Origin of the sequence: Sandaracinobacteroides sayramensis, assembly GCF_022014495.1 — a bacterium.
In the GTDB taxonomy this organism is placed as follows: domain Bacteria; phylum Pseudomonadota; class Alphaproteobacteria; order Sphingomonadales; family Sphingomonadaceae; genus Sandaracinobacteroides; species Sandaracinobacteroides sayramense.
Map to the genome: position 1 here is coordinate 1 of NZ_JAKLSQ010000024.1, position 112,684 is coordinate 112,684.

Below are 112,684 nucleotides of genomic sequence, written 5' to 3' on the forward strand. Positions count from 1 at the left end.
GAAGTGTCAGGGGGCAAAAGCCCCCTGACACTTCGCTTGCCGGCCGGGTTTTCGGCGAGTCCGCGAGTTAGTGCTGCGCACTAATCGCGGCCGCCTTCAACCGGCCAGTGCCGCCAGCAGCAACAAAGCCACAATATTGCTGATCTTGATCATCGGGTTGACCGCAGGCCCGGCCGTATCCTTGTAAGGATCGCCCACGGTATCGCCGGTCACGGCCGCCTTGTGCGCCTCCGACCCCTTGCCGCCATGATGGCCGTCCTCGATATATTTCTTGGCATTGTCCCAGGCGCCGCCGCCGCTCGTCATCGAGATGGCGACGAAGATGCCCGACACGATCACCCCCAGCAGCAGCGCGCCAAGCGCCGCGAAGCCATTGGCCTGCCCCGCCACCGCCGTGATGACGAAATAGACGAGGATCGGCGCCAGCACCGGCAGCAGCGAAGGGATGATCATCTCCTTGATCGCCGCCTGCGTCACCAGCCCCACCGTCCGCGCATAGTCCGGCTTGGAAGTGCCGGCCATGATTCCGGGGTTGTTGCGGAACTGGCTGCGGACTTCCTCGACGACGGCGCCGGCCGCGCGGCCGACCGCCGTCATCCCCATCGCCCCGAAGATATAGGGCAGCAGGGCGCCGATCAGCAGGCCGACGATGACATAGGGGTTGGACAGCGAGAAATCGACGGTAAGCCCCGAGAAGAACTTGCCGAGGTCCGCCGTATAGGCGTTGAACAGCACCAGCGCGGCAAGGCCCGCCGAGCCGATGGCATAGCCCTTGGTGACGGCCTTGGTGGTGTTGCCCACCGCGTCCAGCGCATCCGTGCGCTCGCGCACCTCGCCTTCCAGGCCCGCCATTTCGGCGATGCCGCCGGCGTTGTCGGTGACGGGGCCATAAGCGTCCAGCGCGACGACCATGCCGGCCAGCGCCAGCATCGCCGTGGCGGCGAAGCCGATGCCGATCACCCCGGCGAACTGGTAGGCGGTGATCATGCCGGCGCAGATCACCAGCGTCGGCAGCGCGGTCGCCTCCAGCGAAATGGCAAGGCCCTGGATAATGTTGGTGCCATGGCCGGTTTCCGACGCCTTGGCGATCGACCGCACCGGGCGATAGTTGGTGCCGGTGTAATATTCGGTGATCCACACCATCAGCCCGGTGACGGCAAGGCCCACCAGCATCGACCAGAAGAGGTCCATCGGCGTGAAGCCGCCGCTGCCGTCCGCCGCCTGCCCGCCGACCACCGCCGACATGTCAGGGAAGATCAGGCGAGTGGCGAAGAACAGCGCCGGGATGGAAGCCAGCGCCGACACCACGAAGCCCTTGTAGAGCGCGCCCATGATGTTCTTCGAAGACCCCAGCTTCACGAAATAGGTGCCGAGGATCGAGGTGAGGATGCAGACTCCGCCCGCCAGCAGCGGCAGCGCCATCAGTTGGCCGAGATACTCGCCGCCCACCAGCAGCGCCGTCAGCACCATGGTGGCGCCCACCGTCACCACATAGGTTTCGAAGAGGTCGGCGGCCATGCCGGCGCAGTCGCCGACATTGTCGCCCACATTGTCGGCGATGACGGCCGGGTTGCGCGGATCGTCCTCGGGGATTCCGGCTTCCACCTTGCCCACCAGATCGGCGCCCACATCCGCCGCCTTGGTGAAGATGCCGCCGCCCAGACGGGCGAAGATCGAGATCAGCGACGCGCCCAGCGCCAGGCTGACGAGGCTGTCGATCACCACCCGGTCGTCGATGGCATGGCCCAGCCCCGAGGTGAGGAACCAGTAATAGCCGGCGATCGCCAGCAGCGCGAGGCCGGCCACCAGCAGGCCGGTGATCGCCCCGGCGCGGAACGCCAGCGTCAGCCCGGCCTGCAGGCCCTGCCGCGCCGCTTCCGCCGTGCGCACATTGGCCCTGACCGAGATGTTCATGCCGATGAAGCCGGTGACGCCCGAAAGCAGGGCGCCGATCAGGAAGCCGATGGCCGGATACAGGCCGAAGAACAGATAGACCAGCACCAGCGCGACGACGCCGACGATGGCGATGGCGCCATATTGCTTCCTGAGATAGGCCCCTGCCCCTTCCTGGATGGCGGCGGCGATTTCCTGCATGCGCGGATTGCCGGCGGGCGCCGCCAGCACGGCCCTTGTGGTGACAAGGCCATAAAGCACGGCCGCGATGCCGCACAGGATGGCGATTACGACAAAATCCATGTCTCTCCCCTAACCCCTTGCATGGGGTCGCCCCCCTCCCAAGGGACGGCCCGTGTGGGACCGGCTGGGAATGACCCGCCGGATTTGAGGCACGGACTGTGGCAAAGAGCCGGGCCTTGCGCAACCCGCCGCAGGGCGCGCACGGCTCACCGATGCTGATAGCCCAGCTTCGGGGGCAAGGCGCCGTCCAGCAGCAGTCCTGCACCGGCTTGCAGCCGGCCGATGCGGTGGACAGGGGTTCGGGCCGCGGCAGCTGCATCCTCCACCTCGTGGCGGCGGCCAGGGTGGGCCGCGAACAGCAGTTCATAATCGTCGCCCAGCGCCGCCAGTTCGCTGACCGGAACGGCTGCGGCCAGCACCATGTCCGAAAGCGGGATATCGGCCGAGCGAAGATCGGCGCGGAGCCCCGATGCGGCGGCCAGCCGCGAGGCGTCGATCAGCAGCCCATCCGAGACATCCATCGCCGCGCTGGCAAGCCCCCTCAGCGCCTGCCCCAGCGCCAGGCGCGGCATGGGGCGCCGGTAGCGTTTCAGCAGCGCCGCGTCCGCGTCGCCGAAGCTTTCACCCAGCGCCACCCGAAGCCCTAGGCCAGCCGCGCCGATATCCCCGCTCAGCCACAGATCGTCGCCGACGGAAGCCCCGCCACGTTCCAGCGCCGCGCCGGGCGGCACGGAGCCCAGCGCCGTCAGCGACAGCACGCTCGCGGGGCCGCTGCGGATGGTGTCGCCGCCCAGCAGCGGCACGCCATAGCGTTCCACCGCCTGCCCCACGCCGCGCAGCAGCTCCCGCGCCCATTCGAGGCCGCGCCCATCGCCAATGCCGGCGCCCAGCAGCAGCCCGACCGGCCGCGCCCCGCTGGCGGCGAGGTCCGACAGGTTCACCGCCACCAGCTTCCAGCCGATGTCCGCCGGCGGGCAATGCGGCGTGAAATGCACGCCTTCGGCCAGCATGTCGTGGGTGGCGACCAGTTGCAGGCCCAGCGGCCAGTCCAGGATGGCGCAATCGTCCGTCAGGCCGCGCGCGGCCTTGTGCGTCGCCAGCGCCCGGAGCGTGGCGAGAAGGCCATCCTCCAGCCCTCCGCCGCCGGCGTCACTCGGCGCGGACACTCTTGCCCAGCCGGTCGAGCAGCGCGTTCACGAAGCCGGCCTCGCGCGCTTCGTAGAAGGCGTGCGCCACATCGACATATTCCGACACCACCGCCGCGCGCGGCACATCCGGCCGCGCCAGCATCTCATAGGCGCCGCAGCGCAGGATCTGCAGCATCAGCCGGTCCAGCCGGTCGAGCGACCAGCCGGCGCCCAGGAAGCGGGTGATGGTCTCGTCCAGCTCATCGGCGCGGGCGAGGCTGCCGGACACCAGATCGTCGAAGAAGGGCCGGTCGGCGTCGGTCAGGCGGTCCTCGCCCTCGTCCGTTTCGATTTCCGCGCCGAGGCGATGGTTGTGGAATTCGTTCAGCAGGCGCGGCGTGGCCGTGCCGGCCACCGATTGCTGGTAAAGCGCCTGGACGGCTGCCAGCCGCGCGGCGGAACGCCGGCGGCGCGCGTCGGGCGCATTGGGGTTGCTAGACATGCGCGCCGCCTTAGCCCCGCCGGCGCGGCTGCGAAAGCCCCATCGCCGCCCGCCGCAACTGTTTCGGGAACCGCGGGCCATCGGACGGGTTGAGACACGGCAGGCCGTTGCTGCATAAAGGCCATATAATGGCTTTGCGCGCGGCAATGCTTGACGATTCCGCCCCGGCGGTGCGAAGCGCGTTCAGCGTTGCGAAACCGGCGGAGGCGGAAATCCGTCGGCCATATGGTCAATGTGCCCGGCAGAGGGCCAATAGGAGAGTGGGCATGAGGAAGATTCTTGGGGGCTCCACCGCGATGGCGCTTGCGGCCCTGGTCGCAGCCACCGCGCCGCAGGCCGCGCTGGCGCAGAAGGCGCCCAGCTACAAATTCTCGAAGAAGGTGCAGCCGCTGCTGGCCGACGCGCAGAAGAAGCAGCAGGCGGGCGACGCGCAGGGCGCGCTGGCGGTGCTGGACCAGGCGGACGCCGTGGCCGACAAGAATGCCGACGACGCCTATATGATCGCCATGCTCCGCCTCAATTCGGCGATCGCGCTGAAGGACAATGCGCTCATCGAAAAGTCGCTGGAAGGCGCCATCGCCACCGGCCGCCTCGATCCGGCCGAAGAGCTGAAGTTCCGCCGCAACCTCGGCGCACTGGCGCTGCAGCGCAACGACTATCAGAAGGCGACGACCGAGTTCGAGCGGGTGATCGCCGCCAACCCCAGCGACTACGATCTGATGGTGGAAGTGGCGGAAATCCAGCGCCGGCAGGGCCAGGAGCAGAAGGCCGTCGCCACCTTGAACCAGGCGATCGCCGCCAAGGCCGCCGCCGGGCAGAAGGCCGACGAAAGCTGGTATCGCCGGGCGCTGGCCATCGCCTATGACAAGAAGCTGCCGGCCGAGATCGTCACCACCAGCGAGCAGTTGCTGCAGGCCTATCCGGGCGCCACCAACTGGCGCGACGTGCTGGTGATCTTCCGCGACAGCGGCAAGTTCGACGATCAGGGCAATCTCGACATCCTGCGCCTGATGCGCGCCAATGCGGCGCTGACGGGCGAGCGCGACTATGCCGAATATGCCGAGACGGCGGCCCTTCGCGGCTTCCCCGGCGAATCCAAGTCGGTGCTGGACGAAGGCATTTCCAAGGGCGCGCTGCAGACCGGCAAGCCGCTGGTGAAGGAGCTGCAGGCGGCGGTGAACCCCAAGGTCGCCTCCGACAAGGCCTCGCTCGCCGGCCTGGAAAAGGAATCGGCCGCCTCGAAGACCGGCCGCACCGCGCTCGGCACCGCCGACGCCTATCTCGGCTATGGCGAATATGCGAAGGCCGCCGCGCTCTACAAGATGGCGCTGGAAAAGGGCGGCGTCGATGCCGATACCGTGAACACCCGCCTCGGTTTCGCGCTGGGCAAGACCGGCGACAAGGCCGGGGCCGAAGCCGCGCTGAAGGCGGTTTCGGGAGCCCCTCGAAACCAGCTCGCGAAATATTATCTTATCTGGCTCGGCAACCAGGGCTAAGGGCTGGAAGCAAGGAAGGGGCGGGCCGACAGGCCCGCCCCTCTTCCATTACAGACAATCGCCCTGCCGCCAGGCAAGGGAAGTCTGACGGCAGGCAAGGGAAGACAGGCGCATATGACAATCCGGCTCGGCCTCACTTTCGATGACGTGCTGCTGGTTCCGCAGGAATCGACGGTATTGCCATCCCAGGCCGACACCTCGACCAGGATCACCCGCGAGATCCGCCTCGCCATCCCGGTGCTCTCCTCGGCGATGGACACGGTGACGGAAGCGCAGATGGCGATCGTGATGGCGCAGGCCGGCGGCATCGGCGTGCTGCACCGGAACCTGACGATCCCCGAGCAGGTGGAGGCCGTGCGCCAGGTGAAGCGCTTCGAGTCGGGCATGGTGGTGAACCCCATCACCATGACCGCCGACCAGACGCTGGGCGAGGCGCTGGAGCTGATGGCGCGCCACCGCATTTCCGGAATTCCGGTGGTGGAGCCTTCCGAGCCCGGCCAGCCGGGCAAGCTGATCGGCATCCTGACCAACCGCGACGTGCGCTTCGCGGAAAACAAGCTGCAACCCGTCGCCGAGTTGATGACCCGCTCCAACCTCGCCACCGTCAGGGCCGGGGTCTCGCAGGAGGAAGCCCGCCGGCTTCTGCACCAGCGCCGGATCGAGAAGCTGGTGGTGGTGGACGACGCCGGCCGCTGCGTCGGCCTCATCACCGTCAAGGATATGGAAAAGGCCGTCACCTATCCGGACGCGACCAAGGATTCGGCCGGGCGCCTGCGCGTCGCCGCCGCCACCACCGTGGGCGACACCGGCTTCGAGCGCTCGGCGGCGCTGGTGGACGCCGAATGCGACCTGATCGTCGTCGACACCGCGCACGGCCATTCGAGGCAGGTGTCGGAAGCGGTGCGCAAGCTGAAGCAGCGCTCGAACCATGCGCAGGTGATCGCCGGCAATGTGGCGACCGCCGAGGCCGCGAAAGCGCTGATCGACGCCGGCGCCGACGGGATCAAGGTGGGAATCGGCCCGGGCAGCATCTGCACCACGCGGGTGGTGGCGGGCGTCGGCGTGCCGCAGCTGACGGCGGTGATGGACACGGTGGAAGCCGCCGAGAAGCTGGGCATTCCGGTGATCGCCGACGGCGGCCTGCGCACTTCGGGCGACATCGCCAAGGCGATGGCGGCGGGCGCCAGCGCGGTGATGATCGGCTCGCTGCTGGCGGGCACCGAGGAAGCGCCGGGCGAAACCTTCCTCTATCAGGGCCGCGCCTACAAAAGCTACCGCGGCATGGGCTCTGTCGGCGCCATGGCGCGCGGCAGCGCCGACCGCTATTTCCAGCAGGACATCAAGGACCAGCTGAAGCTGGTGCCCGAGGGGATCGAAGGCCAGGTGCCCTATAAAGGCCCGGCGCGGGACGTGCTGCACCAGCTTGTGGGCGGGCTGAAGGCCGCCATGGGCTACACCGGCGCCGCCACGCTGGCGGACCTGAAGCAGCGGGCGCATTTCGTGCAGATCACCAACGCCGGCCTGCGCGAGAGCCACGTCCATGATGTGACGATCACGCGGGAAGCGCCCAACTACCCCACCCGCTGATGCGCGACCCGGCGCGGCTGCAGGCCGCCATCGAGATACTGGACGAGGCGATCGCCGCCGCCGGTTCCAATGGCGCCGCCGCCGACACGCTGGCGCAGCGCTATTTCGCCAGCCGCCGCTACGCGGGTTCGAAGGACCGGGCGGCGGTGCGCGAACTGCTGTTCCAGGCCATCCGCTTTTCCGCCGATCGCCCACCCTCCGGCCGCGCCTTGATGCTGGCGCTGGCGGAAGGCCCGCGCCCCGACCTGCTGCCCCTGTTCGACGGCAGCCCGCACGCCCCCGCCCTACCCGAAGTGGGGGAGCCGCGCGGAAAGCCCGGCCTCTTCCCGGAATGGCTGCGGCCGCAACTGCAAAGGCGCTTCGGCGCCGCTCTCGACCGGGAAGCGCAGGCGCTGATCGCCCGCGCCCCGCTCGACCTGCGGGTGAACGCGCTGAAAGCCGATCCGGCCGAAGTGGCAGCCGAACTGGGCGGCAAACCCATATCCAGCCTTCCGCTCGGCCTCCGGCTGGAAGAGCCGCTGCCGCTGGAACGGCATCCCTTGATGCAAAGCGGCGCCATCGAAGTGCAGGACGCGGGCAGCCAGTTCGTGGCCGCCGCCGCCCGCGCCATGCCCGGCGAAACGGTCGTCGATCTCTGCGCCGGCGCCGGCGGCAAGACGCTGGCGCTGCCCGCCGACATGCGCGGCGAAGGCCGGCTGGTCGCATCCGACACCGACCGCGGGCGGTTGCAGGCGATGCGCCCCCGGCTGGAACGGGCCGGCCTGCAGAATTTCGTCGAACCCCGGCTGCTGAACCCCGGACGGGAGGCGGAAGCCCTGGCCGACCTGGCCGGCGCCGCCGATCTGGTGCTGGTGGACGCCCCCTGCTCCGGCACCGGCACCTGGCGCCGCAACCCCGAACTGCGCTGGCGGCTCACGCCGCAGTCGCTGGAACGGCTGCTAGTCGTTCAGGCGCGGCTCATGGCGCTTGGGGCATCGCTGCTGAAGCCGGGCGGACGCCTCGTCTATGCCGTCTGCTCGGTGCTTCCGGCGGAAGGCGAGGACCAGGCGAGGCAGGCTTGCGAAAGGCTGGGCCTGAAGCTGGCCGGGCAGCAGGCCTATTCCCCGGCAGGCGATGGCACGGATGGCTTTTTCGTCGCCAGCCTTGGCGGAAGCTGCTAGGTTCGCACCCCTGTCCGCCCGGTTCGGGACTGGAATCGCGCGGATCGAACGGAGAGGGATTGGAATGGTCGCAACGCTGAACAAGCGCAATTGGGCAATGGCGCTGGCGCTTGCCTTGCTGATGGCCTCGGCCCCCAGCGATGCGGCTCGCCCGCGCGACTCCGCTCCAGACCCGGCCCCGGCGCGCGGCCTCCCCGACAACCAGCTCGCCCCCCTCTCGCTCAGGCAGCTTGAGGCCGGCGACGCGCAGTTGAACGCCCGCAACACGGCCGCCGCGATCGAGCATTTCGAAGCGGCGCTCGCCGCCGATCCGCGCAACCGCCAAGCCTATATCGGCCTCGGCCGCGCTGCGCAGGCGGACGGCCTGCCCGGCCGCGCCGTCCGCTATTATCGCGAAGCGCTGGAGATCGACCCGAACGACCTCAACGCGCTGGAACTCCAGGGCAATGCGCTGGTGGAGCGCGGCGCCAAGTCCCGCGCGAAGGAGAATCTGGAGCGGGTGAAGACGCTTTGCAAGGCGCCCTGCCCCACCGCCGACCGGCTGGCGGCCGCCATCCAGCGCGGCCCCAGCAAGCCCGAGCAGACCGCCGCCGTCCAGAAAGCGGACGAAAAGCCGAAAGACAATTGAGCGCCATGGCGACCTCCGCAAGCCACGCCGCACCAGGCCACGCCCCACATGGCCATTGGGAGCCGGGGAGCAGCGCCCTGAACGACGCCGCCCGCGCGGCACTGGTGGCGCGCGGCGTGCAGTGGACGGATCTGCGCGCGCAGGTGTTCGAGGCCCTCGCCCGCGACGGCCGGCCGGTTTCCGCCTATGACGTGGCCGAACGGCTGTCGGCGGAAACCGGGCGCCGGATCGCCGCGAACAGCGTCTACCGGATCCTCGACCTCTTCGTGGAGCACAATCTCGCCAAGCGGGTGGAAAGCCGCAACGCCTATGTGGCGAACACCCACCCCTCCTGCGCCCATGATTGCATCTTCCTGGTCTGCGAAGCTTGTGGCCGCATCGACCATATAGACGACGACAATCTGGCCAAGAACATGCGCGCCCGCGCCGAGCTGGGCGGTTTCGCCCCGCGCCGCCCGGTGCTGGAGCTGCTTGGCCTGTGCCGCGCCTGCAATAGTTGAGGCAAAGCGGGCGGCCCCCGGTACACAGGGTCTTTTGCTGAAGCGCGGTTCGGAGTAAGTCGGCGGCATGACCGATGCCAACAATGGCGCGCCCAACGCGACGCCCTATCGCCGGCCCGAGACCCCCCTTCTCGACATGGCACCGACACCGCATGAGCTTCGGCGGCTGAAGCCCGAGCAGCTTCGCCAGCTGGCGGACGAGCTGCGCGCGGAAATGATCGACGCCGTCAGCGTGACGGGCGGGCATCTGGGCGCCGGCCTCGGCGTCGTCGAGCTGACCACGGCGCTGCACTATGTGTTCAACACGCCAGACGACAAGCTGATCTGGGACGTGGGCCACCAGGCCTATCCGCACAAGATCCTGACCGGCCGGCGCGACCGAATCCGCACGCTGCGGCAGGGCAGCGGGCTTTCGGGTTTCACCAAGCGCTCGGAATCCGAATATGATCCGTTCGGGGCGGCGCACAGCTCCACCTCCATCTCGGCGGCGCTGGGCTTCGCCATCGCCAACAAGCTGTCGGGCGCGCCGGGCAAGGCGATCGCGGTGATCGGCGACGGCGCCATGTCCGCCGGCATGGCCTATGAAGCGATGAACAACGCGCGGGAGGCCGGCAACCGGCTGATCGTGGTGCTGAACGACAACGACATGTCGATCGCCCCGCCGGTGGGCGCGCTTTCCGCCTATCTGGCGCGCGCCTACAGTTCCAACACCTTCCTCGAAATCCGCGACGCGGTGCGGCAGCTTGCGAAAAAGGCCCTGCCCGAGCCGCTGAAGGCCCCGGCCAAGCGCGCCGACGAGTTCTTCCGCACGCTGGGCACCGGCGGCACCCTGTTCGAGGAACTGGGCTTCTATTATGTCGGCCCGATCGACGGGCATAATCTCGACGTGCTGGTGCCGATCCTGGAAAATATCCGCGACGCCGCCGAAGGCCCGTGCCTGATCCATGTCGTGACGAAGAAGGGCAAGGGCTATGCCCCGGCCGAAGCCGCGGCCGACAAATATCATGGCGTGGTGAAGTTCGACGTGGTGACCGGCAAGCAGCACAAGCCGGCGCCCGGCGGCCCGCCCAGCTACACCTCGGTGTTCGCCGACGCGCTGGTGGCGGAAGCGCTGGTAGACCAGCGGGTGGTGGCGATCACCGCCGCCATGCCGTCGGGGACCGGCCTCGACAAGTTCCAGAAGGCCTTCCCCGAGCGCTGCTTCGATGTCGGCATCGCCGAGCAGCATGCCGTCACCTTCGCGGCGGGGCTGGCGGCGCAGGGTTATCGCCCCTGGGCGGCCATTTATTCCACCTTCCTGCAGCGCGCTTACGACCAGGTGGTGCACGATGTCTGCATCCAGAACCTGCCCGTGCGCTTCGGGATCGACCGCGCCGGGCTGGTGGGCGCCGACGGCAGCACCCACGCCGGCAGCTTCGACATCACCTATCTGGCGACGCTGCCGAACATGGTGGTGATGGCGGCGGCCGACGAGGCCGAGCTGGTGCATATGGTGCACACCGCGAACGCGCATGACGGCGGCCCCATCGCCGTGCGCTACCCGCGCGGCGAAGGCGTGGGCGTGCCGCTGCCGGCGAAGCCGGAAAAGCTGGAAATCGGCAAGGGCCGCATCGTTCGGGACGGCAAGAAGGTGGCCATCCTGTCGCTGGGCACCCGCCTGGCCGAAGCGCTGAAGGCCGCCGACGAGCTGGACGCCAAGGGCCTTTCCACCACCGTCGCCGACATGCGCTTCGCCAAGCCGCTGGACGAGGCGCTGATCCGCAAGCTGTGCGCCACGCATGAGGTGGTGCTGACGATCGAGGAAGGCGCCGTCGGCGGCTTCGGCGCGCATGTGCTGACGCTGGCATCGGACGAGGGGCTGACGGACAATGGCCTGAAGATCCGCACCATGCGCCTGCCCGACATCTTCCAGGAGCATGAGAAGCCGGAGAAGCAATATGCCGAAGCCGGGCTGGACGCGGCCGGAATCGTGAAGACGGTGCTGACCGCGCTCAGGCACAACAGCGTGGAGGTCAGCGAAGGCGCACGGGCCTAGCGAAAGCATCCGCCTGGCAGACAGACCCATCGGAAAGGGCCAGGAGATACGGGCTGCCGTTTCGCTTCAGCTTTCCAGACCGCCTGAAGCCGTTGGAGAAATGAAATGCGTCTGCCAGTTCCAGCCCTCACAAAGCTGATATTATTCCTTTCTCTCACGGCGATGCTCATTGGCGTGGCCATCCTCTTCTTTCCTTTCGGAAAGAATTTGATGGGGGATGGTTCGAACAGCTCCGCCATCACCACTGCAATCGCACTGATTGTCGGCACGATCGGACTGGTTCTGGCGACCTATATGCAGAGCGCCGAATATCAGCGCGAAACCGAACTGGTCGACGATATCCAGAGCATTCGCATCATATTGGAAATCATGATTTCCAGGACTGCCGCTCTGTCCGTTTCCCAACCGGCGTCGCCTGCGGCCTTCGATTACCAGTTGGAGAAGGAGGCGCTGTTTAAGGCCCTTACAGGGCCGGCGGGCCGCCTTCTGGTGATTCAGAAAGCCATCAAGACAGCCGACGCCAACCTCGCCCAAAAGGATGAGAAATGGCGCACCTTCTATTTGAGCGTATCAGAAATAATGAACAACTCGGACTTGCGCTATTGCGCTGGCGGAGCGGTTTCCCTGTTGCGCTTTGTCGAGGAACTCGACTCCGAAACGATCCGGAAGCTGACATCGCGAACGGTTTCCACTCAATCCGTAGACGAGCTTTCGCAAGCGACCGAACTCGACATTCTCGTGAAAGCCGGGATCAGCACTTATGGAGCCCAGGAAGAAGAACAGCGGTCGCTGACCGATACGGAGGCCGATGAACTGGAGCGCGTCTATCTGGCCCTGAATGCTCATGAAGACATCAAGGACAATCCCGGCCTGAAACGGGAAATCCACGAGAGCTATCTCGCCGCGCGAAAAGGCCAGATCCCAGCTTACAGACTGCTGGTCGCGCTTCTGCAGAAAGTTACCGGCGACGGGCAGCAATAAGAAATTGACCGTCCGCAAAATCCGTGCCGACCAGTTACTTGCCGACCTGGGGTTCGCCGAAAGCCGTTCCCGGGCACAGGCTTTGATCATGGCGGGTCTGGTGTTCGTGGGTGAGCGCAAGCTCGCCAAGGCCGGCGAAATGCTGGCCGAGGACGCGGCGCTGGAGGTGCGCGGAAAAGACCATCCATGGGTTTCGCGCGGCGGGCTGAAGCTGGATCATGGCCTCACCCATTTCGCCATCGACGTGACGGGCGCGGTGGCGATGGATGTCGGTTCCTCCACTGGCGGCTTCACCGACGTGCTGCTGACGCGCGGTGCGGCGAAGGTTTACGCAGTGGATGTGGGAACCAACCAGCTCGCCTGGAAGCTGCGGCAGGACAGCCGCGTGGTGGTGCTGGAACAATTGAACGCCCGCCATCTGACGGCCGAGCATGTGCCCGAGCCGGTGGACATAATCGTCTGCGACGCCAGCTTCATTTCGCTGGCCAAGGTGCTGGATGCGCCGCTGAATTTCGCGAAGCCGGGCGCGCATCTGCTGGCGCTGGTGAAACCGCAGTTCGAGGCCGGCCGCGCCGAAGTCGGCAAGGGCGGCGTGGTGCGCGATGCGGCGGTGCATCGGCGTGTCTGCGATGCCGCGGCGCAATGGGTGGAAACCAGGGGCTGGCGGGTAATGGGCCTCACCCCTTCCCCCATCACCGGACCCGAGGGAAATGTGGAGTTTCTGCTGGCGGCGCAAAAGGAAAGGGCGGCGGAGTTTCCCCCGCCGCCCGCAATTCCCTGATCGGGTCTTCGGCTCAGGCCGCGACCGACTTCTTCACCGTCTCGGCGGCGACCGCCATGCGGTTGGAGATCGGCTGCACCACTTCGCCGGCCAGCTTCAGCCAGGTTTCGGAGAAATGGCTCATGTTGGAAACGGCCTTGTCGAACTGCGCCTTGGCGAACTCGTTCTGAGCAGCCAGCAGCTCGTTCGGGCTCTTGACAGTCGTGAAGCTCTTGAAAGCGGCCTGGGCTTCCTCGGCCGACTTCTTGGAGTTTTCCACGAAGTGCGTCGTCAGCGTTTCGGCGCCGGCGGCGGCGGCCTTGGCGCTTTCGATCAGCGCTTCGACATTGCCCTTGGCGAAATCCGTTATGTCCGTCATGGTCTTCATGTTCTTCTCCATATATTCCTTGACCTTATCGGCCACTTGGCCCTGAGCGGCCTGGGTTTGGGAAACGAAATCGGCAGCCGCCTTCTCGGCAGCCGGAACAACGGCTTCAAGCGGCTTCACAAAAGCATTGGTCGACATCGGCACATCCTTGGCTGGGGCGACGGCAGGCAAGGCGGGGCCGGCCGTCCTGGGGGCAGGTTCTGGGGCCGGCTTCGCGGCAGGTATCGGCTGGGCGACAGCGATGGGTTTGGCGACAGCTATGGGCTGGACGACAGGTGTCGGCTTGGCGACAGCTATGGGCTTGATGGCAGGTGTCGGCTTGGCGACAGGCGCCGGCTTGACGGCCTTTGCAGCCACGGGCTTTTTCGGCGCAACCGGCTTCGGCGCCACAGCCACGGGGGCAGGCGCAAGCGGAGAAGCTTCAACCGCGACGGAGGCTGCAGCAGCCTCCGGCACCGTCGTCTTTGCTGCAGGGGCAGGCTTTGCCTCGGGAACGGGCTCGCGCAGCACGGGCGCAACCGCCGCGTCCGTCTTCACGGGTTTCCGCGCACTCTTCCGGGCAGGCTTGGCATCGGCCATCGGCAGCTCACTCCTGTTATTGCTGCATCGCACAATAATGCTTCGTTGCAACGAATGCAAGAGCGCATATTGTGCGATGCAGCAAAATGTCAGTCACAGCGCCAAAATCAGTGGCCGACTTCCACCCGCTCCACGCCCGACTGCGCCAGTTCCGCGTCGATCGCCGCCTTCAGCCGCTCCAGCGCGGCTTCATCCGCGGCTTCCGCCCGCGCCACCAGCACGTCCTGCGTGTTGGAGGCGCGCAGCAGCCACCAGCCGTCGGCCGTGTTCACCCGCGCCCCGTCGGTGTCGTTCACCTGCGCGCCGGCGGCCTTAAGCCGGGCCAGCACTTCGCTCACCACTTCGAACTTGCGCTCCTCCGAGCAGGGAAAGCGCATTTCCGGCGTGTTGACGACGGCCGGCATCGCCGACTTCAGCGCCGTCAGCGAACCGCCCAGTTCGCCCACCGCCTCGATCAGCCGGACGGCCGCGTAAAGCGCGTCGTCGAAGCCATACCAGCGGTGCTTGAAGAAGATATGGCCCGACATTTCACCCGCCAGCGGAGAGCCGACTTCCTTCATCTTCGCCTTGATGAGGCTGTGCCCGGTGCGCCACATCATCGGCTCGCCGCCCAGTTCCGCGATGCGGTCGTATAGCGCCTGGCTCGCCTTCACATCGGCGATGATGGTGGCGCCGGGAAGCTCCTTCAGCACCGGCTCGGCAAGGATTGCGAGAAGCTGGTCGCCCCAGACGATCCGCCCTTCCCCATCGATGGCGCCGATCCGGTCGCCGTCGCCGTCGAAGGCGATTCCGAAGTCCAGCTTCAGCTCCGCGACCAGTTGCCGCAGGTCCTCCAGATTGGCCGGCACCGTCGGGTCCGGATGGTGGTTGGGGAAGTCGCCGTCGATCTTGGTGAACAGCGCATGATGCTCACCCGGCAGCCGCTTCAGCAGCTTTTCCAGCGCCGCCCCGGTCGCGCCATTGCCGGCGTCCCAGCCGATGCGGAACGGCGGGCAGCGGTTATCCTCCACCAGCCGCTCGACATAGCGATCCTCGATGTTCAGAGTCTCGGTCTTGCCGGCGCCGGTTTCCCAGTCGCCCTTCGCCGCCGCTTCGCCCAGCGCCCGGATGTCCGCGCCATAGAAGGGGCGATCCTTCAGCAGCATCTTGAAGCCATTGTAATCCGGCGGATTATGGCTGCCGGTGATCATCACCCCGCCATCGGCGCCAAGGTCGGACACGGCGAAATAGAGCATGCCCGTCGGCCCCAGCCCGATGCGCACGACATCGCAGCCGGATTGCGTCAGCCCTTCCACCAGCGCCTTTTCCAGGCGCGGCGAACTGTGCCGCCCGTCATAGCCCACCACCACCTTGCTGCCACCCGCGCGCCGCACCACGGTTCCGAAGCCCCGGCCGATGGCCTGGGCGTCGCGCTCGCTCAGCGTCTCCCCGATGATTCCGCGAATGTCATATTCGCGCAGGGTTGTCGGGTGGAATTCATGGGCTTGCATGCGGAACCTTTCAGCCTGTGGAAACGGATTCGGCGTTCGAGGGCGATAGGTAGCGCACTTATGTTGCGTCAAGCGTCCGGCGGCAGATTGGCCAGCAGATAGTCCCGCGCGGCGTTCACCCGGCCGGCCATTGCGTCGCCGCCACCCTGGTTCCGGTCGGGGTGAACCTCGGCGATGCGCTTGCGGTGGGCGGCCAGTATCTCCGCCCGGCCGGCGTTGAGCCCTACCCCCAGCAATTGCCGCGCTTCGATCTCGTCCATCGGCAGCACGGAAACGCGCCGGCGCATCCAGCCGGCGAAACCGAGCCCCGCCGTGGCAGCCGCCAGCCCCAGGCCCGGCCAGACCTGCCCGCGCCCCAGCAGCCACAGCGAAAGCCCCATGCCTGCCACCAGCCCCAGCTTCCGCCCGGCGTCCGGCCCCAGATAGCCTTTCCACCAGAGCCAGCCGATCCCAGCCAGCGCCAGCAGGGCCAGAAAGGCCATCAGGCCGCGACCTCGCGCGGCGCCCGGTCGGCCAGCGGCAGTTCCAGCGCCGCGATCAGCTCGCGCAATTCAGCCCGCGCCGCCACATGGCTCATCGACGCGTCCTTCACATAAGACATGTCTAGCAGCGTCAGCCCCTTCGGAAACAGCTCGCGGTAGATCACCCGCTCGGAAAGGCCGGGCGCCACGCGGAAGCCGATTCGTTTCGACAACTCCTCCAGCGCCGTGCCGACCCGGCGGCGGTTGCGCGCCTCCAGCGACGACAGCCGGTTCCGCAAAACCACCCAGTCCACCGAGCCGCCATCGGTCCGCGCCCGCTTCTGCCGAGCCTTCCACACCAGTTCTGCGTAGAAGCTGGGCTTCGTCACCTTGAAACTGTCCGCGTCCACCTGCCCCAGCAGGTCGAAGTCGACGAAGCTGTCGTTGATCGGCGTCACCAGCGTGTCGGCGCGGGCGATGGCCTCGCGGCCGATCTCCGAATCGCGGCCCGGCGTGTCGATCACCACCGCGTCGAATCCGCCGGCGATCATCTCGTCCAGCCGCGCCATCTCGCCGTCCTGCATCACCGCCACGGCCGGCGCTTCCAGCGGCAGGTCGTGCCGCTTCGCCCAGTTCAGCCGGTTTTCCAGATAGCGCGCCGTCGTCTTCTGGCGATGGTCGCAGTCGGCGACCGCGACCGAAAGCCCCGCGCTTTGCAAGGCCATGGCGATATGCACCGCCGTCGTCGACTTGCCCGAGCCGCCCTTTTCGTTGCCGAGCACGATCACATGCGGCCCCCTGGCCGCCTTCGCCACCGTCGCTTCCGTTGACATTCCGCCCTGCCTCTTGGCAACGCCAGCCCGATGCCGGCACCCTTCGCCATCCGCTCCTTGGCGGCAGTGAAGGGGTTTCGTCAATGAACCGGCCGAGGTCAGCGGGGTTGAAGATGGATGTAGTTCGGGACGTGGCGCCGCTGAGGGCGAAGATTCGCGAATGGCGCGCGGCGGGTGATCGCGTGGCGCTGGTCCCCACCATGGGCGCGCTGCACGAAGGGCATCTGTCGCTCGTCGGGATCGGGCGCCGGCGCGCGCACCGCGTCATCGCCTCCATCTTCGTCAATCCGAAGCAGTTCGGCGCCCATGAAGACCTGGACCGTTACCCCCGGCAGGAAGCGCGCGACGGCGCCCTGCTGCAACAGGCCGGCTGCGACCTGCTGTTCCTGCCCTCGCCGCAGGCGGTCTACCCGGACGGCTTCTCCACCAGCGTCAGTGTCGCCGGTCTCGACAGGCCGATGGAAGGCGCGTCGCGCCCCGGGCATTTCGACGGCGTGGCGACCGTCGTCGCCAAGCTGCTGCTGATGGCCTTCCCGGACATCGCCATCTTCGGCGAGAAGGACTGGCAGCAACTCGCCATCATCCGCCGCATGGTGGCGGACCTCAACATACCCGTCGACATCATCGGCGCCCCGATCCTGCGCGACCCGGACGGCCTCGCCATGAGCTCGCGCAACGCCTATCTCGACGAGCAGCAGCGCTCGGTCGCCGGCGCCCTGCCCCGCACGCTGCACGCCGCCGCGCAGGCGATCGCCGGCGGCGCCGGCGTTGCCGAGACGCTCGCCACCGCCCGCGCCGTCCTCGCCTCCGCCGGGTTCAAGCCGGATTATCTGACTCTGGCGGACGGGGAGACGCTGGAGCCGCTGGAAACGAACCGGCAAGGCGCCCGCCTGTTCGTGGCCGCGAAGCTCGGCCCCACCCGAATCATCGACAACATGCCAGTGCCCTTCCCCGGAGATCCGAAATGAGCCGCAGCTTTGAAATCGTCGATGTTTTCACCACGCGCCCGCTGGCGGGCAATCAGTTGGCTGTGGTGACGGACGCGCGCGAGCTTTCCGCTGCCCGGATGCAGGCGATCGCCCGCGAGTTCAACTTCGCCGAAACCAGCTTCCTGCTGCCGCCGGCCGATCCGGCGAACAGCGCCCATGTCCGGATCTTCACCCCGGCGGAGGAGATGCCCTTCGCCGGCCACCCCAATGTCGGCACCGCCTATGTTGTGGCGCGCATGGGCGAGCTGTTCGGCCGCCCGGTCGCCGACGAGCTGCGGTTCGAGGAGGCCGCCGGGCTGGTGGCGCTGGAAATCGAGCGCGACGGCGACGCGGTGACCGGCGCGAGATGCCGGGCGCCACGCCCGCTGGCGGAAGGGGCCGAGGTGCCGGCCGCCATCGTCGCGGAACTGGCCGGCCTCGATCCGGCGGACATATTGGAGGAGCGGTTCGCGCCGCGCTTCGCCTCGGTGGGGGCGGAATTCCTGCTGGCCGAAGTCAGCGCCGCCGCGCTGGAGCGCGCCGCGCCCGATGCCGGCGCCTTTGCCCGCCACAACGGCCGCATCGGCCAGACGGCCGGCCTGCTGGGCCTGCACCTGCATGTGCGCGATCCGAACGATTCCGCCCGCCTCGACGCGCGTATGTTCGCGCCACTCGCCGGAGTAGCCGAAGACCCGGCGACCGGCAGCGCCGCCGCCGCGCTTGGCGCCTTCCTCCACAAGCGCGAGCCGGGCCTCGCCGGTTTCGCCCTGACGCAGGGGCGGCATATCGGCCGCCCCTCGGAAATCATGGTCGAGCTGCGGGACGGCGCCGTCTGGATCGGCGGCCCCTGCGCGGCCTTCGCACACGGAGAACTTGCGGAATGAGTCTGGCCGACGCACGCGCTAGGGCAGAGGCGCATTCGCCCTTCCTGCGCGGCCTGATGCGCCGCGAGCCGGAGCTTCTGCACGAGATGGCGGGCGAAGGCTACGACGCGGCGCTCAAAACCTCGCTCGCCCGGCTGGACCCGGAACGCGCAGCCCCTTCCATACGCGAAGCGCGCGGCGGCGTGGCGCTGACGGTGGCGCTCGCCGACCTGTCCGGCGCCTGGCGACTGGAGCAAGTGACGGGCGCCCTCACCCATTTCGCCGACAGCGCACTGGACTTCGCCATCCGCACCGCCTTCGCCGAGCGCGAGGTGGAAGCCACCGGGCTGACGGCGCTGGCGCTGGGCAAGATGGGCAGCTTCGAGCTCAACTATTCCTCCGACATAGACCTGATCTTCCTGCACGACCCGGAGACGCTCCCCCACCGCGACAGCGAAGACCCGACCGAAGCCGCCGTCCGCATCGTCCGCCGGGTGGCGGCGCTGCTCGCCGAGCGCACGTCGGATGGCTACGCCCTGCGCGTGGACCTGAGGCTGCGCCCCGACCCGGACAGCACGCCTTCTTCGCTGCCGCTGGGCGCGGCGCTCGCCTACTACCAGTCGCAGGCGCTCGCGTGGGAGCGTTCGGCCTTCATCCGCGCCCGCGCGTCCGCCGGGGACGTGGCGCTGGGCCAGCGCTTCCTGAAAGAGATCGAGCCCTTCATCTGGCGCCGCAGCCTCGACTATTCCGCGCTGGCGGAAATCCGCGAGGTCAGCCACCAGATCCGCGACCATTTCGCCGAAGGCCAGAAGCTCGGCCCCGGCTTCGACCTGAAGCGCGGCCGGGGCGGAATCCGCGAAGTGGAATTCTACGCCCAGGTGCACCAGATGATCTTCGGCGGCCGCGACACGAGCCTGCGCGCGGGCGCGACGATGGACGCGCTGGCGGCTCTGGCCGACGCCGGCCGGATCGAGCGGAGCGATGCGCAGATGCTGGCGGAAGCCTATCGCCATTACCGGACGCTGGAGCACCGGATCCAGATGGTCGGCGACCAGCAGACGCACAGCGTGCCGAAGCTGGCGCCGGAGCGGGCGCAGGTGGCTGGCCTTGCCGGCGCGGAAAGCTGGAAGGCGCTGGAGGCCGATCTGGCGCCGCGCCTGAAGGCGGTCGGCCGCCTCTACGACCGGCTGCTGGAAACCGGCGACGGCGAGCGCGGCGCGCGAATCCCGATGAACGCCGACGACGCGCGCGGCTGGGCGGCGAAGGCGAAGGTGAAAGACCCGCAGCTTCTCGCCACGCTGATAGAAGGCTGGCGCTCCGGCCGGCCGCGCTCGCTGCGTGCGCCCGAAGCCTTGCAGGCGTTCGAAACGGTCATCCCCTCGCTGGTGCAGCAGGTGGCCGGCGGCCGCACCGGCCGCGAGGCGCTGCTGAGGCTGGACCAGATGATCCAGGCCCTCCCCTCTGGCGTGCAGTTCTGGCGGCTGCTGGCGGCGCATCCGGCGTTGCAGAAGGTGGTGGCGAACCTGCTGACGGCAACGCCGCTGCTGGCCGACGCGCTGGCGAAGCGGCCAAGCCTCATCGACATCCTGCTGGAGCCCGCGCCCGCCCTGCCGGATGCGGCGGCGGCGCTCGCCGAATTGCGGGCCGCCGCGCGCGGGCTGGAAGGCGAGGCGCTGCTAGACCGGGTGCGGCTGTGGACGGCCGAGCGCCGGTTCCAGCTGGGCGTGCAATTGCTGGAAGGCCGGGTGGCCCCGGCCATCGCCGCGCGGGAACTGGCCTATATGGCGGAAGCCGCCGTCGCCCTTCTGGCCGACAGCGTCGCAGCCGACTTCCGGGCGAAGCATGGCGAAATCCCCGGCGGCCGGCTGCTGCCGCTGGCGCTCGGCCGCTTCGGCGGCGGCGAACTGACGACCCAGTCCGACCTCGACCTCATCCTGCTGTTCACTGGCAGTTTCGAAACGCAATCGACAGGGAAACCACCGCTGTCCGCCAGCGCCTGGTTCAACCGCCTCGGGCCCCGCCTGCTGGGCGCGCTGACGGTGCCGACCGCCGCCGGCCCGCTCTACGAGGTGGACACCCGGCTTCGCCCGTCGGGCAATGACGGCCTGCTGGTCGTCAGCCTGGACAGCTTCCAGCGCTACCAGCAGGCGGAAGCCGGGCTTTGGGAACATATGGCGCTGACCCGCGCCCGCCCGGTCGCCTGCACGCCGGACGACGCCGCCGCGGCGCAGGCGGTGATAGACGACATCGTCGCCGCGCCGCGCGATCCCACCTTCGTTCGCCGCGAGGCGCAGGACATGCGCCGCCACATCGCCCGCCACAAGGCGGCGGCCGGGCCGTTCGACGTGAAGCTGATGAAGGGCGGGCTGGTGGACATCGAGTTCATCGTGCAGGCCCGCGCGCTGATGGCCGGCAGGCCGATCCCGCCCCGGCTGGACGCAGCGATCGCCGAACTGGCGCCCGAACTGGCCGACGCGGCGCGGCTGATGATGGACATGCTGGTGATGCTGCGGCTGGTGCAGCCGCACGACGCCAGCGCCGCCCCGGACGCGGCGGCGGGCGCGGTGATCGCCCGCGCCTGCGGCAAGCCCGGCTTCGCGGCGCTGAAGGCCGAGCTTGCCGCCGCCCGCAAGACCGTGGCGGAAAGCTGGGCCACCACCTTCCACCCCAAAAACGGAGAATGACGATGAGCCTCGATGTCGGAAGCCCGGCCCCTGCCTTCACGCTGGAAAGCAGCGCAGGCCCCGTCAGCCTCGCGGACTTCGCCGGGCGCAAGCTGGTGCTCTATTTCTACCCGAAGGACGATACCTCGGGCTGCACCAGCGAAGCCTTGCAGTTCACCGCGCTGGCGGAGGAATTCCGCAAGGCCGGCGCCACGGTGATCGGCGTCTCCAAGGACTCGCTCGCCAGCCATGCGAAGTTCGTGGCGAAGCACAGCCTCGACGTGCAGCTCGCCTCGGACCCGGAAGGCGCCACGATCGAGGCCTTCGGCGCCTGGGTCGAGAAGAATATGTATGGCCGCAAATATATGGGGATCGAGCGCTCCACCTTTTTGATCGGGCCGGACGGGCGGATCGCCGGCGTCTGGCGCAAGGTGAAGGTCGCCGGCCATGCCGAGGCGGTGCTGAAGGCCGTGCAGGCGCTTTGAGCGAAGAAGCGGAAAGCCTGCGGGACGTCGCGGTCGCCGCGCTGCTGACGGCCGACGCTACCGGCAAGGCCGCCGCCGCGCGCCGGCTGAAAGCCCGCTGGGAGGCCGGCGAAATCCGCCTGAGCGCCGACGGGCCGGACATGCCCCGGCGCCCGGCCCGACCGGCCCGCCCGGAACTGCTGCCGCCCGCCGCCATGCCGAAGCGCGGCCGCGCCGGAACCGCCCGCACCCGCTTCGCCCTGCTGCACGCACTGGCGCATATCGAACTGAACGCCATCGACCTCGCGGTGGACATGGCCGGGCGCTGGGGGCCGGAAATGCCGCCGGAATTCACCTCCGACTGGCTGCGCATCGCCGACGAGGAAGCGCAGCATTTCGGCCTGCTCAGCGCCCTCTTGGGAGAAGCCGGTGGCGGCTATGGCGACCTCCCCGCCCATGACGGCCTCTGGGAAGCGGCCGAGGCAACCGCGCATCATCTGCAAGCGCGGCTGGCGATCGTGCCGCAGGTGCTGGAGGCGCGCGGCCTTGATGTCACGCCGCCGATGATCGAACGCTTCCGCGCCGCCGGCGACGAAGCCGCCGCCCGCGTGCTGGAACGGATTCTGGCCGACGAAGTGACGCATGTGGAAGCCGGCAATCGCTGGTTCCGCAAACTATGCGCCGATTCGGCACAGAAACCGGAGGATCGTTTCCGCGAACTGGTTCGAATCCACTTCCGCGGCCCCGTTAAGCCGCCGTTCAACGATTCGGCGCGGAGTCGGGCCGGTCTGACGACGGATTGGTACGCCGCGCTTGGCAGCGCGGATTCGCCCTCTAAACCGTAACCAACCGTTATCGATCGGGATTGTTCCTTCGGGTCGGCCCGGCGAGACGGTTAAGAGAGAGCAATCATAATTCGAGCGATCCGGCCGTCATTTGTCCGGTCCGCCAGTCAAGGGTTCGATAGGCGAATGCAGGTTCAGATTCGGCGCGCCGCTGCGCGACTGTCCGGCTTTGCGTCCTCGCGCCTGCCTGAACGGCGGATCGTGATCGAATCAACGGCAGGGCAACGCTCGATCAGGATCGGGACGCGCGAACAGCTCATGGGACTTGCTTCTGCTGCGATGATAGCCGGGTGGCTCACCGTTTCGACCGTGACCGGCGCCTCTGCCGATAAAGCCGAAGACAAGAAGACCGAAGCCGAACTGGCGCGCATGGCCGCCCAGGTGCAGGCGCTGAAGGCCGACACCGCCGCCCTGAAGGGCACGGTCGCCTCCACCGCCGAGCGGATCGAATCCCGCCAGCAGTTCCTCGACGCGCTCCTCACCGGCCGCGCCCGTGGCGCCGACCTCGCCGACCTGCTGCCGCGCAGCATCCGCAAGGCCTCCGCCGAAGACGCCGTCAACTCCGGCATCCTCGCTCCCTTCGCCGCGCTCGAGCAGAAGCAGATGGCGCTCGTCGACAAGGCGGCCGCCACCGCCGAAACCCGCCTGAAAGATGCGGAAGCGCTGATCGGCAGGCTGGGCCTCAACCCCAACCGCTTCGTCGCCCAGTCGAGCAGCCGCTTCACCCGCCTCGGCATGGGCGGCCCCTATATCCCGGCCGGCGCCGCGACCACGGAAGGCCAGAGTGCCGGCGCCGATCCCCGCTTCGCCGAACTGTTCGTGAACTGGCAGCGGGTCGAGCAGCTGGAAAGCGCAATGGAATCGCTGCCTTCCTTCGTCCCGGCGCGCAGCTACACCATGACCTCCAACTATGGCGTGCGCTACGACCCGTTCAACGGCGGCCGCGCCTCGCACACCGGCCTCGACATGGCCGGCGCCCATGGCGAGCCGATCTACGCCGCCGCCGCCGGCCGGGTCATCCGCGCCAGCCGCTTCTCCGGCTATGGCAATTGCATCGACATCGACCATGGCCATGGAATCATCACCCGCTACGCCCACCTCTCCTCGATGAACGTCAGCGTCGGAGACAAGGTGGGAATCGGCCAGAAGATCGGCGGCATGGGCTCCACCGGCCGCTCCACCGGCACCCACCTGCATTATGAAGTCCGCATCGACGGCCAGCCGGTGAACCCGCGCCCGTTCATCGAAGCCTCCAACTATCTTCTGGCCTTCCAGAAGGAGAGCTTCGGGCCGGAACTCTCCGCCACGCGATAAGCGGCGGCAAGCCCTTGCGGCGGCCGTTCCCGCGGCCTACTTCTCACCCATGGCCGATATCGCTCTCACATCCGCTGCTGCCGCCCGCGTCGCCGCGATCCGCACCCGCCAGGGCCGGCCGCAGGCGCGGCTGCGGCTTTCGGTCGATGGCGGCGGCTGCGCCGGCTTCCAGTACAAGTTCGAGCTGACGGACGCCGCCGACGCCGACGATCTCGAAGTGCTGACGGACGGCGTCGGCCTGCTGATCGACAGCATGAGCCTGCCGCTGGTGGAGGGCTCGGTGGTCGATTATGTCGAGAATCTCGGCGGCGCCGCCTTTCAGGTGAAGAACCCCAACGCCGCATCCTCCTGCGGCTGCGGCACCTCCTTCTCCGTCTGATCCGGGTGAAGATCGCCACCTTCAATGTGAACGGCATAGGCGCCCGGCTGCCGAGGCTGCTGGAATGGCTGGGCGAGGCGAAGCCCGATGTCGTCGGGCTGCAGGAAATCAAGACCGAGACCGGCCGCTTCCCGCTGACGGAGATCGAAGCCGCCGGCTATCATGCGCTGGTGCACGGGCAGAAGGGCTTCAACGGCGTCGCCATCCTCACGCGCGAGCCGGCCGAGGAAATAGACCGCACGCTCGCCGGCGATCCGGAAGACGCCCAGTCGCGCTGGATCGAGGCCAGGGTGGGCGACGTGCATTTCGTCTGCCTCTATCTTCCCAACGGCAACCCCGCGCCCGGCCCCAAGTTCGATTACAAGCTGGGCTGGATGGACCGCATGGCAGCGCGCGCGGCGGAGCTTCTGGCCAGCGAGACGCCGGTGGTTCTGGCCGGAGACTGGAATGTCTGCCCGACCGACCGCGACCTCGCCCGCCCGGACATGATGGAGGGCGACGCCCTGACCCGCCCGGAATCGCGCAGCCGCTTCCGCAGCCTCACGGCGTGCGGCTGGACGGATGCCATCCGCGCCCGGCAGCCGGGCGCCGAATGCTACAGCTACTGGGATTATCAGGCCGGCGCCTGGGCGAAGAACTGGGGGCTTAGGATCGACCATCTGCTTCTGTCGCCGGCCGCCGCCGACCGGATGCAGGACGCCGGGATCGACCGGCATGTGCGCGGCGCCGAGCGCGCCAGCGACCATGTCCCCGTCTGGGTGGAACTGCAAACCGCCTGACAGCGGTTCCGCACATGCATCACGCGGCGGCAAACAGGCTGGAACCGCGAACTGAAGCGCAGCAATCCACGAGCCGGACGCCGCCTGCTTCCACATTTCAAGACTGAAGGAATGTTCGGTGACGGTGGCGTCCGCAGGGTCGGAAATCGGACGCCACCGTCACCTCCGGTAGGTCCAGGGGAGGGCCTGGACATCCCGTAAATCACGGCGACTTTCGGCGGGACTCTTATTTGGCCCCTTGGCCTGACTTCGGAAGGGTCGGAAGCGACCGAAGCCATCACCTTATGATTCGTTTTTGCCCGCATCCGCCGGCAAAACAATATCGGACGATTGATATGCGATTAGTTGATATGCTGATATTCTGGCACAACCCATTCAAATCAAACCGGAAACGGCCATGCTGACGGTTCCCGCGCGGGCAATCACCAGATGGTCCATCAATTCCACTTCCACCGCCGCCAATGCCTCGGCCACCTTTTTCGTGATGGCGACATCCCCCCGCGAAGGGGTCGGATCGCCCGATGGATGGTTGTGCGCGAGCACCACGGCGGTTGCGGACAGTTCCAGCGCCCGGCGCGCGATCTCCCGCGGATGGATGTGCGCCTTGTCGATCGTGCCGGTGCTCAACACCTCGATCCGGTGCAGCCGGCGGCCGGCGTCCAGATAGGCGACACGCACCTGCTCGACCGTCAGCCAGGCCATTTCGCTGTGCAGCAAATCCGCCAGCTCTCCGCCTGAGCGAATGGGTGGGCGGGAATCGCCGCTGCGCTCCAGGACGGCACCAAGCGTCTCACGGATCAGGCCCAATATGGCGATCCCGTTCGAATCCGCCCCCAATTGCCGCAGCCGCTCATCGCTGGCGGCAAGAATGGCGCCCAGCGACCCCTGCTCGTCGATCAGCCGGTCCGCCAGGCGCGGCGTGGACTGCCCGGCCGCCAGCAGCCGCATCAGAAGCCAGCGGTCGCGCGGGCTCTTGCCGCCCGCGGAATGCAGCCGGGCACCGCTCCACAGGCCGGGAGACAGTTGCGCAACATTAGCTCCGCTCATGAGATCCCCGCGCCTCAAGAAGTGTTCCGATCGCCAGCGCGGTCAGGACAGGATAAGCCCAAAGGGCCAGTGCATCGGCATAGACGATCGGCAGCATGGTCGGCATTTTCGCGGCCACGAAATGCACCGAAACCGCACAGGCCTGAAAACCGGCGGCCCATATCGGCCAGAAAGCCCGCGATTTCATCGCCAGCGCCACCAAGGCCGCCAAAAGCGCGATATCGACGATGACGACGCCCACTTCGGGCCCGCCCCAGTTCTGCGACATCGCCAGGGGCGAAATGACGGCGGCCACTGCCAGCGCGATGGCGCCAATCCGTTCGTCCCGCCCCCCGCGCAATACCGCATAGGAGCAAACGCCCAGCATGCAGACGAGAAACACCCAAAAGGCTGGATTCATGACAAGGACCTTTCCCAGCGAACAGCCGTTCGCAAGCAACTGCTTCTCATGGACCCAGCCCCGGGCGTTGTGCAGCCGTAAACGACTTAGGCCGCGGCATTCCGGACGACAGTGAACTCCGGCAGGGTCGCCTGCATCGGCTTGCGCGGGTCGCTGCCGAAGCCGACCGGCGTCAGGCCGAACTGGTCGCGGACGACGGCGAGCGCGTCATGCGCCTTCACCATCGCTTCGCGGGCTTCGCTCAGCGCGGTCATGGCGCTGACGGCCTGGGCGATGGCATCCTGGCCGACGCAGGCCGCGAACTTGGCTTCCTGGCGGGCGGCGGGCAGTTCCGCCACGAACTTGGCGACCTGGGTCAGGGCGGCGTCGATCGCATCTTCCGAAGCGTAGAGCGAGCGGGTGACCTGGACGGCGACTTCCTTGCGTTGCTTGGACATGAAGGCTCTCCTGCCATCGCCGCCTCGCGGGATGGTGCATGAATTCGGGGGGATTTCGGGGGGCTTCAGGAACGAAGCAGGATCAGCGCTTCTATCCCTGAAAGGAACATTCCAAATGCCAGCATCGCCAGGATCATCACCACCACGATGCCGACCATTCGCTGCGTGGGCGTCAGGTCATTCGCGCCTCCCCACAAACGAAGGGACGAACGAGGCGGCGCGAAACCGGCGAGCGGCTGCGCAGCCCAGACGGCGCTGTCGGCGACATGGTCGACCGCCGGCCCGGCAGAGCCTTGCGATCCGGCCTGATGCGCCCCCAGGATGCCCGCAGGCGGAGAACCATAGCTCCCCTGCCCCGATGCACGCCCGGCTGGCGCCTGCCCTGATTGTTCGACCTCGTCGTCATGCGGGGAACTTGCCGCTTTGGGCCTCGGCGAAACAATCTGCGGCGATTGATATGCGAACGGATGATAGGCCTGCGCCTGGGCGGCCGCGCGGTAGATTATGGCCGCTTCACGCCGGCTGCTGACGCCCAGCGTCTGGATCGCGGCGCGCAGCCGCGCGTCCACGGTATGGCGGGAAATGCCCAGCTGCCGGGCGATTTCCTTGGAAGTCGCATGATCGTCCACCAGATCCAGACATTCCCGCTGGCCGGCCGTCAGCCGCGCCACCCGGGCCGCCAGATCCACGTCAGACAGATTGCTCGATCCCACGTCCTTATCCTTCTGACCGCGACACCCACAGTCTTGCGCGACCCTGCGCGACGCCCTCCAGCCGGCTTGAACGGCGCGCGCTCCCTGCGTCACCGCTCCGCCGGTCGAGACCTCGAAACGAAATTAACCTTTCGATAGCATGTGAATCGAGTCGCGGCCAGAATTGCCGGCCGCAGTTGCGCCGTTCCGGTGGGATTTCCTATAATTCGCGCTCGAAAATCCGATAGGTCTTGGTGATTTTCGCGCCGATCGCCTCGGCGATGGAGATCATCGGGCCATTGTCTTCCAGGATCCAGCCGATTTCCGCCCATTCGGCGCCATGCCGGGACACGCCCGTGCGCCGCACCTGCTCGATCATCATGAAGGCCAGCATGGAGGCGGTTCGAGTCGCCTGCAGCTTCTGCCGCACCCCCATCAGCGGCACGCGGAACCAGAGCGTCTGCGGATTCCGCAGCCGCCACAGCAGCTTCGCCCAGCCGAAGGGGAGGAGCCGGCCATTGAGATCCAGTGTCAACTGGTTGAGATCGGGGATTGATATGATGAAGGCCACCGGTTCGCCTTCATATTCGGCGATCAGCACCTGGTGCGGCAGCACGATGGGCTTCAGCTTCTTGCCCACATGCTCCACTTCCGCGTCCGTCAGCGGCACGAAACCCCAATTATCGGACCAGGCCTCGTTCAATATCTCGAGGATGATCCGCGCTTCCGAATCGAACCGGTCGAGGTCGACGTTGCGGATGCGGATCCGGCTGTTGCGCTCCCCCGCCGCGACGATTCGGTTGACGATTTCCGGAAAACCGTCGCGCACGGGAACCGACCAGGCGTAGAGATCCTTCACGCCGGCATAGCCCGCCGCTTCTATATGGCCGGCGTAATAGGGCAGATGGTGCCCCATCATCACCTTGGGCGGCGTGTCGAAGCCTTCCACCAGCAAGCCCGGCTCGTCCCAATAGGATATGCTGATCGGGCCTTGCGCCTGCGTCATGCCCTGCTCGCGCAGCCAGGCTTCGGCAGTCGCGATCAACTGGCCGGCGACTTCGGCCTCATCCACAGATTCGAACAGACCCCATTGCCCGAGGCCCGGGCGCTTCTGCTGCACGAGATCGCAGACCTGCGCCGAAATACGCCCGATCACCTGCCCGCCCCGCCGGGCGAGAAAGAAAGCGGCGCGCCCATGCAGGAACCAGGGATTGCGCTTCGGCCCGCTGATGAGGGCGTGCACCTCGTCCTTCAGCGGCGGCCGCCAGTTCGGGTCGTTGGCGTAAAGCGTCCAGGGCAGGTCCACGAAAGCGCGCCGGTCGGCGGCCGAGCCGACCGGCGAAATCGTCAGCGCCACCTCAGGCGGCGTCCTGCCCAGAATTGCCGGCGTTATTGCCGGCGTTGGCGGCCGCCCGCTGCCGCGGATGCCCCTTGGCCACGCCGCCGGAAAGCCGGGAAACCCATGGGTATTTCTGCGCGACTTCGTCCGTATAGCCCAGGTTGAAGACGGTCGGCGATTTGTTCGGCCGGTCCTCCCGCTCGTAGAAGGTGCCGAACAGATGGTCGGGCCAGAAGCTGGTGATGCCGAAATTGCCGTCCTCGTCGTGGAAATGGTGAGCCATGTGCCGGCGCTTGATATCGGCCAGCCACCTGTTCTTCGGCTTGTAGGACAAATGCTGGATGCAGTGGAAGAATTCGTAGAAGCAGGTGATGATCAGCCCCGCCGCGAAGCAAACGGCCGCGCCGCCGACGCCGCCGATCAGCCAGCCGGCCGGAATAGTGGCGATGGCGATGGTCGGCAGCGTGGTGTAAAGCGCCCCGAACAGCACCTCCAGATGGTTGGGATCCTGGTGGTGGTCGTAATGGATTCGCTTCCAGGTCTTCGCCGTCAGCGGCGATTTGTACATCCACTGGCTGTGCAGCACATAGCGGTGCAGCAGATACCAGGCGAGCGGGTAGATGATCAGCGCGAACACCACCGCCACCGCGCCCTGAACCAGGGTCGGCGGGCTCCAGATCGCCACGCCGATGCTGACGGCGGCCAGCAGCAGATAGGCCTGGATGGCGTAATATTGGAAATAGGCGACCGCCAGATCCTTCAGCGTCATGCGGTCCAGATAATGGTTGCGGCTCCAGATGCCGGCGCGCTTGGTATGTTCGGCGAACACGGATTTCACTCCAATTTGATCAGGCCCGGCAATTAGGCGGCAAACAAGGCTTTTTTGGGGTGTCAATGCGCCCCGAACCGCGCCGCGCCAATCCGCCGCAGGCTATTCCTCGGTTCGGAACAATAGGCTCTCGCCCACCAGGAAGAACAGCAGGAACGGCGCCCAGGCGGCGGCCCAGGGCGGATAGGTGCCGAAATCCGCCATCGCCATGGCGAAATTGTCGGCCACGAAGAAGGCGAAACCCAGGGCAAGCCCGGACACCGCGCGCAGGAACAATTTGCCCGACCGCGCCAACCCGAAAGCGGCGACCGAGCCCAGAAGCGGCATCAGCGCCGCGGAAAGCGGGCCGGAGAATTTATGGTTCAGCTTGGCGACGAGCTGGTCCGTGGGCTTTCCAGCCTCCTGCAGGTCGCGAATGGCGGGCACCAGTTCCCACAGAGGCAGATGGTCCGCGTTCACCCCCTGGGTGGTGAACTGCTGCGGCTGCGCCGGCGAGATATAGGGCAGCACCGACATGGTGGTGAGCCGCCCGGACGCGACGTCGAAGCGCCGCGCCATGCTCAACTCCCAGCCGCGCTCCGCGGGCGCCGCCTCCTCGGCGCGCACGATCTCCACCAGCCGGTCATGCTCGCGGTTGTAGATGGTCACGTCCCGCAGGATGGTGGTGGCGCCCTTCCCTTCCACGGCGCTCGCGTGCCACAGATCGTCGCCGGCGCGCACCCACACTTCGCGCCCGGTGCGGTTTTCCGGCGACAGGGGTTTGTAATCGGCCGCCTTCCAGCGGTCGTATTCGGCGTTGGCGCGCACCAGCACCCGCTCGTTGAAGACGAAATTCAGGGCCGCGATTCCCAGACCGGCGATCACCAGCGGCGCCAGTATCTGGTGGGCGCTGATCCCGGCCGCCTTGAAGATGGTGATCTCGCTGTTCTGGTTCAGCGTCATGAAGGTCAGCAGCGTCGCCAGCAGCACCGAGAAGGGCAGGAACAGGGCGATAATCTGCGGCATGCGGATGGAAACATATTTCCAGAGCTCCGCCTCGCCATTGCCGGGCACCGCCAGGATCCGCGCCGATTCCCCCAGCAGATCCAGCGTCATCAGGATGATCGCCAGCCCCGCCAGAAAGGCGATGGTGCGCACCAGGAACATCCGCGCGGTGTAGAGCGCGAGCGACGGCGACGGGAACAGGCGCTTCAGCATCTAGCGGCTTCCCTCGGCGACGGTTTCCGCCTCTTCGGGCAACAGGCCCATCTTCGCCGCCGGCTTCTTCAGCCCCTTGAACAGCCCGGTGAACTTCTTGATCGCCCGCTCCAGCCCGCCGATCGGCTGCCCGCCCGGCTTGTGCGCCAGCACATGATAGAACCAGAAGCAGAGCGCGGTGAAGATCGCGAAGGGAACCCATTGCGCCAGCATCGGGTCGATCCGCCCGATGGCGCCCATGCGCTCGCCATATTCGGATATCTTGTGGTAGGTCACCAGCATAACCACCGACAGGAAAACGCCGATCGCCGATGTCGTCCGCTTGGGCGGCACCGCCAGCGCCACCGCCAGCAGCGGCAGCACGAACATCACCACCCATTGCACCATGCGCCGGTGGAAGGCGGCGGAGGCCATCGTCCGGTCCTGCTCGCTGGTCTCGGGCGAGCGCATCATCTTCCACAGCTCCGGAAGCGTTCGTTCCAGATTCTCGGCCCCGCGCGTGCGGAACCGCTCCATGGCCGGCAGGTCCACCGGCAGGTCGTGCTGCACGAAGGTCAGCACGCGCGGAACCTGGTTGCGCGGCGAATCATGCACCAGCGTGCCGTTCTTCAGCCGCAGGATGATCACGTCAGGATCATCGGTCAGCAGGAACTGGCCGCGCGCGGCCGAAACCGCCAGCGAGCGCCCGTCCGCCTGCCCCGCGCGCACGAACACGCCGCGCAGATCGGCCCCCTTGTCGAAGCTCTGCTCCACCCGCAGCGTGGTGCGTTCGGCGATGCGGGTGAATTCCCCCACCTTGATGCTGGCCCCCAGCGCGCCCGAGCGCAGTTCGAAGCGAAGCCCTTCATAGGCGTAGCGCGAATAGGGCTGCAGGAAGCCGACGATGCCGAAATTCACGATCGCGAAGACGGTGGCCAGAATATAGGGTACCTTCAGCATGCGCCCGTACCCGACGCCGACGGAATTCAGCGCATCCAGTTCCGAGGACAGGGCCAGCCTGCGAAAGCCGAGCAGGATGCCGAGTGTCACGCCGATCGGTATCCCCAGCGACAGATATTCGGGAATGAGGTTGCCCAGCATCCGCCAGACGACCGACACCGGCCCGCCTTCGTTCACCACGAAGTCGAACAGGTTCAGCATCTTCTCCAGAAGCAGAAGCATGGCCGCGATCACCAGCGTGCCGATCAACGGCACGATGATGAGGCGGAAGAGATAGCGGTCGATAGCCGTCAGGGGCGCCATTATGCGCCCGCCTTAGCAGCCCATCGTCCGGAAGGCCAAGCCGGCTTCCGCTTTCGCCGGATATGGGTTAGCCGGAAAGGATGCTCGCCACATCCGCACTTCTCGCCGCCGCCGTGTTCGGCATCCCGCAGGCCTGCACACCGGGCGCCAATGGCCCCGCCGCGCTGGTGACCGTCGACGGCTTCAAGGATCGCGTCGGCAATCTGCGAATCGCCATTTATCCCGCGAACGAGGAGGATTTCCTCGCCTCCGGCCGCTATGTGCAGCGGCTCGACACGCCCGTGACGCCGGACGGGCCGATGACGGTCTGCGCCCCCGTCCCCTCGTCCGGCACGCTGATCGTCGCGGCGCTGCACGACCGCGACGCGAACGGCAAGTTCGCCCCCTTCAAGGACGGAGTGGGCTTCTCCCGCAACCCGCGGCTGGGGCTTTCCAAGCCGAAGATCGAGCATGTCAGCGTCGAACTGAATGGCGTGAAGGAAATGTCGATCGTGCTCAACTATATGCAAGGTCTGCGTCCAGCGCCGTTGAAAGAGCGGCAAAGTCGCTGATGGAAAGCGCCTCGGCCCGAAGCGTCGGGTCGAGCCCCAGCCGCTCCATCGCCGCAAGCGCCCCTTCCACGCCTTTGAGCGACTGGCGCAGCATCTTGCGCCGCTGGCCGAAACCGGCCGCCGTCAACCGCTCCAGCAGCGGCAGGGAAAAGGGCTCCAGAGGTGCTTTCGGAACCAGCCGCACCACGGCGCTGTCGACCTTGGGCGGCGGCGTGAAGGCCCGCGCCGGCAGCAGCGTCTCGATCCGCACGTCCGCGCGCAGCTGGGCCAGCACGGAAAGCCGCCCATAGGCCGGCGTTCCCGGCCGGGCGACCAGCCTGTCCGCCACTTCCTTCTGGAACATCAGCGTCGCCGATCGCCACCAGGGCCGCCACTGCGCCTGCGTCAGCCAGCCGGTCAGCAGCAGCGTGCCGATGTTATAGGGCAGGTTCGCGGCGATATGCGCCCCCTCCCCCACCAGCGCGCGCGGGTCCGCCTTCAGCGCGTCCCCCTCCAGCACCCGCAGCCGGCCACCGCTGGCGGCGGCAAGCCGCTGCAATATGGGAATGGCGCGGGAATCGCGTTCGATCGCCACCACTTCGGCCCCGGTCTTCAGAAGCGCCCGCGTCAGCCCGCCCGGCCCCGGCCCCACTTCATAGACCCGGTCGCCCGGCGCAAGGCCGATGGAGCGCACGATCCGGTCGAGAAGATTGGGGTCCAGAAGGAAATTCTGCCCCAGGGCCTTGGAAGCGCGCAGCCCGGCCGCCGCTATCTCGTCCCTCAGCGGCGGCAGCGCCAGGATCGCATCGGATGCGATCGCCGCCTCTCCGGCGCCGCTCAAACGCTCGCCATCGGCGCCCGCGCCCGGGCGCATTGCCCGGCCAGCGCGATGGCCGCGATCATCGCGCGCGGATTGGCTTCGCCCCGCCCGGCGATTCCGAAGGCCGTGCCATGGTCCGGCGAGGTGCGCAGCAGCGGCAGCCCCAGCGTCATGTTCACGCCGGTGTCGAAATGCAGCGTCTTCAGCGGGATCAGCGCCTGATCGTGGTACATGCAGATGGCCGCGTCATAGGCGGAACGGGCAGCGGCATGGAACATGGTGTCGGGGGAATGCGGCCCGCTCACGTCCAGCCCCTCGTCGCGCAGGATCTGGATCGCCGGGACGATGATCTCCAGCTCCTCGCGCCCCATGTTGCCGCCCTCGCCGGCATGCGGATTGAGCCCCGCGACCGCCAGCCTCGGCTCGGCGATGCCGAAATCCCGCTGCAGCCCGCGCGCCACCGTGCGCGAGCGCGAGACGATCAATTCCGACGTCAGCGCTTCGGGCACCTGCGCCAGCGGCCGGTGGATCGTCACCGGCACCGTGCGAAGATCGGGGCCGACCATCATCATCGCCACATTTTCCGCCGCCACGCCACAGCGCTCGGCCACGAACTCGGTCTGCCCCGGGTGGCTGAAGCCGATGGAATAGAGTTGCGCCTTCGAAACCGGGCCGGTCACAAGCCCCGAAGCCGTGCCCGCGCGCGTCAGACCCACGCCGATTTCCAGCGAATCGAGCGCACAGCGCGCGCCCGTCGGCGTCGGCAGGCCGGGAATCACCTGATCCGGCTCGTCCACCTGGATCAGCGGCAGCGCTTCCTGAAAGACCGCCGCGGCGGAGGAAGGGTTGGAAATCTGCGCGATCGGCCCGCCCCACACCGCCTCGATGCTGCGCCGGTCGCCGATGGCGAAGAAAGGCGGAAGCCGATGCGCGGCCCGTATGGCCCAGGCCTTGGCGATCACCTCCGGGCCGATACCGGCCGGATCGCCCACCGACACCGCCAACGGGGCAATGGCGGCAACCGACGCCGGCAGATCGATATCGGGGAGCATCGCGATCATGGTTCAGCGATAGTCGATCACGGCATCCCGGCGCAGGTCGCGCAGATAGCGGCGCGCCGCGCTGTTCACCCGCTGGTCGTTCAACTGGCTGTAAACCTGATCGAAACTCGGAAGCGAGGCGGAAGCCGCCGGATCGTCGCGGCCGCAGAGCACCAGCACGCGAAGCCCGTCGTCGGCGGAGCCGAAGGGCGGCGTCGCCGTGCCGATCGGCATCTGCCCCAGCACCTGCTGCAATTGCGGCGGAAGCTCGCCCAGGCGAAGCTGATCGTTCGAAACCACTTCCGCGCCGATCTCGCGCGCCACTTCCTCGGCCTTGCCGCAACCGCCCATGTTCCGTGTCCGCTCCTGCACATTCGCGGCCACCTTGCGGGCCTCCGCCTCGCTGATGTCCGCCTTCAGGGGGATGGTAAGCTGTTTCAATGACAGCATGGCATTCGCCGGATCGACGGAGAGAATCTGCCGCTTGTCCACCAGCGCGATGATGGCGACGCCGCCGGGCACGCTGACCGGATCGGAAACGGCGCCGCGCGGCATGGCGGTCACGAGGCCCTGCAGGGCCGGCGAAAGCTGCTCGGCGCGCACCCAGCCGAGGTCGCCGCCGACGGCCGCCGTCGACGCTTCGGAGAATTGCCGCGCATAGGCGACGAAGCTGGCACCGGCGCGCACCTGCTCGACGATGCGGCGCGCGTCCGCCATCACCTGCTGCTGCAGTTCCGGCGTCGCGGACAGGAAGATTTCGCCGACACGGAACTCGTCCTGCCCCTTCGACTGCTCCAGCTTCTGGATGACCGACTGCACCTCGTCGTCGCCGACGTTCACGAAGGGCTCCACCCGCCGGCGCAGCAGGCGGCTCCAGGCCAGCTCGGCCCGGATCTGCTGCTTGATGGAATCCGGCGAGGAGCCGCCCTGCCGCAGATAGGCGGCGAATTCCTCGGGCGACTGGCGGAAGTTGGCGGAAACCCGGTTATAGGCCTGATCCACCTCATTCTGCGGGATCGCCACTTCATTCTCGCCCGCTTCCTGGATCTGCAGCTTCTCGTCGATCAGGTTGCGCAGCACCTGCAGGCGAAGCACCTGCCGCTCCTCGTCGGACACGCGGCCGCCGTTGGCGATCAGCACCAGCGACAGCCGGTGGTCGACATCGGTGTCGGTGATGATGTCGCCATTCACGATCGCCGTCGCCTTGCGGACATTGGGATCGACCGCGCCCATGATGGTGATCTCGGGCAGGTCCAGCGCGGACGCCTGGCGTTGCGAGGCGGAGGGGCCGGCCTGCTGCGCAGTGGCGACCTGCTGCGCGCCCGTCGGCGCGACCTGTTGCGCGCCGGTCGGCGCGGCGGCGAGAAAAGCGGCGGCCAGAAGCGCCGCACGCGCCGGATGGAAGGATTTCATGCTTGCCAAGTTCAACCTGTGCTTCCTGAATTCGCGCTCCCGCCCCTCAGCCGAAGCGGCGGGCGGCTTCGCAATCGACGCATTTCGCATAAACGACGGCCGGGCCATGCGCCAGCACTCTTCCCTCCGGCGGCATAGCCCACTCCCACCCTATCACGCCGACGCCTGAACCGGTGCTGAAACCGCCTCAGCCCAGATTCCTGAGCTTGATCGAAAAGAGGAAGGTGTTCCCTTCGCGCGCATTGGGGTTGTCCACATAATTGCGCTTCCAGGTCACGCCGAACTCGAAGCATTCGTCGGTGTAGCTGACCCCCAGCCGGTGGCGGATGGGCTGGAAGCCGTCGTTGGTGGTGAAGACATCTTCCGCGCGCGAGGTGAGGTCGATGACGGTCGAGCCGAACACCGCCCAGTAATTGCCGAAAGCGACACGGGCGCCGGCGCGCACCTCCTCATGATCGGTCAGGTCTTCGAGATCGATGTTGCGGTTGTACTTCAGATAGCCGACCGACACGAAGGTCTGCCGGCTGCCGATCGCGACATCGGTCTCGTTGCGGCGGATCGCCAGATTATTCTTGTCCAGCCGCAGCCGCTGCGTCACCTCCACATAGCGCCCGATCCGCACCGAGGCGCGGCCGACGATGTCGGACGTCCGCCCGGAAAGCCCGGTGCCTTGCGGGAAGTAATTCTCGTTGTTGTCCAGCCGGTAGCTCTGGCCCATCTGCGCGGAAAGGGCGAGGCCCGGCCGCGACCAGCGCCAGTCGACTCCATAGGTGATGCGGGTGCCGCCTTCCCAGCGGTCGTAGCCGGGGAAGCGGTTCAGCGAGAAGAGGTTTGAATCCTCGAGGTCGATGGCGCGCGAATCCTCGTTCGGAATCCCGCCGTTCGCCGTGGACGTGGAAGCGACGATCTGCACCCGCGGCGAAAGCGTCTGCGTTCCGCCGAACAACTGCCCGGCGAACGGCCATTCCATATCGACCGCCGCCAGCGGCACGAAGCGCGCCGCCCAGCCGTCGCTGCCGGCGTAGACCGGCTCGTCCGCCAGCAGGGAGTCGCTCGCCGTATAGACATCGCCGCGCAGCAGGCCGGTGAAGGTGATGCGCTGCCCCATGGGCGTCAGGAAGCTGCGGTCCCACTGCGCGAAGGCCAGCGCCCGCGCCATCGACTGGCCGTCCTTGCGGTAGAGCCCCAGGCTGTTCGCCTGCACCAGCACCTGGCCGCCCAGCAGCTTGTCGGGCAGCCGCCACATCAGGTCGACGAGCGGCAGCGCCACCGGCACCTTGCTGGCGTCCGAAGTCGGAGTCAGATCCTGGAAATACCAGCCGCGGACGGAGAAATAGCGCTGGCCGACCGCCGCGCGATCCTCGAAACGCTCCAGCGCATAGGTGCTGCGCAGGCGGGTATCCAGGCTCACCTGATAGCGGCCGAGGAAATTGTCGTCGTTCGTCAGCCGCGCGGAGAAGCTGGACCGCCAGCCATCGCCATGCTCGATCCGGCCGTTGCCCTGGATCGCGCCGCGCAGCCGCTCCGGCGTGGAAACGATTTCCCCCGTCTGCAGATCCTCGCGCTGCCCCCGCGCATAGGTCACCAGCCCGCCGATCTGGATCGGCCCGCCCGCGAAAAGCTGCCGATAATCGGCGCCGATCACCGGACGCACATTGGTGTAGAGATTGCCGGTGAGCGTCAGATCCTGATCGGGCGCGATCGACCAGAGATAAGGGATGCGCACTTCCCCGCCCAGCTCGCGCGAAATGCTGAAATCCGGCTGAAGGAGGCCCGTCTGGCTCTTGTCGAAACTGTCCGGATGGGAAAGCTTCGGCAGCGCCACCACCGGCACGCCGAACATTTCCAGCCGGGCCCCGGTATAGAAGACGCGCCCGCGCATCGGATCATGCACGACCCTCACCGCCTTCAGCTGCCACACAGGCTCCTTCGGGCAGCCGGTCACCTCGTCGACCACGGCGCAAGGCGAATAAGCGGCGCGATCCAGCCGCGACACGCCATTCTCGCGCACGCCGGACTTCGCCGCCAGCCGGCTGCCGTCGGACAGGATCAGCAGCAGATTCTCCACCGCGCCGTCGCGCAGCGATTCCGTCAGCTCGAAATCGTCGGCAACGGCGCGGATGCCGTTGCCGTCATCCATCATCACATTGCCGCTGGCTGAAACCAGCCCGGTGCGGCGATTGTAGACCACGGTGTCGGCTGTCACCGTCTGGTTCTCGCGGCGAACGCGCACATTGCCGGTGGCGGTGATCACCTCGACATTCTCGTCATAGACGAGCTGGTCGGCCTCGAACTCCACCATCGGTTCCGCCAGCGCCGGCGCCGCGGAAGGCGGCCCCGGCTCCTGCGCATGGGCGGCGACTGCCGGCAGCAGGGCAAGCAGCGCGGCGGAAAAAACCGGACGAAGGGGCGAGGAACTGCAAGCCATGGGCATCGCCGGCTTTACGAGGCACACCGCCGCCATTCAAGCCGTGACCTTGCACCCGGCGATCGGGCGGATATGGCGAAACCGCCCCGTCACCGCGGGCTTGCCCCCTGGCCTGGATTTTCTTGGCAGGAGATGCCGGTTCAGAAGGGCAGGACCCGCCCTTCGCGCGTATATTTCAGATAGCCGACGTTCGCCCCCAGCCGCCAGCCGGCGCCAAGGCGGATCGGCACCAGCACGACATTGCCCCGCTGGTGGTAATTGGCCGACACTCCGCCGATCAGATAGGCTTTCCCCTCCACCGCCGGGAAGCGCTGGAAGATGTCGTCCGTGTCGTGCAGATTATAGACCAGCACGAAGCTGCGCGAGGCATCGCCGCCGACGTCGGGGCCGATGGAGGGGCCTGTCCAGTGCACGGTCCGCGCCCCTTCCACCTTGGAATGGAGGGTGCCCTTGCCATAGCGCAGGCCCACCAATAGCGCCCCGCCGCCTTCGCGGCCGACGATATAGGCATTGGGCTTGCCCAGATCGGCGAAGACCTTCTCGATGACTTTCGCCACCCCTTCGGAGGCGTCGCCGAAAGCCCCATCGGCGGCCTGGGCGATCTCGCCCATTTCATAGGCGGCGGACTTGGCATCGTTCGCCAGCGTATCCTGCGCGACCGCCGCCGAGGGCAAAGCAAGAGAGACGGCCGCGAGCAGGGCGAATGGGGAAATGAAGCGAGTCATGGGCGACATCCTCCCCTTCCGGCCTGAATCGGCGATGAATCCCGCCCCGATCACCTTTCCGCAGCCACAGGATTGCGCAGCACGGCCATCCCTGAAATCTCCACTTCCACCACATCCCCCGGCTTCAGCCACAATTGGGGGACACGCTTCTCGCCCACACCGCCACAGGTGCCGGTAGCGATCACATCGCCGGGATTGAGCTCGGTGAAGGCGGAGATATACGCGATCAGCGTCTCCACATCGTGCAGCATCAGCTCGATCGCAGTATGCTGCACCGTCTCCCCGTTCACCCGGGTCGAGAGGCTGTGCCGGCGATAATCCCCGAACGCGGCGGCGGGCAGCAGTTCCGGGCCGATGCTGCCGGAGCGGTCGAAATTCTTGCCGGGCGTGAACTGGGCGGTGTGGCGCTGCCAGTCGCGCAACGAACCGTCCAGGAAAGGCGTCCAGCCGGCCACATGCTGCAACGCCCGCTCGCGCGGGATGTGCCGACCGGCCGTGCCGATCACCAATGCCAGTTCGCCTTCATAATCGAAGCTTTCGGAATTGGCCGGTTTCACCAGCGGCTCGCCGGCGCGCACCAGCGATTGCGGCGTGCGCAGGAACAGCATCGGATGCGGGCCGCTTTCGCCGCGCCCCATTTCGTCGCGGTGCGCGGCGTAGTTCACCGCCGCGCAGAAGATGCGGGCATGGCGTTCGGGAAACCAGGTCATGCGGCTTTGTCCTTGTCCAAGGGGGACTTATCCGGGGCGGGAATGCGCAGCAGCCCTTCCGGCAGCGCCAGCAAGGCCTCGGGCCGGGCCCCCAGCGCCCGGGCGAAGGCGGGATCGTCGACGAACAGCCCGCCGGCGAAGGCGCCATAGGCCGGAAGCACCAGCCGCTCGCCGGCAAGCGCCAGGCAACGGCGGCTGACTCGCCGGCCGGTTCGAAGCTCCAGCAGAACCTTCGGGTGGAAATGGCCGCTGATCTCCGCGCCCGATCCATCCGGTTCCGCCGCGTCTGATCCATACGGCTCCGCCACGTCGGGTTTATACGGCTCCGCCACGTCTGATTTATGCGGCTCCGCCTCATGGCGAAGCGCGATGCCACCCAGCCGCACCTCCGGCACGGCCTGCCCGCCAAGCGCAGCGCCGCTCTCTCCATCATGATTGCCCGTCACCCACAGCCATCGGGTGGAATCCAGCAGGGCGGCCAGCAGCTCGCGCGCGGCTTCCGGCAGGCGGGCCGGCCCATCGGCGTCGTGGAAACTGTCCCCCAGCGCGACCACGTCCCGCGCGCCCGTCAGGCGGACGGCGGCGGCCAGCTTGCGCAGCGTGTCCACACTGTCGTGGGGCGGCAGAAGCCAGCCCTTGCGGGCGAAAGCCGAGCCCTTTTCCAGATGCAGATCGGCCACCAGCAGCGTCTCGCGCGCGGGCCAGAACAGCGCGCCGCAAGTCAGGGGGTGCAGCGTCTCACCCGCGAACGAAAAGGAAACATCGCCCATGCCCCGGCCATAGCGGCATCGCCCTGCCCGCTGCAATGGCCTCGCGCTGGAAGCGCAGAAAACAGGAAATACGCTGGAAGCGCGGAAAACCGAAAGAGCGCGGAGAAACCAGATTGAGAACCCATAGAAGCAATGGATACATTGTCCGTCATCCCGGGTCAAGCCCGGGGCGACGAAGGGGAACAGGTGGCCCCAGCCTGGAAGCGGGAACCTAGAAGCGCGTCGTCCAGCTGATCTCGCCCTGCACCAGGAACGGATCGCGCGTCGGCGTGTTCGGGGCGTTATATTGCAGACGGGTGGCGGCCTTCACATCGCCGATGCGGGTCGGCCAGTTCACGCCGCCTTCCCACTGCACGATCTCCTCGCGCTTCTGCGAAATCCGGTAAGTCTCATAATTGTTCAGATTCAGCATGATATGCCGCGCCGCCAGATTCCAGCGGCGGTTCCGGGTGTCGGTCAACGCCAGATGCATGGTCAGCGCCCGCGCGTCGCCATCGAGCGAATGGCCGATCGGCCGGCGGCCGTAAGTCCAGCCGTCATAATAGATGAAATTATTATATGTGGACCCCGGATAGGCGCTGCTTCCCATCAGCCGGCCGAAGAATTTCGCGGCCTGACTGTCCACATATTCGAAGCCCGCGTCCAGAAGCGCCCCATCCTTGCCTACCGGCCCGGAAATCCCGGCGCCGATCTGCCGGGCGAACTGCTCGATCAGGATATTGTCGGCATCCTCGGCGGTGGTGGCGAAATGCAGCTTCAATATCTGCCCGGTATCACCGATCGGCCGGCGGTAGCTCATGTCGAAACCGGCCAGCTGGTTCCCCGGTTCGTCCAGCGTTCCGGTGTTGTCGAAATCCCCGAAACCGATCAGCGCTTTGCCGATGGTCCGCGCGTCGCAGGGCCGGCCGCTGCCGCAAAGCTGCAGCCCCCGGTTCAGGCCGATCTCGAACCAGGGGGTCGGCTGGAAGGCGAAGCGCATGCCGATCATCGCCGGATTGTCGAAATCCCGCTGCTCGTCGGCTATCCCCACGAACATGTCGAACGTCACCGGCCCCAGCCAGCGGAGTAGCGGAAAGTCGATATTGAAAGGCTCCAGCCGGCGGAATCCCACGCGCGGCATCGGCCGGGCGCTGCTGGAGAACAACATGGCGCCGTCGTGCCCGGCCCCCCACCAATTGTCGAACCAGCCGCCGTAAAGTGCCCAGTTGCTGCCCAGCCGCAGCGCCACATAGCTGGGGTCGGGCGCGAAGCCATTGCCATGCTGCGTCGCCGGGCGGCCGTCGTTGCCGTCGCTCTGCCAGCTTCCGCCCCAGGTGACGTGCAGATTGCCCAGATCGTGCGAGGCGGAAACCGAGGCATCCGCCCGGTTGCGCGCCACCCGGTCGAAGGTGCGGACCAGCGCCGCCTCGTTGGTGGCCGACGCCCGCAGCTCGAAATGCGTCTTGCGGCCGGCGAACTCGGAAAGCGTGCGCACCCGCCCCACGGCGGCGGCCAGATGCGGGGGCAAGGCACCGTCCGCTTGCGCCCGCTGCAGGCCGCGGTTGATCTGCGACCAGGGCAAGGGCCAGGCGTCGATCGGCCCGACGATATAGCCATGCGCGCGCAGAAGCTCGATATCGGTGCGCAACCGCGCATCCCCCGGGCCGACCCATGGATCAGCGGCGGCCGGCGCTGCCATCAGCAGGAACAGCGCCGCAAGCCTTCTCATGCCGCTCTCCACTCGTCGCGCGCCAGCTTCAGCGCGCGCGCATCGTCCACATCCAGCCAGGGGGCATCGCCAATATCCACCGCCTGCGCAAGTCCGGCCCCAGCCAATATGGACACACCGTCCGACAGGCCCGGCGAACGGAGGCTGTCCAGCGCCGAGACCAGTTCCGGGCCGATGCGGAACAGCCCGGTGTCATAGCAGTCGTAAACCGCCAGATGCTTGCCGATGGCGCGAATCCGCCCATCCCCGGTCCGCACCCGGGTGACGTCCGCCTCGTCGACATGGGGATGGCCGAGCCGCCGGTCCACGCCCAGCGCCAGAGGCAATGCCGCCCCCTCCACCAGCCGCCGCACCAGTTGCGGCGACAGCAGATGGTCCGCCATCATCAGCAGGCTGCCAGGGCCGATATGCGCCCGCGCCGCCAGCAGGGAAACGCCATTGGGCGTGGTTTCCCAATGCGGATTGTGCACGAAGTCCACCGGCAGTCCGGCGCCCGATGCTGCCGACGCCGCCGCCGCCTCGATCGCCTCCGCCCGATAGCCCAGCACCACCACCGCCCGCGCCGCGCCGCCCGCCTGCATCGCCGCCAGGGCATGGGCGATCAGCGGCCGCCCGCCCACATCCACCAGCGGCTTCACGGGCGCGACGGAGCGCAGGCGGGAACCTGCGCCCGCTGCAAGAATGATGGCCGCAGGGCCCGACACGGCGGTCGTCATCCGGCCGGACTAGGGTCGCTTTATTGCGGATCAGTGACGGGTGACGGCCGCCGGCACCGCATCCAGCTCCTCGCCCCGGATGAAAGCCTCCAGCTGGCGATGCGCCTCGGAATCCGCGAGCTGCACGGGCGGATGCTTGCAGAAGGACGAGGCCGGAGCGGAAATCACCCCGCCGATCCCGCGCGCGCGGGCGAGCGCCGCGCAACGGATGAGGTCGATGGCAACCCCGGCCGAGTTCGGGCTGTCCTCCACCGACAGGCGAAGCTCGATGTTCATCGGCACGCCCCCGAACAATTGCCCTTCCATGCGCAGGAAGCAGACCTTGTTGTCGTTCTGCCAGGCCACATAGTCGGACGGGCCGACATGGATATTGTCGTCGTCCAGCCGCCGGTCGGTGGCCGACTGCACGGCTTCCGTCTTCGATTTCTTCTTCGATTCCAGCCGGTCGCGGGCCAGCATGTTCAGGAAGTCGGTGTTGCCGCCGGTGTTCAGCTGATAGGTGCGGTCGAGGCGGACTCCCCGGCGCGCGAACAGGTCGGTCAGCGTGCGGTGGACGATGGTCGCCCCCAGCTGCGCCTTGATGTCGTCGCCGATCAGCGGCACGCCGGCTTCCGCGAAGCGCTTCGCCCAGTCGGGATTGCTGGCGATGAACACGGGGATGTTGTTCACGAAGGCGACTCCGGCCTTCAGCGCCGCCTCGGCGTAGAATTCCGTCGCCTTCTGGCTGCCGACCGGCAGATAGTTCATCAGCACATGCGTCTCGCTGCGCTTCAGCGTCTCGATCACATCGTCGAGGTTCGGCTGCGCCGCATCGGCCACGCGGAAGCTGCGGTCCTCGGAAGCCTCCAGCATGTGCGGCGCCACGCCGTCCAGCACTGGCCCCATCCGCACGAGGGTGCCGGTCGGCGCGACATGGTCGCAGAAGATGGTGGTGCAATTGGGCTTGGCGAAGATCGCCTCCGCCACGTCGAGGCCGACCTTGCGGCGGTCCACATCGAAGGCGGCCACGATGCGCAGATCCTTCGGGCGCCAGCCGCCGACATCCCAGTGGCTGAGTCCGATGGCTTCATTGGCGCCACCGTTGGAATAATGGGCGATCCCCTGAACGAGCGAGCTGGCACAGTTGCCAACGCCCGCAATCGCGACATTGATGGGTGTCATTAAGGGGGAACCATCCTTTCAGAAAACAGCCTGCCTGGCTGCCGGAAACCATTGCTGGAAATCGTTGTCAGAAAATCGAAACAATTCTTCAACTAGCTTCTGGGTCGGCCTTCGGCAAGAAATCATAAGCGGTTCCGGCGAAATTGCGACGAACCTCCTCGCTGACGCTGCGTCCATAGGCGCCGATCGCATGGCAGAAGCGCCATTGGGTCACGGCGAAAGTGATTGCGGCATAAGCCAGAATCATCAGGAAACCCGGCCACCAGGCACCTGCCAGACCGAAAGGCAACAGGGTCCAGAAAAAGGTGTTCCGGCGGCCGCCAATCAGCCGGAACCGCCGCTCGAACGGCCCCCAGTCGTCCAGCTGGCGGCCCGAAAAGCGCCGGAAGAACTCGCCGGAGGCGGCTTCCGCCAGCGCGAAGATGATGATTCCCCCCGCCGCCAGCCAGGCGGCAAGCCCGTGGCTTTTCGACAGCCAGACGGCGAGCGCCAGGAACCAGCCATATTCCAGCACCTTGTCCAGCACATGCTCCAGGTCGCCCCAGCGCGAGAACTGGTGGCGCACCCGCGCCAGCTTCCCGTCCACGCCGTCCAGAGGCCCGACGATCAGCACCAGCGCCAGCGCCCACATCGGCTGCCCCACGGCGAACAGCCAGATGGCGGCAAAGCCCAGCACGCCGGTGAAAAGCGTCACCATGTTCGGGCTGACGGGGGTGTTCATCAGCAGCCGCACGAGCGCATTCTCGACCGGCGGGTGGATGAACCGCGCCGGCCAGTCGAGGCAGCCCTTCTGCGCGGCGGCGATCAGCGATTCGGTCGCCTTCGCCCGTCCCGCCTCGTCCTGCGGCCGCGCCCAGATCATCGGCGCATCGCGGCGACGCGCCGGCGCATAGGTCGGTATCTCCTCGACGATCAGCCGCCCCGCCCCCGCCTCCACGGCGGCGCGCACCAATGTGCCCGACAATTCCCAATCGCCGAGATCGGCGGCCACCTCCGCGACCAGTGCCGCGGGCAGCAGCGCGGCGCCGGCCCAATGCGTCTCGGAATCCAGCCGCTCCGCGCCCGCGGGCGCTGCGCCGCCGAAGGCCAGCAAGGCCGGCGCCGCGCGATCCGTCACCAGATGGCTGACCAGCCGCTCGTCTATCAGCAGGCCCGGCGCCAGATGCAGCACGCTCCGCGTCTCGCCGGCCAGCCGCTCGCCCAGCGCCTCCGCCGTCGGCACCCGCCAGAGCCTGGGATCGTCCGAGAGCCTGGCCGCAAGATCGGAAGGCAGCGCCGGCGCCACCAGCCACACCGCCTTCGCGCCGGCCTTCAGGGCCATGCGCACCTGCCGCTCCAGCAGGCTGATGCCCCCCACCTGCCCCAGCCCTGACGGCTGTTCTCCGGGCAGGCTTTCGCCGGCCATCAACAATGCGATGAATCCCATGGCAGCCGTCCTTAACCGGCGCCGTTCGGGCTTGCCAGCGGGAAAGGTCGTGCGCAGTGTGACACTTCCATGCAATCTGCACGCCCTGTCGAAATCGAACCACTGTCCAACCGGTTCCTCGTCCATCCAGTCGCCGCTGGGCTGCTTCCATCGGCGATCCGGCTGGGGATCCACCCCAATGCCGTCACGGGCGCCGGACTGGGCTTCGGCCTCCTCGCCGGCCTCGCCTATCTCCACTGGCAGGACTGGCGCTTCGCCACGCTCGGCTTCGCGCTGATGATCGGCTGGCATGTGATGGACGGGCTGGACGGGCAACTGGCCCGCGCCACCGGCAGGACCAGCGACATCGGCCGCCTGCTGGACGGAGTCGCCGACTATGCCACCNCACGCGCTGCAGTCGCAATTCTACGAAGGGGAGCGGGCGACCTACATCCGCCGCCTCTCCGGCCGATTCGAACCCGTGGCCCGCCCGGAAGCCGGCGGCTTCGTGGAACGACTCTACAATCGCGGCGAGGCGCTGCTGGGCAATCGGGCGCGCCCGCTGGATGTCGCCCTCCAGAACGCCTCCCCCGCCGAACGGGAACGGATGCTGGCCCAGTGGCAGCCGGCCGCCGCCCGCACCCTGCGCTGGATGTCGCCGCTCAGCGCCAACGGTCGCACGATCGCAATCTGGCTGGCAGTGCTTCTGCAACAGCCTATGCTCTACTGGATATGGGAAATCCTGCCGCTAACCCTGTTCGCGCTTGCAGCAGCCCGCGCTCTGAGGCAGGCGGAAGCCGGAGCAATCGTTAACGCCCGGCACGGGTGCTGACGCTCAGTTCCGGGGGCAAACAGTTTGAGGAAGTGACGGACATGCCTGAAGAAACGACGTCGATCCGAACGTCTTTCCTAGTCGTGAGCCTGTTGTCGCTGGTTTGGCTCGTCTTCGCAAGCTGGTCGCTTTTCCGGGAAGGTTTCCAGCCCGACAGCGTGTCCGACATTCTGCAGATCATGGCGATCCTGCTGTCGCCGGTAGCCGCGCTCTATGCGCTGGCCTCGGCGCTCAGCAACCGCGAGCGGCTGCCGACCCTGCGCGCGCCCGATTCGCTGGAGGAAACCGAAAGCCGCCTGTCGGGCGTCGCCACCCGCATCGAGGCGCTGCGCGGTTCGCTCGCCGGCGAGCTGGAGGGGCTGGCCAACGCCGCCGCCGCGCTGGAAGCGCAGTCGAAAGCCGCGCAGAAGCTGGTGCAGGATCTGGCCAACGCCAGCGCCGCCGCGACCGACGCCAGCCGCTCGCTGCAAGCGATCGTGCCCGACGCCGTCGAGGCCGCCGAGACTCTGCGTGGAACGCTGGCGGCGACCGGCTCGGAAGCCGAGGCGCAGGCCAGCCGCGCGGAGCTCGCCGCCTGCACCTTGGGCGAAAGGCTGGGCCTTCTCGGCAGCCAGGGCGAAAGCAGCACGGGCGCCCTCACCCAGGCGCTGGCGCAGCTGGAAGCCCAGGCCGAACGCAGCCGCAGCCAGAGCGAGGCGGGAATCCGCGCCATTCGCGGCGAGGCGGACAGCCTGTTCGAAGTGCTGGAAAACACGCTGGTCGCCAAGCGCGACACCCTGTCCCGCCAGGGCGAATCCATGGTGCAGCAACTGACCGACGCCTATGGCCGCCTCGAATCACTCGCCAGCGCCTCGGCCGGGCAATTGTCCGCGCGCCTCGATGCCCTCGGCGAACGGGCGGAGGCGATCGAGGGCCGGCTGAAAGCGCAGACCGCGATCACCGAATCGCTGGCCACTTCGGGCGAGCGCGCCTTCCAGTTGCTCGACGCCCGCCTCGCCCACAGCAGCGAAACCAGCCGCACCTCGCTGGACCGGCTTTCCGCCCGCGTGCAGGATGTCAGCAGCGAACTGAACCAGCTGACGCAGCCGCTGAAAGACACGCAGGGCGCGGCGCAGGAACTGGAAACCGCCGTGCTTTCGCTGCGCGAAACCGCGCTGCAGACCGTCGATGTGCTGGGCCAGACCATTCCGGAACGCACCGTCCACGCCAGCCGCGCCGCCGAGACGCTGGCCTCGGACCTCAATGACCTGATCCGCGCGCTCGACGCCGCCCACGCCCGCGCCCTCTCGCTCGCCGACCCGGTCGCCGAAACCCGCGCCGCGCTCGACGCCGCCAGCGCCGATTACAGCAGCCAGCGCAACGCCATCGAAGCCGCCGGCCAGGCGCTGGTGGTGGAGCTGCAACAGGCCCGCACCCTCATCGGCGAAGTGGAGGAGCAGACGCGCGACACCTCGCTTTCGGCCGCCACCCGCCTAGTCGACGCCATGGCCCGCGTGCGCGAAGTCGCCACGCAGACCACCGGCACCATGCGCGAGATGCTGGACGGCCTGCTGGCCGAAGCGCGTGAAAGCCTCTCCACCGCCGCCGACGAGGCGATGCGCCGCAGCTTCGCGGAACCGGTCGCGCAGCGCGCCCGCGAAGCCGAAGCCGCCGCCGCCGCCGCCGCCGAACGCACCGCCGGCAGCATGGCCGCCTTGGCCAACACGCTGAAGCTGCTGGAGGAAAAGACCAGCGAGCGGGTCAGCAAGTTCGAGGACGCGCAACAGGCGGACCTGCTGGCCGCCGCCGCCCTGCTGACCGACCGGCTCTCCAGTTCGTCGGTCTCCATCGCTTCGGCGCTCGGCCGGCCGATGGACGACGTCGACTGGGCGCAGTGGCGCAAGGGCGAGCGCGGGCTCTTCAACCGCCGCGCGCTGTCGCTGCTGGAAAAGCGCGAAGCGAAGGAGCTGCGCGCGCTTCTGGAAAACGACCCCGAATTCGCCCGCACCGCCCGCGACTACAGCGCCGCCTTCGAAGCCCTGATCCGCCGCTTCGAAGGCCAGGCCCCGGCGCTTGCGGCGGCGATGCAAGGGTCCGATCAGGGCCGGCTGGCGGCGGCGCTGAGCGAGGTTCTGGAAAACTGAACGAAACCTTCTCCCTCCCCCCATCGGGGGGAGGGTCGGGGAGGGGGAGCGGCGCGCGCAAATCTTATGCCGCCGATTCGTTGCAAAAGACCCACGCACACCCTATCTTCCAACCGACCGAATCGAACGATTCGCCCATTTGGAAGCCACTATGCAAACCATCACTGCGAATGAAGCCAAAACCCGCTTCGGCGAGCTGATCGACCGGGTGCAGCGCGAACCCGTTCGGGTGACGCGCCGCAACAGGGTCGTGAGCGTGATGGTTTCGGCGGCGGATTATGCTGCCATGCGCGCCTTCTATGCAGACCGGCTTGCGCGCAACTTGCAGGAAACCGCCCGCGAAGCCGCCGACAAGGGGTTGACGGCCGACGAGCTTGACCGCCTGCTCGCCGATGAAGGGTGAAGCTTTCGTCCTCGACACCAATGTCCTGATCAGCGCGGCGCTTGCCGCGAATTCCCCTCCAGCTCAAGTCACGCTTTGGGTGATCGCGTACGGGCGTCTGCTTTTCTCCGAGGAAACCTTCACGGAATTCCGGACTCGCCTGTGGCGCCCGAAGTTCGACAAATATCTGACGATCGAGCGGCGTAACCAACTGCTGCACGACTTCAGCGCCATCGCCGACTGGGCCGACATAAGCCAAATATCCACACCCGCCCCCAGCCGCGACCCTAACGACGACATGTTCGTGCAAACAGCAATCGCCGGCACAGCACGCTGGCTGGTGAGCGGTGACAGGGATTTGCTGGAGATACCGCCATTCGAAGGCGTGACCATCTTGTCGCCGGCGGATTTGTTGGGGAAGATACTTCCAAAATAGGAAGCATATTGAATATCTTATGAAAATATACTATAAACTAACGATAAATATTTAAATTAAGGATTTTAGAGGTGGCTTCGTGTGATTGAATGGATACTCGGTCAGTTACGACGTCTATTACGACGCCCATCTTCAACAGGAGCAAAAGAACGGCTATCCGAACAAGGCTCCGGGAGTGAGGAAAATAGCAAGACCTACGGCGCGTCTTCACCACCACCAAGCACATCCATAAAATATATGAGACAACCAGCGCATTCAGCAAAATCGGATGGCGCCAACGACTCTTCGAAAAAAGCGACAGAAAAGAACACTTCATATTACAATAATAAACAGAAATCGAAAGGGGAAAAATCGAAAAAATCCAAGAAGTCTAAATATACTTCGACCGGATCAAATTCTTCCTATTTTTCTTCAAACACTATTGATAATCTAATAGACGGTCTTCCAAATAGGACAATGAGTGAACTTAGACAACAGTGGTTGAATGCCGTACGCCATCCAAATAACAACCCTCAGATTATAAGATTTCGAAAAGCCCTATTGGACGAATGGGCAAAACGTGCACGTTATGCAAAAACGCCTGCCGACTATTTTCGCTGGCCATCTACGAAAGCAGGAAGCGGTGCTGGTTCAAGCTCCATTGACTATAGAGAGCAAGGTCTTCTCAAATTCATGGGCTATCAAGTGGGTGCTGTCGATGGGGAAAGCTCACACACTCGACAACAAATTTTGGATGCTGTTTTTACAAGTGATCTCCCACCTGTAAACGATATAAACTATATGAAAGCATGGGGTGATAGCCGTTCGCCACAACGCCTTAAGCGACTTGCTGAGGAATTGGCGCGGTTTTCGAGAAATGCAAAAAGCAAGCGTTCAGCTAATATGGATATTGCAGTAGCAGATTGGGAGGAAGATCTCACCTATTTATATGAAAATTATTACAAAAGAAGATTTAATTTTTCATGGCCGCAGTGAGTTTATATATTTAATTGTCAGTTTAATTAATTGAATTTATCTTTATTCCTGTCCTCAAAACAGCGTAACCGTTTCCAAATCCGCCCGCGTGATCCACCCGAACTCCCAGTTCAGCCAGAACAGACCGAACAGCAGCGCGGAAATAAGTGTCGTCCACAACAGCTTCCTCGGCATCGAAACCGAATGCGGAGCGCTCGGCGCCTGCCCCGGCACTTCCGCCTCGCCCAGCTCGGCGGAGGTCTTCACGCCATAGGGCAGCACCAAGAACAGGGTGAACACCCAGAACAGGAAGTAGATCGCCAGCGCGGAATACCAGGGCATGGCCGGCCGCCTAGACGCTGATGATCTGCACGTCGGTCGGGGGCTTCTTCCCCGTCCACTGCCGCGCCACGCGGCGCACCGCGATCTTCAGTTCGTCCTCCAGCCGCCGCCGGTCCTTCAGGCCCACCTTGGCGAAGGTGGTGGCGGCGGCCTCTACGGCCTCCGCCAGAAAGGCTTCCTCATCCTCTTCCACCGGCACGCCCTTGGCGATCACCACCGGCTCCGCCGCCAGCCTGCCCTTGCCGCCCACCACCAGGGTCACCACCATATGGCCTGACCACGCCATCTTGCGGCGACTGGCGATGGTGGCGCCATCGGCCGGCAGGATCACATCGCCGTCCAGCACCAGCCGGCCATGGGGCTCATGGCTCACCACTTCCGGCTTGCCGGGCGCCAGCCGGATGGCGGCGCCGTTCACCGGCACGATCGCCTGCGGCACGCCGGCTTCCAGCGCGATTCGGGCATGCTCTTCCATATGCCGGCGCTCGCCATGCACCGGCACGGCGATCCGGGGCCTTATCCAGCCATACATCGCTTCCAGTTCCGGCCGCCCGGGGTGGCCCGACACATGCACATGCGCCTGCCGGTCGCCGATAATCTCGATTCCGCGCGCCGCCAGCGCATTCTGCACCCGGCCGATCGCCAGTTCATTGCCCGGAATCTGCTTGGAGGAATAAACGACGAGGTCGCCCGCTTCCAGCTTGATCGGGTGGGTGCCCTCGGCGATGCGGGCCAGCGCCGCCTGCGGCTCGCCCTGCGTGCCCGTCGCCACCAGCAGCAGCTTTTCGGGCGGGTGCGAGGCGGCCGCCTCCCAGCTCATCGGCTCGGGGAAGTCGCGCAGATAGCCGGTCGCCTTCGCCACTTGCAGGATTCGCTCCAGCGAGCGCCCCACCAGCACCAGCCGCCGCCCGGTCGCCTTCGCCACTTCCCCCAGCGTGTGCAGCCTTGTGGCGTTGGAAGCGAAGGTGGTCACCAGCACGCGGCCCCTGCGGCGGCTCTTCACCAGCTGCATCAGCCCGTCGAACACCTGGCTTTCCGATCCGGAGGGCAAGGGATTGAAGACATTGGTGGAGTCGCCCACCAGCGCCAGCGTGCCCTCCCCGCCATTGGCGCCGATCGCCATCAGTTCCTCGGCGCTCGCCGGGTCGCCCAGGATCGGCCGGTCGTCCAGCTTCCAGTCGCCGGTGTGGAACAGCCGGCCGTGCGGCGTGTCGATCACCAGCCCATTGCCTTCGGGAATGCTGTGCGCCAGCGCCACATAGCGGGCGCGGAACGGCCCCAGCGCCACCTCGCCGCCCATCGGCACCACATTCAGCTTCACGTCGCCCGCCAACCCCTCATCCTCCAGCTTGCGGCGGATCAGCCCGGCTGTGAAAGGGGTCGCATACAGCGGCACGCCCAGATCGCCCGCCAGATAGGGGATGGCGCCGATATGGTCCTCATGGCCATGCGTCAGCAGCACGCCCAGCAGATCCTCGCGCCGGTCCTCGATGAACTGCAGGTCGGGCAGCACCAGCTCGATCCCCGGCAGCGAAGGGTCGCCGAAGGTCATGCCCAGGTCGCACATGATCCATTTGCCGCGACAGCCGTAGAGATTGACGTTCATGCCGATCTCCCCCGAGCCGCCCAGCGGCAGGAAGATCAATTCATCGCCTGGTTTCAATTCCTAATCCTTGCGGTTGCGCGCGTGAATCCGGACGAGGCCCTTCACCGTCAAGTCCGGGTCCACATGCTGGATTGCGTCGCTATGACGGCTGAAGAGCGTTGCGAGGCCGCCCGTCGCGATCACCGTGGTGGGTCGGCCGATTTCCGCCTGCATGCGCTTCACGAGGCCTTCGATCAAGCCCACATAACCCCAGAACACGCCCGACTGCATCGCGTGCACGGTGCCCTTGCCGATCACCCCCCGCCCTTCCGGCGGCGGCTCGACGGCGATGCGCGGCAGCTTCGCCGCCGCCTGGTAGAGCGCGTCCATGGAAAGATTGATGCCCGGCGCGATCACCCCGCCCTCATAACCACCGGCGGCGGAAACCACGTCGAAGGTGGTGGCGGTGCCGAAATCTATGATGATGAGGTCGCCCGGCCATTGCAGATGCGCCGCCACCGCGTTCACGATCCGGTCGGCGCCCACTTCCGCCGGGTTCGGCAGGTTCACGGGCATGCCATAATCCACCCCCGGCGCGCCCACCACCAGCGGCTCCACATTGGCGAAGCGGCGGGAAAGGCCACGCAGGTTGAACAGCGTCTGCGGAACGACGCTGGCGATCACCACGTCGCGGATCGCCGAACGCTCCACCCCCTCCATCTGCATCGACTGGTTCAGCCACACGGCATATTCGTCCGCCGTGCGCTTGCTGTCGGTCGCGATCCGCCAGCGCCAACGGATCGCCTCGCCCTCCACCAGCGCGAACATGATGTTGGTGTTGCCAACGTCTATCGCCAGAAGCATCAGCCATCCTCCCGGGGCGGCGGCGCGCCCCAAATATCGCCCGCGTGAATCACATGCCGCCGCCCGCCCGCCGCATCCAGCAGCAGCGCGCCATCGGCGGCGATGCCTGCGAACCGCCCCTCGATCCGCCCTTCCGGCCCGGTCGCCCAAAGCGCCGTTCCAACGGCATGTGCCCGCGCCAGCCAGTCCGTTCGAATGGCCTCGAATCCCTCGCCCCGCCATTGCGCCCGCCGTTTCGCGAAGCTTTCGGCCAGCCGTTCACCGAACGCCGCCGCATCCGCGGCAACCCCGAAATCGGCAAGCGCCGCGGTCGGCCTGTCCGGCAGCATCGGCGCCTCGGCCAGATTGACGCCGACCCCCAGGATCAGAACATCGCCTTCCCGCTCCAGCAGGATGCCAGACATCTTGGCGCCCGCCAGCAGCACATCGTTCGGCCACTTCAACTGCAGCAGCGCCGGGTCCAGCAGAGAGCCGGCCAGATCGTGCAGCGCCAGCGCCGCCACGAACCCAAGCTCCGCCGGATTGCCTTCCCCCGGCTGCGGCCGGATCAGGCCGGACATGGCGAGATTGCCCTCCGGCATCCGCCAGGCCCGCCCCATGCGCCCGCGCCCGGCCGTCTGCCGGTCGGCGCGAACCCACTGGCCGTCTCGCAGATTGTCGGCATTGGCTCGAATCCAGTCGCTGGTCGAGCCGGTTTCTGCGAGGTGAAGGATCAGAAGAGGCTGCCCGCCGCCGCGCGCGTGGCGGCGGAAAGCGGCCCCAGCAGCAGATAGCCGATCGGCGAGCAGAAGATCGCCGCCGCCAGCATCAGGCCGTTGTTGACGACAGCCCGGCCCTGCCCGTCGGCCACCACCACATCCGCCGGCGGATCGAAGAACAGGATCTTCACCACGCGCAGATAATAATAGGCCGCGATCACGCTGGAAAGCACGCCCAGCACCGCCAGCAGCCAAAGCCCGGAATCGACCGCGGCGTTGAACACCGCCAGCTTCGCCATGAAGCCGAACAGCGGCGGCAGGCCGGCAAGCGACAGCATGAAGATCGAAAGTGCCGTCGCCAGCCAGGGCCGCGCGCGGGCGAGCCCGGCCAGATCGTCCAGCGTTTCCACCGGGCGGCCATCCGCGTCACAAAGGGCCAGCACCACCAGGAAGGAGCCGACCGTCATCACCAGATAGATGGTGAGATAGAGCAGCACCGCCGAAGCGCCGGCCGAACTGGCGGCCGCCAGCCCGATCAGCATGAAGCCGACATTGTTGATGGACGAATAGGCCAGCAGCCGCTTGACGTTGGACTGGCCGATGGCGCCCACTGCCCCCACCAGCATCGAGGCGATGCTCATGAAGATGATGATCTGCCGCCAGTCGGCCACCAGCCCCTGGAAGGCGTCCAGCGCCACGCGCAGCAGCAGGCCCATGGCGGCGATCTTCGGCGCCGAGGCGAAGAAGGCGGAAACCGGGGTCGGCGCGCCTTCGTAAACGTCCGGCGTCCACATGTGAAACGGCACGGCCGACACCTTGAAGGCAAGTCCCGCCAGCACGAACACCAGCCCGAACAGCGCCCCCATGTTGCGCTCCTCGCCGGCCGAAAGCCCGGCGGCGATCGCGGTGAAATCGGTGGAGCCGACGAAACCGTATATCAGGCTGACACCATACAGCAGCACGCCGGACGACAAGGCGCCCAGCACGAAATATTTGAGGCCCGCTTCCGTCGAGCGCTGCTCGTCGCGGTGGAAGGCCGCCAGCACATAGGCCGAAAGGCTCATCAACTCGAGGCCGACATAGAGCGTCAGCAGATTGTTCGCGCTCACCATCACGAACATGCCCAGCGTCGCCAGCACGATCAGCACCGGGAATTCGAAGCGGCTGGCGTTCACCCGCTGCAGATAGGGCAGCGCCATCAGCGCCGAGGCGCCCGCCCCCACCAGGATCAATATCTTCAGGAAGGCGGACAGGCTGTCGGCGACATAGAGGTCGTTCCAGGCCAGCAGCCTGTCCGGCGCGTCGTCCACCACCGTCAGCGCCGTCAGCGCGAACAGGATGACCGCGCCCCAGGAAAGGCCGGTGAGCGAGTCGTCGCCGCGAAAGACACCGATCAGCAGCAGCACGATCGCGCCCGCGGCCAGCATGATTTCCGGCGCCCCGATGGCAAGGGATTGCGCGAGCGTCACTTCGTGTCTCCATCGCCGGCGGCGGCCGGCAAAATATCTTCATGCCCGGCGGCGGCCAGCGCCGGTTCCGTGGCGGAAGCCAGTTGCACATCGCCGCGCGCGATCTTCGTATGCGGCGTCTGCGGCGGGTTCGCCCGCTCCACCCGCGCCATCAGGCTTTCGACCGGCGCCTTCAGCGGCTCCAGGAAGGGCTTGGGATAGATGCCCATCCACAAGGCCACCACGGCCAGCGGCACCATGATCGCCCACTCCCGCGCGTTCATGTCCGGCATCGCCGCCGCATCGGCGTTCTTCTGCGCCCCGAACATCACCCGCGCGAACAGCCAGAGCATATAGGCCGCGCCCAGAATGATCCCGGTCGTCATCACGAAGGCCACCCAGGTCTCGGCCTGGAACACCCCGCTCAGCACCAGAAACTCGCCGACGAAATTGGCGGCGCCGGGAAGCCCGACCGAGGCCATGGTGAACAGCAGGAAGAAGACGGCGTAGCGCGGCATGTTCGTGGTCACGCCGCCATAACGGTCGATGTCCCGCGTGTGCAGCCGGTCGTAGATCACGCCGACGCAGAAGAAGAGCGCGGCCGAGACGACGCCGTGCGCCAGCATCACCACCATCGCCCCTTCCACCCCTTGGGTGTTCAGCGCGAACAGGCCGCCGGTCACGAAGGCCATGTGTGCGACCGAGGAATAGGCGATCAGCTTCTTCATGTCGGTCTGCACCAGCGCGACGAGACTGGTGTAGACGACGGCCACCATCGACAGCCCGAACACCAGCCACATGAACTGCACGGACGCATCCGGGAACATCGGGATGGAGAAGCGGATGAAGCCATAGCCCCCCATCTTCAGCAGCACGCCCGCCAGGATCATCGAGCCGGCGGTCGGCGCCTCGACGTGGGCGTCGGGCAGCCAGGTGTGCACCGGCCACATCGGCATCTTCACCGCGAAGCTGGCGAAGAAGGCCAGCCACAGCCAGGTCTGCGCCTGCAGCGGGAAATCGTGCGCCATCAGCGCCGGAATGTCGGTGGTGCCGGCCTCGCGCGCCACCCACAGCATCGCCAGCAGCATCAGCACCGAGCCGAGCAGCGTGTAGAGGAAGAATTTGTAGCTGGCGTAGATCCGCCGCTTGCCGCCCCAGATGCCGATGATGAGATACATCGGGATCAGGCCGGCCTCGAAGAAGATGTAGAAGAGAAAGATGTCGAGGGCCGAGAAGACGCCGATCGTCATCGCCTCCATCGCCAGGAAGGCGGCGATATATTCGGGCACCCGCGTCTTCACGCTGTCCCAGCCGGCGAGGATGCACAAAGGCATCAGGAACAGCGTCAGCAGCACCAGCACCAGGCTGATCCCGTCTACGCCCAGATGCCAGCTGAACAGGCCGCCGAACGGCTCGGCCCGCTCGATATACTGGAACGCCGCCGTCGAGCTGTCGAAACCCGCCCAGAGCACGAGGCCGATGGCGAACAGCAGCAGCGTTCCCCCGAGGCCGACAAGCTTCGCGAGGCGCGCCTTCTGCGCCTCGTCTCCGGGAAGGAACAGCACCACAAGCGCAAGCGCGAGCGGCAGGAGGATCATGGCCGTCAACATTTATACTACCTCACCGGACCATGAACCAGGTGGCGAATGCGGCGACGCCCACCAGCATCACCAGCGCATAGGAATAGACGAGACCCGTCTGGAAGCGTTTCGCCGCCACCGCGCCTTCGGCGACCAGCCCGGTCAGCCCGTCGGGGCCGAAGCGGTCGATCAGGCCCTGGTCGCCCTTCTTCCAGAAGAGGCGGCCGAACCACTGCGCCGGCCGCACGAAGATCAGGTCGTAAAGCTCGTCGAAATACCATTTATTGTAGAGGAAAGCGTGGAGATGCTTCCACTGCGCCTTGAATTTCGTCGAGAAGCCCGGGTTGCGGATATAGACCAGCCAGGCCGTCAGCAGGCCGATCAGCATCACGATCGCCGGCGCCCAATGCACCAGCGCCGGCACATGGTGCAGGCTTTCGAAGAACGCGCCATGGTGGACGATGGTGCCGTTCCAGAAGGCGGTCTCGTCGCCGCCGACGAAGCGGCTGTTGAAGATCGCGCCCGCGAACAGCGCCCCGAAGCTCAGAAGCGCCAGCGGGATCATCATCGGCAGCGGGCTCTCGTGCGGATGATAGCCGGCCGTGCCGGTCACGGGCGCATGATGCGCCTCATGGTCATGCCCATGCGCCCCGTCATGCGCCTCATCATGGTGATGATCATCATGCACCGCATGCTGGATATGCTCCGACCCGGCCCAGCGGGCTTCGCCGAAGAAGGTCAGGAAGATCAGCCGCCAGCTGTAGAAGCTGGTCAGCAGCGAGGCGGTGATGCCCACGAAGAAGGCGACACGCCCCGGCTCGGTCGCCGATTCCCAGGCCGCGAACAGCACCGCGTCCTTCGAGAAATAGCCCGAGGTGTAGTTCACCCCGGTGATGGCGATGGTGCCGATCACCATGGCGAAGAAGGTCAGCGGGATCGCCTTCCGGAGCGCGCCATAATAGCGCATGTCCTGCTCATGGTGCATCGCGTGGATCACCGATCCGGCGCACAGGAACAGCAGCGCCTTGAAGAAGGCGTGGGTGAAGAGGTGGAACATCGCCGCGCCATAGGCGCCGACCCCCGCCGCGAAGAACATGAAGCCCAGTTGCGAGCAGGTGGAATAGGCGATCACCCGCTTGATGTCGTTCTGCGTCGTCGCGACCGTGGCGGCGAAGATCGCCGTCAGCGCGCCGACATAGGTGACGACGGTGGAAGCGGTCACGCTCGCCTCGTAGAGCGGCGACATGCGGCAGACGAGGAACACGCCCGCCGTCACCATGGTGGCGGCGTGGATCAGCGCCGACACCGGTGTCGGCCCTTCCATCGCGTCGGGCAGCCAGGTGTGCAGCGGCACCTGCGCCGACTTCCCCATGGCGCCCACGAACAGCAGCAGCGCGATCGTGGTGATGGCGTCCACCTGCCAGCCGAGGAACGTGAAGGTCGCCCCCTTCGCCGCCGGCACGCCTTGCAGGATGGTGTCGATGTCCACCGTGCCGAACAGCATGAACAGCGCGAAGATGCCCAGCATGAAGCCGAAGTCGCCCACGCGGTTCACCACGAACGCCTTGATCGCGGCGGCCCAGGCCGACGGCTTCTTGTACCAGAAGCCGATCAGCAGATAGGAGGCGAGGCCCACGCCTTCCCAGCCGAAGAAGATCTGCACCAGATTGTCGGCCGTCACCAGCATCAGCATGGCGAAGGTGAACAGCGACAGATAGGCGAAGAAGCGGGGCTGGTCCGGATCCTCCGCCATATAGCCCCAGCTGTAGAGGTGGACGAGCGCCGACACCGAGGTGATCACCACCAGCATCACGCCGGTGAGGATGTCGACCTTCAGCGTCCAGTTGACGGCCATCGCGCCGCTCGAGAACCATTCGGCGACCACCACGTCGCGCGCCGGATCGCCGGACATGAGCCCGATGAACACCACCCACGACAGCGCGCAGGAAATGAACAGCGCGCCCGTGGTCACGGCCTTGGCCGCGGTGTTGCCGATCGCCCGGTTGCCGATTCCGGCGATCAGGAAGGCGAGAAGCGGAAGGAATACAATTGCCTGGATCATGGGATCAGCCGCGCATCTGGCGGACATCGTCGACGGCGATGGTCCCGCGTTTCCGGAAATAGATGACGAGTATGGCAAGGCCGATGGCGGCCTCGCCGGCGGCGACCGTCAGCACGAACATGGCGAAGATCTGCCCCACCAAGTCGCCCAGGAACACCGAGAAGGCGACGAAGTTGATGTTCACCGCCAGCAGGATCAGCTCGACCGACATCAGGATGACGATGATGTTCTTGCGGTTGATGAAGATGCCCAGCACGCCGAGCGTGAACAGCACCGCGCCTACTGCCAGATAATGGCCGATGCCGATCATTTGACGCCCCCGTCCGTATCGACGCCGGCGCCCACCTTCGGCCGGGTGACGGCGATGGAGGTTTCCGGCGTGCGCGCATTCTGCGCCGCCACATTCTGCCGCTTCACGCCCGGCCGCTGGCGAAGCGTCAGCACGATGGCGCCGATCATCGCTGTCAGCAGCACCATGCCGGCCAGCTGGAAGATGAAGACATAGTCCGTGTAGAGGATCGTGCCGATCGCCTGGGTGTTGCTGAGCCCGGCGTTGGCGCCTGGCGCTGGCGCCGCCCGGGCCTGAAGCGCCAGGTCGCCGAACTCCCAGAAGAAGCCGACCGTCACCAGTTCCACCGCCAGCACCAGCCCCAGCAGCGCGCCGAACGGCAGATAGCGGGAGAAGCCGGCCCTCAGCGAGGTGAAGTCGATGTCCAGCATCATCACCACGAACAGGAACAGCACGGCGACCGCGCCGACATAGACGATGACCAGGATCATCGCCACGAACTCGGCGCCGATCACCAGGAACAGGCCCGCCGCATTGAAAAAGGCGAGGATGAGCCAGAGCACGGAGTGCACCGGGTTCTTCGCAAGGATCACCATCAGGCCCGAGAGGACCACGACAGCGGCGAAGAGATAGAAGACGGCGGCCTGGATCACGGACGGCCTCGATTAGGGTTCAACATCTTGGCTGCCTGCCGTTAGCGATAGGGGGCATCGGCGGCAAGGTTGGCGGCAATCGCACGCTCCCACCGCTCGCCGTTCGCCAGCAGCTTTTCCTTGTCGTAGAAAAGCTCCTCGCGGGTTTCGGTTGCGAACTCGAAGTTCGGCCCTTCGACGATGGCGTCCACCGGGCAGGCCTCCTGGCACAGGCCGCAATAGATGCACTTCGTCATGTCGATGTCGTAGCGGGTCGTCCGCCGCGAGCCGTCGGCGCGCGGCTCCGCCTCGATGGTGATCGCCTGCGCCGGGCACACCGCCTCGCACAGCTTGCAGGCGATGCAGCGTTCCTCGCCATTGGGATAGCGGCGCAGCGCATGTTCGCCCCGGAAGCGCGGAGAGATCGGCCCCTTTTCATAGGGGTAGTTCACCGTGATCTTCGGCCGGAACATATATTTCAGCGTCAGCCAATGCCCCCGGACGAGTTCCAGAAGCAGCAGCGACTTGGCGGCGGCCAGAACGCTCATGCGGCGCCTCCCGAAAAATGCCCGGTGAAGACCAGCCAGCCCGACACCAGCACCACCCAGAGCAGCGACAGCGGCAGGAAGACCTTCCAGCCCAGCCGCATCAACTGGTCGTAGCGATACCTCGGCACCGTCGCCTTCACCCAGGCGAACACGAAGAACATGAAGACGATCTTGACGAACAGCCAGATGAGGCCAGGCACATAATAAAGCGGCGCCCAGTCGATCGGCGGCAGATAGCCTCCCAGGAACAGGATGCTCGTCAGCGCGCACATCAGAAGGATGTTCATATATTCGCCCAGGAAGAACAGGGCGAAGGTCATCGAGGAATATTCGATCTGGTAACCGGCGACCAGTTCCGACTCCGCTTCCGGCAGGTCGAACGGCGGGCGGTTGGTTTCGGCGAGCGCCGAGATCAGGAACACCACCGCCATCGGGAACAGCAGCGGGTTGAAGATATTGCCGTTCAGCAGGCCGAAGATATTGCCGCGCTGGCTCTCGACGATATCGGTGAGGTTGAAGCTCGACGCATAGAGCACAACCGTCACGATCACGAGGCCCAGCGACACTTCGTAGGACACCATCTGCGCCGCCGAGCGAAGGCCGCCCAGGAACGGATATTTCGAGTTGGAAGCCCAGCCCGACATGATGATTCCGTAAACGCCCATCGAGGAGACGGCGAAGATGAACAGCATGCCGACATTGATGTCGGCCAGCACCCAGCCCGCGTCGAAGGGGATCACCGACCAGGCGACCAGCGCCAGAACGAAGGTGATGATCGGCGCGATGAAGAACACGCCCTTGTTCGCGCCCGAAGGCACGATGGTTTCCTTCAGGAACAGCTTCAGCCCGTCCGCGAACGGCTGCAGCACACCGATCGGGCCGACCACGTTCGGGCCGCGCCGCAGCATCATCGCCGCCCACACCTTGCGGTCCAGCCAGGTGGAAAGCGCCATGCACAGCATGACCGGAAGCGCGATCAGCAGGATCAGGATCAGATGGGCGAGGAACCAGCCAAGCCCATAGCCCAGATGCGTCTGGAAAAACTCAACCATTACTCCGCGGCCTCCAGCAGGGGCTCGCGGCCCTCCAGTATCTCCGCCACACAGGCCCGCATGGTGGGGCTGGCGCGCAGAATCGGATTGGAACTGTAGAAATCGCTCTCGCGCGGCTTCGCGGCACCCGCCGGCTTGCCGGCGCCGGGCGCAGCCGCTTCCCATGCCGCCGGGGTCAGCGCTTCCGCGCCCAGTTCCGGCCACTCGCGGGCGATGCGCGCGCGCAACTGCTCCAGATTGTCGTAGCCCAGCGTGATCCCCAGCACGTCGGCCAGCGCCCGGAAGATCGTCCAGTCCTCCCGCGCGTCGCCCGGCGGGAAGGTGGCGCGCAGCGCCCGCTGCACCCGGCCTTCCATGTTGAGGTAAGTGCCCGGCTTTTCCGACCAGGCGGCCGCCGGCAGGATGATATCCGCCACCGCCGCGCCGCGATCGCCATGCGAGCCGACATAGATTTTGGTGGAACCGGCGAAACGCGCCAGCGCCACTTCGTCGACGCCCAGCAGGAACAGCACGGCGGGCGGGTTGGCGGCGAGCGCTTCCACGCCCTCCCCGGCCCAGCCGACCGTCAGCGCCCCCACGCGCGAGGCCGCGTCGTGCAGGATGTTGAAGCCGTTCCAGCCGTCCTTCACGAACAGGCCCGAAAGCGCGTGCGCGGCCGCCAGCACCTCGGCGGAGGCGTTGCGGCTGCCGATCAGGATCGCCGGCCGCTCGGCCGCTGCCAGCTTCGCCTTCACCTCGGCCGGCAAATCGGCCAGCAGCGAAAGATCGTCGCCCAATTGCGTCACATCATAGACGGGATCGCTGCCCGCGCCGATGCGGAACACCGCCGCGCCCCGGCGACGAACTGCCTTGCGGATGCGGCTGTTCACCAGCGGCGCATCGTAACGCGGATCGGCACCGACCAGCAGGATCACATCCGCCGTCTCGATGCCGGCGAGCGTGCTGTTGAAGCGCCAATGCGCGGCCGGCCCTTGATAGGCGGCGCCATCGGTGCGGCTTTCCAGCCGGCTGGCGCCAAACCCGGCCAGCAGATCCTTCGCCGCCACAAGCTCTTCCACCGCCGACAGATTTCCGGCAAGCGCCGCGATCCTCTCGCCCGGCACATCGGCCAGCGCCGCCTTCACGGCGGCGAAAGCCTGCCCCCAGGTCGCCGGCTGCAATTCGCCGTTCACCCGCACCCAGGGCCGGTCCAGCCGGCGCTCCTTCAACCCGTCGACGCCGAAGCGCCCGGTGTCGGCCAGCCATTCCTCGTTCACATCGTCGTTGACGCGCGGCGTCACCCGCACCACCGCCCCGGAACGGCTGCCGACGACGATGTTCGTCCCCACCGCATCCATCACATCGATGCTGTCGGTGCGCTTCAATTCCCAGGGCCGGGCGTTGAAGGCGGTCGGCTTGGAGGTCAGCGCCCCCACCGGGCAAAGATCGATCACATTCCCCGAAATCTCGGAGGCGACCGCCTGCTCCAGATAGGAAGTGATCTGCATATTCTCGCCACGATAGAGCGCGCCGACTTCGTTGGTGCCGGCCACTTCCTCGATGAAGCGGACGCAGCGCGTGCAATGGATGCAGCGCGTCATCACCGTCTTCACCAGCGGCCCCATATGCTTTTCGGTGACCGCGCGCTTATTCTCCTCGAAGCGGCTGCCGCCCCGGCCATAGGCCATGGCCTGGTCCTGCAGATCGCATTCGCCGCCCTGGTCGCAGATCGGGCAGTCGAGTGGGTGGTTGATGAGCAGGAACTCCATCACCCCTTCCCGCGCCTTCTTCACCTTCGGGCTTTCGGTCAGGATCACCTGCCCCTCGGCGGCCGGCAGCGCGCAGCTCGCCTGCGGCTTCGGCGGCCCGGGCGACACTTCCACCAGGCACATGCGGCAGTTGCCGGCGATCGACAGCCGCTCATGATAGCAGAAACGCGGGATTTCCTTGCCGGCCGCTTCGCAGGCCTGCATCACCGTGGCGCCAGCCGGCACCTCCACTTCGATCCCGTCAACGGTTACCTTGGGCATGGTCTACTCCGCCGCCTGCGGCAGTTCCGGCACGGCCGCAAAGCCGCGACGCTTCGCAATGCGCGCTTCGATTTCAGGGCGGAAGTGGCGGATCAGCCCCTGGATCGGCCAGGCGGCCGCATCGCCGAGCGCGCAGATGGTGTGGCCTTCCACCTGCGTCGTCACTTCCAGCAGCATATCCACTTCGTGCGGCTCGGCGTCGCCGCTCACCAGCCGCTCCATCACCCGCCACATCCAGCCGGTGCCTTCGCGGCACGGCGTGCACTGGCCGCAGCTTTCATGCTTGTAGAAATAGCTGATGCGGGCAATGGCGCGAATGATGTCGGTGGACTTGTCCATCACGATCACCGCAGCCGTGCCCAGGCCCGACTTCAGGTCGCGAAGCCCGTCGAAATCCATCGGGGCGTCGATGATCTGGTGCGCCGGCACCAGCGGGACCGACGATCCGCCGGGGATCACCGCCAGCAGATTGTCCCAGCCGCCGCGAATGCCGCCGCAATGGGTGTCGATCAGCTCGCGGAAGGGGATGCTCATCGCCTCCTCCACCACGCAGGGGCGGTTCACATGCCCGGAAATCTGGAACAGCTTCGTGCCCTGGTTGTTCGGCCGGCCGAAGCCCGCGAACCAATCAGACCCGCGCCGCAGGATGGTGGGCACCACCGCGATCGATTCCACATTGTTGACGGTCGTCGGGCAGCCATAAAGACCGACGCCGGCCGGGAAAGGCGGCTTCAGGCGCGGCTGACCCTTCTTGCCTTCCAGGCTTTCGATCATCGCGGTTTCTTCGCCGCAGATATAGGCGCCCGCCCCCCGGTGCACAAATACATCGAAATCATAGCCGGAGCCGCAGGCGTTCTTGCCGAGGAAGCCCTTGGCATAGGCTTCCTCGACCGCCGCGAACAGCACCTCCGCTTCGCGGATATATTCGCCGCGGATGTAGATATAGGCCGCCCGCGCCCGCATGGCGAAGCCGGCGATCAGCGCCCCTTCCACCAGCTTGTGCGGATCGTGGCGGATGATCTCCCGGTCCTTGCAACTTCCCGGCTCGGACTCGTCGGCGTTCACCACCAGGAAGCTCGGGCGGCCGTCCTTCGACTCCTTGGGCATGAAGCTCCACTTCATGCCGGTCGGGAAGCCGGCGCCGCCGCGCCCGCGAAGGCCGGAATCCTTCACCTTCTGGATGATGGCATCCTGCCCCAGCGCCAGCAGTTCCTTGGTGTCGGCCCAGTCGCCGCGCTTCATCGCATGGTCGATCCCCCACGGCTGGAAGCCGTAGAGATTGGTGAAGATTCTATCCTTGTCGGCCAGCATCACGCGGTCTCTTTCAAGGTCGCGGTCAGGCTGGTAGGCCCACCCTCGGGGCAACTGGCCGTGCGACCGATCTGGCTTCCAACCTTCGGAGTCCGCCCGGCGATCAGCTCTTCCAGGATCGCGGTCATGGTCTCGTAGGTCAGGTCCTCATAATTGTCGTCGTTCACCTGCACCATCGGCGCATTGGCGCAGGCCCCAAGGCACTCCACCTCGGTCAGCGTGAAGAGGCCGTCGTTCGTCACCTCGCCCTTCTTCAGCCCCTTGTCGGCGCAGGCGCGCAGCACATCGTCGGAGCCGCGCAGCATGCAGGGCGTGGTGCCGCAGACCTGCACATGGAAGCGGCCGACCGGCTTCAGATTGTACATGGTGTAGAAGGTCGCCACTTCCAGCGCCCGGATCTTCGGCATGCCTATCTGGGCGGCGACAAACTCGATCACCGGCAGCGGCAACCAGGCCACGCCCGTCTGCGCGCCCATCTGATATTGCGCCAGCCACAAGAGCGGCATGATCGCGCTGGCCTCGCGCCCCTTGGGGTAACGGCCGACGATCCGCTCGGCCTCGGCCTTGTTGGCCTCGGTCCACTGGAAGTCGACGAAGTCGATAAAGTCGGTCGAAGCTGTCATTTCTCGCTCCGAAAATAGCGTACGATGGGCTGAATGAAGTCTGATGCCGACAGAAGCATCATACAGAATATCCAACCCAGGGGAATAAGCAGTAAAAGGGTGCCGATCAGTTGGTAGCCGGCATAAATAAGTCCGAATGCAGCAATCAGAATAGGAATCATTGGCAGCAGACTGCGCGAAGTCCACAGGTTCACATCCTGGTGACGAACCGACCATTCATGCCACTTGCGAATGGGATCGCTCACCGGTCCACCTCACCGAAAACGATGTCGAGGCTTCCCAGCACCGCCGGCGCATCCGCCAGCATGTGGCCCTTCAGCAGGAAGTCCATCGCCTGAAGGTGGCTCATCCCCGTCGCGCGGATATGGCAGCGATAAGGTTTGTTGGTGCCATCGGCCACCAGATAGATGCCGAATTCGCCCTTGGGGCTTTCGGTCGCCACATAGACTTCGCCGGCCGGCACCTTGAAGCCTTCGGTGTAAAGCTTGAAGTGATGGATCAACGCTTCCATCGACTGCTTCATCTCGCCCCGCTTCGGCGGCGCCACCTTGCGGTCCAGCGTGGCGATGGGCTCGCCCTGCAGATGCTTCAGCCGGTCGAGGCACTGCTGCACGATCTTCACCGACTGGCGCATTTCCTCCATGCGCACCATCCAGCGGTCGTAGCAGTCGCCATTCTTGCCGACCGGCACTTCAAACTCCAGATCGGCATAGATTTCATAGGGTTGCGACTTGCGCAGGTCCCACTCGATGCCGGAACCGCGCAGGCAGGGGCCGGTGAAACCCCAGGCGATCGCGTCCTTCGCAGTGATCACGCCGATGTCCACGTTGCGCTGCTTGAAGATGCGGTTGCCGCCGGCCAGCACCATCACATCGTCCAGCACCTTGTGGAACTGCCCGGCCCAGTCGCCGATATCCTCGGCAAGGCCGGCCGGCATGTCCTGGTGCACGCCGCCCGGGCGGAAATAGGCCGCGTGCATCCGCGCGCCCGACACCCGTTCTGAGAAGCGGTAGATCTTCTCCCGCTCCACAAACAGCCACAGGATCGGCGTCAGCCCGCCCACGTCCATCACATGCGCGCCAACGTTCATCAGATGGTTGGAAATGCGCATCAGTTCCGCCCACAGCACGCGGATCACCTGCGCGCGGATCGGAACATCCACCCCCAGAAGCTTCTCGATGGCCAGCACATAGCTGTGCTCCATCGACATCGGGCTGCAATAGTCCAGGCGGTCCATATAGGGCAGCGCCTGAAGGTAGGTCTTGTATTCGCAGAGCTTTTCCGTGCCCCGGTGCAACAGGCCGATGTGCGGGTCCACCCGCTCGATCAGCTCGCCGTCCAGCTCCATCACCAGCCGCAACACGCCGTGCGCGGCGGGGTGCTGCGGCCCGAAGTTGATCATGTAGTTCTGGATCTTCGTCTCGTCCGACACCAGCGTCGGGTCGAAGATCTGGCCTTCCTGCAGCTCGGCGGTAATCGTCTCGGTCATTTGCCCGCCTCCGGGTTTTCGGCCTTCTCGTCGCCGGGAAGCTGCCACTGGCCTTCCCAGGGGCTCAGGAAGTCGAAGTTGCGGAAATCCTGCTTCAGCTTCACCGGCGCATAGACGACCCGCGCCTGCTCCTCGGAATAATGCAGTTCCACATGCCCCGTCAGCGGGAAGTCCTTGCGGAACGGATGCCCCTCGAAGCCATAGTCGGTCAGGATGCGGCGCAGGTCGGGATTGCCCTCGAAATAGACGCCATAGCAGTCCCACACCTCGCGCTCGAGCCAGCCGGCGTTCGGGAACATGGCAACGATCGACGGGATCGGATCGACATCGTTCACCAGCACCTTCACCCGCAGGCGGCGATTGTGGCGCAGGCTCAGCAGATGGTAGCTCACGTCGAAGCGCTCGGCCCGCTCCGGCCAGTCGGCGCCAGCAATGTCCAGCATCTGGTCGAAGGCGAGGTCGGGGGCGTCGCGCAACTGCTCCAGCACGCGATAGAGGCTCTGGCGCTTCACGATCAGCGTCAGCTCGCCGACGGCTTCCACCACCGCCACGAGATTGTCGCCCAAAAGGCTCCGGGCACGCTCGACAACGCCCTCGTTGCCGGCGACTGCGGGAAGGTGCGACATGAACCTATCTCTCGAAGCTGCTGGCGCGGCGGATCTTCCGCTGCAGCGCCATGATTCCATAGAGCAGCGCCTCGGCGGTCGGCGGGCAGCCGGGCACATAGATATCCACCGGCACGATCCGGTCGCAGCCGCGCACCACCGAATAGCTGTAGTGATAATAGCCGCCGCCGTTGGCGCAGCTGCCCATGCTGATCACATAGCGCGGTTCGGGCATCTGGTCGTAGACGCGGCGCAGCGCCGGCGCCATCTTGTTGCACAGCGTGCCGGCGACGATCATCACGTCCGACTGGCGCGGCGAAGCGCGCGGCGCCGCGCCGAAACGCTCCATGTCATAGTCCGGCATGGAGGAGTGCATCATCTCGACCGCGCAGCAGGCGAGGCCGAAAGTCATCCACCAGAGCGAGCCGGTGCGCGCCCAAGTCGTCAGATCCTCCAGGCTGGCGACAAGGAAGCCCTTGTTCGAAAGCTCGGAGCCGACGTCGGCGAAGAACTGGTCCTGCCCGGCCACGTCCCGCGCAAGCGGAGAGCCATCGGGTTTCAAAAGAAGGTTCGTGCTCATTCCCAGTCCAGAGCCCCCTTCTTCCACTCATAGATGAAGCCGACCGTCAGCACGCCCAGAAAGACCATCATCGAGCCCCAGGCGAAATACAGCTCCGGCCCCATATGCGCCAGGCTGACCGCCCAGGGAAACAGGAAGGCCACTTCCAGGTCGAAGATGATGAACAGGATCGAGACCAGATAGAAGCGCACGTCGAACTGGCCGCGGGCCGACGAGAAGGCGGGAAAGCCGCTCTCATATTCGCTGAGCTTGTCGGCATAGGGCTTGTTCGTCGCCGTCACGTTCGAGACGAGGATCGGCAGACCCGCGAACACCAGCGCGAAGGCGATGGCGACGCCGAAGAAGAGAAGGATGGGGAGATATTCCCGCCCGATGTCGGCAAGCTCTGGCATGGCGTGTCTCTAGGGAAGGCCGCGAGTCGCGGCAAGCCTCGCGATGGTCGCATATGACAGGAAAAACCTGTTTCTGCGCATCGGTTTAATGCTAACGAATTGCAGTTGCGATCAGGCGGTGAAGCCGCGAGTGGAGCTGGTCGTTGGCGGCGATAAGCTCCTGCCGATCCAGCATCTTTTCGCCGCCCCGGAAGTCGGAGACGAAGCCGCCGGCTTCCTTCACCAGCAGTATCCCGGCGCTGACGTCCCAGTGCGACAGCCCCTGTTCCCAGAAACCGTCGAAACGGCCGGCCGCAACCCAGGCCAGATCGAGGCTCGCGGCCCCGAAACGGCGCACGCCGGCGACTTCCGGAATCACCTGCCCCAGGATCGACTCGAACTGCGGCTGGTCGCCATGGCCGCGATAGGGAATGCCGGTCGCCAGCAGCGCCTCGCCCAGGTCGCGCCGCCCGGAAACCCGCAGCCGCGCGTTGTGCAGCCAGGCGCCGCGGCCGCGCTCCGCCCAGAAGGTCTCGTCGGTCAGCGGCTGATAGACCACGCCGGCGACCCCCACCCCCATGTGCTCCACGCCGATCGACATGGCGAAATGCGGGATTCCGTGCAGGAAGTTGGAGGTGCCATCCAGCGGATCGATCACGAAACGCGGGCTGTTCTCTTCCTCGCCCGGAATTTCGCCGCCCTCCTCCAGAACAAACCCCCAGCCCGGCCGCGCCCGGCGCAACTCTTCCACCAGCGTCTGCTCGCAGGCATGGTCGGCCTGGCTCACGAAGTCGGACGGGCCTTTCTTCGAGACCTGAAGCTGCGCGACTTCGCCGAAGTCGCGGCGCAGGCGCGGCGCTGCCTTGCGGCAGGCGCGCTCGATCACGGTGATGATGGCGGACTGGGACATGGTAGGCTTACTCTCTGCCGGTCGCGGGCTCAGTCGGCCCTGCGGACATAGGCCTGTTCATAGACGTCGACGACGATGCGCGTGCCGGCGCCGATATGCGGCGGCACCATCACCCGCACGCCATTTTCCAGAACGGCGGGCTTGTAGCTGGAAGAAGCCGTCTGCCCCTTCACCACCGCGTCGGCTTCCACGATCAGCGCTTCCACCTGCTCCGGCAGCTGCACGGAAAGCGGACGCTCCTCGTAAAGCTCCATGGTCACGTCCATGCCGTCCGTCAGGAAGGCGGCAGCCTCTCCCAGCAGATCCTTCGGCAGCGTCACCTGATCGTAGGTGTCCTTGTCCATGAACACCAGATTATCGTCTTCCGCATAGAGATACTGGAAGTCCTTGGTGTCGAGGCGAACCCGCTCCACCGTCTCCGCCGAGCGGAAGCGGACGTTGGTCTTGCGCCCGTCGATCAGGTTCTTCATCTCGACCTGCATATAGGCGCCGCCCTTGCCCGGCTGGGTGTGCTGGGTCTTCACGGCGCGCCAGATGCCGCCTTCATATTCGATGATGTTGCCGGGACGAATGTCCACGCCGCTGATCTTCATGGGTTCACCTGTACATATGGAAAGAGCGTCGGCGCCCGCTCTAGCGATGCGCGGAAGGCCATGCAAGAAGCCCCGGATCGCGCGGAAGTTACCAACCGGCAACCATAATGCCCGCTAAAGGTAACCTGATCGCCATTTTTCCATCCTAATCCACACCCATCCAACCGCACCCGCAACAGGAAGGGACTTTCACCATGCGTCGCACCATGCTCGCGCTTTTCACCACCATGGCTTTCGCGCCCGCCGCCAACGCCGCCGTGACGCTCGACTTCAACGAGTTCCGCAGCCCGCAAGGGAAACGCACCTATCTGCAGGCGCCCTATGTCAAGGACGGCTTCAAGATCAGCGCCAGCAATCCCCAGGGCGGCTATCATTTCATCAGCACGCAATATGTGCGCTCCGGGCTCGACAGCGGCCTCAACGCATATGGCAATTATGTCGGCCAAGGCGGCGCGCTGGTGAACTATGGCGGATCTTCCACCAGCACCCTCACCTACAACGACGGGCAGGCTTTCCGCATCAACGAGATCGAGGTCGCGCACAACTCCGGCAATTCGAGCGGCCTCAATCCGTTCGACTGGTACACCGTCATCTTCACCTTCGACTATGCCGACGGCACCAGCAAGGTGGACGAGCGCACCCTTTCCAACGCTGCAGGCAACTGGCTGAACGCCACCACGATCGAGTTCGACGAAGCCCCGCTGGTCGCCTTCTCCTGGAAGCCCGGCAAGAACACCAGCGGCTTCCTCCAGTTCGACAATATCGTGCTGAACAACAACGCGACCGTTCCCGAACCCGCGACCTGGGCGCTGCTGATCGCCGGTTTCGGCCTCACCGGCACGGCCTTGCGCCGCCGCCGCGCTATCGCGGCCTGAGGCAAAGTGAAAGGGGCGGCGAAACCGCCGCCCCTTCCTTCCTGCCCTTACTGCGCTTCCGCCGGGAAGCCCCGCTTCTTCAGCAGCGCCCCCACCTCGGCGTCGCGCCCGCGGAACTGCCGATAGGCCTCCGCCCGGTCCGTCTCGTTTCCGGTCGACAGCAGAATGGTGCGGAAACGGTCCGCCACGCCCTTGTCCCAGACCGAGCCGCTTTCCTGGAAGGCCGCCCAGGTGTCGCCGTCCATCGTTTCCGACCAGAGATAGGAATAATAGCCGGCCGAATAGCTGTCGCCCGAGAAGAGGTGGCTGAACTGCGGCAGCCGATGCCGCATCACGATCTCTTTAGGCATGCCGATCGCGGCAAGCGTCTCGCGCTCGAACCTGTCCGGGTCCACCACACCGTCGGCCAGCGTGTGGAGCTTCATGTCGACGATGGCCGACGACAGATAGGAAACCGTCGCATAGCCCTGGTTGAAGGTCTGGGACTTCTCGATCTTCTCCACTAGCGCCGCCGGCATCGGCGCCTTCGTCTGATAGTGGCGGGCATATTTGTCGAGCACGTCGCGCGTCAGCAGCCAGTTCTCGTTCACCTGGCTCGGATATTCGATGAAGTCGCGCGGCGTATAGGCCAGCCCCGGATAGGTCACATCCTGCAGCAGGAAGTGGATGGCGTGGCCGAATTCGTGGAACAGCGTCTCGGCATCGTCATAGCTGATCAGCACTGGCTCGCCGGCCGAGGGCTTGGCGAAATTGTTGTTGTTGGAATTGATGACCGTCTGCACCGTCGGGAACTTGCGCTGCAGGCGATAGGTGGTGTGCCAGGCGCCCGAACGCTTGCCGGTGCGGGCGAAATCGTCGCGGTAGAACAGGCCCACATGCCGCCCGTCCGGCCCGGTCACTTCATAGACGCGCACGTCCGGATGGAACACCGGCACCGTTCCCGTCACTTCCTTGAAGTTCAGCCCGTAAAGCCGATTGGCGGCGTAATAGCTCGCCTCGATCATGTTGTTCAGCTCGAAATAGGGCTTGGTCTCGGCCGCCGAGAGGTCGAAGCGCTCTTTGCGCACCTTCTCCGCGAAATAGAGATAGTCCCAGGGCTCGATGGCATGGCCGGCGATCTTCTGCATATCGGCCACTTCCTCGCCCACGCGGGCGACCGCCGGCCCCCACACGCGCAGCATCAGCGCTTCGGCCCGCGCCGGATCGACGGCCATGGTGTCGGCCATGCGCAGATTGGCGTGCGTCGGATAGCCCAGCAGCTTCGCCCGGTCGGCGCGCAGCTTCACGATCCTGGCGATGGTGGCGTTGGTGTCGTTCGCGTCGCCATTGTCGCCCCGGTTCACAAAGGCGCGCCACACTTTCTCGCGCACGGCCCGGTCGTCGGCGAAGGTCAGGATCGGGTCGACGGCGGAACGGGTGTTGACGATGGCATAGCCGGGCAGCTTGCGCTCCTCGGCCGCCGCGCGCGCGGCCGAGCGCACGCCGTCCGGCACGCCCTTCAGTTCCGCCTCGGTAACGGAGATCGCCGTCTCCTCATCCTTCAGCAGCTTCTCGTTGAACTCCGTGAACAGCTTCGCCAGTTCCTGGTTGAAGGCGGAAAGCTTCGCCTTGTCCGCCGCGTTCAGCTTCGCGCCCGAACGCACGAAATCGGCGTGCGTGCGCTCCAGCAGCCGAAGCTGCGTGGGCGACAGTTTCTGGCTCGCCCTTCGGGCGTAAAGCGCGTCGATCCGCGCGAACAGCTTCGGGTCCAGGCTGATCTCGTCGGAAAGCGCCGCCAGCTTCGGCCGCCATTCGCGGCTAAGAGACTGATATTCCGCGCTGTTCATGTTCGACGTCATCACGTTGAACAGGCTGGAAACCCGGTTCAGATCCTCGCCGGACGCCTGCATCGCCCCGATGACATTGTCGAAGGTCGGCACCGCCTTGTTCCCGGCGATGGCGCGCGTCTCGGCGCGCAGCTTGTCGGCGGCCACGGTGAAGGCCGGCGGGAACATCTCGGGCTTCACCTTGTCCCACGGCGGCACGCCGCCATGCGGCCCGGTCCAGGGTTGCAGCAGGAACGGCATCTGCTGCGCGTCGGCCGGGGCCTGTGCGGCGTCGGCAGCGGCAGCCGGCACCGCCAGCAGCAGCGCGGAGGCAAGAAGAAGGGATTTCATGGGCAAACTTTCGAAAATTCAGCAATGCCATATCGGTAACGACCCGGCGCCGGCGCCGCAATCTCCGTTCAGGCCGTCCGCATCGCCTCGGCAAAGCGCCGCACCGCCGCAGCCGGCCCATCCGCTGCCGCCCAAACGGCGGCGCTGACGGCCAGGAAGTCGGCGCCGGCGCGCACCAGCGGCGCGCAATTCTCGGCCGTGATGCCGCCGATCGCCACGCAGGGAATGGGGCTCAACGCCGTCCACCAGCGCAGGATCTCCGGCTCGGCCATATGCTCAACGGTCTTAGTGCTGGTCGGGAAGAAGGCGCCGAAGGCCACATAATTGGCCCCGCCCTCACCCGCTTCCATCGCCAGATGCCGGCTGTCGTGGCAGGTCACGCCGATCTGCGCCTCCGCGCCCAGCAACCGCCGGGCGTCGGCAAGGCTGCCGTCCGTCTGTCCCAGATGCAGGCCGTCGGCGCCGGCGGCCTTCGCCAGATCGGCCCGGTCGTTCAGGATGAAGGCCACATCCGCCTGCCGGCAGATCGGCAGCAGAACCGCCGCCGCCGTCAGCACGGCGGCATCGTCCACGCCCTTCAGCCGCAACTGATAGGCGGCGACCTCCCCACCCGAAAGCGCTTCGCCCAGCGCAGCGGCGTGCGCCTGCGGATCGAAGGCCGGCGGCGAAATCAGATAGAGCTGGCAGGGAGGTCGCTCCTCCCTGCCGAAATCCTCCAGATGGTCAGCGTCGCCCAACCATCACTCCTTGTTCAGATAGATGCGCACGATCCGGTCCAGCAGCGCCAGCGCGTCCTCACGCGGCCGCTGGAAGCTGTTGCGGCCGATGATCGAGCCGTTGCCGCCACCGTCGCGAATGGCGCGCGCATCGTCGTAAACCGCGTCAGCACCCTTGGTCGCGCCACCGGAGAACACCACGATCCGCCGGCCGTTGAACGAGCTCTGGATCACGTGCGCCACGCGCTTGGCCTGCGTCGACCAGTCGCCGCCCTCATAAGCCTTTTGCGCGTCCTTCTGCTCGATATGGTCGCTCGGCAGCTTCACCTTGATGATATGGGCGCCGGCCAGCGCGGCGATGTGGGCGGCGTAGGCGCCCACGTCCAGCGCCAGCTCGCCGTCCTTCGAAAGCTTCCCGCCGCGCGGATAGGACCACAGCACGGTCGCCAGCCCGACCGACTTCGCTTCTGACGCCAGCTCGCGGAATTCCTCGAGCTGTTCGAAGATGTTGTCGGCGCCCGGATAAATGGTGAAGCCGATGGCCGAGGCGCCGATGCGCAACGCGTCGTCGACGGTGCCGGTCACCCCCTGGTCGATCGAAGTCGCCCAGCTGTTGGAGCTGTTCACCTTCAGGATCAGCGGGATCTGCCCGGCGAAAGTGTCGGCGCCGGCTTCCAGCGCGCCCAGCGGCGCGGCATAGGCCGAAAGCCCGGCGTCGATCGCCAGCTGGAAATGGTAATGCGGGTCATAGGCCGGCTCGTTCACGGCGAAGCTGCGGGCCGGGCCATGCTCGAAGCCCTGGTCCACCGGCAGGATCACCAGCTTCCCGGTGCCACCCAGCCGGCCGGCGCCCAGGATGCGGGCCAGATTGGCCTTGGTTCCGGGATTGTCGCTTTCGTAATGCGACAGAATCTTGCGGACGGTCTTGCTGGTCTTCATCGTCATCTATCCCCTGTCAGTGCCTGCACGCCCGGAAGGGCCTTGCCTTCCATCCATTCCAGAAAAGCGCCCCCGGCGGTGGAAACGAAGGTGAAATCGCCGCCCACCCCGGCGTGGTTCAAAGCGGCCACGGTATCGCCGCCGCCGGCCACGCTCACCAGCGTGCCGCCGGCCGTCAGGGCGGCGGCCGTCTTCGCCAGCGCCACGGTGGCCTGGTCGAACGGCTCCAGCTCGAAGGCGCCCAGGGGCCCGTTCCACACCAGCGTCGCGCAGGTCTTCAGCACGTCGCCCAGCGCTTCCACCGCGTGCGGCCCCAGGTCGAGGATCATCTCGTCGTCGGCCACCTCGTTCACATTGGCAACCCGACTCGGCGGATTGGCGCGGAATTCCTTCGCCACCACCACATCCCAGGGCAGATGCACGGTGCAACCGGCAGCCTCGGCGCGGACGAGGATGCCGCGCGCGGTGTCGGCCAGATCATGCTCGCACAGGCTCTTGCCGACGGAAATCCCCTTGGCCGCCAGGAAGGTGTTGGCCATGCCGCCGCCGATGATCAGATGCTCCACCTTGCCGACGAGGTTCGTCAGAACGTCGAGCTTCGACGACACCTTGGCGCCGCCGACTACCGCCGCCACCGGCCGCTTAGGCGCGCCCAGCGCCGCATCCAGCGCCTTCAGCTCGGCCTCCATCGACCGCCCGGCATAAGCCGGCAGCACATGCGCCAGCCCCTCGGTCGAGGCATGCGCCCGGTGCGCGGCGGAAAAAGCATCGTTCACATAAAGATCGCCCAGCTTCGCCATGTCGGCGACAAGGGCCGGATCGTTCTTTTCCTCACCCGCATGAAAACGGGTGTTTTCCAGCACCGTCACGCTGCCATCGGCCAGCGCCGCCACTTGCGCCACGGCCGCCTCGCCGGCGCAATCCGCCACGAAGCCCACCGGCCGCCCGAGCACGTCGGAAAGCGCCGGCACCACCTGCTTCAGCGAGAACTCCGCCGAGGCCACACCCTTCGGACGCCCGAAATGCGCCAGCAGCAGCACCTTCGCCCCCCGGTCCGCCAGCGAGGCGATGGTGGGAACGGCGGCCTCCAGCCGGGTCGCGTCCGTCACCGCGCCGTCCTTCATCGGCACGTTGAGGTCGACGCGCACCAGCGCCCGCTTGCCCGCGAGGTCCGCGGGCAGATCGTCGAGCGTCCGGAATGGCATCAGAGGAACTTGCCCATCTCAACCGCCGTGTCGGCCATGCGGTTGGAGAAGCCCCATTCGTTGTCGTACCAGGAAACCACGCGCACCAGCTTGCCTTCCAGCACGGCGGTCTCAAGGCTGTCCACCGTCGACGAGAAGGGCACATGGTTGAGGTCGATGGAAACCAGCGGCTCGTCCGAATAGTCGAGGATGCCCTTCAGCGCCCCTTCGGAGGCCGCCTTCAGCGCCGCGTTCACTTCCTCCTTCGACGTCTCGCGGCCCGGCACGAAGGTCAGGTCCACAAGGCTGACGTTGGGGGTCGGCACGCGCACGGCGGAACCGTCGAGCTTGCCCTTCAGTTCCGGCAGCACTTCGCCCACCGCGCGCGCGGCGCCGGTCGTCGTCGGGATCATCGACATGCCGGCGGCCCGCGCCCGGCGCATGTCGGAATGGATCTGGTCGAGGATCTTCTGGTCGTTGGTGTAGGCGTGGATCGTCGTCATCAGCCCGCGCTCGATGCCGACGAGGTCGTTCATCACCTTGGCGACCGGCGCCAGGCAGTTGGTGGTGCAGGACGCGTTGGAAACGATCTTATGGTCCCCGGTCAGCTTCTGGTGGTTGACGCCATAGACCACCGTCAGGTCGACGCCCTTGCCCGGAGCCGAGATCAGCACGCGCTTGGCGCCGGCCGTCAGGTGGGCGCCGGCCTTGTCGGCGTCGGTGAAGAAGCCGGTGCACTCCAGCGCGATGTCGACGTCCAGTTCCTTGTGCGGCAGCTTCGCCGGATCGCGCTCGGCGGTCACGCGGATGCGCTTGCCGTCGATGACGATGTCGCTGCCGTCGGCCTCCACGGTGCCGGGGAAGCGGCCGTGCACGCTGTCGCGCTTGAACAGCAGCGCGTTCGACCTGGCGTCACCCAGGTCGTTGATAGCGACCACCTCGATGTCGGTGCGGCCCTGCTCCAATATGGCCCGCAGAACCAGCCGTCCGATACGCCCGAAGCCGTTGATCGCTACCTTCATCGCATCGCTCCTTAATATAGATTATTTTGCCGATTATTTTCGGGGCTTACGCCCGGGACTTGAGTTCGGCGCGCACCCGCCCGGAAATTCCGTCCGGGGTCAAGCCGAAATGTTGGTAAAGCGCACTCGCCGGCGCCGAGGCGCCGAACTGGTCGATGCCGATCCGCAGCCCGTCCGAGCCGACGATCCGCTCCCAGCCGAAGGTGCTGGCCGCCTCGATGGAGACCTTCAGCACATCCGCCGGCAGCAGGCCCCCGTCTCTTTTCTCGGCGTCACCCTTCTCGGCGAACAATTCCCAGCACGGCATGGAAATCACGTCGGCGCCGATCCCGTCCGCTTCCAGCAGCTTCGCCGTTTCCACCGCGATCGCCACTTCCGAACCCGTCGCCACCAACACCACCTGCCGACGCGCGGTCGCCGCTACCAGCCGATAGCCGCCATCGGCCGAACGGTTCGCCGCCACATCGGTGCGCAGCAGCGGCAGATTCTGCCGCGACAGCGCCAGGATCGAGGGCCTCGTGCGGTCGGCCAGCGCCAGTTCCCAGCACTCCGCCGTCTCCACCGCGTCGGCCGGGCGATAGACCGCCACATGGGGCATGGCGCGCAACGAAGCCAGATGCTCGATCGGCTGGTGCGTCGGCCCGTCCTCGCCGAGGCCGATCGAATCATGCGTCATCACATAGATCACGCCCTGCTGCTGCAAGGCGGAAAGGCGGATGGCGCCGCGCGCGTAATCCGCGAACACCAGGAAGGTGCCGCCATAGGGGATCACCCCGCCATGCAGGCTCATGCCGTTCATGGCCGCCGCCATGCCGAACTCGCGGATGCCATAATGCAGGTAGCGGCCGCCATAATTTGCGGAGTCCAGCACCGCCTGCCCGGCCGAACGGGTGTTGTTGCTGCCCGTCAAATCGGCGGAACCGCCAATGGTCTCGGCAAGCTGGGCGTTGATCGCATCCAGCGCCATTTCCGAGGATTTGCGGCTGGCAAGCGGCTTCGCGTCCGCCACCAGCTTCGCCTTGAATTCGGCGAGATTGAGCTTCGGCGCCCCGCCCGCCATCCGGCGCAGCAGTTCATCGCCCTTCGCATCGCCGGAGACCCGCGCCTTCCAGGCGCCATGCTCTGCCGCCCCGCGCGCGCCAACCTGCCGCCAGGCGGCGGCAATGTCGGCCGGAATCTCGAACGGCGCCGCCGTCCAGCCCAGCTTTTCTCGGGCGCCGGCCACTTCGGCCGCCCCCAGCGGACTGCCATGCGTCTTCTCGCTGCCCGCCTTGGTGGGGGCGCCATAGCCGATCACCGTGCGGCACTGCACCAGGCTCGGCAGCTCGGACGCCACCGCCTCGTCCAGCGCGGCGCGGATCGAGGCCGGATCATGCCCGTCGCAGGAAACCACATGCCAGCCGGCGGCGCGGAAGCGCGCGGGCACATCCTCGACCGAGGTCAGCGAGATCGCCCCGTCGATGGAAATGCCATTGTCGTCCCACAGCAGATTCAGCCGGCCGAGCTTCAGATGCGCGGCCAGCCCGATCGCCTCATGGCTGATTCCCTCCATCAGGCAGCCATCGCCGGCGATCACCCAGGTGCGATGGTCCACCAGCGCGTCGCTATAATGGGCGTTCAGATGCCGCTCGGCGATCGCCATCCCCACCGACATGCCGAGCCCCTGCCCCAGCGGCCCGGTGGTGCACTCCACGCCCGGCAGCTCGAAATTCTCCGGATGGCCGGCGCAGGGGCTGCCAAGCTGGCGGAAGTTGCGAATGTCGTCGATCGTCGGCCGCGCATAGCCGCTCAGGTGCAGGAGCGCGTAGATCAGCATCGATCCATGGCCGGCCGAAAGCACGAACCGGTCGCGGTCCGCCCAGCGCGGGTCGGCGGCGTCGAACTTCAGATATTCGCCCCACAGGATGGTCGCCACATCGGCCATCCCCATCGGCATTCCGGGGTGGCCGCTGTTCGCCGCCTCCACCGCGTCCATGGCGAGGGCGCGAATGGCATTCGCCATCGCGGCCACATTCGTGTCGGCCAGCCGTTCAGATGCCATCGGGCGCTTATCCTCAACAACCCAGTTGAATTCCCGGGCTTTCCCGCCCGAATCGCTGGCCGCCCCCGGGTCCGGGTGCGGCAAAGCGTGGCGCCCTCCTTGCAAAGCAGCCGTCAGAAATCAACTTCACAGGGCACAAACCGTTACATTCCCATTGTTGACGCAAGCGGAAACAAGCTCTTAACTGGCATCGTCAAGATGTCGATATAAGATTCGACCAATAGCCCACTTGACCTTTGGAGCGGATTCATGGTGCGAGACACGAAGGGGGTATTAGAGATGACCGACGTGCTCGCGCGGATCGAAGCCGCGCTCCAGCGCGGCGAAGCTGCTGCCGAGCGGCTGGACCGCAGACACAGCCGCTTGAAAAAGGCCGCCGAATCAACCATTTCCGGCCTGGACAGGCTGATCGAGACCGAGCGCCGGAGGGCCAATGGCTGAAGTTAGCCTGACCATCGGCGGCCGCGCCTACCGCCTCGCCTGCCGCGACGGCGAGGAGGCCGACCTCCGCGCCGCCGCCGGCCTGCTGGAATCGCGCGTCGCCTCGCTGATGCAGGCGCATGGCGCCGTCGCGGAACCGCGGCTGCTGCTGATGGCCGGGCTGCTGCTTTCCGGCGAGCTGCTGGAGGAACGCGCCAACGCCCAGCGCCTGAACCCGGGCCTGAAGCCGGTTCCGGCCTCCGACGCCGCCAGCTTCGACATCCAGGGGCTGGAAGCGCTGGCCCGCCGCGCCGAAGCGCTTGCGCTGAGGCTTGAGGAAGCGGCCACCACCGCCTAGATTGGCGGATGGCGGGCTCTGCCCGATGCGCGCAATCGAGCATCCCTGAGGCGATAAACACATCCAAGGGGGCTGTCCCTGCCAGGCTTCCGGGCCTGACCATATGGCTCCCACCTGACGTTCTGGCGTCAGTGGATCTTCATGCAAACGGTCGATGCGGACCCGCCACCGCCTTCCCGCTGCCGAAAGGGGGCCGCGCCGATGCCAGAGCCGACACCCTTGTTCCCGCCCCCCGGCGCGGACCATTCCGCCGAGACGCGCAAGCGCCTGCGCCAGGCGGCCCGCGCCGCCCGCCACGCCTTCGCCGCCGGCCTGAACCCGCTCACCCGCCGGGCGCTGGAACAGGCGCTTTGCGCGCAGATCCTGCCGCATCTGGGCCCGCCGGGCGTGCTCGGCAGCCACGCCGCCATCGGCGACGAGATCGACCCCCGCGCCATCGAGGATGCGGCCAGGGCGTCCGGCTGGCGACTCGCCTTCCCGCGTGTCGGCGAAGGCCCGCTTTCCTACCACCGGGCCGGCCGCGCCGACCTCGCGCCGGGCTACAAGGGCATTCCGGAACCCCCCGCCGAAGCCCCCCTCGCCCGGCCGGACGTGCTTCTGGTGCCGCTGCTGGCGGCCGACCTGCGCGGCAACCGGCTGGGGCAAGGCGGCGGCCATTACGACCGCACGCTGGCGGCCTTGCGCGCTTCCGGCCCGGTGCTGGCGATCGGCATAGCCTTCGATCTGCAACTGGAAGCCGGGATCCCCGCCGCCCCCTGGGACCAGCCGCTGGACGCCATCGCGACACCGACGGCCTTCCACCTGACCCACGGCCCGGCTAGACGGGCGCCATGACACCGCACATCCGGCGGCCACTGGGGATTCTCGCCGTTCTCGTCGGAATCCTGGCCTACGCCCTCTTCGCCGTCTGGCTTTTCGAGCCGGTTTCCACCCTGCACCCGCTGCTGCAGCTGCCGATCTGGGCGGTGCTGGGGGTGGCCTGGGTGTTCCCGCTGAAGCCGGTCATGATCTGGATCGAAACCGGCCGGTGGCGGCCATGAGGAAAGCGCCAGAGGAATGCCGCAGCATGGCGGAAGTCCGCGCCGGCGTCGATTCGCTCGACCGCGAGCTGGTCGCGCTGCTGGCCGAACGCTTCCGCTTCATGGACGCCGCCGCCCGAATCAAGCCGGAGCGCGGCCAGGTGCGCGACGAAGCCCGCAAGCGGCAGGTGATCGACAACGCCATGGCCGAAGCCAAAGCGCGGGGCCTCAGCCCGGAAACCATCGGCGCCTTGTGGGACGCGCTCGTCGAGGCGTCGATCGCCCATGAGCTGCGGCAGTGGGAGAAGATGCGGGCGGCTGCCGGATAAGGCAGCCGCTCCAGCATCTTGGAACCTCGGCTCGATCGCGGCGGATCCAAGTCCAAAGTGGCGCGAGCGACGGGGCTCGAACCCGCGACCTCCGGCGTGACAGGCCGGCACTCTAACCGACTGAGCTACGCCCGCGCACTTTGGAGGCGCGGCTTTATGCGCCCCGCCCCCGGCTGTCAACAGCCGCGTCGCCGGCTTTTTCCTCCCGGCCCGAGGTTGCCCATGCTCCCCCGCCATGGCACGAGCCCCGGCGATGACCCAATTCGACGAACAGCAACTGGCGGCGGAAGGCTGGTTCCGCTCCCTGCGGGACCGGATCACCGCCGAATTCGAAGCGATCGAGGCGGAGGGCGCCGCCCTTCCCGCCCTGCCGAACGCGCCCGACGCCCCGGGGCGCTTCCAATATACGCCGTGGGAGCGCGCCGACCATTCGGGCGCCCCGGGCGGCGGCGGCACCATGGGCGTGATGAAGGGCCGCATCTTCGAGAAAGTGGGGGTCAACATCTCCACCGTCCACGGCCAGTTCAACCCGGAATTCGCGAAATCCATCCCCGGCGCGGCGGAAGACCCGCGCTTCTTCGCCACCGGAATCAGCCTCGTCGCGCATATGGCGAACCCGCATGTGCCGGCCGTGCACATGAACACCCGCTTCCTCGTCACCACCAAGCGCTGGTTCGGCGGCGGAGCCGACCTCAACCCCGCCCTCGAACGCGCCGACGACAGCGCCCTCTTCCGTTCCGCCTTCGAAGCCGCCGGCAATCGCCACGACGCGGATTTCTGGCCGAAGCACAGCGCCTGGTGCGACGAATATTTCTTCATCCCGCACCGGAAGCGCGCGCGCGGCATCGGCGGCATCTTCTACGACTGGCTTCCGGCCGACACCCCGGCCGAATTCGACAAGCATTTCGCTTATACGAAGGATGTCGGCGAAACCTTCCTCGCCACCTTCCCCCGGATCGCCCGCCGCCGCATGGCCGAACCCTGGACGGCCGACGAACGCCACAGCCTGCTGAGGTATCGCGGCCTCTACGCCGAGTTCAACCTCGTCTACGACCGCGGCACCACCTTCGGCCTGAAGACCGGCGGCAACACCGACGCGATCCTGATGTCGCTTCCGCCCGAAGTCGTCTGGGAATAGCGCCTCAGACGAATTTCCCCGGCACCGTCGGATGGCTGGAGGAAAGCCCGCCGTCCACCGCGATCGCCTGCCCGTTCACATAGCCCGCCGCGTCGGAGGCCAGGAACAGCGCCACCTCCGCCTGCTCCTCGGGCGTCGCGTAGCGCCGCAGCGGGTTCAACTGCCCCAGCCGATCTTCCTTCCCCCGCGCCCGCGCGCCGTCGAACAGCGGCGCCGTCATGCCCGTTTCCGTCAGGCCCGGGCAGATGCAGTTCACCCGCACCCCGGTGCCGCCCAACTGGTTCGCCGCCGTCTGCGTCAAGTTGATGACCCCGGCCTTCGAAGCCGAATAGGGCATGCCCCCCGCGCCCGAGCGGATGCCCGCGACGCTGGCGGTGGCAACGATCGCCCCCTTCCCCTGCGGCACCATCACCCGGCTGCCCTCGCGGATCGCCAGGAACACGCCGATCAGGTTCACGCGCAGCACCTTCTCCCACTCCTCCACCGACACGTCCGGCAGCAGGTTCAGCCCGCCGGAAATGCCAGCGTTGGCGAACAGCGCGTCCAGCCGGCCATACTCGCCGACGGCCTTGTCCACCGCCCCCTTTACGAACGCCTCGTCGCCCGCATCGCCCACCAGCGCCTGCGCCGTGCCCCCGGCGGCCCGCGCCGCCTCCACCGTTTCCGCCACCGCGTCCGACCAGTCCGCCGCCAGCACCCGCGCCCCTTCGCGCGCGAACTGCAGCGAAGCCGCCCGCCCGATCCCGGAAGCCGCCCCCGTCACCAGCACCACCCTGCCCTCGAACCGCATATGCCTCTCCTGCTGCGCGCGCCCATCCTGTTGCAAGCACCCAGCATCGGCCCTTGCCCAACCCCGCACAACCCGCCAGCAATGGGAGCCATGGAACCGCTCATCCTCGCGCTCGACTCCGGCACCACCTCCACGCGGGCGCTCGCCTTCGACCTTTCGGGCCGCATCGCGGACGTGGCGCAATATCCGCTGACCCAGAGCTTCCCCGAGCCCGGCCGGGTGGAGCATGACGCGGCCGAAATCTGGGCGCTTACCCTGAAAGCGGCGCTGGAAGTGATGGGCCGGGTCGGCGAACGGGTGCAGGCGATCGGCCTCACCAACCAGCGCGAGACCATCTGCTTCTGGAGCCGCCGCAGCGGCGAGCCCCTCGCCCCCGCCATCGTCTGGCAGGACCGGCGCACCGCCGACCTCTGCGCGCAACTGAAGCAGGCGGGCCACGAAGCGATGGTGCAGGCCACCACCGGCCTCCTCCTCGACCCCTATTTCTCCGCCACCAAGATCCGCTGGACGCTCGACAACCGCCCGGAGGTGCGCGCGGCGGCCGAAAGCGGCGACCTCGCCATCGGCACGGTCGAAAGCTGGCTGCTCTACAAGCTGACCGGCGCGCATCTGACCGACGCCAGCAACGCCTCTCGCACGCTGCTGATGGACCTCGAAACCCAAAGCTGGTCGCCGGAAATGCTCGACCTCTTCGGCGTCCCGCCAAAGGCCCTGCCGGCCATCGCCCCCACGGCCAGCCTCATCGCCGAAACCCATAGGCTGGGCCGCCCGCTGTTCGTCTCCGGCCTCGCCGGAGACCAGCAGGCCGCCACCATCGGCCAGGGCTGCGACAAGCCCGGGCTCGCCAAATGCACCTATGGCACCGGCATCTTCCTGCTGGCGAACGCCGGCAGCCGCCCGCCGCTCAGCCGCAACCGCCTGCTCTCCACCTTCCTCTCCTCCAGCCCGCGGGCCTATGCGCTGGAAGGCTCGATCTTCGTCGGCGGCGACGCCGTCAAATGGCTCCGCGACGGCCTCGGCATCCTCGACGCCGCCAGCGAGACCGAGGCGCTCGCCCGCTCCGTCCCCGATTCCGGCGGCGTGGTGTTCGTGCCCGCCTTCGCCGGCCTCGGCGCCCCGCACTGGCAGCCGCTGGCGCGCGGCACCCTGACCGGCCTCACCGGCGGCACCACCCGCGCCCACATCGTCCGCGCCACGCTGGAAGCGATGGGCCAGCAGACGGCCGACCTCATAGACACCTTCCGCGCCGACGGTGTCCTCCCCTCGGCGCTCCGCGTCGACGGCGGCATGGTCGCCAACGAATGGCTCTGCCAGGACATAGCCGACGCCACGGGCCTCCCCGTCGAGCGCCCGCGCAGCATCGAGACCACCGGCCTCGGCGCCGCCATGCTGGCCGGCGTCGGCACCGGCCTCTTCGCCGATCTCGCCGAGGCTGCCGCCGCCATGGTCCACGCAGACCGCCGCTTCGAGCCCCGCGCCGACGAGCCGGCCCGCGCCGCCCGCCGCGCCGCCTGGCAGCGCGCCGTCGCGCAGACGCTGGCGGGGGTGGCAGCCACGCCCACCGCCTGATAAGGCCCCGCCCATGCGCATGCGCGAACTGGAAAAAGCCTCCGGCGTCTCCCGCGAGACGATCCGTTTCTACATCCGCGAGGGCCTCCTGCCCGAGCCGGACCGCACGCACCGCAACAGCGCCACCTACAGCGACGACCATCTCGCCCGCCTCCTCACCATCCGCCGCCTGCGCGACGAGCGCTTCCTGCCGCTCTCCGTCATCCGCTCCCTGTTCGAAGGGCAGCAGACCGGCTGGCTGGAACCGCAGATGCTGCCCGAGATCGACCATCTGCTGCGCGCCCGCCTCGATTCCGAGGAAGCCTGGGTCAACGCCGAGGCGTTCATCGCCGACATCGGCGGAGAGCCCGAGCATCTCGCCAACACCATCACCGCCGGAGTCATCGCCCCGGCGCCGGACGGCGGCATTTCCCCCCGCGACCAGCGCATCCTCAGGCTGCTGGTGGACGCGGCGAAGATCGGCTTCACCCGCGAGCGCGGCTATGCCGACAGCAGCATGGGCCGCCTCGCCGCCGTCATGCACAGCCTCGCCGAAATGGAGGTGAAGGACTTCTTCGCCAATGTCGCCCCGCATGTCGGCGAGCTGGAAGCCGCAGACATGGCCGAGCGCGGCATCGGCATCCTCAACCAGCTGATGGCGGAATTCTTCACCCGCGAGGTGCTCGCCCTGCTTTCCGAGCGCCGCCGCATCGCCAACGACAACCGCACCGCCCAATCGGCGAACCATCCCGCGAAATCCGCGCCCGAATGAGCCAGCCGCCCGGCACCCACATCCGCTACGACCTCTCCACCGCCCGCATCGCCCCGCCCCGGGGCTTCGGCGCCGAAGTCTACCGCCGGGCCGCCCGGCTGTTCCTGGCGCTCTCCGGCTGGAAGACCGCCGGAGACTTCCCCGCCACGCCCAAAGCCGTTGTGCTGGCAGCGCCGCACACCAGCAACTGGGACGGCGTCTGGATGATCGCCGCCGCCGGCAAATACCGCATCCGCCTGCACTGGATGGGAAAGGCCAGCCTCGCGCGCGGGCCGTTCGGCTGGCTGGCGAAGCTCTCCGGCCTGATCCCCATCGACCGCTCCGGCGGCAAGGATCTGGTGCGCGCCACCGCCGACGCGCTGGAACAGGCCGACAGGCTGCTGATCGCCATCGCGCCCGAAGGCACGCGCGGCTCGGTCGGCGAATGGAAATCCGGCTTCTACCACATCGCCCGGCTCGCGAGCGTCCCCATCGTCTTCGCGGTGATGGACTATGGCAGCCGCACCATCCGCATCTCCGGCGAACTCTGGCCCAGCGGCGACTACGAAGCCGACCTCGCCCTCATCCGCACCCACTACGCCGACGCGCGCGGCCGCCACGCCGGGCGCTTCTCGCTGGGCGGAGGAAAACAGACCTAACTCGATAACCCGCAGAAGCAATGAACATATTTTCCGTCACCCTGACGAATACACGCCCCGTCACCCCGGGCTTGACCCGGGGTCCAGCTTTCCCGCCGGCGGGGCAGGAAGCGGGATCCCGGGTCAAGCCCGGGGCCAGGAGTCCCCAACCCGGTTTTTCGCCTCCGGCGGCCAGGGCTTTGCCCTGGACCCAGCAGGGAAATGATTTCCCTGCACCCTCCTTTGCTGGCGTCGGCGGACTGACGGCTCCGTTGTGCGCTTGATGGGTTCGATGCCTGCGGCGCCGGGTCGGGTCTAGAACTCCCCGGCCACCGTCACCACCGGCCCCGATCCCGGAAGCGCGTTGCCCGCCGCGCGGAAGCGGTAATCCAGTTGCGCCCGAAACGGCCAGGGCTGCACCTGGAACTGCGCCGAGGGGCCGACATCCAGCCTGGAGACGGTCAGGCCATAATCCCGCTGCGCCGCCCCCCAGACACCCCCTCCAGCGTTCATCGCCACCTTGCCCAGGGCCATCACCGGCGTCGCCCCACGCAATTGCGCCCCGGCATAGAGCGCCGGCTCCTCGTCGAAGCCGATCACCCCTGCCTCGCCATAGCCCTCCAGCATCAGCCGCCGGCCGGCCAGCTTCGCTTCGCCGCTGGCCCCGCCCGACAGCCGCGCCGCCCAGGCGTCGCGCGAATAGGTGCCCAGAGCGAAGCGCCGCTCCACATCCACCGCCACCGGCACCCGCCGGAACGGCTGCACCCGCACCCCCAGCGCCGCTTCCGCCGTCTCGCCGTCCAGCCCGCCGTTGGGGCCGGCGGCTGCGCTCAGCCGCCCCATCAGCGTCACCCGCGCCTCCCCCAGCGGATTGAGGGTATAGCCAACGGCCGCCCCCGCCTGCCCGCCGCCCAGCACCGGCGAGGCGGCCAGAGGGTCGCCCACGCCACCGCCGCGCGAAAGCACATAGCCCGCGACCGACCAGCGGCGGGTCAACTGCCGCGCGTCCGCCGCCCATTGGGTGGCGCCGGGCGCATCCGGCGCGATCCGAACCGCCTCGGTCAGCAAGGCAACGGCCCGCCGCCGGTCGCCGGCCTGCAACGCCGCATAGCCGTTCGTCGCCACCACATGCGCCCGCGCCCCCGCCGCATCGACCGGCGGCGGCGCGGGCGCGGGCGGCACGGGAACCGCGCGCGCCTCCGGGGCGGGCGCGGCCAGCGGCAAGCTCCACATCGGCGCGGCCGGCGCCGCCTCGGAAACCACCCGCACCACCGTTTCGCGCGGCGGCCCGGCCTGTGCCACCACCGGCAACGGCCCGGCTTCGCGCGGCCCCCAGCCGGCGGCGATCAGCCGCTGGATCGTCTCGTCGGCCACCTGCGCGGCCACCCTTGCCGCCACATCCGCGGCCAGCAGCACCGTCTCGTCCTGCGGCGGCGAGGAAGCGAAAGCCGGCCGTTCCAGCCCGATCGCCTGCTCCAGCATTGCCCGCTCGCGCGCATTCTCCGCCACCAGATCCGGCCAGCGCCCGGCCAGCCACCCCAGCGCCAGCACCAGCAGGATCTGATAGACGCGAAGCGCATAGCCCTGGCGCACAGGCGTCTCAGCCATTCGCGCCCTCCCCGGCCGGGAAGCGGTGCGGCGTCTTGTCCCAGCGCACGGCATGGCCGCTTTCCAGCGCCGCCCGGTAACGGTCGACCGCGCGCAAGGCCGAAAGGAAGTTGATTCCATTGCCCATCACCGCGCGCGGAACGGCGCGCAGCCCTTCGGCCCAGCCATAGTCCCGCGCCGTGAATCCCGCCCGCAGCAGCAGCCGCCACGCCAGCAGCCCGGCGTTCAGGATCAGGAAAGCGCACAACGCCACGCCCCCCTCCCCCATCAGCGGCGGCAGCGCCTGCCCCGTCTGTTCGGCCAGCATCGCCCGCATCGCCATCTGAGTCAGCATCAGCAGGCTAGCGCCATAGGCCAGCATAGTGACGGCGGCGGTGAACAGCCCCTTCCTGTCGCGCAGCAACATCCAGCGCTCGCGCCAGCCGCCGCTCCAGCCCAGCCGGTCCCATCCGGCGAGCGCGATCCCCGTCAGCCAGCGGGACTTCTGCCGGATCGCCCCTTCCAGATCGGCAGGGAAGAATTCCCGGGTGGCCACCAGCTCGCCCTTCACCCGCACCCGCAGCATCCGCCCTTCCAGCCCCATGCGGTGCAGCTTGTGGCCGATCTCATAATCCTCGGTCAGGCTGCTCGCATCGAACGGCTCCCCCGCCGGCCCGGCGATGCGCTCCAGAACCGCGCGGTCGATCGCCGTCCCCACCCCGGCCGAGGGCACGGGCGCGCGCAAGGCCGCGCGCACCATCATGTCCTTGGCGTGGGATTGCGCGAACTCGTCGATATAATGTCCGGAAATCCAGCGCGAATTCCGATCGACCAGCGGCAGCACCGGCAATTGCACCATCGCCAGCCCCGGAATCGCCCGGTCGTAGAGCCGGAGCGAAAGCGGGTGCACCAGATCCTCGGCGTCGTGCAGCACCACCGCCTTGAACCGCCGCCCGCTTTCCGCTTCTTCCGCCAGCACCGCCCGCCAGAGCCGGTTCAGGCAGTCGGCCTTGGTGGTGGGGCCGGCATGGCCGGTCGAAACCGCCTGCACCCGGCGATCCCCCATCGCCCGGATCGCCGCCTCGGTCTCCGGGTCATTGGGGTAATAGCCCACGAACACATGGTAATCCGGATGCTCCAGCGTCGCCAGCAGCCGCGCCAACATGGCCCCGATCACCGCCGACTCATCCCAGGCCGGGATCAGGATGGCGAATCGCCCGGCCTCGGCCGGCTCCGGCGGCAAAGGCGGTGCCTTGCGAAACGCCACCCGCCACAGCCAGACGAAATCCACCGCCAGATCGTCCAGGCTGGAAAGCGCGATTCCCGCCGCGCACAGCCACAAAAGCTCGCGCGTCAGCACGGCGAGCAGCGCCATGGCGGGAATCAGCGCCTCGGGCGTCAGCACGCCGGCTCACGCCTCAGGGCGGGGAAAAACGCTGGAAACAGAAGCAGAAGGAACCTCGCGCCCCATCACGGGTTGTCGATCAAGTTCCGGCCCCGGCCCCATAGACCAGCGCCCTTCGCCGGACACAAGCGATTCGGCGGCGCCGCTTGGAGGAACCCGCCGCTTACGCTAGCAACGGGGTATGCAGCCCCACCCCGAAACCGCCGTCCTCGATCTCATGCGCCAGGTCTGGGAACAGGGCAGCGAAAGGCGCGACCGCACCGGCGTCGGCACAAAGGCCCTGTTCGGCGCCACGCTCCGCTTCGACCTGTCCGACGGCACCGTTCCTCTCCTCACCACCAAGCGCATCTTCTGGAAATCGGCGGTGAAGGAACTGATCTGGTTCCTCAGCGGCGACACCAGCATCCGCCCGCTCGTCGCGCAAGGCGTGCACATCTGGACGGACTGGCCGCTGGACAAATACCGCCGCGAAACCGGCGTTGAAATCGACCGCGACACCTTCGAAGCCCGCATCCTGGAAGACGACGCGTTCGCGGCGCAATGGGGCGACCTCGGCCCGGTCTATGGCAAGCAATGGCGCCGCTGGCTCGGCCCGGACGGCCGCACCCACGACCAGATCACCGCGCTCGTCGAAGGGCTGAAGGCGAACCCCGCCAGCCGCCGCCACATCTTCACCGGCTGGAACGTCGCCGAACTCGGCGAGATGGCCCTGCCCCCCTGCCACATGACCTACCAATATTTCGTCGAACCGCGCGCGCAAGGCCCCGACCGGCTTTCCGGCATCCTCTACCAGCGAAGCTGCGACATGGGGCTGGGCTTTCCCTTCAACATCTTCGAGGCCGCCCTGCTGCTGCGCATGCTGGCCGACCAGACCGGGCTCGCCCCCGGCGAACTCATCTGGATGGGCGCCGACGTGCATCTCTATCTGAACCACGCGCATCTGGTGGAAACCCAGCTGTCGCGCGAGCCCCGGCCTTTCCCGCAACTGGCGCTGAAACCGGCGCCGAGCCTCTTCGGCTACACGCTGGAGCATGTCGAAATCTCGGGCTATGACCCGCACCCGCACATATCGGCGCCAGTCGCCGTCTGAGAACAAGCCGTCTGAAAACAAAGGCGCAGGGAGGATAGAATGAGCACCCCCGTCATTTCCGCCACCGGCCTTTTCACGCCGGAGGACAGCATCTCCAACGCCGAGCTGGTGGAAAGCTTCAACCGCCATGTCGAGCGCTTCAACGCCGACAATGCCGAGGCCATCGCCGCCGGCACGGTCCAGCCGCTTGCCCCCTCCTCCGTCGAGTTCATCGAGAAGGCGAGCGGCATCAAGGCCCGCCATGTCCTCTCCAAGGCCCCGATCCTCGACCCCGAAATCATGTGCCCGCGCCTCCCCGAGCGGCCGGACGAGGAGTTATCGGTCCTGGCCGAAATCGCCGTGAAGGCCGCGCAACAGGCGCTGGCAGCCGCCGGCCGCGACGCGAAGGACGTGGACGCGGTGCTCTGCGCCTGCTCCAACCTGCAGCGCGCCTATCCGGCGATCGCCATCGAAGTGCAGGCGGCGCTCGGCATCGAGGGTTTCGCCTTCGACATGAACGTGGCCTGCTCGTCCGCCACCTTCGGAATCCAGACGGCGGCGGACTTCATCCGCGCCGGCCATGCGAAGAGCGTGCTGGTGGTGAACCCGGAAGTCTGCTCCGGCCACCTCAACTGGCGCGACCGCGACAGCCACTTCATCTTCGGCGACGTGGCGACGGCAATCCTCGTCGAAGCGCAGGAGATCGCGCCGGAAACCCATTGGGAAATCCTCGGCACCCGGCTGCTCACGCAATTCTCCAACAACATCCGCAACAATTTCGGCTTCCTGAACCGCGCCGCGCCAGACGGCATCGGCCAGCCCGACAAGCTGTTCCGGCAGGAGGGCCGCAAGGTGTTCCGCGAAGTGGTGCCGATGGTCTCGACCCTCATCAGCGGCCACATGGCCGACCTCGGCCTCTCCGCCGACGATCTGCGCCGCCTCTGGCTGCACCAGGCGAACGCCGGCATGAACCGCCTCATCGCCGAGCGGGTATTGGGCCATGAAGCCAGCGCCGAAGAAAGCCCGACCGTGCTGGACACTTACGCCAACACCTCGTCCGCCGGCTCGATCATCGCCTTCCACCTGAACAGCGCTGACCTGAAAGCCGGCGAGATCGGCCTCATCTGCAGTTTCGGCGCCGGCTATTCGGCGGGTTCGGTGTTCCTGCGCAAGGCCGGCTGAATCCCGCGGCAATTCCGCAAATCCCCGCTTGAACCGCGCGCCCACCCCTGCTAGGGCGCGCGCTCACCAGTTGGCGGGGCTCCCGTCAGACATCGGCGTGCGGTCGTGGCGGAACTGGTAGACGCGCAGCGTTGAGGTCGCTGTGGCCGAAAGGCCGTGGAAGTTCGAGTCTTCTCGACCGCACCATTATTCCTTGAAAAATAAATATTATTTCGGATGTCTGGCACAGCTTGGCACATTGCCCGTGCTGCCAGGCCTTCAAAATGCGATGCCTGATGTGCTGACATGGGCGATTGCCGCAATGGCGGTTGCGGCACTACAGCGCCGCGCGGATTTCCACGAATATCCTGATATGTGGATCTCCGGCTGCCACTGGAAACAGGTCACTTCGACACATGGTTTTCCGATGCCGTCCGTCCATGGGCATCGATGCCATCGAGGATCTGCTCCATCATGCCGGAAAAGACCGCTTCGGGAGCAAGCTCGCGATAGAGTCCGATCGCGGCCTTAAGACGAGGGTAGCGATCCGCGGGCAAGCGCTCGATCTCGTCAGCTTCGGTCGCCGTCAGCGGGCGCACGAGCCCGGCCACCTCACCGACCGCGAGGCCGGTGATCGCCGCATACCATCCGATGCAGACGGTCGGGATATCCTGCACCGGGATACCAGCTTGCTCCAGCGCCTCATGCACCATCTCCATATGGCCGTAGTCGGCGTGCCCGGTGCTGGCGAAACGCTGCATCAAGGGGAAACTGTTGGGGTATCGCAGCGCCAGGCTGCGATACTGGTCTGCAAGATGGCGCAGCCGTTCCCGCCACGGAAGCTGCGCGGGCGACGGGAGCAGGCGCGTCTCCATCCAGTCCGCCATGGCGTGGAACAGGCCGTCCTTGGATTTGAAATGGTAAAGAATGGCCATGGCGTCGCAACCGACCCTGGCGCCCAGCTTGCGAAGCGTGAAGGCGTTCTCGCCGACTTCCTCCATCAGCGCGATGGCCGCCTCGACGAGCACGCTTTTCGACAGGCCGCGCGGTCCCGGCTGCGTTCTGGATCTGGAAGACGTCGTCAATGCGAAGGAGCCTCTTTTCCGCCGGCGTCGGCAGGAAATAGCTTCCCCGCCAACGCCGTTCAACACCATGGGAACCGCCAGAGAGGCCAAGGTCGCCGGCGCGCGGATGTCAAGCAAGACGCAGCAGGAATATCCCGCCCAGCATCAAGGCGATGCCCGCGAAGCCGGGAGCCTTGATGCGCTGCCCGAAGGCGAACCAGGCGATCAGGCTGGTGAACAATATGCCCGAACCGCCCCAAAGCGCGTAGGCGACCGACAGATCGATGCCCTTGACCGCCTGGGAGAGCGCCGTGAAGGAGGCGAGGATGCTCGCTATGCCGAGCAAGCCGATCCATCGCTTGCGAAATCCATCGGAGAGCTTGATCAGGATGTTCGCGAGAACCTCAAAGCCGATGGCAATCGCCATATAGATGAGGTGGATGGTTTCCGCGCCGCTCATTGCCCGGCTCCCTGCTGTTCGGGATGTCCGGCTTGGTCTTCGCCGTCGACGATGCCGAAATTGACCAGCACGATGCCGGCGATCAGCGCGGCGATGGCGAGGATCTTGGCCGTCCCCATTCCTTCCCCCAGGAAAGAATAGCCGATGATGGTGATGACGGTCATGCCGACACCTTCCCATACCGCATAAGTGGCCGCGACGGGAATGAAGACCATGGCTTTGGACAGGAAATAGAATGACAATCCGATCATCGCATACATGAAGACGAAGCTTGGGAGCGTGGCGCTCTCAGCCGCGAACTTCATGGAAACGACTCCGGTGATCTCGGCGACGATCGCCGCGGCCAGAAACAGCCACGGCCTGAGCCGCAAGGCCTGCGAGTTTGACATGGATATTGCTCCGATGGGCGAGACGACAGGCAGGATGCCTTTGTCGCCACAGAATTTCTACAATGTAGAAATAACTGTTCCCCGCCTTAAGTCAAGCCCTCAACCCGACCGAAGCAAGCTTCCATGAGCATCGAGAGCATCGAGCATGGCTGGCAGCCGTTCATCGGGCGGTCGCCCCGGAAGCGCGCCACGCGCTCGGGCTCATGCCCCGCGCCTTGCGGAACGCGGCGTTGAAGGTGGACTTGGAGTTGAACCCGGCCTCCTGGGCGACCGCAAGAGCGGTCATGTCCGAGCCGGACAGCATCGCGCAGGCCGCCTCGATCCGCCAGCCGTTCACATAATCGAAGAAGCTGATGCCGCGCCGCTGGTTGAGCGCCTGGCTGAGATAGCCCGGGCGAACGCTCGCCGCATCGGCCAGATCCTTCAGCGTCAGCATCGGGTCGGACCAGAGGCGCCGCTCGGCCATCGCCTAAAGCGGCTTTCGAACCGGTTTCCCGGGCGACACACCATTCACCAGCCAGTTGCCAGAGGCATGGTAACGCCAGTCGTTGGCGTCATGCACGGTGTGGGTGCGGGCGTTACGCCAGTGCCGGTTCAGGTTCAGCCCCTCGTCTGTCGCGCTGCTGCCCAGTAGGGCGAACAATTCGCTGGAGATTTCGATCGAGACCTGCTCGGCAAAAGCCTTCGCTTCGCCGACTTCGACTGCGGCGCGCGCATCACCCTCTTCGCTGATCTCTGCCGCAACACTGTCGAGCAGATTCGCCGCCCGCGCCAGCAGCGCTTCGGCCGCGTGTAGCTTCGTCGCCAGCTGCCCCACCCGCGCCAGCAGCAGCGGATCCTCATGCGAGGACGCGACTGCGGCCCCCAGCCTCGGCCGGGCGCGGGCGCGAATATGGCTGACGGCGTCTGCCAGCGCATTGGCGGCGATCCCCACGTCGATGGCGGCGTGCAGCAGCACGCCATAGCTGTGGAACACGCCGGGTCGCTCGAAGATCTTCCAGTGCGCCACCACCTGCCAGTCTTCGATCGGCACCTGCTGCAGCGTCACCGTGCCGCTGTAGGTCGTTCGCTGGCCCATGGCGTTCCAGTCGGCCTCCACCGTCACGCCGGGTGCATCTCGCGGCACGAACACCAGCACCTGCCGCTGCGCCTCGTCGAAGGCGGCCACCGGAATCCAGTGCGCCGTCAGCGCGCCGGTGCAGTAATATTTGCGCCCGTGCAGCCGGCGTGTGCCATCATCCGCGCGGCTGATGCGGGTGGAGAGCCCGGTCGCCGTGCCAGCATTGCGCTCGGCCTGAGCATTGCCGAAGCGCTTGCCCGCCAGCAGTTCGGCAAAGAAGAAGCGCTTCTGCTCGTCCGTGCCATCCTGTCGGATCGCTTCCACGAAGAAGAAATGGTTCTGCGGCAACTGGCCAATGGCGGCGTCCGCCGCCGACAGGATGCGAAATATTTCGATCACGGTGGCGAAGCTGACATCCGCGCCGCCGTGCGAACGCGGCACCGTGATTCCGAACAGGCCGAAGTCAGACAGCAGGTCCAGCTCGGCGGTGGGGATCGTCCGCGCACGATCCCGGTCAGAGGCTCCCGGCACCAGCAGCGCCGCGGCTTCGTGCGCAACCGCAATCGCTTCCGCGTCGCTGCCGATCAGCCGCGTTCCGTCTGCGGCGGCCCTGGGCGCGCTGCTCATTGCGCGGAAACTGCGGCTGGTCTCGATACAAACGGCACGCTGGCGGGGGGGGCTGCAACCGCATTGGGATGCTGCCATAATCCATCGCGCCGCAGGATCGGCAGCACGCCCTCGGCAAACCAATAGGCCTCCTCCAGATGCGGCACGCCCGAAAGCACGAATTCCTCGATCCCAACTGCCGCATAGTCCTTGATACGCTCGGCGATCTCGCTGTGGCTGCCCACCAGCGCCGTGCCCGCGCCGCCCCGCACCAGCCCCACGCCCGCCCACAGATTGGGGCCGACGAGCAGATTTTCCCGGCGTCCGCCATGCAGCGCCAGCATCCGCTTCTGCCCTTCGGATTCGCTGCGGCTAAGCCCCGCCTGCACATTGGCTATGGTGTCGGCATCAATCGCGTTCAGCAGCCGGTCGGCTTCCGCCCAGGCAGCTTCGGAGGTGTCGCGCGCGATCACATGCAGGCGGATGCCGAACCGAACCTTGCGCCCCTGCGCGGCCGCCAGCTCGCGAACCCAGTCCACCTTCTTGCGCACGGCCTCCAGCGGTTCGCCCCATGTGAGATACACATCGCTGTGTCGCGCGGCGACATCGCCCGCCGCAGCCGAAGAACCACCGAAATAGAATGGCGGCAGCGGATCCGGCGCGCGTGGGATGGTTGCCCCCTCCACCGTCACATATTTGCCGGAGAAATCGACCTTCTCGCCCTGCCACAGGCGGCTCACCACCTCCAGCCATTCGTCGGCGCGGGCATAGCGGCTGTCCTTGTCCAGAAAATCCCCATAGGCGCGCTGTTCGTGGGATTCGCCGCCCACCACGATGTTCAGCAACAGCCGCCCCTTCGTGAGGTTCTGATAGGTCGCCCCCATCTGCGCTGCCAGCGTCGGCGACATCAGGCCGGGACGGAAGGCGACGAGGAACTTCAGGCTTTCCGTCACCTCGTTCAGCAGCGCCGTCACCAGCCATGCGTCCTCGCACCAGCCCCCGGTCGGCGTCAGCGCCGCGACATAGCCCAGCTGCTCGGCGCTGCGGGCGATCTGCCCCAGATAGGCGATGGTCGCCGGACGTGCGCCGCCCGCCACCCCGGCGGGCACGCCATGGCCGCCGCCCACGATGAAACGACTGTCCCCATAAGTAGGCAGGAACCAGTGGAATTGCAGAGACATGGGATAATCCTTTCGAAAGCCGGGATCAGGCCGCGTCGGCCTTCACGGGCGGTTCAAAGCGAAGCGGCGGCGCGGGCTCGGCCAGCGCACGCGGGTCGCGGTAACGGGCGGCGAAATGGCTGTCGGGCAGGCGGGCGCGCCCCGCGCCATACAGGCGCTCGCGCAGCGTCTCTCCGGGCACATAGGCCTCGCGGAAGCGCCCGCGGCGGCGCAGTTCCGGCACCACCAGTTCGATGAAGTCGCGCGCCGTCTCGAAGCTCAGATATTGCCGCAGGTTGATGCCATCGATGCCGTCGACATCCAGCCAGCGCTCGATCTCGTCGGCGACGGTGCCCGGCGTGCCCGCCACGAAAAAGCGATCTTCGTTAAAGCCCGCCAGCTGGTCCAGCACATCGCCCACCGTCAGCTCCGCCTTCGAACGGTCGATCTGCGTGCTCCACGGCTGCGCGCCCACCACCTTGATCTCCGATACCTTCGTGTCTCGCGGGTAGGCCGTGTAGTCGATGACGGACTGGCTGTGCGCCAGCCGCCCCTCCACGCTCAGCAGCGCGCGATATTTCGCGACCTTGTCGGCCACTTCCACATCATTGCGGCCCACGATCACGCCGGCCTGCACGATGAAGCGGATGTCGTCCGCCGGACGGCCGTGCGCCACGGCCTTTGCCCGCATGTTGGCGATGTTGCGCCGGACGGCCTCCGTCGTCAGCCCGCCGGTGAACACAACCTCTGCGTGGCGGCCGGCGAACTCCATGCCTGCGGGCGATCCGGTGGCTTGAAACAGCACCGGCGTGCGCTGCCGCGAAGGCTGCGTCAGGTGCGGCCCCGCCACACGGAAATGCGCGCCGGCATGGTCGATGTAGCGCACCTTCGAAGGATCGGTGTAGACCCGATTGACCCGGTCCTGAATCACCGCGTCGTCGTCCCACGAGCCTTCCCACAGCTTGTACAGAACATCGCAATATTCATCCGCGATTTCATAGCGATGGTCATGCGGCACCTCAGCGTCATAGCCGAAGTTGGCGGCGGCGTTCGGCAGGTAGGAGGTCACGATGTTCCACCCCACCCGGCCCTTGGTCAGATGATCCAGCGTGCTCATCCGCCGCGCGAAGGCAAATGGCGGCTCGTAAGTGGTGGAAAATGTCGCACCGAACCCCAGCCCCGATGTCACCGCCGCCATCGCCGGAATCACCAGCAGCGGATCGTTGCTGGGAATCTGCACCGCCTCTTTCAGCGCCGTTTCCGGCCCGCCCCGGAACTTGTCATAGGCCCCGATCACGTCCGCCAGAAAGATCGCGTCGAAGGTGCCATGCTCGCAAAGCTGGGCGACTTCCGTCCAGTAATCGATGTCGTTGAAACGATGCCGGTTGTTCTCCGGATGAACCCACAGGCCATGCACGATATGGCTCACGCAGTTCATCTCGAACAGGTTGACGTGCAGTTGTTTGGGCGAGCGATCAGGCATTGGCGGCTTCCCTCTTGGCGGTCACTGGCCTTTTGGCAGTCACGGGCAGCACGGCATCGACGAGCGCCCTTGTGTAGGGGTGGGCAGGATTGCGGAACACAGCAGCGACCGGGCCGGTTTCAACCACCTCGCCCCGGTGCATTACCGCGACCCGGTCGCTCACGCGGCGGATCACCCCCAGATCGTGGGAGATGAAAATGCAGGAGAGCGAGAGCCGCTGCTTCAGATCGGCCAGCAGCTCCAGAATCTGCGCCTGCACATAGACATCCAGCGCAGAGACAGGCTCGTCGCACAGCAGCACTTTCGGCTTCGGGGCCAGCGCTCGGGCGATGGCCACCCGCTGGCGCTGCCCGCCAGACAGTTCGATGGGGCGGCGATCCGCGACCTCCGGGTTCAGCTGCACCAGCTTCAGCAGCGCCTCGATTGCGGGCCGCGTCGCGGCAGACGGCCCGCCATGCACCTTCAGCGCCTCGCCAAGCACTTGCGCCACGCTGTGGCGCGGATCGAACGAGGCCAGCGGATCCTGAAACACCACCTGAATATTGCGGCGCGCAGCCCGACGATCGGTGCCCGCCATCGCAGCCCAGTCCCGCCCGCCCAGCCGCACGACGCCGCGATCGGGCGTTTCCAGCCCCAGGATCAGCCGCGTCAGCGTCGTCTTGCCGGAGCCGGATTCGCCAACGATTCCCAGCGTCTCACCGCTCTCCAGCGACAGGCTCACATCGCGCACGGCGGCGCGGGATTGCCCGTCCGGCCCGCGAAAACTCTTGGCGATTCCGGACACCTCGATCAGTGGTGTGGCGGGTTCCCGGCGGACGATAGCGGCACCTGGCACCTGCACGCCGCCATGCAGCAGCCGCGCCGCCCGGATCAGGCCCTGCGTATAGGCATGCCGGGGGTTCTCCAGTAGCTCGGCCGCCGATCCCTGCTCGATGATTCGGCCCTGCTTCATCACCGCGATCCTGTCCGCCAGCCGCGCGACCACGGCGATGTCGTGGCTTACCACCAGCATCGCCCGGCCATGTTCGCGCAATTGCCTCAGCAGCGCCACCACTTGCGCCTGCACGGCGGCATCCAGCGCCGTTGTCGGCTCGTCGGCGATCAGCAGTTCGGGATCGCAGGCGATGGCCGATGCGATCAGCGCGCGCTGGCGCTGCCCGCCCGACAGCTGCCCCGGCCGCTGCCGCACGCGCAGCTCCGGCTCCGGCACGCCCACAGAGCGCAGCAGTTCGATCACCCGCAGCTCGCGCGCATCACGGGACAGTGGCGTGTGCAGCCGCAACGTCTCGCCCACTTCCGCGCCCACCGTGCGCAGCGGGTCCAGCGACCCCAGCGCATCTTGCAACACAAAGCCGGCGCGCCCGCCCCGGATCGCGCACCAGTCGCGTCCGGCCCAGCCTTGTGTGTCTTCGCCATCAAAGGCGATACGCTCGGCCATGATCCGCGCACCCGGCCCCGTCAGCCCGACGATGCTGCGCACGGTCACGCTTTTGCCGGAACCGGATTCGCCCACCAGCGCCAGACATTCGCCGCGCGCCAGTTGCAGCGACACGCCGTCCACCCGCGCCGGGCCGTCCGCCGTGAATCGCACCGTCAGATTGCGGATATCGACAAGCGGCGTGTCCGCCGGAACCACCGCCAGACCGGGGGCGCTCATGCCTGCCGCCCCTCGCCCCGGCGGATGATCTCGCGGCCCACCGCCGTCGTCGCCAGCACCGTCAGCGTGATCAGCACGGCAGGCGCGATCAGCAGCCATGGGGCGAAGGGCACGAAGTTGCGCGACGTCGCCAGCATGGCCCCCCATTCCGGCGTTGGCGGCGGCGAGCCGAAGCCCAGAAAGCTCAACGTCGCCGCCAGCGCGATTTTGTCGCCGATGCCGATCACAGACAGCAGCAGCGCCGGCTTCACCGCATTGGGCAGGATGTGCCGCCACACCACGGCAACGCGGTGCAGGCCCAGCGTGGTGGCAGCCTCCACAAAGGGGGCGCGGCGCAGCTTCAGCGCCTCCACCCGCACAAGCCGGGCGTAGCGCGGCATCGTCGTCACTCCGATCGCCACCATCACCGTCACCGCATTGGCCCCCCACAGCGTGATCACCAGCAGCGCGAACAGCACCGAGGGGATCGCCGCCATGGTGTCGGCAAACCGCATCGACGCCTCGTCCGCGATCCGCCCGCCCAGCCCACCGATCAGGCCCACCACGATCCCCAGCCCCAGCGAGATCGCCATCGCCATGATCCCCAACCCCAAAGACGAGGTCGTGCCATGAACCAGCCGCGCATATTGATCGCGGCCATTCTCGTCGGTGCCCAACCAATGCTCGACCCCCGGCGGCAGGAAGGCCGCGCGCGAATCCGCTGCCAGCGGATCGATCCGGGTCAGCAGCCCCGGTGCCAGTGTCGCCACCAGCAGCAGCGCGAGGAAGCCCCCCGCCAGCAGCAGGCCGAGCCGTTGCGCCTTCAGAAATGCCGCAAGGCGGGAGACGGAATCCGAAACCCGCGTGTCCGGCTCTGCCAGCGCGATCTCGCCGGCGCCAGCCGTCAGGAACGGGGCAGGCAGATGGCCGGCGAAGCCATAGAGCGACCGGGCTTCAAAGAGAGGTTCGGGATCAGGGCTGGCGTGCAGGCTCGACATGGCGACTTTTCCTTCTCGTCTCTCTCAGGATGCGTCCTGCCTGCGCCCAGCTTCCGGGGTGGCGAACTGGCTGTGCGGATATGGCAGGCCCAGATGATCGCGCAGCGTGGTGCCGGTATATTCGTGGCGGAACAGCCCACGCGCCCGCAGGATCGGCACCACTTCATCCACGAAGATTTCCGCGCCGGAAGGGAACATGTCGGGCATCAGGTTGAAGCCGTCGGCGGCACCGGCGCGGAACCATTGCTCCATCGTGTCGGCCACCTGTTCCGGGCTACCCACTACCAGCCGGTGGCCTGAACGGATCCGACGGGAGAGCTGGCGCACCGTCAACCCCTCGCGCCGGGCGAGGTTCAGCTGCGCTTCCAGAAATCCATGCGAGCCGCGCTCGAAATCCACCACCTTGCCGATCTTCTCCCACGGCAGCGGCCCATCGAGGTCGAGTGCGGACAGCGGCAGCCCGGTTCGTTGCGCGATCTGCCCGGCCAACCCCTGTTCGCCCAGCCAGCTGTCCAATTCGTCGCAGCGCCGCTGCGCTTCCCCCTCGGTGCTGCCGATCACGGTGGAAATGCCGGGCATGATCTTCAGATGATCGGGGTTGCGCCCCCAGCCCCGCGCGCGGGATTTCATCTCCTGATAAAAGGCGATGCCGTCTTCCAGCGTCGTCTGGGTGGTGAAGATGGCATCGGCCCGGCGTGAGCCAAGCGCCTTGCCGCCTTCCGACGATCCGGCCTGCACGATCACCGGCCGCCCCTGCGGCGAGCGCGGCACGTTCAACGGCCCGCGCACCACGAAATGCGGGCCATGATGGTCGATCTCATGCACTTTGGCCGGGTCCGCATAGATCCCTGCTGCGGCGTCGCCGATGATGGCGTCATCTTCCCAGCTGTCCCAAAGCTTCACCACCACATCGACAAACTCGTCCGCACGACCATAGCGGTCGGCATGGACGGGGGCACCTGCCAGCCCGAAGTTACGCGCGGCGGCGTCGCCTGCGTTGGTCACCACGTTCCATGCCGTACGACCGCCGCTGATATGATCGACCGATTGCAGCCGCCGCGCGAGATTATAGGGGCTGTTGTAGCTGCTGGAGCAGGTGGCGATCACCCCGATGTGCGTGGTTGCCAGTGCCACCGCCGTCAGCAGCACGGTCGGCTCCAGCCGCCCGGCTGGCTGGCTGCCGACATCACCGCCAAGGGCCGGTCCGTCCGCCAGAAAGATGGCGTCCAGCGTGCCGCGCTCAGAAATCCGGGCGATATTCTGGTAGTAACTGACGTCCAGACAAGCCCTCGGCTCCACCTCCGCCTGCCGCCAGGCAGCCTGATGACCGCCATGGCCCAGAATATTCATCCCGATGCTCATATGTGCCTGTGCGGGCATGGCGAACTCCTTCGGGTGGGTAGGCTCAGCCGGCCTGCGCGACGGGTTCGCGCACGGCCTCCGGCGTGGCGGCTGCGTCGGCGGAATCCGCAGAGGCGCCGTCTTTCTTCCACGCCTTGGCCCATTCATCGCGGAAATCGATTCCGTTCAGATAATGGTCCCCCAGCACCCGCTCGCGCGCGATGGCCGGGTTGTGGGAGGCGAGCACGCGGGCGTTGCGCCAGTGCCGGTCCAGCCGGCGGCTCTCCTGCGCGGCAGAGGCGCCGCCCACTTCGAACAGCAATGTGGCCACCTGCGGCACCAGTTCGATCAGAACCTGCTGGCCCTGATAGGAACGGCGGTCAGTCTCGGCGAGCGGCTCGTTCAGGTCGGCCCCGGCCAGATAGGCCTCATGCGCCGCCTGCAGCGATTCCGATACGCTGTCGACGATGGCCTCGGCAGCGAACACCTGCGAGGCGATGCGCCCGATCACCCGCTGCACGAGCGGATCCTTGCGGGGCTCCGAAAGGCCTGGAACGCCGAATTGCCTCGTCTTGCCATGCACGAAGGCGATGGCGTCGCGCTTCACGGCCCGGGCGATCCCGGCCAGCGCCGCCAGATGGAACTGCTGGTAAAAGGCGGAAATATAGGAATCCGCGCGATACTCGCCGGGGTTGAAGCGGCGCAGGAAATTCTCCTCGAACACCTCGACATTTTCGAAACGGGTGGTGCCGCTTGCCGTTAAGCGCTGCCCGAAACCGTCCCAGTCGTCGATCAGGCTCACGCCGGGCGCGTCGGTCGGAACCAGCACCGAAACCCGTTCCTCGCCTTCCTTGGCGGCTGCCGACACCCAGTCGGCATAGAGCGTGCCGGTGCAATAATATTTCTCACCGTCCAGCAACCAGCGGTCGCCATCCCGGCGCAGGTCCAGCGTGGTTTCGGTGGCCGTGGTGCGCTCCGCCATGGCCGCTCCCACTGTCTGCCCGGCGACGATGCGGGGGAACCAGCGCTCCCGCGCAGCGGTGTCGTCGCTGTTCAGCCGGATTTCCACGAAGGCGAAATGCGCGCGGAAAATCTGCACGAGGTTGGAATCCGCCTCCCCCAGCTCCACCAGCAGGCGGAACAGCTGTGGCAGCGTCGCGCCCGAGCCGCCCTCCGCCACCGGGATGCGGATGGCCCCGAAGCCCGCCTCGCGCAGCGCTTTCGCTTCCCCGTAGGGCAGCTTGCGCTCGATTTCCCGCTCGACCGCCCCGTCGGCGATGCGCTGGAAGACCGGGCGAAAACGGGCAGCCAGCTCTTCATAGGCAGGCGGCGCAGTGCGGCGGCCGGGCAGGTCGATAACGGTCATGGAGATGTCCTTCGAATGGCGAACGAATGAACTGGAAACGGCGCTTCATGCCGAGACCGTCCGGGGGTCGATCAGCGCGCCGATCAGGTCGACGAGGATGCTGGCAACGACATAGGCGAGCGCCGTCAACAGCGTCACGCCCACCACCACGGGCAGATCGCCGGCATTGGCGGCGTCCACCATCAGCCGGCCGATCCCCGGCCGGGCGAACAGCGATTCCGTGATCACCGCGCCACCGATCAGGAGGGCCAGAAAGAAGCCCGCCAGCGTCAGCACCGGGGTTGCGGCATGGCGAAGGGCGTGGCGCAACCGCACCCCCGCATCTGAAAGCCCCCGGCTCCGCGCGGTGAGGATGAAGGGCTGTTCCAGCACATCTTCCAGCCCCTCGCGCAGGATCTGCGACATCACCGCCGCCAGCGGCAGCGCCATGGTCAAGGCCGGCAGCACCAGCCCGCGCCAGCCCGGCCCGTTCACAATGGGGAACAGCGGCAGCCACACCGAAAAGGCCAGCAGCAGCACCAGCCCGATCACGAACACCGGCATCGCGATCAGGATCAGCTCGCTCGTGGAGGCAATGGCCCGCCGTGCCTCGCCGCGCCTTCCGGGAAGCGGGCGCGCTGTTGCCACGGCGACAACGATCGCCAGCACCACCGAAACCGCAGCCGCACTCAGCGCCAGCGCGATGGTGGGCACAAGCTGGCGGCCGATGGCGTCGGCGACCGGAATGCGCAGGCGATAGGATTGCCCCAGGTTGCCCTGCGTCAGCCGCAGCAGGAAATCCCCATATTGCGCGACCAGCGGCCGATCGAGGCCGTATTCCGCGCGCACCTTGGCAATCTGCGCCTCGCTGGGCATCGCATCCGGCCCGCCCAATATGGCAATTGCGGTGTCTCCCCCTGCCAGATGCATCATCAGGAATGTCAGCGTCGCCGCCGCCCACAACACCACGGCGCCCGCGAGCAGCCGGGTGGCCAGGAACCGCGCAATCGTCACGAAGCTGACCGACCGCCAACGGGTCCTGACGGCATTCGCACGGCGCTGGGTGCATCTGGTATCATGCGCTTCCCCACATGGCAGCAACGGAAAACCGGGCGAACGGCAAGCCGTCCGGCGGCACCAAGAGGTGTCAGCCCGGTTCCGGGTGGGCAATCAAACATTCCTTAGTGAATTGATAGATTTTATGCATGTCGACAAAAACACTATCAGGCTTATCCGTGTCCCGTGCATCGAAGAATCTTAAGGGCAGAATGCAGTATCCGATCAGATCGAAGCAGGCCCGACGCTGCGATGAAGCCGATCAACCAGATATAGAGAAGCACGGATACGCAGCAGGATGACGGCAGCAGGAACAGGCGCGGCAACCAGCACCGGAGCGCCGGCCGCCACGTCCGTTTCAGGCGCGTTGGACGAGCTGGGAATCGACCGCGCCATCGCCCCGCGCACGCTGCGCCGTGTCGTCTCACTCGCCGGGCCCTATCGGCTGCGCTTCACGCTGGCGATGGCTGCGTGCCTCGTGGCGGCGCTGGCCAATCTCGCGCTGCCACTGCTTCTGGGCCATTCTGTGGACCAGGTTTCGCATATTCATCCAGGCGACGCCTTCGAACCCGGCCCGCTGTTGTGGACGGCCGGACTGCTGCTGCTCGCCACCGCGACGCGCGGCCTGTTCCAGATGATCGCGGGCTACCAGGCTGAAACCGTGGGGCAGAATATCGGGCGCGATCTGCGCCTCGCCTATTTCGAAAAGCTGCAACGGCTGGAGTACAGCTTCCATGACCGCATCCATTCCGGTGACCTCATCACGCGCGGCATGCTGGATCTGGAAGGCGTGCGCGGCTTTCTGGAAGTCGGCGTGCAGCGCATCGTGCAGCTGGCACTGTTGCTGGGCGTCGGCGGCTGGCTGATGCTGCGGCGCGACACCGTGCTGGCGCTGCTAATCCTGGGCTCGGTTCCGCTGATCGGCCTGCTGGCGGGGCGGATGGGCATTCGCCTGCGCCTCGCCTGGACCCGATTGCAGCAGCGGATGGCGGTGCTGACCAGGGTGATGGAGGAAAATCTGCAGGGCGCGCGGCTGGTGCGGGTGTTTCCCGCGCGGGACCAGCAGATGCAGCTGTTCGACGAGGCCGCCGAGGCGGCGATGGGCTATGCCAACCAGCGGATCGAGGTGCGCTCGCTGTCGATGGCGCAGATCAACGGCGTCTATTACGCGGCCATGCTGCTGGTGCTGGCCGTCGGCGCGTCACGCGTGCAATCCGGGCAGATCAGTGTCGGCAACTTCGCCGAATTCCTCGCCTATATGACGATCCTGCAAGTGCCGGTGCGGCAGATCAGCATGATCATGAACGCGGCAGCCCGCGCGGTCTCCTCGGGCGCGCGCCTGTTCGAGATCCTGGATCGGGAGCCTTCCATCCACGACACGCCCGGCGCCCTTCCCCTGCCCGTCGGGCCGGTCGCGCTGCAGGTCGAGCATGTCTCGTTCCGCTATCAGGGGGCCAATTATCCCGTGCTGCGCGATATCGATTTCACCGTCGTGCCGGGCCGGGTGCTGGGGATCGTGGGCCCGGCGGGTGCCGGCAAGTCCAGCCTCGCACATCTGATAGCCCGCTTCTACGACGTTACCTCCGGTGCCATCCGCATCGGCGACGTCGACATCCGCGACGCCACGCTGGATTCGGTGCGGCGGCAGGTGGCGATCGTGCAGCAGGATGTGTTCCTGTTCGACGACAGCCTTGCCGCCAACATCGCCTACGGCGAACCGCTCAGTCCCGGCGAGCGTGTCCGGCAATCGGCCGCCGTCGCCCAGCTGGAGCCGCATGTCGCGGCGCTTCCTCTGCGCTATCGCACACGCGTCGGAGAACGCGGCAGCGGCCTGTCGGGTGGGCAGCGCCAGCGCGTGGCCGTCGCCCGCGCCCTTGCAACCGACGCCTCGGTGCTGATCCTCGACGATGCCACCTCCGCGCTCGACGCCGCCACCGACCATGCCTTGCGAGACGCCCTGCGCCGATTCACTGCGGCCCGCGCCACCATCGTCATTTCCCATCGCGTCGCCTCCGTCGCTCACGCGGACGAGATACTGGTGCTGGAACAGGGCGCCATCGTCGAACGCGGCACGCATGACGAGCTGCTGGCACTTGGCGGCCATTATGCCGGCCTCCACGCCATGCAGACCCGGCGCGAACCCGACGACTCAACCCCCGCGACCTCGCAAGAGCTGGTGCCATGACCACCCTGCTCTCCCGCGACGCCGATGCCGAACTGGAGCGCGAGGACGAAGCCGCGCGAACCGCGCTGCTGTCCGAGCGCGAGCAGATCTTCGGCCGCTTCGAATCCGGCCTGTTCGGGCGGCTGAAACCATTCGTCCGCCCGCATCGCACGCTTCTGCTGGCGGCCATCGTTGCCATCCTCTGCTTCGTAGCGGCGCAGCTCGCCATCCCGCTGCTGATCCGTGCAACTGTGGACAGCATCACCGGCAAGGCGGGCAGCTATCCGCTGGCGTGGGTGTTCGCGGCGTTCGCGCTGCTGGTGCTGCTGAACTCGCTTGCCAATTACTGGAGCGACATGACGGCCTCACGCTTGGCCCAGCGCATCATCTTCGATCTGCGCCGCGCCATGTTCGCGCATCTGCAACTTGTGTCTCAGGGCGCGATGGACGGCAGCCATGTCGGCCGCATCATGTCGCGGCTGCAGGGCGATGTGAACGCGGTGCAGGAATTCTTCGAAACCTCCGTGACGGCAGTGGGCGATTTCGTCCTGCTGTTGGGGATCGTGATCGCGCTGTTCCTGCTGGAATGGCGGTTGGCCCTCCTCACCCTGCTGCTGGCGCCCATGCTGCTGGCGGTGCGTGCGCTGTGGCTGCCCCGCGCCCGTGCCGCCTTCACGGGCGCGCGCGACAGCAGTTCCATAGTGAACGGTGCCCTGGCGGAAAACATCAACGGCGTTCGCGTGGTACAGGGGATGCGCCGCGAGAAGCTGAACCTGGAGGATTTCGACCGCAAGGCGACCGCCAACCGCGATGCGCAGCTGCGCGCGGCCTGGTCGGCACAGGTGCTGGTACCGGCGGTGGACATCGCGACCGGCCTTGCCATGGTGATCGTCACGCTGGGCGGCGGCTGGCTGCTGTGGCAGGGCCGGATCGACATCGGGGTCGTCGTCGCCTTCATCTTCTATGTGCAGCGCTTCTTCGATCCCGTGCGCACGCTCTCCCAACAATATACCATGGCGCAGCGCGCCGCGACGTCGGCGCGGCGCATCTTCGAAGTCATCGACGTGCCGCTGGAGATCATGGAGAAGCCCGGCGCGCCCGCGCTCCGCGGCGATCCGCCCACGGTGGAATTCCGCGACGTACGCTTTGGCTACCAGCGCGGCCGCCCGATCCTCGACGGTTTCAACCTGACGGTCCACGCTGGAGAGACGCTTGCCATCGTCGGCCCCACCGGCTCGGGCAAGAGCAGCGTCGCGGCGCTCGCCTGCCGGCTGTACGACGTGTGGGATGGTGCGGTGCTGGTGGGCGGACAGGATCTGCGCGACGTGTCGCGACAGTCCATCGGGCGCAAGCTGCTGATGGTGTTGCAGGAACCGTTCCTGTTCACGGGCACCATCGCGGACAATATCCGCTTTGCCTCAAACGCCACGCGCGCGCAGATTGTGGCGGCTGCGAAGGCGGTGCAGGCGGATGCCTTCATCACCGCGCTGCCGCAGGGCTATGATACGCCCCTGGACCAACGCGGGCAGAATCTGTCGGTCGGCCAGCGCCAGCTGATCAGCTTCGCGCGCGCGCTGGTGGCCGACCCTGCCATCCTGATCCTGGACGAAGCGACCGCCAGCATCGACAGCGTGGCCGAGGCCCGCATCCAGCAGGCGCTGCGCGTGCTCCTGAAAGGCCGCACCGCGATCCTGATCGCTCACCGCCTCGCCACAGTGCGCGACGCGGACCGCATCATCGTGCTGCAGGACGGCGCTATCCTGGAACAGGGCAGCCCGATCGAATTGCTGGCGTCGGGCGGGCTTTATGCCGGGTTGTACCGGCACAATTTCGAATCCTTCGATGAGGCCGGGTAATGATGATCCTGCGCGACGCACTGCCCCGGGATTCCGATGCGCTTGGCGAGCTGCACGTCCACAGCTGGATCGAAAGCTACACCGGGCTCATCGATCCGCAGATCCTTTCCGGCCTGTCGGTGCCAGACCGGTCGGCAAGCTGGCGGCGGATGATCGAGACGCCCCAGCCGCGCAGCCGAATCCTCCTCCTGGAACGGGAGGGCGCGCTGCTGGGCTTCGGTGCCGCGGGCGCACAGCGCAATCGTTCGCTGGCTAGCCAGGGCTATGACGGCGAGATCGCAGCGATCTACCTGCTGAAGGCCGCGCAAGGCACCGGCGATGGACGGCGGCTGTTCACGGCGCTCGCGCAGTCGCTGGCGGAGCAGGGCTTTCGCGCCCACGCCCTCTGGGTCCTCACGGAAAACCGGCCGGCGCGCGGCTTCTATGAGCGGTTGGGCGGCCGGCTGCTCAGCCTGTCGCGACCGCTGCCGCATCTCGGCGGGCCAGAAGAGGTTGCCTATGGCTGGCGCGATCTCCGCCCCCTGCCTGCAAACCCCGACAATCCGAACTGCACCAACAGGAAAGGCACAGGATAATGACTGCATTCTCACGCGAAAGCATCGGCCTTCAGGGCTATGGCTGCATGGGCCTATCCAACAGCTATGGCCGGGCCGACGACGCCGCCTCCATCCGCACCATCCACCGCGCGCTGGAACTGGGCGTGACGTTGATCGACACCGCCAATGTCTATGGCGCTGGCCACAATGAGGAACTGGTCGGCAAGGCGCTGGCCGGCAAGCGCGACAAGGTGGTGCTCGCGACGAAATTCGGTCTGCGCCTGCCGAGCGACCCGGAAGAGCGGCGGGTGAACGGCTCGCCTGCCTATGCGCGCGCCCGGCTGGAGGAGAGCCTGCGCCGCCTGAATGTCGACTATATCGATCTCTATTATCTTCACCGGGTCGACCCGCTCGTCCCCATCGAGGACAGCGTAGGCGAGCTCGCGAAGCTGAAGCAGGAAGGCAAGATCGGCGCGATCGGACTGTCCGAAGCCAGCGCCGACACGCTGCGCCAGGCGCAGGGGGTGCATCCGATCGCGGCGCTGCAAAGCGAATTCTCGCTGTGGGAGCGCCATGTAGAGGCCGACATTCTGCCCACCGCCAACGAACTGGGCATTGTCTTCATCGCCTACAGCCCGCTCGGCCGGGGTTTCCTCGCCGGATCGCAGCCCACGGAAGCTGACGACCGGCGCCACCATCACCCTCGCTTCCAGCCCGGCGCCGTTGAAGCCAATGCCGCGCGTCGCGCCACCATCGAAGCGGTGGCAGCACGCCACGGCGTCAGCATCGCGCAGGTCAGCCTCGCCTGGGTGATTGCGCGCGCCACCGTGCCGATCCCCGGCACCCGCCACATCGCGCACCTCGAAACCAATCTTGCCGCCAATACGCTGGCGCTCAGCGCAGAAGATATCGCCGAGCTGGAAGCCGCCTTCCCAGTCGGCTCCACCGTCGGCGAACGTTATCCGGCAAGCGCGCTGGCGACGGTGCCGCGCGAACCCGTAGCGCAGGCCGGTTGAAAGAGAGTCTATCAGCCATAGTCAACCAGATTGATTGACAAGAATCGGGACCGCACACAGCTTTGGTCCCAATCTCGAAGCAGGAACGGGCATGGCGCGAAACCCAACAGGCGAAGGCGGAACTGGCGTGCTGAAGGCACGCAGCTCCTCCCCATCGGCTGCCGAAATCGCGCCGCTGGTCGCTCGCCGGTTTGAAGCGCTTGTTCAGCGTGAGCAGCTCGATCTGGACAGGCTGTCCCGTCTGTCTGGCATCCGGCAACCGTTGCTGGGGGCCATCGTCCGCGGGGAGGTTGAGCCTAGCGTTGACCTGCTGTGGAAGATCGCGAATGCGCTTGGGGTCCAGATCGGCGCCCTGCTCTCGCCCGGTCCTGCGCCCGATTTCGAACTCGTGCGCGCGGGCGAGTCCAGGCGCTTTTCCTCGCGCGACGGCAGCTTCATCTCCCGCCCGCTGTCGCCCTTCGCGGCCAGCTCTCCGGTCGAATTCTACGTCATCGCGCTGGAGGCGGGCGCGGAACAGCAGTTCCACGCCCACGCGCCGCGCACGACGGAGAATATCGTCGTCCATTCGGGCTCCGTCGAAATCCGCATCGGCCGGGAGCCGCCGCACCGGCTTGAGCCCGGCGACAGCATCTATTTTCAGGCCGATGTGCCGCACAGTTACCGCAATGTCGGCACCGATGAGGCTCAGCTCTATCTTGTCATGATTTACCGGAGCCTCCCCGGCATCTGAGCTGTCAATTGCCAGCTTTCGCACGGACGGCTATGCCCTCGCCTCCAGCGAGGCGGCCGATCAGTCACGATGTTATCGAACAAGTCGAAATATGGCCTGAAGGCCATGATGCATCTGGTGGGCGGCGAAGGGCCGATCCTGGCTGAAACCATCGCGCGTGAACGCAATATCCCGCGCAAATTCCTCGACCTGATCTTGCTGGAACTCCGTCGTGCGGGGCTGATCAACGGCAAGAAGGGCAAGGGCGGCGGCTACAGCCTTGCGCGGCCGCCCGAGCACATCACCGTCGGCCAGGTGATCCGCATCCTCGAAGGCTCGTTCGCCCCCATCGGCTGCACCAGCCGCACGGACTACAAGCCCTGCAAGGACTGCCCGGACGAGGCCGCCTGCCAGATTCGGGACCTGATGATGGATGTGCGCGACCAGATGTCCATGGTGCTCGACAACACCAGCATCATCGCTCTGGAGACGCGGCTGACGCGGGCGCAGCGACTTTAGCAGGGTCTTCGAGCCACACGCCCACGAACAAGGGCGTGTTGTGCGAGGTATCGAAGATCACGCCACGCACACGCTTGTTGTACGCGATCATATGGTGGCTCTCGGTCGAGGGCACTGCCGGCACCAGTTCCGTCAGCCGCCTCTGCGCCGCGCTGTAGAGCCGCTGCTGTTCGGCCTGATCCGTCGTCTGCCGCGCGGCATCCAGCAACCCGTCGAGTTGCCGGTCGCGCAGACGCGACCCGTTCTGGCCAATGACCGTGGCGCTGGGCACAGCGCTGCTGTGGTACATAATCGTCAGCCCGTCAGGGGTATTGGTGTGCCAGTAGCCGCCGCTTCCGGCATCGAAATCGCCCCGCCGCCGCCGCTCCATCGCGGTTGCGGCCGGCACGATCTCCAGCTTCAGGTCGAAGCCCACCTTCCGCGCATCGGACTGCACTGCCACCGGCAACTGGGGCGGGCCTCCTGCTTCCGCGATCATGAGCGTAGCCTCAAGCCGGCGGCCGTCCTTGACACGATAGCCCTCGGCGTCCCGCTGGGACCAGCCGGCTTCATCGAACAGCCGATTGGCCGCCTTCACGTCATAGGCCAGCGCCTCGGTGAAGGCAGGGTCGTAATGGCGGGTGTTGGCAGCCAGGAAATCGCTCTTCGGCACCTGCACCCCAAAGCCGAGGATGCGTGCCAGCCCGTCCCGGTCGATGGCCAGCGCCAGCGCCCTGCGGATACGCACATCGTCGAACGGCGGCCGCTCTACATTGAACGTGATGCTGCGGAACGGATTGCCCTTGCGCACGCGGGTTCGGAATATGAGGTTTGGGTCCGCCCGGATCTGCCGCGCCACCGGCGCGGGCGCATCCAGCGTGAAATCATGCTCGTCGCGCCCCAGCGCCCAATAGCGAGACATCGCATCGGGAATGATGTCCAGACGGATACCGTCCAGATAGGCCGGCCCCTTATGGCGGATGACCGTCGGCGACCAGTTGTAATCGGGTCTCCGGACAAAGGTCGCGCCCTTCTCCCGCTCATAGCGGGTCAGGATGAAAGGCCCTGAGCCTATGGGATGCTCGGCGATGGATTTCGGGTTTTCGCGAATCTGTTTCGGTGAAATCATGCTCAGCCAGGATTGCGCCAGCACATCCAGGAAGGGCACGTAGGGCTCGCTCAGCGTCGCTTCGAACGTATATTCGTCCACCACCCGCCCGCTCTTGTAGGGGCGGATATAGAAGGCCGCGAGCGGCGACTTGGTGGCCGGATCACGCATATGCTCCAGGTTCAGCAGCACCGCTTCGGCATTGAACCTCGTGCCGTCGCTGAAAGTCACATCATCCCGCAGGTGGAAGGTGTAGGTTTTGCCGTCGGGCGAGATGCTCCAGGATTTCGCCAGCCAGGGAGAGATGTTGCCGGCCTCGTCCTGATAGACCAGCGCATCGTAGATCAGCCGTCCGAGCCATTGGGTGTTGCCGTGCGAGATGGCATGGACATCGAAGGTGTTGGTGTCCAGCTGCACGGAAGCGCGCAACGTCCCACCCGGCCGGCCTCCTTCCGTCTGGTGGAAGTCTGACGCGGGATAGACCAGCACGCCGTTCCGGACCTCGCCGCTGTCCTTCCAGTCGTTCGGATTCAGCTCTCCGCCGGGGCGGTCAACCCCGGCGGAACAGCCGGCCAGCAGCAAGGCCAGCACGACAGGCGCAAAACGGCGCAGAGTCATCAGAAGTTGACTGTCGCACCGGCGAAGATGCCGCGCCCCTCGCCTGGGTAGAAGACATTGCTGTCGACACCGTTCAGCTTATATTGTGGTGAGATCGCAGACACATAGGCCTTGTTGCCGATATTGCGCAGGTCCACATAGAATTTGAACCTGTCCTTCGGATCTTCATAACCGGCCCGCCCCCCGAAAATCGCATAGGAGGGGGCGCTCAGCGAGTTCTGATAATCCACATAATAGCTGGAGGCCGCACGGATGTTGCCGCCGATGTAGAAGCCCTTCGCGTGATCGAATTGCAGCTCGGCCTGATAGACCCGGCGCGGAAGCCCGGGCAGTTCGTTGTTTCCGAACTCGGCATCGTCCCGATAGCGGAAATCGTTTAGCGTGAAAGCCTGCCGCAGGCTGAGGTTGCTGCCGTCCCTGCCGCGCCACAGCTTCGCGGTGAGCGCTGCTTCGATACCTTGGTGCAATGTATTGTCGGCATTGGCTTTCACGATCACGGCGTCGGTGACCTGCGTGGCCTGTGCCAGCACGATTGTCAGCAGTTCATCGGTGATATTGGCGCGATAGACG

110 protein-coding genes and 2 tRNA genes (1 of these 112 cut by a window edge) are annotated in these 112,684 nt (G+C 66.6%); 41 read left to right on the forward strand and 71 right to left on the reverse strand.

Annotated elements, in window-relative coordinates:
* Positions 1-96: 96 nt before the first annotated feature.
* The 3 genes from L6Q21_RS15260 to nusB all read right to left on the reverse strand — a co-directional run bounded on the left by L6Q21_RS15260 (position 97) and on the right by nusB (position 3,765).
* The gene (locus tag L6Q21_RS15260; RefSeq protein ID WP_237831607.1) at positions 97-2,196 is read right to left on the reverse strand and encodes a sodium-translocating pyrophosphatase; all 2,100 of its coding nucleotides are present in this window, start codon (positions 2,194-2,196) and stop codon (positions 97-99) included.
* Positions 2,197-2,342: 146 nt separating this feature from the next.
* Positions 2,343-3,302: a thiamine-phosphate kinase gene (thiL, locus tag L6Q21_RS15265; protein ID WP_237831608.1), complete on the reverse strand. Its 960-nt coding sequence runs from the start codon at positions 3,300-3,302 to the stop codon at positions 2,343-2,345.
* Positions 3,286-3,765, reverse strand: coding sequence for a transcription antitermination factor NusB (gene nusB, locus L6Q21_RS15270; RefSeq protein WP_237831609.1), 480 nt, complete (start codon positions 3,763-3,765; stop codon positions 3,286-3,288). The genes thiL and nusB overlap by 17 nt, the downstream gene beginning before the upstream one ends.
* A gap of 266 nt (positions 3,766-4,031) precedes the next feature.
* Between nusB and L6Q21_RS15275 the strand changes: the two genes are divergently transcribed.
* From L6Q21_RS15275 to L6Q21_RS15310, 8 genes are all read left to right on the forward strand, one after another.
* A complete protein-coding gene (locus L6Q21_RS15275) occupies positions 4,032-5,261 on the forward strand; it encodes a tetratricopeptide repeat protein (RefSeq protein WP_237831610.1) in 1,230 nt (409 codons plus the stop codon).
* Positions 5,262-5,375: 114 nt separating this feature from the next.
* Positions 5,376-6,848 (forward strand): IMP dehydrogenase, encoded by a 1,473-nt coding sequence (gene guaB, locus L6Q21_RS15280; protein ID WP_237831611.1) that lies wholly within the window; start codon positions 5,376-5,378, stop codon positions 6,846-6,848.
* Positions 6,848-8,008: an RsmB/NOP family class I SAM-dependent RNA methyltransferase gene (locus tag L6Q21_RS15285; protein WP_237831612.1), complete on the forward strand. Its 1,161-nt coding sequence runs from the start codon at positions 6,848-6,850 to the stop codon at positions 8,006-8,008. The genes guaB and L6Q21_RS15285 overlap by 1 nt, the downstream gene beginning before the upstream one ends.
* A gap of 64 nt (positions 8,009-8,072) precedes the next feature.
* Positions 8,073-8,636 (forward strand): tetratricopeptide repeat protein, encoded by a 564-nt coding sequence (locus L6Q21_RS15290; protein WP_237831613.1) that lies wholly within the window; start codon positions 8,073-8,075, stop codon positions 8,634-8,636.
* Between the two features lie 5 nt (positions 8,637-8,641).
* A complete protein-coding gene (locus L6Q21_RS15295; protein ID WP_237831614.1) occupies positions 8,642-9,136 on the forward strand; it encodes a Fur family transcriptional regulator in 495 nt (164 codons plus the stop codon).
* A gap of 67 nt (positions 9,137-9,203) precedes the next feature.
* The gene (gene dxs, locus L6Q21_RS15300) at positions 9,204-11,171 is read left to right on the forward strand and encodes a 1-deoxy-D-xylulose-5-phosphate synthase (protein WP_237831615.1); all 1,968 of its coding nucleotides are present in this window, start codon (positions 9,204-9,206) and stop codon (positions 11,169-11,171) included.
* A gap of 105 nt (positions 11,172-11,276) precedes the next feature.
* Entirely contained in the window at positions 11,277-12,152 is an 876-nt protein-coding gene (locus L6Q21_RS15305) for a hypothetical protein (protein ID WP_237831616.1), read from the forward strand.
* A gap of 4 nt (positions 12,153-12,156) precedes the next feature.
* Complete coding sequence (locus tag L6Q21_RS15310; protein ID WP_237831617.1) at positions 12,157-12,933, forward strand: TlyA family RNA methyltransferase; 777 nt, start codon at positions 12,157-12,159, stop codon at positions 12,931-12,933.
* Between the two features lie 13 nt (positions 12,934-12,946).
* Here the strand turns inward: L6Q21_RS15310 and L6Q21_RS15315 are convergent, their stop codons facing one another.
* The 4 genes from L6Q21_RS15315 to L6Q21_RS15330 all read right to left on the reverse strand — a co-directional run bounded on the left by L6Q21_RS15315 (position 12,947) and on the right by L6Q21_RS15330 (position 16,663).
* Positions 12,947-13,939 carry a phasin family protein gene (locus L6Q21_RS15315; RefSeq protein ID WP_237831618.1) on the reverse strand — a complete coding sequence of 331 codons (993 nt, stop codon included), beginning with the start codon at positions 13,937-13,939 and terminating at the stop codon, positions 12,947-12,949.
* Positions 13,940-13,986: 47 nt separating this feature from the next.
* Positions 13,987-15,369, reverse strand: a complete 1,383-nt coding sequence (gene pgmG / locus L6Q21_RS15320; RefSeq protein ID WP_237831619.1) for a phosphoglucomutase/phosphomannomutase PgmG — start codon at positions 15,367-15,369, stop codon at positions 13,987-13,989.
* 68 nt (positions 15,370-15,437) lie between these two features.
* Positions 15,438-15,851 carry a J domain-containing protein gene (locus L6Q21_RS15325; protein WP_237831620.1) on the reverse strand — a complete coding sequence of 138 codons (414 nt, stop codon included), beginning with the start codon at positions 15,849-15,851 and terminating at the stop codon, positions 15,438-15,440.
* Positions 15,851-16,663, reverse strand: a complete 813-nt coding sequence (locus L6Q21_RS15330) for a division plane positioning ATPase MipZ (protein WP_237831621.1) — start codon at positions 16,661-16,663, stop codon at positions 15,851-15,853. Before L6Q21_RS15330 ends, L6Q21_RS15325 begins: the two co-directional genes overlap by 1 nt.
* 113 nt (positions 16,664-16,776) lie before the next feature.
* Between L6Q21_RS15330 and panC the strand changes: the two genes are divergently transcribed.
* The 8 genes from panC (at position 16,777) to xth (ending at position 24,938) form a co-directional block, all read left to right on the forward strand.
* Entirely contained in the window at positions 16,777-17,631 is an 855-nt protein-coding gene (gene panC, locus L6Q21_RS15335; RefSeq protein ID WP_237831622.1) for a pantoate--beta-alanine ligase, read from the forward strand.
* Entirely contained in the window at positions 17,628-18,515 is an 888-nt protein-coding gene (locus L6Q21_RS15340; RefSeq protein WP_237831623.1) for a PhzF family phenazine biosynthesis protein, read from the forward strand. Before panC ends, L6Q21_RS15340 begins: the two co-directional genes overlap by 4 nt.
* Positions 18,512-21,178 carry a bifunctional [glutamine synthetase] adenylyltransferase/[glutamine synthetase]-adenylyl-L-tyrosine phosphorylase gene (locus L6Q21_RS15345; protein WP_237831624.1) on the forward strand — a complete coding sequence of 889 codons (2,667 nt, stop codon included), beginning with the start codon at positions 18,512-18,514 and terminating at the stop codon, positions 21,176-21,178. The genes L6Q21_RS15340 and L6Q21_RS15345 overlap by 4 nt, the downstream gene beginning before the upstream one ends.
* Entirely contained in the window at positions 21,175-21,642 is a 468-nt protein-coding gene (locus L6Q21_RS15350; protein WP_237831625.1) for a peroxiredoxin, read from the forward strand. Before L6Q21_RS15345 ends, L6Q21_RS15350 begins: the two co-directional genes overlap by 4 nt.
* Positions 21,639-22,466 carry a ferritin-like domain-containing protein gene (locus tag L6Q21_RS15355; protein WP_237831626.1) on the forward strand — a complete coding sequence of 276 codons (828 nt, stop codon included), beginning with the start codon at positions 21,639-21,641 and terminating at the stop codon, positions 22,464-22,466. The genes L6Q21_RS15350 and L6Q21_RS15355 overlap by 4 nt, the downstream gene beginning before the upstream one ends.
* A gap of 279 nt (positions 22,467-22,745) precedes the next feature.
* The gene (locus L6Q21_RS15360; protein ID WP_237831627.1) at positions 22,746-23,780 is read left to right on the forward strand and encodes a M23 family metallopeptidase; all 1,035 of its coding nucleotides are present in this window, start codon (positions 22,746-22,748) and stop codon (positions 23,778-23,780) included.
* A 49-nt stretch (positions 23,781-23,829) separates the two neighbouring features.
* Entirely contained in the window at positions 23,830-24,159 is a 330-nt protein-coding gene (erpA, locus tag L6Q21_RS15365) for an iron-sulfur cluster insertion protein ErpA (RefSeq protein WP_237831628.1), read from the forward strand.
* Between the two features lie 5 nt (positions 24,160-24,164).
* Entirely contained in the window at positions 24,165-24,938 is a 774-nt protein-coding gene (xth, locus tag L6Q21_RS15370) for an exodeoxyribonuclease III (RefSeq protein WP_237831629.1), read from the forward strand.
* A gap of 375 nt (positions 24,939-25,313) precedes the next feature.
* Here the strand turns inward: xth and L6Q21_RS15375 are convergent, their stop codons facing one another.
* From L6Q21_RS15375 to L6Q21_RS15410, 8 genes are all read right to left on the reverse strand, one after another.
* Positions 25,314-25,985, reverse strand: coding sequence for a JAB domain-containing protein (locus tag L6Q21_RS15375; RefSeq protein ID WP_237831630.1), 672 nt, complete (start codon positions 25,983-25,985; stop codon positions 25,314-25,316).
* Positions 25,972-26,424: a hypothetical protein gene (locus L6Q21_RS15380; RefSeq protein ID WP_237831631.1), complete on the reverse strand. Its 453-nt coding sequence runs from the start codon at positions 26,422-26,424 to the stop codon at positions 25,972-25,974. The genes L6Q21_RS15375 and L6Q21_RS15380 overlap by 14 nt, the downstream gene beginning before the upstream one ends.
* Before the next feature lie 47 nt (positions 26,425-26,471).
* Positions 26,472-26,822 carry a hypothetical protein gene (locus L6Q21_RS15385; protein WP_237831632.1) on the reverse strand — a complete coding sequence of 117 codons (351 nt, stop codon included), beginning with the start codon at positions 26,820-26,822 and terminating at the stop codon, positions 26,472-26,474.
* A 65-nt stretch (positions 26,823-26,887) separates the two neighbouring features.
* A complete protein-coding gene (locus tag L6Q21_RS15390; RefSeq protein WP_237831633.1) occupies positions 26,888-27,535 on the reverse strand; it encodes a LuxR C-terminal-related transcriptional regulator in 648 nt (215 codons plus the stop codon).
* Between the two features lie 199 nt (positions 27,536-27,734).
* On the reverse strand, positions 27,735-28,871 hold the full coding sequence (locus L6Q21_RS15395; protein WP_237831634.1) for an N-acetyltransferase: 1,137 nt from the start codon (positions 28,869-28,871) through the stop codon (positions 27,735-27,737).
* 1 nt (position 28,872) lies between these two features.
* Positions 28,873-29,691 (reverse strand): sterol desaturase family protein, encoded by an 819-nt coding sequence (locus tag L6Q21_RS15400; protein ID WP_418895833.1) that lies wholly within the window; start codon positions 29,689-29,691, stop codon positions 28,873-28,875.
* Positions 29,692-29,784: 93 nt separating this feature from the next.
* A complete protein-coding gene (lptG, locus tag L6Q21_RS15405; protein ID WP_237831635.1) occupies positions 29,785-30,879 on the reverse strand; it encodes an LPS export ABC transporter permease LptG in 1,095 nt (364 codons plus the stop codon).
* Entirely contained in the window at positions 30,880-32,121 is a 1,242-nt protein-coding gene (locus L6Q21_RS15410) for an LptF/LptG family permease (RefSeq protein WP_237831636.1), read from the reverse strand. It lies immediately after the preceding gene.
* An 80-nt stretch (positions 32,122-32,201) separates the two neighbouring features.
* On the opposite strand from L6Q21_RS15410, the gene L6Q21_RS15415 reads away from it, so the two are divergent.
* Positions 32,202-32,672 carry a DUF2141 domain-containing protein gene (locus tag L6Q21_RS15415; protein ID WP_237831637.1) on the forward strand — a complete coding sequence of 157 codons (471 nt, stop codon included), beginning with the start codon at positions 32,202-32,204 and terminating at the stop codon, positions 32,670-32,672.
* Here L6Q21_RS15415 and rsmA read toward each other — a convergent pair.
* The 11 genes from rsmA to L6Q21_RS15470 all read right to left on the reverse strand — a co-directional run bounded on the left by rsmA (position 32,617) and on the right by L6Q21_RS15470 (position 45,859).
* On the reverse strand, positions 32,617-33,468 hold the full coding sequence (gene rsmA, locus L6Q21_RS15420) for a 16S rRNA (adenine(1518)-N(6)/adenine(1519)-N(6))-dimethyltransferase RsmA (RefSeq protein WP_237831771.1): 852 nt from the start codon (positions 33,466-33,468) through the stop codon (positions 32,617-32,619). The two genes, L6Q21_RS15415 and rsmA, sit on opposite strands and share 56 nt — an antisense overlap.
* A 20-nt stretch (positions 33,469-33,488) precedes the next feature.
* Complete coding sequence (gene pdxA / locus L6Q21_RS15425; RefSeq protein WP_237831638.1) at positions 33,489-34,532, reverse strand: 4-hydroxythreonine-4-phosphate dehydrogenase PdxA; 1,044 nt, start codon at positions 34,530-34,532, stop codon at positions 33,489-33,491.
* 3 nt (positions 34,533-34,535) lie between these two features.
* On the reverse strand, positions 34,536-35,924 hold the full coding sequence (locus tag L6Q21_RS15430) for a peptidylprolyl isomerase (RefSeq protein ID WP_237831639.1): 1,389 nt from the start codon (positions 35,922-35,924) through the stop codon (positions 34,536-34,538).
* A gap of 187 nt (positions 35,925-36,111) precedes the next feature.
* Positions 36,112-38,352 carry an LPS-assembly protein LptD gene (locus L6Q21_RS15435; protein ID WP_237831640.1) on the reverse strand — a complete coding sequence of 747 codons (2,241 nt, stop codon included), beginning with the start codon at positions 38,350-38,352 and terminating at the stop codon, positions 36,112-36,114.
* A 140-nt stretch (positions 38,353-38,492) separates the two neighbouring features.
* Positions 38,493-39,077, reverse strand: coding sequence for a DUF1134 domain-containing protein (locus L6Q21_RS15440; protein WP_237831641.1), 585 nt, complete (start codon positions 39,075-39,077; stop codon positions 38,493-38,495).
* A 50-nt stretch (positions 39,078-39,127) separates the two neighbouring features.
* Positions 39,128-39,787, reverse strand: a complete 660-nt coding sequence (locus L6Q21_RS15445; protein WP_237831642.1) for a fumarylacetoacetate hydrolase family protein — start codon at positions 39,785-39,787, stop codon at positions 39,128-39,130.
* Positions 39,784-40,557, reverse strand: coding sequence for a metallophosphoesterase (locus tag L6Q21_RS15450; protein ID WP_237831643.1), 774 nt, complete (start codon positions 40,555-40,557; stop codon positions 39,784-39,786). The genes L6Q21_RS15445 and L6Q21_RS15450 overlap by 4 nt, the downstream gene beginning before the upstream one ends.
* A 211-nt stretch (positions 40,558-40,768) precedes the next feature.
* Positions 40,769-42,265 (reverse strand): capsule assembly Wzi family protein, encoded by a 1,497-nt coding sequence (locus L6Q21_RS15455; protein ID WP_237831644.1) that lies wholly within the window; start codon positions 42,263-42,265, stop codon positions 40,769-40,771.
* Entirely contained in the window at positions 42,262-42,969 is a 708-nt protein-coding gene (locus L6Q21_RS15460) for a phosphocholine cytidylyltransferase family protein (protein ID WP_237831645.1), read from the reverse strand. The genes L6Q21_RS15455 and L6Q21_RS15460 overlap by 4 nt, the downstream gene beginning before the upstream one ends.
* A 42-nt stretch (positions 42,970-43,011) precedes the next feature.
* Entirely contained in the window at positions 43,012-44,142 is a 1,131-nt protein-coding gene (locus tag L6Q21_RS15465) for an inositol-3-phosphate synthase (protein ID WP_237831646.1), read from the reverse strand.
* Between the two features lie 88 nt (positions 44,143-44,230).
* Positions 44,231-45,859, reverse strand: coding sequence for a CDP-alcohol phosphatidyltransferase family protein (locus L6Q21_RS15470; protein ID WP_237831647.1), 1,629 nt, complete (start codon positions 45,857-45,859; stop codon positions 44,231-44,233).
* Here L6Q21_RS15470 and L6Q21_RS18270 point away from each other — a divergent pair.
* From L6Q21_RS18270 to L6Q21_RS15490, 5 genes are all read left to right on the forward strand, one after another.
* Positions 45,767-46,360: a CDP-alcohol phosphatidyltransferase family protein gene (locus L6Q21_RS18270; RefSeq protein ID WP_418895835.1), complete on the forward strand. Its 594-nt coding sequence runs from the start codon at positions 45,767-45,769 to the stop codon at positions 46,358-46,360. The genes L6Q21_RS15470 and L6Q21_RS18270 overlap by 93 nt on opposite strands.
* Before the next feature lie 60 nt (positions 46,361-46,420).
* On the forward strand, positions 46,421-48,502 hold the full coding sequence (locus L6Q21_RS15475) for a coiled-coil domain-containing protein (protein WP_237831648.1): 2,082 nt from the start codon (positions 46,421-46,423) through the stop codon (positions 48,500-48,502).
* A 151-nt stretch (positions 48,503-48,653) separates the two neighbouring features.
* Positions 48,654-48,905, forward strand: coding sequence for a type II toxin-antitoxin system prevent-host-death family antitoxin (locus L6Q21_RS15480; protein WP_237831649.1), 252 nt, complete (start codon positions 48,654-48,656; stop codon positions 48,903-48,905).
* Positions 48,895-49,320, forward strand: a complete 426-nt coding sequence (locus tag L6Q21_RS15485) for a putative toxin-antitoxin system toxin component, PIN family (protein WP_237831650.1) — start codon at positions 48,895-48,897, stop codon at positions 49,318-49,320. Before L6Q21_RS15480 ends, L6Q21_RS15485 begins: the two co-directional genes overlap by 11 nt.
* 81 nt (positions 49,321-49,401) lie before the next feature.
* On the forward strand, positions 49,402-50,295 hold the full coding sequence (locus tag L6Q21_RS15490) for a hypothetical protein (protein ID WP_237831651.1): 894 nt from the start codon (positions 49,402-49,404) through the stop codon (positions 50,293-50,295).
* Positions 50,296-50,349: 54 nt separating this feature from the next.
* Here the strand turns inward: L6Q21_RS15490 and L6Q21_RS15495 are convergent, their stop codons facing one another.
* The 21 genes from L6Q21_RS15495 to efp all read right to left on the reverse strand — a co-directional run bounded on the left by L6Q21_RS15495 (position 50,350) and on the right by efp (position 69,865).
* On the reverse strand, positions 50,350-50,616 hold the full coding sequence (locus L6Q21_RS15495; protein ID WP_237831652.1) for a DUF1467 family protein: 267 nt from the start codon (positions 50,614-50,616) through the stop codon (positions 50,350-50,352).
* Between the two features lie 10 nt (positions 50,617-50,626).
* Positions 50,627-52,279 (reverse strand): ribonuclease J, encoded by a 1,653-nt coding sequence (locus L6Q21_RS15500; protein WP_237831653.1) that lies wholly within the window; start codon positions 52,277-52,279, stop codon positions 50,627-50,629.
* A gap of 3 nt (positions 52,280-52,282) precedes the next feature.
* Positions 52,283-53,065 carry a type III pantothenate kinase gene (locus L6Q21_RS15505; protein ID WP_237831654.1) on the reverse strand — a complete coding sequence of 261 codons (783 nt, stop codon included), beginning with the start codon at positions 53,063-53,065 and terminating at the stop codon, positions 52,283-52,285.
* Positions 53,065-53,781: a biotin--[acetyl-CoA-carboxylase] ligase gene (locus L6Q21_RS15510; protein WP_237831772.1), complete on the reverse strand. Its 717-nt coding sequence runs from the start codon at positions 53,779-53,781 to the stop codon at positions 53,065-53,067. Before L6Q21_RS15510 ends, L6Q21_RS15505 begins: the two co-directional genes overlap by 1 nt.
* On the reverse strand, positions 53,778-55,232 hold the full coding sequence (gene nuoN / locus L6Q21_RS15515; RefSeq protein WP_237831655.1) for an NADH-quinone oxidoreductase subunit NuoN: 1,455 nt from the start codon (positions 55,230-55,232) through the stop codon (positions 53,778-53,780). Before nuoN ends, L6Q21_RS15510 begins: the two co-directional genes overlap by 4 nt.
* A complete protein-coding gene (locus L6Q21_RS15520) occupies positions 55,229-56,821 on the reverse strand; it encodes an NADH-quinone oxidoreductase subunit M (RefSeq protein WP_237831656.1) in 1,593 nt (530 codons plus the stop codon). The genes nuoN and L6Q21_RS15520 overlap by 4 nt, the downstream gene beginning before the upstream one ends.
* A 10-nt stretch (positions 56,822-56,831) precedes the next feature.
* A complete protein-coding gene (gene nuoL / locus L6Q21_RS15525) occupies positions 56,832-58,853 on the reverse strand; it encodes an NADH-quinone oxidoreductase subunit L (protein ID WP_237831657.1) in 2,022 nt (673 codons plus the stop codon).
* Positions 58,854-58,857: 4 nt separating this feature from the next.
* Positions 58,858-59,163 (reverse strand): NADH-quinone oxidoreductase subunit NuoK, encoded by a 306-nt coding sequence (nuoK, locus tag L6Q21_RS15530; RefSeq protein ID WP_237831658.1) that lies wholly within the window; start codon positions 59,161-59,163, stop codon positions 58,858-58,860.
* On the reverse strand, positions 59,160-59,795 hold the full coding sequence (locus tag L6Q21_RS15535) for an NADH-quinone oxidoreductase subunit J (protein ID WP_237831659.1): 636 nt from the start codon (positions 59,793-59,795) through the stop codon (positions 59,160-59,162). The genes nuoK and L6Q21_RS15535 overlap by 4 nt, the downstream gene beginning before the upstream one ends.
* A gap of 41 nt (positions 59,796-59,836) precedes the next feature.
* Complete coding sequence (nuoI, locus tag L6Q21_RS15540) at positions 59,837-60,322, reverse strand: NADH-quinone oxidoreductase subunit NuoI (protein WP_237831660.1); 486 nt, start codon at positions 60,320-60,322, stop codon at positions 59,837-59,839.
* Positions 60,319-61,374, reverse strand: coding sequence for an NADH-quinone oxidoreductase subunit NuoH (nuoH, locus tag L6Q21_RS15545; protein ID WP_237831661.1), 1,056 nt, complete (start codon positions 61,372-61,374; stop codon positions 60,319-60,321). The genes nuoI and nuoH overlap by 4 nt, the downstream gene beginning before the upstream one ends.
* Entirely contained in the window at positions 61,374-63,383 is a 2,010-nt protein-coding gene (nuoG, locus tag L6Q21_RS15550) for an NADH-quinone oxidoreductase subunit NuoG (protein ID WP_237831662.1), read from the reverse strand. Before nuoG ends, nuoH begins: the two co-directional genes overlap by 1 nt.
* Before the next feature lie 3 nt (positions 63,384-63,386).
* Positions 63,387-64,694 carry an NADH-quinone oxidoreductase subunit NuoF gene (gene nuoF, locus L6Q21_RS15555; protein ID WP_237831663.1) on the reverse strand — a complete coding sequence of 436 codons (1,308 nt, stop codon included), beginning with the start codon at positions 64,692-64,694 and terminating at the stop codon, positions 63,387-63,389.
* On the reverse strand, positions 64,694-65,317 hold the full coding sequence (nuoE, locus tag L6Q21_RS15560; RefSeq protein WP_237831664.1) for an NADH-quinone oxidoreductase subunit NuoE: 624 nt from the start codon (positions 65,315-65,317) through the stop codon (positions 64,694-64,696). The genes nuoF and nuoE overlap by 1 nt, the downstream gene beginning before the upstream one ends.
* On the reverse strand, positions 65,314-65,562 hold the full coding sequence (locus tag L6Q21_RS15565; RefSeq protein ID WP_237831665.1) for a hypothetical protein: 249 nt from the start codon (positions 65,560-65,562) through the stop codon (positions 65,314-65,316). Before L6Q21_RS15565 ends, nuoE begins: the two co-directional genes overlap by 4 nt.
* Positions 65,559-66,806, reverse strand: a complete 1,248-nt coding sequence (locus tag L6Q21_RS15570; RefSeq protein WP_237831666.1) for an NADH-quinone oxidoreductase subunit D — start codon at positions 66,804-66,806, stop codon at positions 65,559-65,561. The genes L6Q21_RS15565 and L6Q21_RS15570 overlap by 4 nt, the downstream gene beginning before the upstream one ends.
* Positions 66,803-67,432: an NADH-quinone oxidoreductase subunit C gene (locus tag L6Q21_RS15575; RefSeq protein WP_237831667.1), complete on the reverse strand. Its 630-nt coding sequence runs from the start codon at positions 67,430-67,432 to the stop codon at positions 66,803-66,805. Before L6Q21_RS15575 ends, L6Q21_RS15570 begins: the two co-directional genes overlap by 4 nt.
* 4 nt (positions 67,433-67,436) lie before the next feature.
* The gene (locus L6Q21_RS15580) at positions 67,437-67,991 is read right to left on the reverse strand and encodes a NuoB/complex I 20 kDa subunit family protein (RefSeq protein ID WP_237831668.1); all 555 of its coding nucleotides are present in this window, start codon (positions 67,989-67,991) and stop codon (positions 67,437-67,439) included.
* Positions 67,988-68,383, reverse strand: a complete 396-nt coding sequence (gene ndhC / locus L6Q21_RS15585; protein ID WP_237831669.1) for an NADH-quinone oxidoreductase subunit A — start codon at positions 68,381-68,383, stop codon at positions 67,988-67,990. Before ndhC ends, L6Q21_RS15580 begins: the two co-directional genes overlap by 4 nt.
* 91 nt (positions 68,384-68,474) lie before the next feature.
* Positions 68,475-69,272, reverse strand: coding sequence for an inositol monophosphatase family protein (locus L6Q21_RS15590; RefSeq protein ID WP_237831670.1), 798 nt, complete (start codon positions 69,270-69,272; stop codon positions 68,475-68,477).
* Between the two features lie 29 nt (positions 69,273-69,301).
* Entirely contained in the window at positions 69,302-69,865 is a 564-nt protein-coding gene (gene efp, locus L6Q21_RS15595) for an elongation factor P (RefSeq protein ID WP_237831671.1), read from the reverse strand.
* Between the two features lie 194 nt (positions 69,866-70,059).
* Here efp and L6Q21_RS15600 point away from each other — a divergent pair, with 194 nt between their 5' ends.
* The gene (locus tag L6Q21_RS15600) at positions 70,060-70,740 is read left to right on the forward strand and encodes a PEPxxWA-CTERM sorting domain-containing protein (RefSeq protein ID WP_237831672.1); all 681 of its coding nucleotides are present in this window, start codon (positions 70,060-70,062) and stop codon (positions 70,738-70,740) included.
* Between the two features lie 47 nt (positions 70,741-70,787).
* On the opposite strand, the gene L6Q21_RS15605 is transcribed toward L6Q21_RS15600, so the two are convergent.
* The 6 genes from L6Q21_RS15605 to tkt all read right to left on the reverse strand — a co-directional run bounded on the left by L6Q21_RS15605 (position 70,788) and on the right by tkt (position 78,798).
* Entirely contained in the window at positions 70,788-72,896 is a 2,109-nt protein-coding gene (locus L6Q21_RS15605) for a M3 family metallopeptidase (protein WP_237831673.1), read from the reverse strand.
* A gap of 68 nt (positions 72,897-72,964) precedes the next feature.
* Positions 72,965-73,633, reverse strand: coding sequence for a thiamine phosphate synthase (gene thiE / locus L6Q21_RS15610; protein WP_237831674.1), 669 nt, complete (start codon positions 73,631-73,633; stop codon positions 72,965-72,967).
* A 3-nt stretch (positions 73,634-73,636) separates the two neighbouring features.
* Positions 73,637-74,557 (reverse strand): class I fructose-bisphosphate aldolase, encoded by a 921-nt coding sequence (locus L6Q21_RS15615; RefSeq protein WP_418895834.1) that lies wholly within the window; start codon positions 74,555-74,557, stop codon positions 73,637-73,639.
* The gene (locus L6Q21_RS15620; RefSeq protein WP_237831676.1) at positions 74,554-75,756 is read right to left on the reverse strand and encodes a phosphoglycerate kinase; all 1,203 of its coding nucleotides are present in this window, start codon (positions 75,754-75,756) and stop codon (positions 74,554-74,556) included. Before L6Q21_RS15620 ends, L6Q21_RS15615 begins: the two co-directional genes overlap by 4 nt.
* Positions 75,756-76,757: a type I glyceraldehyde-3-phosphate dehydrogenase gene (gap, locus tag L6Q21_RS15625; protein WP_237831677.1), complete on the reverse strand. Its 1,002-nt coding sequence runs from the start codon at positions 76,755-76,757 to the stop codon at positions 75,756-75,758. Before gap ends, L6Q21_RS15620 begins: the two co-directional genes overlap by 1 nt.
* 46 nt (positions 76,758-76,803) lie before the next feature.
* Positions 76,804-78,798 (reverse strand): transketolase, encoded by a 1,995-nt coding sequence (tkt, locus tag L6Q21_RS15630; protein WP_237831678.1) that lies wholly within the window; start codon positions 78,796-78,798, stop codon positions 76,804-76,806.
* Between the two features lie 279 nt (positions 78,799-79,077).
* On the opposite strand from tkt, the gene L6Q21_RS15635 reads away from it, so the two are divergent.
* The 5 genes from L6Q21_RS15635 (at position 79,078) to L6Q21_RS15655 (ending at position 80,924) form a co-directional block, all read left to right on the forward strand.
* Positions 79,078-79,239: a hypothetical protein gene (locus tag L6Q21_RS15635; protein WP_237831679.1), complete on the forward strand. Its 162-nt coding sequence runs from the start codon at positions 79,078-79,080 to the stop codon at positions 79,237-79,239.
* On the forward strand, positions 79,232-79,576 hold the full coding sequence (locus L6Q21_RS15640; protein WP_237831680.1) for a cell division protein ZapA: 345 nt from the start codon (positions 79,232-79,234) through the stop codon (positions 79,574-79,576). The genes L6Q21_RS15635 and L6Q21_RS15640 overlap by 8 nt, the downstream gene beginning before the upstream one ends.
* A gap of 201 nt (positions 79,577-79,777) precedes the next feature.
* Positions 79,778-80,410 carry a 5-formyltetrahydrofolate cyclo-ligase gene (locus tag L6Q21_RS15645; protein WP_237831681.1) on the forward strand — a complete coding sequence of 211 codons (633 nt, stop codon included), beginning with the start codon at positions 79,778-79,780 and terminating at the stop codon, positions 80,408-80,410.
* Positions 80,407-80,616 (forward strand): DUF2842 domain-containing protein, encoded by a 210-nt coding sequence (locus L6Q21_RS15650; RefSeq protein ID WP_237831682.1) that lies wholly within the window; start codon positions 80,407-80,409, stop codon positions 80,614-80,616. The genes L6Q21_RS15645 and L6Q21_RS15650 overlap by 4 nt, the downstream gene beginning before the upstream one ends.
* Positions 80,617-80,642: 26 nt before the next feature.
* Positions 80,643-80,924, forward strand: a complete 282-nt coding sequence (locus tag L6Q21_RS15655) for a chorismate mutase (protein WP_237831683.1) — start codon at positions 80,643-80,645, stop codon at positions 80,922-80,924.
* A 58-nt stretch (positions 80,925-80,982) separates the two neighbouring features.
* Here L6Q21_RS15655 and L6Q21_RS15660 read toward each other — a convergent pair.
* A tRNA-Asp gene (locus L6Q21_RS15660) sits at positions 80,983-81,059 on the reverse strand.
* Between the two features lie 118 nt (positions 81,060-81,177).
* Here L6Q21_RS15660 and hemF point away from each other — a divergent pair.
* Entirely contained in the window at positions 81,178-82,062 is an 885-nt protein-coding gene (gene hemF, locus L6Q21_RS15665) for an oxygen-dependent coproporphyrinogen oxidase (protein ID WP_237831773.1), read from the forward strand.
* 4 nt (positions 82,063-82,066) lie between these two features.
* Here the strand turns inward: hemF and L6Q21_RS15670 are convergent, their stop codons facing one another.
* On the reverse strand, positions 82,067-82,852 hold the full coding sequence (locus tag L6Q21_RS15670; RefSeq protein ID WP_237831684.1) for an SDR family NAD(P)-dependent oxidoreductase: 786 nt from the start codon (positions 82,850-82,852) through the stop codon (positions 82,067-82,069).
* A 90-nt stretch (positions 82,853-82,942) separates the two neighbouring features.
* Here L6Q21_RS15670 and L6Q21_RS15675 point away from each other — a divergent pair, with 90 nt between their 5' ends.
* The 3 genes from L6Q21_RS15675 to L6Q21_RS15685 are packed head-to-tail and all read left to right on the forward strand — an operon-like array spanning position 82,943 to position 85,810.
* Positions 82,943-84,421, forward strand: coding sequence for an FGGY family carbohydrate kinase (locus L6Q21_RS15675; protein WP_237831685.1), 1,479 nt, complete (start codon positions 82,943-82,945; stop codon positions 84,419-84,421).
* Between the two features lie 13 nt (positions 84,422-84,434).
* The gene (locus L6Q21_RS15680; protein WP_237831686.1) at positions 84,435-85,172 is read left to right on the forward strand and encodes a MerR family transcriptional regulator; all 738 of its coding nucleotides are present in this window, start codon (positions 84,435-84,437) and stop codon (positions 85,170-85,172) included.
* On the forward strand, positions 85,169-85,810 hold the full coding sequence (locus L6Q21_RS15685; RefSeq protein WP_237831687.1) for a 1-acyl-sn-glycerol-3-phosphate acyltransferase: 642 nt from the start codon (positions 85,169-85,171) through the stop codon (positions 85,808-85,810). Before L6Q21_RS15680 ends, L6Q21_RS15685 begins: the two co-directional genes overlap by 4 nt.
* A 294-nt stretch (positions 85,811-86,104) precedes the next feature.
* Here the strand turns inward: L6Q21_RS15685 and L6Q21_RS15690 are convergent, their stop codons facing one another.
* Both L6Q21_RS15690 and L6Q21_RS15695 read right to left on the reverse strand, forming a co-directional pair.
* A complete protein-coding gene (locus tag L6Q21_RS15690; RefSeq protein WP_237831688.1) occupies positions 86,105-87,397 on the reverse strand; it encodes a hypothetical protein in 1,293 nt (430 codons plus the stop codon).
* On the reverse strand, positions 87,390-88,781 hold the full coding sequence (locus L6Q21_RS15695) for a glycosyl transferase family protein (protein WP_237831689.1): 1,392 nt from the start codon (positions 88,779-88,781) through the stop codon (positions 87,390-87,392). Before L6Q21_RS15695 ends, L6Q21_RS15690 begins: the two co-directional genes overlap by 8 nt.
* Before the next feature lie 181 nt (positions 88,782-88,962).
* Between L6Q21_RS15695 and thyA the strand changes: the two genes are divergently transcribed.
* The 3 genes from thyA to L6Q21_RS15710 all read left to right on the forward strand — a co-directional run bounded on the left by thyA (position 88,963) and on the right by L6Q21_RS15710 (position 91,218).
* Positions 88,963-89,871 (forward strand): thymidylate synthase, encoded by a 909-nt coding sequence (gene thyA / locus L6Q21_RS15700; RefSeq protein ID WP_237831690.1) that lies wholly within the window; start codon positions 88,963-88,965, stop codon positions 89,869-89,871.
* Between the two features lie 39 nt (positions 89,872-89,910).
* Positions 89,911-91,032, forward strand: coding sequence for a beta-ketoacyl-ACP synthase III (locus L6Q21_RS15705; protein WP_237831691.1), 1,122 nt, complete (start codon positions 89,911-89,913; stop codon positions 91,030-91,032).
* Positions 91,033-91,131: 99 nt separating this feature from the next.
* A tRNA-Leu gene (locus L6Q21_RS15710) sits at positions 91,132-91,218 on the forward strand.
* 197 nt (positions 91,219-91,415) lie between these two features.
* Here L6Q21_RS15710 and L6Q21_RS15715 read toward each other — a convergent pair.
* From L6Q21_RS15715 to L6Q21_RS15770, 12 genes are all read right to left on the reverse strand, one after another.
* Positions 91,416-92,213, reverse strand: a complete 798-nt coding sequence (locus L6Q21_RS15715; protein WP_237831692.1) for a TetR/AcrR family transcriptional regulator — start codon at positions 92,211-92,213, stop codon at positions 91,416-91,418.
* The gene (gene mdtI / locus L6Q21_RS15720; RefSeq protein ID WP_272492469.1) at positions 92,206-92,502 is read right to left on the reverse strand and encodes a multidrug/spermidine efflux SMR transporter subunit MdtI; all 297 of its coding nucleotides are present in this window, start codon (positions 92,500-92,502) and stop codon (positions 92,206-92,208) included. Before mdtI ends, L6Q21_RS15715 begins: the two co-directional genes overlap by 8 nt.
* A gap of 29 nt (positions 92,503-92,531) precedes the next feature.
* Positions 92,532-92,906 carry a DMT family transporter gene (locus L6Q21_RS15725; RefSeq protein ID WP_237831694.1) on the reverse strand — a complete coding sequence of 125 codons (375 nt, stop codon included), beginning with the start codon at positions 92,904-92,906 and terminating at the stop codon, positions 92,532-92,534.
* A 178-nt stretch (positions 92,907-93,084) separates the two neighbouring features.
* Entirely contained in the window at positions 93,085-93,390 is a 306-nt protein-coding gene (locus L6Q21_RS15730; RefSeq protein ID WP_237831695.1) for a helix-turn-helix domain-containing protein, read from the reverse strand.
* A gap of 3 nt (positions 93,391-93,393) precedes the next feature.
* On the reverse strand, positions 93,394-94,611 hold the full coding sequence (locus L6Q21_RS15735) for an SfnB family sulfur acquisition oxidoreductase (RefSeq protein ID WP_237831696.1): 1,218 nt from the start codon (positions 94,609-94,611) through the stop codon (positions 93,394-93,396).
* The gene (locus tag L6Q21_RS15740) at positions 94,608-95,771 is read right to left on the reverse strand and encodes an LLM class flavin-dependent oxidoreductase (RefSeq protein ID WP_237831697.1); all 1,164 of its coding nucleotides are present in this window, start codon (positions 95,769-95,771) and stop codon (positions 94,608-94,610) included. The genes L6Q21_RS15735 and L6Q21_RS15740 overlap by 4 nt, the downstream gene beginning before the upstream one ends.
* Before the next feature lie 25 nt (positions 95,772-95,796).
* Positions 95,797-97,233, reverse strand: a complete 1,437-nt coding sequence (locus tag L6Q21_RS15745) for an LLM class flavin-dependent oxidoreductase (protein ID WP_237831698.1) — start codon at positions 97,231-97,233, stop codon at positions 95,797-95,799.
* Positions 97,226-98,890 carry a dipeptide ABC transporter ATP-binding protein gene (locus L6Q21_RS15750; protein ID WP_237831699.1) on the reverse strand — a complete coding sequence of 555 codons (1,665 nt, stop codon included), beginning with the start codon at positions 98,888-98,890 and terminating at the stop codon, positions 97,226-97,228. The genes L6Q21_RS15745 and L6Q21_RS15750 overlap by 8 nt, the downstream gene beginning before the upstream one ends.
* On the reverse strand, positions 98,887-99,867 hold the full coding sequence (locus L6Q21_RS15755) for an ABC transporter permease (RefSeq protein WP_237831700.1): 981 nt from the start codon (positions 99,865-99,867) through the stop codon (positions 98,887-98,889). The genes L6Q21_RS15750 and L6Q21_RS15755 overlap by 4 nt, the downstream gene beginning before the upstream one ends.
* A gap of 24 nt (positions 99,868-99,891) precedes the next feature.
* The gene (locus L6Q21_RS15760; protein ID WP_237831701.1) at positions 99,892-101,247 is read right to left on the reverse strand and encodes an LLM class flavin-dependent oxidoreductase; all 1,356 of its coding nucleotides are present in this window, start codon (positions 101,245-101,247) and stop codon (positions 99,892-99,894) included.
* Positions 101,248-101,272: 25 nt separating this feature from the next.
* Entirely contained in the window at positions 101,273-102,574 is a 1,302-nt protein-coding gene (locus L6Q21_RS15765) for an acyl-CoA dehydrogenase family protein (RefSeq protein ID WP_237831702.1), read from the reverse strand.
* A 45-nt stretch (positions 102,575-102,619) separates the two neighbouring features.
* The gene (locus L6Q21_RS15770) at positions 102,620-103,567 is read right to left on the reverse strand and encodes an ABC transporter permease (protein WP_237831703.1); all 948 of its coding nucleotides are present in this window, start codon (positions 103,565-103,567) and stop codon (positions 102,620-102,622) included.
* 340 nt (positions 103,568-103,907) lie between these two features.
* Here L6Q21_RS15770 and L6Q21_RS15775 point away from each other — a divergent pair, with 340 nt between their 5' ends.
* The 6 genes from L6Q21_RS15775 to L6Q21_RS15800 all read left to right on the forward strand — a co-directional run bounded on the left by L6Q21_RS15775 (position 103,908) and on the right by L6Q21_RS15800 (position 110,409).
* Positions 103,908-105,794: an ABC transporter ATP-binding protein gene (locus tag L6Q21_RS15775; RefSeq protein ID WP_237831704.1), complete on the forward strand. Its 1,887-nt coding sequence runs from the start codon at positions 103,908-103,910 to the stop codon at positions 105,792-105,794.
* A complete protein-coding gene (locus L6Q21_RS15780; RefSeq protein WP_237831705.1) occupies positions 105,791-107,629 on the forward strand; it encodes an ABC transporter ATP-binding protein in 1,839 nt (612 codons plus the stop codon). The genes L6Q21_RS15775 and L6Q21_RS15780 overlap by 4 nt, the downstream gene beginning before the upstream one ends.
* On the forward strand, positions 107,629-108,204 hold the full coding sequence (locus L6Q21_RS15785; RefSeq protein ID WP_237831706.1) for a GNAT family N-acetyltransferase: 576 nt from the start codon (positions 107,629-107,631) through the stop codon (positions 108,202-108,204). Before L6Q21_RS15780 ends, L6Q21_RS15785 begins: the two co-directional genes overlap by 1 nt.
* Complete coding sequence (locus L6Q21_RS15790; protein ID WP_237831707.1) at positions 108,204-109,181, forward strand: aldo/keto reductase; 978 nt, start codon at positions 108,204-108,206, stop codon at positions 109,179-109,181. Before L6Q21_RS15785 ends, L6Q21_RS15790 begins: the two co-directional genes overlap by 1 nt.
* 127 nt (positions 109,182-109,308) lie before the next feature.
* Positions 109,309-109,911, forward strand: a complete 603-nt coding sequence (locus tag L6Q21_RS15795) for a helix-turn-helix domain-containing protein (protein WP_237831708.1) — start codon at positions 109,309-109,311, stop codon at positions 109,909-109,911.
* Positions 109,912-109,980: 69 nt separating this feature from the next.
* On the forward strand, positions 109,981-110,409 hold the full coding sequence (locus L6Q21_RS15800; protein WP_237831709.1) for an RrF2 family transcriptional regulator: 429 nt from the start codon (positions 109,981-109,983) through the stop codon (positions 110,407-110,409).
* Here L6Q21_RS15800 and L6Q21_RS15805 read toward each other — a convergent pair.
* Together L6Q21_RS15805 and L6Q21_RS15810 are read right to left on the reverse strand one after the other, a co-directional pair.
* A complete protein-coding gene (locus L6Q21_RS15805; RefSeq protein WP_237831710.1) occupies positions 110,366-112,114 on the reverse strand; it encodes an ABC transporter substrate-binding protein in 1,749 nt (582 codons plus the stop codon). The two genes, L6Q21_RS15800 and L6Q21_RS15805, sit on opposite strands and share 44 nt — an antisense overlap.
* Positions 112,114-112,684 carry the 3' portion of a TonB-dependent receptor family protein gene (locus tag L6Q21_RS15810; RefSeq protein ID WP_237831711.1) on the reverse strand. The gene runs 1,637 nt beyond the window's last position, so only the last 571 of its 2,208 coding nucleotides appear in the window; its start codon lies beyond the right edge, outside the window; it ends in the stop codon at positions 112,114-112,116. The genes L6Q21_RS15805 and L6Q21_RS15810 overlap by 1 nt, the downstream gene beginning before the upstream one ends.

Coding starts and splice junctions, on each gene's coding strand:
- L6Q21_RS15260 (WP_237831607.1), bottom strand. CDS start 2,196: ATGGATTTTGTCGTAATCGCCATCCTGTGCGGCATCGCGGCCGTGCTT.
- nusB (WP_237831609.1), bottom strand. CDS start 3,765: ATGTCTAGCAACCCCAATGCGCCCGACGCGCGCCGCCGGCGTTCCGCC.
- L6Q21_RS15275 (WP_237831610.1), top strand. CDS start 4,032: ATGAGGAAGATTCTTGGGGGCTCCACCGCGATGGCGCTTGCGGCCCTG.
- guaB (WP_237831611.1), top strand. CDS start 5,376: ATGACAATCCGGCTCGGCCTCACTTTCGATGACGTGCTGCTGGTTCCG.
- L6Q21_RS15285 (WP_237831612.1), top strand. CDS start 6,848: ATGCGCGACCCGGCGCGGCTGCAGGCCGCCATCGAGATACTGGACGAG.
- L6Q21_RS15290 (WP_237831613.1), top strand. CDS start 8,073: ATGGTCGCAACGCTGAACAAGCGCAATTGGGCAATGGCGCTGGCGCTT.
- L6Q21_RS15295 (WP_237831614.1), top strand. CDS start 8,642: ATGGCGACCTCCGCAAGCCACGCCGCACCAGGCCACGCCCCACATGGC.
- dxs (WP_237831615.1), top strand. CDS start 9,204: ATGACCGATGCCAACAATGGCGCGCCCAACGCGACGCCCTATCGCCGG.
- L6Q21_RS15305 (WP_237831616.1), top strand. CDS start 11,277: ATGCGTCTGCCAGTTCCAGCCCTCACAAAGCTGATATTATTCCTTTCT.
- pgmG (WP_237831619.1), bottom strand. CDS start 15,369: ATGCAAGCCCATGAATTCCACCCGACAACCCTGCGCGAATATGACATT.
- L6Q21_RS15325 (WP_237831620.1), bottom strand. CDS start 15,851: ATGGCCTTTCTGGCCCTGCTGGCGCTGGCTGGGATCGGCTGGCTCTGG.
- L6Q21_RS15330 (WP_237831621.1), bottom strand. CDS start 16,663: ATGTCAACGGAAGCGACGGTGGCGAAGGCGGCCAGGGGGCCGCATGTG.
- panC (WP_237831622.1), top strand. CDS start 16,777: ATGGATGTAGTTCGGGACGTGGCGCCGCTGAGGGCGAAGATTCGCGAA.
- L6Q21_RS15340 (WP_237831623.1), top strand. CDS start 17,628: ATGAGCCGCAGCTTTGAAATCGTCGATGTTTTCACCACGCGCCCGCTG.
- L6Q21_RS15345 (WP_237831624.1), top strand. CDS start 18,512: ATGAGTCTGGCCGACGCACGCGCTAGGGCAGAGGCGCATTCGCCCTTC.
- L6Q21_RS15350 (WP_237831625.1), top strand. CDS start 21,175: ATGACGATGAGCCTCGATGTCGGAAGCCCGGCCCCTGCCTTCACGCTG.
- L6Q21_RS15360 (WP_237831627.1), top strand. CDS start 22,746: ATGATAGCCGGGTGGCTCACCGTTTCGACCGTGACCGGCGCCTCTGCC.
- erpA (WP_237831628.1), top strand. CDS start 23,830: ATGGCCGATATCGCTCTCACATCCGCTGCTGCCGCCCGCGTCGCCGCG.
- L6Q21_RS15375 (WP_237831630.1), bottom strand. CDS start 25,985: ATGAGCGGAGCTAATGTTGCGCAACTGTCTCCCGGCCTGTGGAGCGGT.
- L6Q21_RS15385 (WP_237831632.1), bottom strand. CDS start 26,822: ATGTCCAAGCAACGCAAGGAAGTCGCCGTCCAGGTCACCCGCTCGCTC.
- lptG (WP_237831635.1), bottom strand. CDS start 30,879: ATGCTGAAGCGCCTGTTCCCGTCGCCGTCGCTCGCGCTCTACACCGCG.
- L6Q21_RS15410 (WP_237831636.1), bottom strand. CDS start 32,121: ATGGCGCCCCTGACGGCTATCGACCGCTATCTCTTCCGCCTCATCATC.
- L6Q21_RS15415 (WP_237831637.1), top strand. CDS start 32,202: ATGCTCGCCACATCCGCACTTCTCGCCGCCGCCGTGTTCGGCATCCCG.
- pdxA (WP_237831638.1), bottom strand. CDS start 34,532: ATGATCGCGATGCTCCCCGATATCGATCTGCCGGCGTCGGTTGCCGCC.
- L6Q21_RS15430 (WP_237831639.1), bottom strand. CDS start 35,924: ATGAAATCCTTCCATCCGGCGCGTGCGGCGCTTCTGGCCGCCGCTTTT.
- L6Q21_RS15435 (WP_237831640.1), bottom strand. CDS start 38,352: ATGGCTTGCAGTTCCTCGCCCCTTCGTCCGGTTTTTTCCGCCGCGCTG.
- L6Q21_RS15440 (WP_237831641.1), bottom strand. CDS start 39,077: ATGACTCGCTTCATTTCCCCATTCGCCCTGCTCGCGGCCGTCTCTCTT.
- L6Q21_RS15445 (WP_237831642.1), bottom strand. CDS start 39,787: ATGACCTGGTTTCCCGAACGCCATGCCCGCATCTTCTGCGCGGCGGTG.
- L6Q21_RS15450 (WP_237831643.1), bottom strand. CDS start 40,557: ATGGGCGATGTTTCCTTTTCGTTCGCGGGTGAGACGCTGCACCCCCTG.
- L6Q21_RS15455 (WP_237831644.1), bottom strand. CDS start 42,265: ATGAGAAGGCTTGCGGCGCTGTTCCTGCTGATGGCAGCGCCGGCCGCC.
- L6Q21_RS15465 (WP_237831646.1), bottom strand. CDS start 44,142: ATGACACCCATCAATGTCGCGATTGCGGGCGTTGGCAACTGTGCCAGC.
- L6Q21_RS15470 (WP_237831647.1), bottom strand. CDS start 45,859: ATGCCAGCCGATCATCAGCGCGAAGCCGAGCGTGGCGAAGCGCCAGTC.
- L6Q21_RS15475 (WP_237831648.1), top strand. CDS start 46,421: ATGCCTGAAGAAACGACGTCGATCCGAACGTCTTTCCTAGTCGTGAGC.
- L6Q21_RS15480 (WP_237831649.1), top strand. CDS start 48,654: ATGCAAACCATCACTGCGAATGAAGCCAAAACCCGCTTCGGCGAGCTG.
- L6Q21_RS15485 (WP_237831650.1), top strand. CDS start 48,895: ATGAAGGGTGAAGCTTTCGTCCTCGACACCAATGTCCTGATCAGCGCG.
- L6Q21_RS15495 (WP_237831652.1), bottom strand. CDS start 50,616: ATGCCCTGGTATTCCGCGCTGGCGATCTACTTCCTGTTCTGGGTGTTC.
- L6Q21_RS15505 (WP_237831654.1), bottom strand. CDS start 53,065: ATGCTTCTGGCGATAGACGTTGGCAACACCAACATCATGTTCGCGCTG.
- L6Q21_RS15520 (WP_237831656.1), bottom strand. CDS start 56,821: ATGTTGACGGCCATGATCCTCCTGCCGCTCGCGCTTGCGCTTGTGGTG.
- nuoL (WP_237831657.1), bottom strand. CDS start 58,853: ATGATCCAGGCAATTGTATTCCTTCCGCTTCTCGCCTTCCTGATCGCC.
- nuoK (WP_237831658.1), bottom strand. CDS start 59,163: ATGATCGGCATCGGCCATTATCTGGCAGTAGGCGCGGTGCTGTTCACG.
- nuoI (WP_237831660.1), bottom strand. CDS start 60,322: ATGAGCGTTCTGGCCGCCGCCAAGTCGCTGCTGCTTCTGGAACTCGTC.
- nuoH (WP_237831661.1), bottom strand. CDS start 61,374: ATGGTTGAGTTTTTCCAGACGCATCTGGGCTATGGGCTTGGCTGGTTC.
- nuoG (WP_237831662.1), bottom strand. CDS start 63,383: ATGCCCAAGGTAACCGTTGACGGGATCGAAGTGGAGGTGCCGGCTGGC.
- nuoF (WP_237831663.1), bottom strand. CDS start 64,694: ATGCTGGCCGACAAGGATAGAATCTTCACCAATCTCTACGGCTTCCAG.
- nuoE (WP_237831664.1), bottom strand. CDS start 65,317: ATGACAGCTTCGACCGACTTTATCGACTTCGTCGACTTCCAGTGGACC.
- L6Q21_RS15570 (WP_237831666.1), bottom strand. CDS start 66,806: ATGACCGAGACGATTACCGCCGAGCTGCAGGAAGGCCAGATCTTCGAC.
- L6Q21_RS15575 (WP_237831667.1), bottom strand. CDS start 67,432: ATGTCGCACCTTCCCGCAGTCGCCGGCAACGAGGGCGTTGTCGAGCGT.
- L6Q21_RS15580 (WP_237831668.1), bottom strand. CDS start 67,991: ATGAGCACGAACCTTCTTTTGAAACCCGATGGCTCTCCGCTTGCGCGG.
- ndhC (WP_237831669.1), bottom strand. CDS start 68,383: ATGCCAGAGCTTGCCGACATCGGGCGGGAATATCTCCCCATCCTTCTC.
- L6Q21_RS15590 (WP_237831670.1), bottom strand. CDS start 69,272: ATGTCCCAGTCCGCCATCATCACCGTGATCGAGCGCGCCTGCCGCAAG.
- efp (WP_237831671.1), bottom strand. CDS start 69,865: ATGAAGATCAGCGGCGTGGACATTCGTCCCGGCAACATCATCGAATAT.
- L6Q21_RS15600 (WP_237831672.1), top strand. CDS start 70,060: ATGCGTCGCACCATGCTCGCGCTTTTCACCACCATGGCTTTCGCGCCC.
- L6Q21_RS15605 (WP_237831673.1), bottom strand. CDS start 72,896: ATGAAATCCCTTCTTCTTGCCTCCGCGCTGCTGCTGGCGGTGCCGGCT.
- L6Q21_RS15615 (WP_418895834.1), bottom strand. CDS start 74,557: ATGACGATGAAGACCAGCAAGACCGTCCGCAAGATTCTGTCGCATTAC.
- L6Q21_RS15620 (WP_237831676.1), bottom strand. CDS start 75,756: ATGCCATTCCGGACGCTCGACGATCTGCCCGCGGACCTCGCGGGCAAG.
- gap (WP_237831677.1), bottom strand. CDS start 76,757: ATGAAGGTAGCGATCAACGGCTTCGGGCGTATCGGACGGCTGGTTCTG.
- tkt (WP_237831678.1), bottom strand. CDS start 78,798: ATGGCATCTGAACGGCTGGCCGACACGAATGTGGCCGCGATGGCGAAT.
- L6Q21_RS15635 (WP_237831679.1), top strand. CDS start 79,078: ATGACCGACGTGCTCGCGCGGATCGAAGCCGCGCTCCAGCGCGGCGAA.
- L6Q21_RS15640 (WP_237831680.1), top strand. CDS start 79,232: ATGGCTGAAGTTAGCCTGACCATCGGCGGCCGCGCCTACCGCCTCGCC.
- L6Q21_RS15645 (WP_237831681.1), top strand. CDS start 79,778: ATGCCAGAGCCGACACCCTTGTTCCCGCCCCCCGGCGCGGACCATTCC.
- L6Q21_RS15650 (WP_237831682.1), top strand. CDS start 80,407: ATGACACCGCACATCCGGCGGCCACTGGGGATTCTCGCCGTTCTCGTC.
- L6Q21_RS15655 (WP_237831683.1), top strand. CDS start 80,643: ATGGCGGAAGTCCGCGCCGGCGTCGATTCGCTCGACCGCGAGCTGGTC.
- hemF (WP_237831773.1), top strand. CDS start 81,178: ATGACCCAATTCGACGAACAGCAACTGGCGGCGGAAGGCTGGTTCCGC.
- L6Q21_RS15670 (WP_237831684.1), bottom strand. CDS start 82,852: ATGCGGTTCGAGGGCAGGGTGGTGCTGGTGACGGGGGCGGCTTCCGGG.
- L6Q21_RS15675 (WP_237831685.1), top strand. CDS start 82,943: ATGGAACCGCTCATCCTCGCGCTCGACTCCGGCACCACCTCCACGCGG.
- L6Q21_RS15680 (WP_237831686.1), top strand. CDS start 84,435: ATGCGCATGCGCGAACTGGAAAAAGCCTCCGGCGTCTCCCGCGAGACG.
- L6Q21_RS15685 (WP_237831687.1), top strand. CDS start 85,169: ATGAGCCAGCCGCCCGGCACCCACATCCGCTACGACCTCTCCACCGCC.
- L6Q21_RS15690 (WP_237831688.1), bottom strand. CDS start 87,397: ATGGCTGAGACGCCTGTGCGCCAGGGCTATGCGCTTCGCGTCTATCAG.
- thyA (WP_237831690.1), top strand. CDS start 88,963: ATGCAGCCCCACCCCGAAACCGCCGTCCTCGATCTCATGCGCCAGGTC.
- L6Q21_RS15705 (WP_237831691.1), top strand. CDS start 89,911: ATGAGCACCCCCGTCATTTCCGCCACCGGCCTTTTCACGCCGGAGGAC.
- mdtI (WP_272492469.1), bottom strand. CDS start 92,502: ATGGCGATTGCCATCGGCTTTGAGGTTCTCGCGAACATCCTGATCAAG.
- L6Q21_RS15730 (WP_237831695.1), bottom strand. CDS start 93,390: ATGGCCGAGCGGCGCCTCTGGTCCGACCCGATGCTGACGCTGAAGGAT.
- L6Q21_RS15735 (WP_237831696.1), bottom strand. CDS start 94,611: ATGAGCAGCGCGCCCAGGGCCGCCGCAGACGGAACGCGGCTGATCGGC.
- L6Q21_RS15740 (WP_237831697.1), bottom strand. CDS start 95,771: ATGTCTCTGCAATTCCACTGGTTCCTGCCTACTTATGGGGACAGTCGT.
- L6Q21_RS15745 (WP_237831698.1), bottom strand. CDS start 97,233: ATGCCTGATCGCTCGCCCAAACAACTGCACGTCAACCTGTTCGAGATG.
- L6Q21_RS15750 (WP_237831699.1), bottom strand. CDS start 98,890: ATGAGCGCCCCCGGTCTGGCGGTGGTTCCGGCGGACACGCCGCTTGTC.
- L6Q21_RS15755 (WP_237831700.1), bottom strand. CDS start 99,867: ATGTCGAGCCTGCACGCCAGCCCTGATCCCGAACCTCTCTTTGAAGCC.
- L6Q21_RS15760 (WP_237831701.1), bottom strand. CDS start 101,247: ATGCCCGCACAGGCACATATGAGCATCGGGATGAATATTCTGGGCCAT.
- L6Q21_RS15765 (WP_237831702.1), bottom strand. CDS start 102,574: ATGACCGTTATCGACCTGCCCGGCCGCCGCACTGCGCCGCCTGCCTAT.
- L6Q21_RS15775 (WP_237831704.1), top strand. CDS start 103,908: ATGACGGCAGCAGGAACAGGCGCGGCAACCAGCACCGGAGCGCCGGCC.
- L6Q21_RS15780 (WP_237831705.1), top strand. CDS start 105,791: ATGACCACCCTGCTCTCCCGCGACGCCGATGCCGAACTGGAGCGCGAG.
- L6Q21_RS15785 (WP_237831706.1), top strand. CDS start 107,629: ATGATGATCCTGCGCGACGCACTGCCCCGGGATTCCGATGCGCTTGGC.
- L6Q21_RS15790 (WP_237831707.1), top strand. CDS start 108,204: ATGACTGCATTCTCACGCGAAAGCATCGGCCTTCAGGGCTATGGCTGC.
- L6Q21_RS15800 (WP_237831709.1), top strand. CDS start 109,981: ATGTTATCGAACAAGTCGAAATATGGCCTGAAGGCCATGATGCATCTG.
- L6Q21_RS15805 (WP_237831710.1), bottom strand. CDS start 112,114: ATGACTCTGCGCCGTTTTGCGCCTGTCGTGCTGGCCTTGCTGCTGGCC.